General features: G+C 44.5%; 84 protein-coding genes, 2 tRNA genes, 2 rRNA genes and 2 riboswitches (2 of these 90 cut by a window edge). Of the genes, 73 read left to right on the forward strand and 15 right to left on the reverse strand.

Annotation, left to right across the window (positions count from 1 at the left end):
* The 9 genes from CDO84_RS02275 to tsaD all read left to right on the forward strand — a co-directional run.
* Nucleotides 1-294, forward strand: a 23S ribosomal RNA gene (locus tag CDO84_RS02275) (it extends 2634 nt beyond the left edge of the window).
* A 54-nt stretch (nt 295-348) separates the two neighbouring features.
* A 5S ribosomal RNA gene (gene rrf, locus CDO84_RS02280) occupies nt 349-464 on the forward strand.
* 21 nt (nt 465-485) lie between these two features.
* Nucleotides 486-562 (forward strand) — tRNA-Met (locus CDO84_RS02285).
* Between the two features lie 65 nt (nt 563-627).
* Nucleotides 628-704 (forward strand) — tRNA-Asp (locus CDO84_RS02290).
* A 180-nt stretch (nt 705-884) separates the two neighbouring features.
* On the forward strand, nt 885-1862 hold the full coding sequence (gene thiL, locus CDO84_RS02295) for a thiamine-phosphate kinase (RefSeq protein ID WP_040083990.1): 978 nt from the start codon (nt 885-887) through the stop codon (nt 1860-1862).
* A gap of 14 nt (nt 1863-1876) precedes the next feature.
* Nucleotides 1877-2353 (forward strand): tRNA (adenosine(37)-N6)-threonylcarbamoyltransferase complex ATPase subunit type 1 TsaE, encoded by a 477-nt coding sequence (gene tsaE, locus CDO84_RS02300; protein ID WP_014663005.1) that lies wholly within the window; start codon nt 1877-1879, stop codon nt 2351-2353.
* Complete coding sequence (gene tsaB / locus CDO84_RS02305) at nt 2334-3023, forward strand: tRNA (adenosine(37)-N6)-threonylcarbamoyltransferase complex dimerization subunit type 1 TsaB (protein ID WP_040083989.1); 690 nt, start codon at nt 2334-2336, stop codon at nt 3021-3023. Before tsaE ends, tsaB begins: the two co-directional genes overlap by 20 nt.
* A 9-nt stretch (nt 3024-3032) precedes the next feature.
* Nucleotides 3033-3488 carry a ribosomal protein S18-alanine N-acetyltransferase gene (gene rimI, locus CDO84_RS02310; protein WP_003243019.1) on the forward strand — a complete coding sequence of 152 codons (456 nt, stop codon included), beginning with the start codon at nt 3033-3035 and terminating at the stop codon, nt 3486-3488.
* Nucleotides 3481-4521, forward strand: a complete 1041-nt coding sequence (gene tsaD, locus CDO84_RS02315; RefSeq protein WP_014663007.1) for a tRNA (adenosine(37)-N6)-threonylcarbamoyltransferase complex transferase subunit TsaD — start codon at nt 3481-3483, stop codon at nt 4519-4521. Before rimI ends, tsaD begins: the two co-directional genes overlap by 8 nt.
* A gap of 224 nt (nt 4522-4745) precedes the next feature.
* Here tsaD and CDO84_RS02320 read toward each other — a convergent pair whose 3' ends face one another.
* Entirely contained in the window at nt 4746-6674 is a 1929-nt protein-coding gene (locus CDO84_RS02320; protein ID WP_040083988.1) for an ABC-F family ATP-binding cassette domain-containing protein, read from the reverse strand.
* A 125-nt stretch (nt 6675-6799) separates the two neighbouring features.
* Between CDO84_RS02320 and moaC the strand changes: the two genes are divergently transcribed.
* Genes moaC through tatC form a run of 4 tightly spaced genes read left to right on the forward strand, consistent with a single transcriptional unit; the run spans nt 6800 to nt 8922 of the window.
* Nucleotides 6800-7312, forward strand: a complete 513-nt coding sequence (moaC, locus tag CDO84_RS02325; RefSeq protein WP_003243499.1) for a cyclic pyranopterin monophosphate synthase MoaC — start codon at nt 6800-6802, stop codon at nt 7310-7312.
* Nucleotides 7309-7956, forward strand: a complete 648-nt coding sequence (locus CDO84_RS02330; RefSeq protein WP_003234073.1) for a redox-sensing transcriptional repressor Rex — start codon at nt 7309-7311, stop codon at nt 7954-7956. Before moaC ends, CDO84_RS02330 begins: the two co-directional genes overlap by 4 nt.
* A 21-nt stretch (nt 7957-7977) precedes the next feature.
* A complete protein-coding gene (gene tatAY / locus CDO84_RS02335) occupies nt 7978-8151 on the forward strand; it encodes a sec-independent protein translocase protein TatAY (protein ID WP_003234072.1) in 174 nt (57 codons plus the stop codon).
* 6 nt (nt 8152-8157) lie between these two features.
* Nucleotides 8158-8922 (forward strand): twin-arginine translocase subunit TatC, encoded by a 765-nt coding sequence (tatC, locus tag CDO84_RS02340; RefSeq protein WP_080478173.1) that lies wholly within the window; start codon nt 8158-8160, stop codon nt 8920-8922.
* Nucleotides 8923-8959: 37 nt separating this feature from the next.
* On the opposite strand, the gene CDO84_RS02345 is transcribed toward tatC, so the two are convergent.
* Nucleotides 8960-9151, reverse strand: coding sequence for a YdiK family protein (locus CDO84_RS02345; protein WP_003225680.1), 192 nt, complete (start codon nt 9149-9151; stop codon nt 8960-8962).
* Nucleotides 9148-9882, reverse strand: a complete 735-nt coding sequence (locus CDO84_RS02350; protein ID WP_040083987.1) for a CPBP family intramembrane glutamic endopeptidase — start codon at nt 9880-9882, stop codon at nt 9148-9150. Before CDO84_RS02350 ends, CDO84_RS02345 begins: the two co-directional genes overlap by 4 nt.
* Nucleotides 9883-10121: 239 nt before the next feature.
* On the opposite strand from CDO84_RS02350, the gene groES reads away from it, so the two are divergent.
* The 4 genes from groES (at nt 10122) to CDO84_RS02375 (ending at nt 16716) form a co-directional block, all read left to right on the forward strand.
* Nucleotides 10122-10406 carry a co-chaperone GroES gene (groES, locus tag CDO84_RS02355; protein WP_003155970.1) on the forward strand — a complete coding sequence of 95 codons (285 nt, stop codon included), beginning with the start codon at nt 10122-10124 and terminating at the stop codon, nt 10404-10406.
* A 44-nt stretch (nt 10407-10450) separates the two neighbouring features.
* On the forward strand, nt 10451-12094 hold the full coding sequence (gene groL / locus CDO84_RS02360; RefSeq protein WP_040083986.1) for a chaperonin GroEL: 1644 nt from the start codon (nt 10451-10453) through the stop codon (nt 12092-12094).
* A 276-nt stretch (nt 12095-12370) separates the two neighbouring features.
* The gene (locus tag CDO84_RS02365; protein WP_040083985.1) at nt 12371-14686 is read left to right on the forward strand and encodes a glycoside hydrolase domain-containing protein; all 2316 of its coding nucleotides are present in this window, start codon (nt 12371-12373) and stop codon (nt 14684-14686) included.
* Between the two features lie 1640 nt (nt 14687-16326).
* On the forward strand, nt 16327-16716 hold the full coding sequence (locus CDO84_RS02375) for a hypothetical protein (RefSeq protein WP_040083983.1): 390 nt from the start codon (nt 16327-16329) through the stop codon (nt 16714-16716).
* A gap of 197 nt (nt 16717-16913) precedes the next feature.
* Here CDO84_RS02375 and gutR read toward each other — a convergent pair whose 3' ends face one another.
* Nucleotides 16914-19391, reverse strand: coding sequence for a glucitol operon transcriptional regulator GutR (gene gutR / locus CDO84_RS02380; protein ID WP_040083982.1), 2478 nt, complete (start codon nt 19389-19391; stop codon nt 16914-16916).
* 201 nt (nt 19392-19592) lie between these two features.
* Here gutR and gutB point away from each other — a divergent pair, with 201 nt between their 5' ends.
* From gutB to CDO84_RS02415, 7 genes are all read left to right on the forward strand, one after another.
* A complete protein-coding gene (gene gutB, locus CDO84_RS02385) occupies nt 19593-20654 on the forward strand; it encodes a sorbitol dehydrogenase (RefSeq protein WP_040083998.1) in 1062 nt (353 codons plus the stop codon).
* Between the two features lie 73 nt (nt 20655-20727).
* The gene (locus CDO84_RS02390) at nt 20728-22119 is read left to right on the forward strand and encodes an MFS transporter (protein WP_040083981.1); all 1392 of its coding nucleotides are present in this window, start codon (nt 20728-20730) and stop codon (nt 22117-22119) included.
* A gap of 94 nt (nt 22120-22213) precedes the next feature.
* Entirely contained in the window at nt 22214-23176 is a 963-nt protein-coding gene (locus CDO84_RS02395) for a carbohydrate kinase family protein (protein WP_040083980.1), read from the forward strand.
* Nucleotides 23177-23370: 194 nt separating this feature from the next.
* Nucleotides 23371-24054 (forward strand): PspA/IM30 family protein, encoded by a 684-nt coding sequence (locus tag CDO84_RS02400; protein WP_040083978.1) that lies wholly within the window; start codon nt 23371-23373, stop codon nt 24052-24054.
* Between the two features lie 65 nt (nt 24055-24119).
* Nucleotides 24120-25145 (forward strand): TFIIB-type zinc ribbon-containing protein, encoded by a 1026-nt coding sequence (locus tag CDO84_RS02405; protein WP_014663034.1) that lies wholly within the window; start codon nt 24120-24122, stop codon nt 25143-25145.
* Nucleotides 25145-25912 (forward strand): TPM domain-containing protein, encoded by a 768-nt coding sequence (locus CDO84_RS02410; RefSeq protein ID WP_040083977.1) that lies wholly within the window; start codon nt 25145-25147, stop codon nt 25910-25912. Before CDO84_RS02405 ends, CDO84_RS02410 begins: the two co-directional genes overlap by 1 nt.
* A gap of 30 nt (nt 25913-25942) precedes the next feature.
* On the forward strand, nt 25943-26914 hold the full coding sequence (locus CDO84_RS02415; protein ID WP_040083976.1) for an SPFH domain-containing protein: 972 nt from the start codon (nt 25943-25945) through the stop codon (nt 26912-26914).
* Between the two features lie 46 nt (nt 26915-26960).
* On the opposite strand, the gene CDO84_RS02420 is transcribed toward CDO84_RS02415, so the two are convergent.
* A complete protein-coding gene (locus CDO84_RS02420; RefSeq protein WP_014663037.1) occupies nt 26961-27986 on the reverse strand; it encodes a potassium channel family protein in 1026 nt (341 codons plus the stop codon).
* A 569-nt stretch (nt 27987-28555) separates the two neighbouring features.
* Here CDO84_RS02420 and iolT point away from each other — a divergent pair.
* Nucleotides 28556-29977 (forward strand): myo-inositol transporter IolT, encoded by a 1422-nt coding sequence (gene iolT / locus CDO84_RS02425; protein WP_014663039.1) that lies wholly within the window; start codon nt 28556-28558, stop codon nt 29975-29977.
* Nucleotides 29978-30024: 47 nt separating this feature from the next.
* Here iolT and bdhA read toward each other — a convergent pair whose 3' ends face one another.
* On the reverse strand, nt 30025-31065 hold the full coding sequence (gene bdhA / locus CDO84_RS02430) for a (R,R)-butanediol dehydrogenase (protein ID WP_014663040.1): 1041 nt from the start codon (nt 31063-31065) through the stop codon (nt 30025-30027).
* A 436-nt stretch (nt 31066-31501) separates the two neighbouring features.
* Between bdhA and walM the strand changes: the two genes are divergently transcribed.
* Together walM and CDO84_RS02440 are read left to right on the forward strand one after the other, a co-directional pair.
* Nucleotides 31502-31873 (forward strand): cell wall metabolism protein WalM, encoded by a 372-nt coding sequence (gene walM / locus CDO84_RS02435; RefSeq protein WP_004397746.1) that lies wholly within the window; start codon nt 31502-31504, stop codon nt 31871-31873.
* Between the two features lie 65 nt (nt 31874-31938).
* Nucleotides 31939-32985: a PD40 domain-containing protein gene (locus CDO84_RS02440; RefSeq protein ID WP_040083975.1), complete on the forward strand. Its 1047-nt coding sequence runs from the start codon at nt 31939-31941 to the stop codon at nt 32983-32985.
* A gap of 32 nt (nt 32986-33017) precedes the next feature.
* Here the strand turns inward: CDO84_RS02440 and CDO84_RS02445 are convergent, their stop codons facing one another.
* The 6 genes from CDO84_RS02445 to gabP all read right to left on the reverse strand — a co-directional run bounded on the left by CDO84_RS02445 (nt 33018) and on the right by gabP (nt 38007).
* Nucleotides 33018-33176, reverse strand: a complete 159-nt coding sequence (locus CDO84_RS02445) for a hypothetical protein (RefSeq protein ID WP_040083974.1) — start codon at nt 33174-33176, stop codon at nt 33018-33020.
* A gap of 184 nt (nt 33177-33360) precedes the next feature.
* Complete coding sequence (locus CDO84_RS02450; protein ID WP_003234008.1) at nt 33361-33570, reverse strand: cold-shock protein; 210 nt, start codon at nt 33568-33570, stop codon at nt 33361-33363.
* Between the two features lie 82 nt (nt 33571-33652).
* Nucleotides 33653-34468, reverse strand: coding sequence for an alpha/beta fold hydrolase (locus CDO84_RS02455; protein WP_014663043.1), 816 nt, complete (start codon nt 34466-34468; stop codon nt 33653-33655).
* Entirely contained in the window at nt 34450-34698 is a 249-nt protein-coding gene (locus tag CDO84_RS02460; protein WP_433997292.1) for a DUF4003 family protein, read from the reverse strand. Before CDO84_RS02460 ends, CDO84_RS02455 begins: the two co-directional genes overlap by 19 nt.
* Nucleotides 34699-34904: 206 nt before the next feature.
* On the reverse strand, nt 34905-36446 hold the full coding sequence (gene cotA, locus CDO84_RS02465) for an outer spore coat copper-dependent laccase CotA (protein WP_040083973.1): 1542 nt from the start codon (nt 36444-36446) through the stop codon (nt 34905-34907).
* 151 nt (nt 36447-36597) lie between these two features.
* Nucleotides 36598-38007, reverse strand: coding sequence for a GABA permease (gene gabP, locus CDO84_RS02470; protein WP_014663046.1), 1410 nt, complete (start codon nt 38005-38007; stop codon nt 36598-36600).
* Between the two features lie 398 nt (nt 38008-38405).
* Here gabP and mneS point away from each other — a divergent pair, with 398 nt between their 5' ends.
* The 24 genes from mneS (at nt 38406) to purD (ending at nt 64750) form a co-directional block, all read left to right on the forward strand.
* Nucleotides 38406-39278 carry a manganese transporter MneS gene (mneS, locus tag CDO84_RS02480; protein ID WP_040083972.1) on the forward strand — a complete coding sequence of 291 codons (873 nt, stop codon included), beginning with the start codon at nt 38406-38408 and terminating at the stop codon, nt 39276-39278.
* Between the two features lie 150 nt (nt 39279-39428).
* Complete coding sequence (locus CDO84_RS02485; RefSeq protein ID WP_040083971.1) at nt 39429-40391, forward strand: AAA family ATPase; 963 nt, start codon at nt 39429-39431, stop codon at nt 40389-40391.
* Nucleotides 40391-41587 carry a DUF58 domain-containing protein gene (locus CDO84_RS02490; RefSeq protein ID WP_040083970.1) on the forward strand — a complete coding sequence of 399 codons (1197 nt, stop codon included), beginning with the start codon at nt 40391-40393 and terminating at the stop codon, nt 41585-41587. Before CDO84_RS02485 ends, CDO84_RS02490 begins: the two co-directional genes overlap by 1 nt.
* A 21-nt stretch (nt 41588-41608) precedes the next feature.
* A complete protein-coding gene (locus CDO84_RS02495; protein ID WP_040083969.1) occupies nt 41609-43822 on the forward strand; it encodes a transglutaminase TgpA family protein in 2214 nt (737 codons plus the stop codon).
* Nucleotides 43823-43984: 162 nt separating this feature from the next.
* Nucleotides 43985-45526 (forward strand): glutamine-hydrolyzing GMP synthase, encoded by a 1542-nt coding sequence (gene guaA, locus CDO84_RS02500; protein ID WP_040083968.1) that lies wholly within the window; start codon nt 43985-43987, stop codon nt 45524-45526.
* Between the two features lie 109 nt (nt 45527-45635).
* The gene (locus tag CDO84_RS02505) at nt 45636-46169 is read left to right on the forward strand and encodes a sigma-70 family RNA polymerase sigma factor (RefSeq protein ID WP_017695646.1); all 534 of its coding nucleotides are present in this window, start codon (nt 45636-45638) and stop codon (nt 46167-46169) included.
* Nucleotides 46151-47617, forward strand: a complete 1467-nt coding sequence (locus tag CDO84_RS02510; protein ID WP_040083967.1) for a DUF4179 domain-containing protein — start codon at nt 46151-46153, stop codon at nt 47615-47617. Before CDO84_RS02505 ends, CDO84_RS02510 begins: the two co-directional genes overlap by 19 nt.
* Before the next feature lie 147 nt (nt 47618-47764).
* Nucleotides 47765-47866: riboswitch (purine riboswitch) on the forward strand.
* 134 nt (nt 47867-48000) lie between these two features.
* Complete coding sequence (pbuG, locus tag CDO84_RS02515) at nt 48001-49323, forward strand: hypoxanthine/guanine permease PbuG (RefSeq protein ID WP_040083966.1); 1323 nt, start codon at nt 48001-48003, stop codon at nt 49321-49323.
* Nucleotides 49324-49533: 210 nt separating this feature from the next.
* On the forward strand, nt 49534-50337 hold the full coding sequence (locus CDO84_RS02520) for a DUF6574 domain-containing protein (RefSeq protein ID WP_040083965.1): 804 nt from the start codon (nt 49534-49536) through the stop codon (nt 50335-50337).
* Between the two features lie 159 nt (nt 50338-50496).
* Nucleotides 50497-50664 carry a Fur-regulated basic protein FbpA gene (locus CDO84_RS02525; RefSeq protein WP_014663056.1) on the forward strand — a complete coding sequence of 56 codons (168 nt, stop codon included), beginning with the start codon at nt 50497-50499 and terminating at the stop codon, nt 50662-50664.
* Between the two features lie 208 nt (nt 50665-50872).
* On the forward strand, nt 50873-51427 hold the full coding sequence (locus CDO84_RS02530) for a DUF2179 domain-containing protein (RefSeq protein ID WP_009966729.1): 555 nt from the start codon (nt 50873-50875) through the stop codon (nt 51425-51427).
* A complete protein-coding gene (locus CDO84_RS02535) occupies nt 51427-51624 on the forward strand; it encodes an NETI motif-containing protein (RefSeq protein WP_003219403.1) in 198 nt (65 codons plus the stop codon). The genes CDO84_RS02530 and CDO84_RS02535 overlap by 1 nt, the downstream gene beginning before the upstream one ends.
* A 79-nt stretch (nt 51625-51703) precedes the next feature.
* Nucleotides 51704-51805: riboswitch (purine riboswitch) on the forward strand.
* 141 nt (nt 51806-51946) lie between these two features.
* Nucleotides 51947-52435 carry a 5-(carboxyamino)imidazole ribonucleotide mutase gene (gene purE, locus CDO84_RS02540; RefSeq protein ID WP_040083964.1) on the forward strand — a complete coding sequence of 163 codons (489 nt, stop codon included), beginning with the start codon at nt 51947-51949 and terminating at the stop codon, nt 52433-52435.
* On the forward strand, nt 52428-53570 hold the full coding sequence (gene purK, locus CDO84_RS02545) for a 5-(carboxyamino)imidazole ribonucleotide synthase (RefSeq protein ID WP_040083962.1): 1143 nt from the start codon (nt 52428-52430) through the stop codon (nt 53568-53570). Before purE ends, purK begins: the two co-directional genes overlap by 8 nt.
* Nucleotides 53567-54862 carry an adenylosuccinate lyase gene (gene purB, locus CDO84_RS02550; RefSeq protein WP_003233955.1) on the forward strand — a complete coding sequence of 432 codons (1296 nt, stop codon included), beginning with the start codon at nt 53567-53569 and terminating at the stop codon, nt 54860-54862. Before purK ends, purB begins: the two co-directional genes overlap by 4 nt.
* 73 nt (nt 54863-54935) lie before the next feature.
* Nucleotides 54936-55661 carry a phosphoribosylaminoimidazolesuccinocarboxamide synthase gene (gene purC / locus CDO84_RS02555; RefSeq protein WP_014663061.1) on the forward strand — a complete coding sequence of 242 codons (726 nt, stop codon included), beginning with the start codon at nt 54936-54938 and terminating at the stop codon, nt 55659-55661.
* Nucleotides 55654-55908 (forward strand): phosphoribosylformylglycinamidine synthase subunit PurS, encoded by a 255-nt coding sequence (gene purS / locus CDO84_RS02560; protein ID WP_003219409.1) that lies wholly within the window; start codon nt 55654-55656, stop codon nt 55906-55908. Before purC ends, purS begins: the two co-directional genes overlap by 8 nt.
* Nucleotides 55905-56588, forward strand: a complete 684-nt coding sequence (purQ, locus tag CDO84_RS02565) for a phosphoribosylformylglycinamidine synthase subunit PurQ (protein ID WP_014663062.1) — start codon at nt 55905-55907, stop codon at nt 56586-56588. The genes purS and purQ overlap by 4 nt, the downstream gene beginning before the upstream one ends.
* A complete protein-coding gene (purL, locus tag CDO84_RS02570; RefSeq protein ID WP_014663063.1) occupies nt 56572-58800 on the forward strand; it encodes a phosphoribosylformylglycinamidine synthase subunit PurL in 2229 nt (742 codons plus the stop codon). The genes purQ and purL overlap by 17 nt, the downstream gene beginning before the upstream one ends.
* Nucleotides 58776-60206, forward strand: coding sequence for an amidophosphoribosyltransferase (gene purF, locus CDO84_RS02575; protein WP_003233947.1), 1431 nt, complete (start codon nt 58776-58778; stop codon nt 60204-60206). The genes purL and purF overlap by 25 nt, the downstream gene beginning before the upstream one ends.
* Before the next feature lie 100 nt (nt 60207-60306).
* Nucleotides 60307-61347 (forward strand): phosphoribosylformylglycinamidine cyclo-ligase, encoded by a 1041-nt coding sequence (purM, locus tag CDO84_RS02580; protein WP_040083960.1) that lies wholly within the window; start codon nt 60307-60309, stop codon nt 61345-61347.
* Nucleotides 61344-61931, forward strand: a complete 588-nt coding sequence (gene purN / locus CDO84_RS02585) for a phosphoribosylglycinamide formyltransferase (protein ID WP_014663065.1) — start codon at nt 61344-61346, stop codon at nt 61929-61931. Before purM ends, purN begins: the two co-directional genes overlap by 4 nt.
* The gene (gene purH, locus CDO84_RS02590) at nt 61928-63466 is read left to right on the forward strand and encodes a bifunctional phosphoribosylaminoimidazolecarboxamide formyltransferase/IMP cyclohydrolase (RefSeq protein ID WP_040083959.1); all 1539 of its coding nucleotides are present in this window, start codon (nt 61928-61930) and stop codon (nt 63464-63466) included. Before purN ends, purH begins: the two co-directional genes overlap by 4 nt.
* A gap of 15 nt (nt 63467-63481) precedes the next feature.
* Complete coding sequence (gene purD / locus CDO84_RS02595) at nt 63482-64750, forward strand: phosphoribosylamine--glycine ligase (RefSeq protein WP_040083957.1); 1269 nt, start codon at nt 63482-63484, stop codon at nt 64748-64750.
* A 37-nt stretch (nt 64751-64787) separates the two neighbouring features.
* Here the strand turns inward: purD and CDO84_RS02600 are convergent, their stop codons facing one another.
* Nucleotides 64788-65210, reverse strand: coding sequence for an Lrp/AsnC family transcriptional regulator (locus CDO84_RS02600; protein ID WP_040083956.1), 423 nt, complete (start codon nt 65208-65210; stop codon nt 64788-64790).
* 143 nt (nt 65211-65353) lie between these two features.
* On the opposite strand from CDO84_RS02600, the gene CDO84_RS02605 reads away from it, so the two are divergent.
* Complete coding sequence (locus CDO84_RS02605) at nt 65354-66628, forward strand: APC family permease (protein ID WP_040083955.1); 1275 nt, start codon at nt 65354-65356, stop codon at nt 66626-66628.
* Between the two features lie 14 nt (nt 66629-66642).
* Here CDO84_RS02605 and CDO84_RS02610 read toward each other — a convergent pair whose 3' ends face one another.
* Nucleotides 66643-66870: a YgaP family membrane protein gene (locus CDO84_RS02610; RefSeq protein WP_040083954.1), complete on the reverse strand. Its 228-nt coding sequence runs from the start codon at nt 66868-66870 to the stop codon at nt 66643-66645.
* A 129-nt stretch (nt 66871-66999) separates the two neighbouring features.
* Between CDO84_RS02610 and CDO84_RS02615 the strand changes: the two genes are divergently transcribed.
* The 3 genes from CDO84_RS02615 to CDO84_RS02625 are packed head-to-tail and all read left to right on the forward strand — an operon-like array spanning nt 67000 to nt 70081.
* Nucleotides 67000-68742 (forward strand): adenine deaminase, encoded by a 1743-nt coding sequence (locus CDO84_RS02615; RefSeq protein WP_040083952.1) that lies wholly within the window; start codon nt 67000-67002, stop codon nt 68740-68742.
* A 26-nt stretch (nt 68743-68768) separates the two neighbouring features.
* Nucleotides 68769-69764 carry a DUF3048 domain-containing protein gene (locus CDO84_RS02620; protein ID WP_040083951.1) on the forward strand — a complete coding sequence of 332 codons (996 nt, stop codon included), beginning with the start codon at nt 68769-68771 and terminating at the stop codon, nt 69762-69764.
* 2 nt (nt 69765-69766) lie between these two features.
* A complete protein-coding gene (locus tag CDO84_RS02625) occupies nt 69767-70081 on the forward strand; it encodes a YerC/YecD family TrpR-related protein (RefSeq protein ID WP_003219429.1) in 315 nt (104 codons plus the stop codon).
* A gap of 37 nt (nt 70082-70118) precedes the next feature.
* Here the strand turns inward: CDO84_RS02625 and CDO84_RS02630 are convergent, their stop codons facing one another.
* On the reverse strand, nt 70119-71696 hold the full coding sequence (locus CDO84_RS02630; protein ID WP_040083950.1) for an FMN-binding glutamate synthase family protein: 1578 nt from the start codon (nt 71694-71696) through the stop codon (nt 70119-70121).
* Between the two features lie 264 nt (nt 71697-71960).
* Between CDO84_RS02630 and CDO84_RS02635 the strand changes: the two genes are divergently transcribed.
* The 18 genes from CDO84_RS02635 to CDO84_RS02720 form a co-directional block, all read left to right on the forward strand.
* A complete protein-coding gene (locus CDO84_RS02635) occupies nt 71961-72647 on the forward strand; it encodes a heptaprenylglyceryl phosphate synthase (RefSeq protein WP_040083949.1) in 687 nt (228 codons plus the stop codon).
* A 61-nt stretch (nt 72648-72708) separates the two neighbouring features.
* On the forward strand, nt 72709-74928 hold the full coding sequence (gene pcrA / locus CDO84_RS02640; RefSeq protein WP_040083947.1) for a DNA helicase PcrA: 2220 nt from the start codon (nt 72709-72711) through the stop codon (nt 74926-74928).
* A gap of 23 nt (nt 74929-74951) precedes the next feature.
* Entirely contained in the window at nt 74952-76958 is a 2007-nt protein-coding gene (gene ligA / locus CDO84_RS02645) for an NAD-dependent DNA ligase LigA (RefSeq protein WP_040083946.1), read from the forward strand.
* A 15-nt stretch (nt 76959-76973) separates the two neighbouring features.
* Complete coding sequence (locus CDO84_RS02650; protein WP_014663077.1) at nt 76974-78164, forward strand: CamS family sex pheromone protein; 1191 nt, start codon at nt 76974-76976, stop codon at nt 78162-78164.
* 126 nt (nt 78165-78290) lie between these two features.
* The gene (locus CDO84_RS02655) at nt 78291-79484 is read left to right on the forward strand and encodes an MFS transporter (RefSeq protein ID WP_014663078.1); all 1194 of its coding nucleotides are present in this window, start codon (nt 78291-78293) and stop codon (nt 79482-79484) included.
* 81 nt (nt 79485-79565) lie between these two features.
* Nucleotides 79566-84062 carry a non-ribosomal peptide synthetase gene (locus CDO84_RS02660; protein ID WP_040083945.1) on the forward strand — a complete coding sequence of 1499 codons (4497 nt, stop codon included), beginning with the start codon at nt 79566-79568 and terminating at the stop codon, nt 84060-84062.
* On the forward strand, nt 84059-85564 hold the full coding sequence (locus tag CDO84_RS02665) for a serine hydrolase domain-containing protein (RefSeq protein WP_040083944.1): 1506 nt from the start codon (nt 84059-84061) through the stop codon (nt 85562-85564). Before CDO84_RS02660 ends, CDO84_RS02665 begins: the two co-directional genes overlap by 4 nt.
* Nucleotides 85554-86537, forward strand: coding sequence for a cysteine peptidase family C39 domain-containing protein (locus CDO84_RS02670; protein WP_014663081.1), 984 nt, complete (start codon nt 85554-85556; stop codon nt 86535-86537). Before CDO84_RS02665 ends, CDO84_RS02670 begins: the two co-directional genes overlap by 11 nt.
* Nucleotides 86534-87235, forward strand: coding sequence for a thioesterase II family protein (locus tag CDO84_RS02675; protein WP_014663082.1), 702 nt, complete (start codon nt 86534-86536; stop codon nt 87233-87235). The genes CDO84_RS02670 and CDO84_RS02675 overlap by 4 nt, the downstream gene beginning before the upstream one ends.
* Before the next feature lies 1 nt (nt 87236).
* Nucleotides 87237-88091: a 3-hydroxyacyl-CoA dehydrogenase family protein gene (locus tag CDO84_RS02680; RefSeq protein ID WP_014663083.1), complete on the forward strand. Its 855-nt coding sequence runs from the start codon at nt 87237-87239 to the stop codon at nt 88089-88091.
* Between the two features lie 15 nt (nt 88092-88106).
* Entirely contained in the window at nt 88107-89168 is a 1062-nt protein-coding gene (locus tag CDO84_RS02685) for an HAD-IIIC family phosphatase (RefSeq protein ID WP_040083943.1), read from the forward strand.
* A gap of 25 nt (nt 89169-89193) precedes the next feature.
* Nucleotides 89194-89463: an acyl carrier protein gene (locus CDO84_RS02690; RefSeq protein ID WP_003240117.1), complete on the forward strand. Its 270-nt coding sequence runs from the start codon at nt 89194-89196 to the stop codon at nt 89461-89463.
* The gene (locus tag CDO84_RS02695; RefSeq protein WP_040083942.1) at nt 89450-90592 is read left to right on the forward strand and encodes an acyl-CoA dehydrogenase family protein; all 1143 of its coding nucleotides are present in this window, start codon (nt 89450-89452) and stop codon (nt 90590-90592) included. The genes CDO84_RS02690 and CDO84_RS02695 overlap by 14 nt, the downstream gene beginning before the upstream one ends.
* A 21-nt stretch (nt 90593-90613) precedes the next feature.
* Nucleotides 90614-99712 carry a hybrid non-ribosomal peptide synthetase/type I polyketide synthase gene (locus tag CDO84_RS02700; protein WP_040083941.1) on the forward strand — a complete coding sequence of 3033 codons (9099 nt, stop codon included), beginning with the start codon at nt 90614-90616 and terminating at the stop codon, nt 99710-99712.
* Between the two features lie 19 nt (nt 99713-99731).
* Entirely contained in the window at nt 99732-102401 is a 2670-nt protein-coding gene (locus tag CDO84_RS02705; protein WP_040083940.1) for a non-ribosomal peptide synthetase, read from the forward strand.
* Nucleotides 102394-106917, forward strand: coding sequence for a type I polyketide synthase (locus tag CDO84_RS02710; protein WP_040083939.1), 4524 nt, complete (start codon nt 102394-102396; stop codon nt 106915-106917). The genes CDO84_RS02705 and CDO84_RS02710 overlap by 8 nt, the downstream gene beginning before the upstream one ends.
* 17 nt (nt 106918-106934) lie before the next feature.
* Nucleotides 106935-114488, forward strand: a complete 7554-nt coding sequence (locus tag CDO84_RS02715) for a type I polyketide synthase (protein WP_040083938.1) — start codon at nt 106935-106937, stop codon at nt 114486-114488.
* A 1-nt stretch (nt 114489) separates the two neighbouring features.
* A protein-coding gene (locus CDO84_RS02720) for a type I polyketide synthase (protein WP_040083937.1) crosses the window boundary here: on the forward strand, nt 114490-115343 show its 5' end (the start). Its footprint extends 5575 nt past the window's final position; the window shows 854 of its 6429 coding nt (coding positions 1-854); it begins with the start codon at nt 114490-114492; the stop codon falls past the right edge of the window.

Consider the following 115343-nt stretch of genomic DNA (forward strand, 5'->3'; position numbering starts at 1 on the left):
CGGTCCCTATCCGTCGCGGGCGCAGGAAATTTGAGAGGAGCTGTCCTTAGTACGAGAGGACCGGGATGGACGCACCGCTGGTGTACCAGTTGTTCTGCCAAGGGCATCGCTGGGTAGCTATGTGCGGACGGGATAAGTGCTGAAAGCATCTAAGCATGAAGCCCCCCTCAAGATGAGATTTCCCATTCCGCAAGGAAGTAAGATCCCTGAAAGATGATCAGGTTGATAGGTCTGAGGTGGAAGTGTGGCGACACATGGAGCTGACAGATACTAATCGATCGAGGACTTAACCACATTTTGAATGATGTCACACCTGTTATCTAGTTTTGAGAGAACACTCTCAATTTGTTTGGTGGCGATAGCGAAGAGGTCACACCCGTTCCCATACCGAACACGGAAGTTAAGCTCTTCAGCGCCGATGGTAGTCGGGGGTTTCCCCCTGTGAGAGTAGGACGCCGCCAAGCTGTTATCTTAAATTATATCATCGCGGGGTGGAGCAGTTCGGTAGCTCGTCGGGCTCATAACCCGAAGGTCGCAGGTTCAAATCCTGCCCCCGCAACCAAATTATTTTGAATGAAAAAAGGAGTGCCCAAAGGGTGCAACCGAAATAATACACTATATAAATATGGTCCGGTAGTTCAGTTGGTTAGAATGCCTGCCTGTCACGCAGGAGGTCGCGGGTTCGAGTCCCGTCCGGACCGCCATTAATGTAAACGAAACGATCATGTTTTCGTTTTTTTTGTGTTTTCTTTTACTGTATCTTCTGCTTGGTGTCTTAGCCAAGCTTTCTTTATATCGGCAACTTCTTGGATATTCTAGCAAAATTCGATAAACTAGGGAGAGCACATATAGGCTTAACTAGGGTTGAAAGGAGGTTTTGCTTCATGGATGAATTTGATTTGATACATAGCATTACTCCACGGACCATTCACCATTCTTCCGTTGATGTAGGAATTGGTGATGATGCAGCGCTCTACACTGCGAAACACGGCGTTCAGGAAATTGTTTGTGTTGATACTATGGTAGAAGACGTGCACTTCAAATTACACTATTCCTCACCTGAAGATATCGGGTATAAGGCGTTAGCCGTTAATATAAGTGATATTGCCGCGATGGGCGGCATTCCTAAATATTATTTGGTATCAATTGCGGTACCTTCAAAATGGACTAAAGCTGAAATCAAGGCGATGTATGAAGGAATGAATGAACTGGCGAAACTATATCATATGGATCTGATTGGCGGTGATACAGTCTCTATCTCTGACAAATTAGTCGTAACTGTCACTGTGATCGGTGAAGTAGAAAAGGGAAGGGCCTGTTTACGCAGCTTGGCTAGACCGAATGATATAGTGTTTGTAACGGGTGAAATCGGTTCTTCTGCAGCAGGACTTTCTTTATTGCTGGAAGAGACTAATCTTCAAAACTCATCTGTGGAAACGGATTACTTTATCCACAGGCATAAACGGCCTCAGCCAAGAGTAAGTGTCGGCAGATTGTGCTCAAGTATGAATCGGGCGGCTTTAAATGATATTAGTGACGGATTGGCTAGTGAACTGAACGAGATTGCAGAAGCCAGCTATGTTTCAATTGAAATTGATGAAAGCATGCTTCCAATTCATCCTGATTTGCCTAAGCTTCATCGTAATTGGAAAGAATGGGCTTTGTTTGGCGGTGAGGATTTTGAGCTGACAGGGACGGTTTCAAATGACGAGTGGGAATTGCTGAAGCAGGAGTGCGAAACACGTCAACTGCCCATTACAAAGATTGGCCAAGTCAGGGAAAAAACAGAATCCAATGTGATCCTAAAAGCAGATAAAACATCAATGATTTTAGAGAAAAAAGGATATAATCATTTTAAATAAGACAGGTGACTCGTGTGAAGCAATTAAAGTGGAGAACCGTAAATCCTGAAGAAACAAAAGCAATTGCCAAGCTGGCTGCATCGTTTGCTAAACCGGGAGACGTCCTGACATTAGAGGGCGATTTAGGTGCAGGTAAAACGACTTTTACGAAAGGTTTTGCGGAAGGGCTGGGAATTACACGTGTTGTAAACAGTCCGACTTTTACAATTATAAAAGAATATAACGATGGCTCGCTTCCTCTTTATCATATGGATGTATATAGAATGGAGGATGAAAGTGAAGATTTGGGACTCGATGAATATTTTCACGGACAAGGTGTCTGTCTCGTTGAATGGGCTCATTTAATTGAAGAACAGCTGCCGCAGGAGCGTCTGCAAATTGTCATCAAAAGAGCTGGTGATAGTGAGCGGGAAATCACCTTTACTGCTGTCGGGAATCGGTACGAAATGCTTTGTGAGGAGATAAGTAGACATGACAATATTAGCAATTGATACATCAAATTATACATTGGGCATTGCGCTGCTTCGAGGAGACACCGTTATAGCAGAATACATTACATACTTGAAAAAGAACCATTCTGTAAGAGCGATGCCTGCTGTTCATTCATTGCTGAGTGATTGTGATATGGCACCGCAGGACCTTTCTAAAATTGTCGTTGCAAAAGGCCCTGGTTCATACACAGGAGTAAGAATAGGTGTGACGCTGGCCAAAACACTTGCTTGGTCTTTAGACATTCCAATTACTGCTGTATCAAGTCTTGAGACGCTTGCGGCAAATGGCCGGCATTTTGACGGTCTGATCTGCCCAATCTTTGATGCTAGACGGGGACAGGTGTACACAGGTCTGTATGAGTACAAAAATGGGCTTTTAGAGCAAGTTGCTCCAGATCAAAATGTGATGCTGGCAGATTGGCTGGAGATGCTAAAAGAAATGGACAGCCCAGTGCTGTTTTTAGGTCATGATACTTCTATTCACAAGCAGATGATCGAGGAAGTGCTTGGAACAAAAGGGTTCATTGGTACTGCTGCCCAGCATAACCCGCGTCCTTCAGAATTGGCATTTCTCGGGAAGGAAAAGGAAGCAGCTGATGTTCATAGGCTTGTCCCTGATTACTTGCGGTTGGCAGAAGCTGAAGCGAAATGGATTGAAAGTCAAAAGTAGGGTGATAGGATGAAAACAAAAGCAGCGGTCAGAAATATGCGGCTTGAGGATATAGATCACGTATACGAAATCGAAGCATCCTCCTTTACGTCTCCTTGGACGAAGGATTCGTTTTATCATGAGCTGCTGGAAAACCCGTATGCTCATTATCTCGTGATTGAAAAGGACGGCCATCTAGCTGGGTATTGCGGGATTTGGATTGTGATGGACGATGCCCAAATTACAAATATAGCGATAAAACCAGAGTATCGCGGCCAGTCTTTAGGAGAAACGCTTTTTCGCTCAGCTGTTGAACTGTGCAAAGAAAAAGACGCAAGGCGGCTTTCGCTTGAAGTGAGGGTTTCGAATCATCCTGCTCAAGGCTTATATAAGAAATTCGGGATGCAGCCCGGCGGAATAAGAAAGAACTATTATACTGATAACGGGGAAGATGCGTTAATTATGTGGGTGACGATAAATGAGTGAGCAAAAAGACATGTACGTATTAGGAATTGAAACAAGCTGTGACGAGACTGCGGCAGCTATTGTGAAAAATGGAAAAGAGATCATTTCAAACGTAGTAGCCTCTCAAATTGAAAGCCATAAGCGTTTTGGAGGCGTCGTTCCGGAAATAGCTTCAAGACATCATGTTGAACAAATCACTTTGGTTATAGAAGAGGCATTTCGCAAAGCTGGCATGACGTATAGGGATATTGATGCGATTGCAGTCACGGAAGGTCCGGGACTGGTGGGAGCGCTTCTTATCGGAGTGAACGCTGCTAAAGCATTGAGCTTTGCACATAACATTCCGTTAGTAGGCGTTCATCATATAGCCGGTCATATATACGCGAACCGTCTTGTAGAAGACATCGTGTTCCCGGCACTGGCATTGGTCGTTTCTGGAGGCCATACAGAACTGGTTTATATGAAGGAACATGGATCATTTGAAGTCATTGGGGAGACCCTTGATGATGCGGCAGGAGAAGCTTACGATAAAGTGGCGCGGACGATGGGTCTGCCATATCCAGGTGGACCGCAAATTGACAAGCTAGCTGAAAAAGGGAATGACAATATTCCGCTACCTCGCGCATGGCTTGAAGAAGGCTCTTATAACTTCAGCTTTAGCGGATTGAAGTCTGCAGTGATCAATACGCTTCATAATGCGTCTCAAAAAGGGCAAGAGATTGCTCCAGAAGATTTGTCTGCCAGCTTCCAAAATAGTGTGATCGATGTCTTGGTGACCAAAACGGCACGCGCAGCAAAGGAATATGGTGTCAAACAGGTTCTTTTAGCTGGTGGAGTAGCTGCAAATAGAGGTCTCAGAGCTGCATTAGAAAAGGAATTTGCCCAGCACGAAGGGGTTTCGCTTGTCATTCCTCCGTTAGCGTTATGCACAGATAATGCGGCGATGATTGCTGCCGCTGGCACAATTGCTTTTGAAAAGGGTATTCGCGGTGCATACGATATGAATGGGCAGCCTGGCCTTGAATTGACTTCTTATCAAAGTCTCACGAGATAATAGCGTGAGACTTTTTATTTGTATTAACAGACAATTCACAATTTATCCACATATCTGTGAGCAATTATAGAGATATAGATGGATAAAGGGCTGAAGTTACTGTTAATCAAGTGGATAAATTCAGAATATTTTGTGGATAATGTGTATAAAGCGCTTACTTCACCTGTTTATAAGGTTATTTTCTGTGGATAAAAAGCACCCCTGAAAAGAGGTGCTTGACTTTTTTAATCTTCTTCTGTGGATAGTTCTTCCCATTCGGACAAAAGGGATTCCAGCTCCTGATTGAGTTTCTCATTGTCTGCATGGATAGCTTGGACTTTTTCATGATCCTGATAGACTTCAGGATCACATAGCAATTCATCATTGCGGCTGATGTTTTCTTCAATGCTCTGAACAGTGGCTTCAATTTCTTCAATTCGACGAAGTCGTTGGCGCTCTTTCTTTTTCCATTCTTTTTCTTCCTCGTAGGAACGTTTGGAGTCAGACTTCACTGCAGCTGGCGTTGTTTCAGTTTCCTCTTGCTGATTCATTTTCTCCAATTCAAGCTGCTCTGTTTTCTTCTCTGTATAATAATCGTAATCTCCCAGATACTCCTCTATATGGCTTGAAGAAAGCTCCAGCACTCTTGTGGCGATTCTGTTAATAAAATATCTGTCATGTGAGACAAATAACAGTGTGCCTGGATAATCAATCAGCGCGTTTTCGAGAACTTCTTTGCTGTCTAAGTCCAGATGGTTTGTCGGTTCATCAAGGATGAGAAAGTTGGCTTTTTGAAGCATCAGCTTAGCTAGAGCCAATCTTGCTTTTTCGCCCCCGCTCAGTGAATGGACGGGTTTCAGCACGTCATCTCCGGAGAATAAGAAATTTCCGAGACACGTTCTGATTTCTTTTTCTGGGAGCCCGGGGTACTCGTCCCACAGCTCATCAAGGACACGTTTAGAGGAAGTCAGTTCAGCCTGTTCCTGATCATAATAGCCGACACTGACATTTGAGCCATATGAAATCGTTCCTTGATCTGGTTTTAGGGTGTCTATTAATGTTTTCAGCAATGTTGATTTACCAATTCCGTTAGGGCCGACAAGCGCGGCGCTTTCTCCTCTTGTCAGCATGAATGATACTTCTGTTAAAAGCGGCGGCTGGTTTTCATAGCTGATTGTGAGATCCTGAACACGGAGGACTTCATTTCCGCTCTGTTTTGTAATATCAAAATGAAAGTTTGCGGATTTTTCATCGCCAAGCGGTTTTGACATGACTTCCATTCGATCAAGCTGCTTTCTGCGGCTTTGCGCCCTTTTGGTGGTAGAGGCTCTCGCCAGATTTCGGTCTACGAAGTCTTGCAGCTTTGCGATTTCGTCCTGCTGCTTTTCATACAGTTTAAGATCCTTTTCATACTGCGCGGCTTTTTTGTCGAGATAAGCGCTGTAGTTACCGTGATACTTTTTGCTTTCGGCTCTTGATACCTCGTATACCTGGTTTACCACTTTGTCCAAAAAGTAGCGGTCATGCGAAACGATGAGAATGGCGCCTGAATAGCCTTGTAAATAATGCTCAAGCCAGGTAAGCGTATCAATATCCAGATGGTTTGTCGGCTCATCGAGAATGAGTAAATCAGGCTGTGTTAACAGAAGCTTACCTAAAGCCAGTCTTGTTTTTTGGCCTCCGCTGAGGCTTTGAACCTGTGTAGAATCGTCAAAATGGCTGAAGCCGAGGCCATGCAGCACAGATCTGACATCCGCTTCATATTGATAGCCGCCTTTATCTTTGAATTCCTGCTGAAGGCGGTCGTAGGTTTTCATGATGCTTTCTAATTCACCCGGGTCAGCTGCCGCCATTTTTTCTTCTATAGCCCGCATTTCCTTTTCCATTGCTTTTAAGTGGTCAAAAACAGTCAGCAGCTCTTCTTTTATGGTAAGCTTAGAATCCAAGCCAGTATGCTGGGCGAGATATCCCATTGTAGTATCTTTCGGTTTAATAATTTCGCCCTTTTCATACGAAAGCTGGCCTGCGATAATTTTAAGGAGCGTAGATTTTCCGGCGCCATTTCTTCCTACAATGGCGATGCGATCACGATTTCTGACTTCCAGCTTTATATTGTTTAAAATAGTATCAGCACCAAACGATTTGGACAGCTGATTAACTTGTAAGATCATCATATTATTTCACCTCTGTTATAATAAGTTAAGTGTAGCTTATGAACCAGAAGTCAGCAAACAATACATTGGCCATATAAGACATAGAGAAGAAAATAGTGTATGATCTGTTTAAGGAGCGTTTTAATATGAATGGATTTTCTCATTTTAATGAACAGGGCAGAGCCCAGATGGTGGATATCAGCGAAAAATCTTCGACTGTCCGTACTGCGGCGGCTGTTTCAAGCGTACACATGAAGAATGAGGTGTACGAGAAAATACAGAGTCACGATATCGGCAAAGGAGATGTACTGGCTGTCGCACAGGTGGCAGGCATTATGGCCGCAAAGCAAACGTCGAATATCATTCCAATGTGCCATCCGCTTTCATTGAGCGGGGTAGATATATCGTTTGACTGGAAAATAAAAGAAGCAGAAGTTATACTTCATATAAAAGCACAGGTCAAAACGAAAGGGAGTACAGGTGTGGAAATGGAAGCGCTCACTTCTGCATCGGTGTGCGCTCTTACCGTTTACGATATGTGCAAGGCCCTTGATAAGGGAATGGTCATCGGCCCTACTTTCTTGCTTGAGAAGACAGGCGGGAAAAACGGTGACTTTAAAAGAGAACTATCCGAGTATAATTTGGAGGACCAAAAATGAATAAGGATCAATCAAAAATTCCGCAGGCGACGGCGAAACGGCTGCCGCTTTACTATCGCTTTTTAAAGAATCTGCATGCGTCAGGAAAACAGCGTGTATCATCCGCTGAACTCAGTGATGCCGTAAAGGTTGATTCTGCCACGATTCGGAGGGATTTTTCCTATTTTGGAGCTCTTGGCAAAAAAGGATACGGATATAATGTGGATTATTTGCTGTCTTTTTTCCGAAAAACGCTTGATCAGGATGAGATGACTGATGTCATTTTGATTGGTGTCGGGAACTTGGGAACGGCATTTCTTCACTATAATTTCACAAAAAATAATAACACAAAAATTTCTATGGCTTTTGATATAAATGAGAGTAAAATAGGAACTGAGGTAGGCGGCGTGCCCGTCTATAACCTTGATGACCTTGAACAACACGTAAAAGATGAATCAGTTGCCATTCTTACAGTGCCAGCAGTTGCCGCTCAATCCATTACAGACAGATTGGTTGCGTTAGGAATCAAGGGAATCCTTAATTTTACGCCGGCCCGTTTGAATGTGCCGGAACACATTCGAATTCATCATATAGATTTAGCAGTTGAGCTTCAGTCACTGGTTTATTTCTTGAAGCATTATTCAGTTTTAGAGGAAATCGAATAGAGGGAAAGGAGGAGCCCAAATATGCCGATCGGTCCTGGAAGCCTTGCTGTTATCGCAATCGTTGCTCTGATTATCTTCGGTCCCAAAAAGCTGCCTGAATTGGGCAAAGCAGCCGGAGACACACTTCGTGAATTCAAAAACGCTACTAAAGGATTAACAAGTGATGAAGAGGAAAAAAAGAAAGAAGATCAGTAAGTTAGGATGACACGAATGAAAGTGAATCAAATGTCGCTGCTGGAGCATATTGCTGAGCTTCGAAAACGGTTGCTGATTGTAGCGCTGGCGTTTGTCGTTTTCTTTATTGCTGGATTTTTTTTAGCGAAGCCGATTATTGTGTATCTGCAAGAAACAGATGAAGCGAAGCAGCTTACGCTTAACGCGTTTAACCTGACAGACCCGCTTTATGTGTTTATGCAGTTTGCGTTTATCATCGGCATCGTCCTGACCTCGCCGGTTATTCTTTATCAGCTTTGGGCATTTGTGAGCCCGGGCCTCTATGAGAAGGAGCGCAAAGTAACGCTCAGCTACATTCCGATCTCTATTTTGCTGTTTTTAGCGGGTTTATCTTTTTCATATTATATTTTATTTCCTTTTGTTGTTGATTTTATGAAGCGGATCTCTCAGGACTTGAATGTCAATCAGGTGATCGGAATTAATGAATATTTTCATTTTCTTCTGCAGCTGACGATTCCGTTTGGATTGCTGTTCCAAATGCCGGTCATTCTCATGTTTTTGACCAGGCTCGGAATTGTGACACCGATGTTTTTAGCGAAAATCAGAAAGTATGCGTATTTTACGCTCTTGGTGATCGCTGCCCTGATTACACCGCCTGAGTTACTGTCCCATATGATGGTGACGGTCCCGCTTTTAATTTTATATGAAATCAGTATTCTGATATCGAAGACCGCTTATCGGAAAGCGCAGAAAAGCAGTGCTGCCGATCAGGACGTGTCTTCCGGGCAATAATAAAAAATCCATTTCTCATGCGAGAAATGGATTTTCTTTATTTCTGGTTCTTTTTGATTTTAAATGAAAAGGCGAACATCTTAAAAGAAATGCTGATGTTGTAAGCGGCGAACACCATCAGCAGGATGGAGTAAAATGACCACATGCTGCCTGGCGAGCTTGCGGCAAGATAAGTAAAGATGCACCCTACGGCAAAGTAGATCATTCCCCAAACTACCGGGTTTCTCATAAAAATAATCCTCCAATAATCAATTGCATTTGTGTACTCTGCTGTTCAAGGTATTTCTGAACAGGCTCAAGCTGCATGATGACGACGAATGTATTCATCATTAAATGGGCGAAAATCGGCACCCATATCCGTTTTGTTCTCGCATATAAAAAGGCAAAGGTGAAGCCCATTGCTGTATATAGAAGAAGATGCTTCAAATCAGCGTGAACAATACCGAAAATAACCGAGCTAATCAGTCCGGCGAAGAAGAAATTCGTTTTTTCGTACAGCGTCCCGAAAATGATTTTTCTGAAGATGATTTCTTCCAATATAGGCCCGATGATTGAAGAAACGATAATCATGAGCGGGACTGCCTGAATGACATCCAGAATCGCTTGTGTATTTTCTGATTCTCTCCCGATGCCAAATACATAGTATTCAATAGAGCCTGCTATTCCTTGAGAGAAAAGGGCAATGAAAAAACCGGTTATCGCCCAAAGGATAGAAAGTCCGATTGAGTCCTTCTGTCCGTTTCGCAGCGTTTCTTTCGGAACGGTTCTCAGAATGAGCAGAACAACAACGAGACAGGCGATAAAGCTGATAACGGACCATAATCCTTGTGCATGCAGCATATTTTCATCTGTAGGCTGTCCTCCGGCATAACCGAATTTAAATAACAAGGGAATCGCGATTAATGCGGAAAACTGCATGATGATATATGTCAAAATAATAAACCAATACTGTTTTCTCAAATGGTATGTACTCCTTTGTTAAGTGGGTTTCGTTCATCTACAGCTATTGTAACATAATCGGTACGGGGGTGAAAAAAGCTAACGGAAAAGGGAGCTGAAAAGAATGATGTAAGCGTGAAAAATTTTTTATCTTATCACTTGAAATTGGAAGGGAGATTCTTTATTATAAGAATTGTGTTAGCACTCTTTAGTGCTGAGTGCTAAAATTACATATTCATACTATTGAGGAGGTTATTACATTGTTAAAGCCATTAGGTGATCGCGTTGTCATTGAACTCGTAGAATCTGAAGAAAAAACTGCCAGCGGAATTGTGTTGCCGGATTCTGCAAAAGAAAAACCGCAAGAAGGCAAAATCGTGGCAGCTGGTTCAGGTCGCGTGTTAGAAAGCGGAGAGCGCGTTGCTTTAGAAGTAAAAGAGGGCGACCGCATTATCTTCTCAAAATACGCAGGTACTGAAGTGAAATACGAAGGTACTGAATACTTAATCTTACGTGAAAGCGACATTTTAGCTGTTATTGGCTAATTCTTAAATAAAAACATTTAAAAATTCGAGGAGGTACTGTAAACATGGCAAAAGATATTAAGTTTAGTGAAGAAGCCCGCCGCGCAATGCTTCGCGGTGTCGATGCACTTGCTGATGCTGTAAAAGTAACTTTAGGACCAAAAGGACGCAACGTGGTTCTAGAGAAAAAATTCGGTTCTCCGTTAATCACAAATGACGGTGTAACAATCGCTAAAGAAATCGAACTCGAAGACGCGTTTGAAAACATGGGTGCGAAGCTTGTTGCTGAAGTAGCCAGCAAAACAAACGACGTTGCCGGTGACGGTACAACAACTGCGACAGTTCTTGCGCAAGCGATGATCCGTGAAGGCCTTAAAAACGTAACAGCAGGCGCTAACCCTGTAGGCGTGCGTAAAGGTATGGAACAAGCTGTAGCGGTTGCGATCGAAAACTTAAAAGAAATTTCTAAGCCAATCGAAGGCAAAGAGTCTATCGCTCAGGTTGCTGCGATCTCTGCTGCTGATGAGGAAGTCGGAAGCCTTATCGCTGAAGCAATGGAGCGCGTAGGAAACGACGGCGTTATCACAATCGAAGAGTCTAAAGGCTTCACAACTGAGCTTGAAGTTGTTGAAGGTATGCAGTTCGACCGCGGATATGCGTCTCCTTACATGGTAACTGACTCTGATAAGATGGAAGCGGTTCTTGACAATCCTTACATCTTAATCACAGACAAAAAAATCACAAACATTCAAGAAATCCTTCCTGTGCTTGAGCAGGTTGTTCAGCAAGGCAAACCATTGCTTCTGATCGCAGAAGACGTTGAAGGCGAAGCACTTGCAACACTTGTTGTGAACAAACTTCGCGGCACATTCAACGCAGTTGCTGTTAAAGCTCCTGGCTTCGGTGACCGCCGTAAAGCAATGCTTGAAGACATCGCTGTCCTTACTGGCGGAGAAGTCATCACAGAAGATCTTGGCCTTGACCTGAAATCTACTCAAATCGCTCAATTGGGACGCGCTTCTAAAGTTGTCGTTACTAAAGAAAACACAACAATCGTTGAAGGCGCTGGCGAAACAGACAAAATTTCTGCCCGCGTGACTCAAATCCGCGCTCAAGTGGAAGAAACAACTTCTGAATTCGACAGAGAAAAATTACAAGAGCGTCTTGCGAAACTTGCTGGCGGCGTAGCTGTCATCAAAGTCGGCGCTGCGACTGAAACTGAGCTGAAAGAGCGTAAACTTCGCATCGAAGACGCCCTGAACTCAACTCGCGCGGCTGTTGAAGAAGGCATCGTATCCGGCGGTGGTACAGCGCTTGTAAACGTATATAACAAAGTCGCTGCAGTTGAAGCTGAAGGCGATGCTCAAACAGGTATCAACATCGTGCTTCGCGCGCTTGAAGAGCCAATCCGTCAAATCGCACACAACGCTGGTCTTGAAGGATCTGTCATCGTTGAGCGCCTCAAAAACGAAGAAATCGGCGTAGGCTTCAACGCTGCAACTGGCGAATGGGTAAACATGATCGAAAAAGGTATCGTTGACCCAACAAAAGTTACACGCTCAGCTCTTCAAAACGCTGCGTCTGTAGCTGCAATGTTCTTAACAACTGAAGCCGTTGTCGCCGACAAGCCAGAAGAAAACGCTGGCGGCGCAGGAATGCCTGATATGGGCGGCATGGGCGGTATGGGCGGTATGGGCGGAATGATGTAATCAAACGGCGAAAACCTTTGATATACCAAGGGTTTGACCGTTTTTCATCACCCGTGCAGCTGAAAAAATAACAAAAAGATAACATTCATTGAGGATGCTTCCAAAAGTCTACTGGACTTTAGAAGAAGCATCCTTTTTCATTTATAAGTATTTTAATGCATAAAAAGCCTATTGATGAAGTTTGCCATATTATGATGAAACCCTTCTCAACTGAGAAGGGTTTTCTTGTCATACGCTTGCCACCTAGACATGAATACTATAAAAGAGGTGACTATAATGGATGAAATGATTCAGAAAGTACAACTATGGGTAAATGCTGCTTACTCTGGAAAGCCTGGCTTCGTTCCAGCCCCTGAAAATGGGAAAACTGGTTGGTCCACGATGTATGCTTTAACTAGGGCTTTGCAAATTGAACTTGGAATCTCTACACCTGCTGATAATTTTGGACCAGGAACTGAAGTAGCGTACAAATCATGGGGAGAAATGGAAATTGGGCGTATTCCTACTGATGACAAAGGAAAAAGAATTGTACTAATTCTTCAAGGAGCAATGTATTGTAAAGGTTACAATCCAACTGGATTTACAGGAACTTTTGGAGAAGGGACTAAAGCTGCAGTAATTAAATTGCAAACTGATGCGGGACTGCCTATTCGTGACGGGAAAGTTTATTCCTATATATTTAAAGCATTTTTAACTATGGATGCTTATGTGCTCACATCTGGTGGTAATTCTAGAATTAGAGAGATGCAAAGAGATCTTAATTCAAAATATTACAAAACATCTGGAGTCCAACCATGTGATGGTTACTACCAAAGAGGGACTAATAAAGCTTTAATTTACGGTATTCAAACAGAAGAGGGAATTGCTCCCTCTCTACAAACGGGATCAATAGGGCCTTCTACGACCAACCTTTTACCAACTCTGAGCATAGGAAGTACTAATGCAAACTTTGTTAAGCTCCTTCAATATGCATTATATGTAAATGATTTCAATCCAGGAGAATTCAATGGACAGTACAGTACACTATTAAAAAATGCAGTTGCTGAATTCCAAAAATTTGTTAAGTTGCCAGCTGATGGAGTTACAGGAAAACAAACTTGGCTTTCTTTGTTGCAGAGTAAAGGAGATCCTAATCGTAAAGGAAAAGCTTGTGATTGTATAACAGAAGTTACGTCTGCTAGAGCTAAAGCTTTAAAAAATGCAGGCTATGAAACTATTGGTCGTTATCTTGTAGATATTCCAGGAGGATTGGAGAAAAAAATAAAACCTGGCGAATTAAAAACTATTTTTAATGCTGGTTTAACTGTTTTTCCTATATATCAAACTTATGGGAATAATTCAAGACATTTCAGTGAGGCTCAAGGAAAAAGAGATGCTCAAGATGCTTTTACAGCTGCCAAAAATTATGGATTTAAAAATGGAACAACAATATATTTTGCCGTGGATTTTGACGCTTTAGGAGATGATATAACTAACAAAATTCTTCCACACTTTAAGGGCATTAATGAACAAATGAAATATCTGGGGAATCGTTATAAAGTTGGAATATATGGTGCCCGGAATGTTTGCAGTCAAGTATCGCAGAAAGGCTGGGCAACAACCAGTTTTGTAAGTGATATGTCCACGGGATTTAGTGCAAATTTAGGCTATCCATTGCCAAAAAATTGGGCATTCGATCAAATTTCAACTATTAGTGTTGGTTCAGGAGACAGTAAAATTGAAATAGACAATAATATTAAGTCGGGACTTGATAACGGGGCTTCAGGTCTTGATTTCTCAACTGATCTCAATCAAGAGCTATACAAGCAATTATATGAAATTCAACTTTTAGGCCTTCAATATACAAACAATGATATCAATGAAGCGAATAAGCTTACAACCAACTATTATCGTCGCAAAAGATATGAATCATTAATATGGACATTAACTTCTGGACAATTTGATAAAGGGTTTGAGGAATATGTTATTAGTGCTGTAGGAGAAAATAGTTTTGTCTATGCAACTGATCCCGTTTCAAAAACTGAAGTTATTGATTTTCCTCATCTTATGGCTACATTATCTGCTCTATTGTATGCGAATCTTCCGTTAGTTGGAACTACACAGCAAGATTTAGCAGGGTGGGGTGGTGATTTATTTACTGTGGCTGCAGATGTATATAAAAATAGAGATAAGTATAGTGGCGACAATGAAACAAGAACATATAAAGCTGCTTACGACTTGATCGGTACAAAAACATCGGCTGGCAACTTTGATAATTCGGATTTCCTTGGAGATATCGATGCTATTAACATCGCACAGATCTTATTAAATAATAAAACTAAGCCAATTTTAAATGCAGTTCAAGAGTATTATAATAGTCTTGTTTTCTCAAGATATAAGCTATTTTATAAAAATAAATTTAATAGTAATGAAAATAATTTGAGACTGAATGCGAGTAATATTATGATTGGAGATAATCCTGATATTACAGCGGCAAGGGTAGCCCTAAGGGGTTCAATGCAAATGGAAGTCCCTTATTATACGGAAGAAGAGGGAGAAATTATTGCAAATGCTTTTGCTGATAAAATACTAGACCTTGTAGCAAGTGAATAGATAATTTAGAGTGGAGTACCATACATTTCGAAAAATATGGTACTCTATATTTTAAGATCTTAAGAATATACAACAAATTATAAGTTCAATTTTCTTTTTGATTTAATGGAAGGAAAGAAAGGGGAAGACATGAGGAAATATTTAGGGATAGTGTCACTTATCATGCTGTTATTCACATTGTGTTTTCTACCCTATATCCATTGGGCGCTTGGAATTCTAGGGATAGTTTTGGGGGGGATTATAGCATTTAAAGCACCTAAAGGGATTGCTAAGTATCTTTCTATTTTTATCCTAGCACTCTGTATTCTTTTACTCTTATTATTGATCGTAGCAGGCCTTTTGATGGCGGGTTTAGTCGGGAAGTAACGATTATGTATAACCATACTACATTTGGTCAAAACTAAAATTTAAGAAGTATGCTATAAAAGATTACTAAAAGTAAGACTAAGCTTTCAAAAATTCAAAAGCCCTTTTATTTCTCAATGGAATATCCATTTTGAAAATAGTAGACTTCAAAGGCCGGTTTCTTTTTTACAAGAAATTCTTTTCGGCATAAGCAGAATTTGATTTGCCTAAGCGAATCGTACAAAGAGGTTCACTGTTTTAAAAAATTGATTAATACATAAATCTTTTTCATCATAAATAAGTTAAACCCTAATATGGTGAAATGAAGGAATCTGCTGATTTCATTAAATGATATTCACGGATATCTTCATGGTATCCGTTTAGATAGACAGTTCTAAAGATAAATTTATTATAATAGGGCGTAACAGATGGTTTCTTGGATTGAATATCAACGATAAAATATTCTGCATCACTCACTATAAACTGGAAGAAATGCACTAGCTTTATGAAAATACAACCAACTTACAAATTCTCCTCACATCCGCCTACTAGAATGTAAAGAAGATTACTCACATTCCCTAAACAAGCAGAGCTAGGTATATGGGAGCTCTTTTCTGTTTCTAAAAGCTGAATATAATAATTAAAGGAATCTTAATAAAACAAAAAGGCTTGTGGAGAAATTGTTCTATACAAGTTGGGTTTACTAAAGATGGGATTTTATTGTTTTAAGTTCCATTTAATTGAATGACTCTAGATATATCGAAAGTATGGCTGTTGATTTCCTCCGAATGCTAAGAGACATTTATGCATGATATTTTGATACGTTCCGGGAATTCTTCGCAACTATTTTTTAACAGGTATTTGCAATTTTATTTTGAAAGCAGGTATAAATATATTATTACAACTCAGAAAACACTCTATATTAGGTTCATGTAATATAAGAACTTATAAATTTTAATTTTTTCAATAGAGACTTGGGGAGTAATGAGAGAAAATTAAAATTTTTTTAAAATTGTATTTGTTTAGCACTTTGTAATCTTTTATTCGTGTATATGGTTTTATTAGACACCTTGGCAGAGGTTTTATAGATGATACTTCAAATTTTAAGCTTCATTTCAAATAGATTAAAACAAGAAATTTTTCAAAAGAATCTTAATTTGCATTAATATTATTAAATTTCTATCATACTTATTCATTTTTTAGAAGGAAGATATGGAAAAATCCCTATTTTTTAGGCAAATATGTTATTATAATTGAGGATTTAAAATATTAAAAAGAAAAGAGGAATTCTAAAGATGAAAAAGTTAGTAATGACCATGTTTACAGCAGTACTTTTGGGAGTTGCCATTTTCGCAGGCGGGTCAGAAGCATTAGCTATGGATTCGAAAGGTACAATCAAATTTAAAACAGATGCTAATACATATACGAAAAGAGCTACTTCCATTGTGGTTACGGGTACTTTGGCTAGGGATTTAGATAATGGCTTTTCAGTAATTCTATTAAATAACAAAGGTAAAGTAATTGCCAGAAAAGATATTTTGCATAGTATTGGTTCACGTAATTTTCGTGTGAGTTTTTCAACGAAAAATCTTCCTGCAGGTAAGTATGATGTGCAAGTTGGACAGGATTGGGGAGGAAGATATTGGTCAGGTGAACTAAAACATTATATTACAGTACAGCATTAATACGGCTGTATAAGTATTAACCTCTTGTTGTTAAAAGTTTAACTTTAGAAATTTGTCATTCTGTGAGATATTAATTTTTAAATAAAGGTATCTTAATCAATTTACTGTACTGATAAAGATACCTTTTTATCTTTAAAAACAACAAGGTCATGAGTGTTTTTCAAAGCTCGTACCGCTAGCCGCAATGTAGTTGTCTTTTAAATGAGAATATCCATTTGCTCCACCTCACTCCGAATCCCAATCCCAGGCTCCCAAGAATCAATCAAACGAATCGCTCTCTGATTAGATTCCATCGCTTTCGTTTTCTCTCCTTTACGGTTCAACAGCTGCGCCATCCCGTAAAAATAATAGATCAACTCAACCTGATTGGCGTTATGTTTGTCATAGAGCATTTGCTCAAAGGCTTCTTCCGCTTTTTCAAATTGACCACATTTCACGTAAGCGACACCCAGATTGAAATAGGCTTCTATCGTTTTTTCACCGCCGTACGTGGAGCTGATTTCATTTGCGGCTTCGTATAATTGAATGGCTTCTTCATGATGACCTCTCGCAAAGCTTAAGTCACCGCGAACCAATAGAACTCTGTGTTGAATGGTAGGGGAAATCGGTTGATTTTCGATTTCGTTTAAAATGGTCTCTGCTTTTTCCTGTTGCTCAGCTTTTAAAAACAGCCTTGCTTTGAGTGCGTGTCCCCAAACCTTTAAATCATGGGCATCGTGAGCGTCTGATTGTTCCAGAGTCTTCAGTCCGGCCTCTATTTGCTGTAAGGCCCTGTCTAAATCATTGACTTCCATCAGAGCCCAGCCTGCTGTGTCGATTCGGAAGTACGCTTCTGGTGTGTGTTGGCCTAATTGATGGGCGGCGTCGGCGGCTTTGCGCCCGTATTCGATTCGCAAGGGCAGGTTGATTCTGCTTAGAAAATGGCTGACGCGGGTGATGAGTTCGATTAGGATTTCTTTTTGATCGGTTTCGCTTGCCCATTTGATGACCTTTAAGATGTTTGGCCATTCTTGTTTCATTTGATCTAAGTTCCGTCCCAGCAGGTAGCTCCAATAGATAGAGTTGGGCTGTTCACGCTTTAAATGGGTTTCGGCATAATCAATATAATAGTGCGCCCAGCGATTGCGGGCTTCTTTTTCATATTCGTGCTGTTCGGACAAATGCTGTTCTCCGTAGGCGACAACGGTTTGGTGCGCTAAGTATTGCGTCCTGCCTTGGCGTCGTTCCGGCTGAATCAGCGCATATGACCGCATTTGTTCCATAGCGTAATGAAAACGGCGGGCGTCTAATCCGGCTGCTGCCGCCAGGCTTTTTTCATCAGGCGGCTTGCTGAAAAAGCAAAGCGTCTGCCATAGCTTTCGCGTATCTTCATTGCATCTATCCCAGGTGCGGCCGAAGAGGAACTCAAACAATTCCAGCAGTGAGTAGCCTGCTTTTCCAAGTTCATGAATCAGCTGCTGAGCGGGTATGTCATCATCTGACATATAGGCGATGCTGAGTGCCATGGCTTTCGGGTTTCCGGCAGTCGCTGAAATGAATTCGTTTTTCAGGTTAGATGATAGATGTAACAGCTGCTCCAGCTTTTCCCGTTTAAGTGGGAGGTTGCATGTTTGTAAGCAGCGGTGCACTTCTTGCTGGAAAAATTCGTGGGCATCTGTTTGTTCCAGGCCGCTCAGCTGAATAGCTGTCATTTCTCCGAAGCTTTCCCGATAGGTTTGTTTTACGTTTTCCCGTGCAGTGAGGAGAACTTTTACGCCTTGTGGAAGGCTTGTGATAAATTCGTGAATGTCACGTTCTGCGGTATCGATGCTGTCAACGATCAGCAGGATCGGTTTTTCTCTAGTGTAATTGGCTAACGCATTGCGGACGACAAACCGTTTTTCATTGATTGATTTATCGATTTGTTCTGTGCGCCCGAGCTGATAGGCGATCGTATTTAAAAAATCGCTAAAGCTCAATCCTTTCCAATCAGCGCTGACCCAAATGATGCTGTTGAATGAGGGCCAATCTGAAGTATCGTCGACACAGGAATAGGCGGCTTCAAGAGCGACTGTGGTTTTACCCATACCGGCCCAGCCGGTAATTAAACAAACTGGTGACGGAGAAAGCATCCATTGCCGTATCGCTTCCATATCAAAGCTGCGTCCGATAAAGTGCACGGACCAGCGTGACGGTAGGTTATGCGTGATAGGCTGCTCTGTAAGCGCATTCGTTTCTTGGTTAGGTCTATGATGAAAAAGCCGCTTTACTGCTTTTTCTATATCGTCATCATTGGGAGCTCCGAATGACCCGTCCTTTCGCAGCGTTTTCGCTTTTTTCAAACAAGACGCTGCCCATACAGGCAATGCGGGTTTGATGACTGGGATGGTGGTGGTTTCCAGCAGGTCGGTCAACCACTCAATATCGAAGTCGGTCTTTTCGAGAATGATCCAGATCATCCCGAACAGTTTTCCGTCCTCAATTCTTCCCGGAATGTAGTTTACCCCCATCTGACCGATCCAGCTTTTGATCGTGTTTGGGGAGACTCCCAGCTGGAGTGCGATTTTATCTATGTAAGACTGTCCTGTTTTTTCGTTCTTTTTCCTTCTGACTTTATAATCAGGATGAAGTTTTAGCGTTTTGACGCCAGGTGCCAGCAGTTGTGCAAATTGTTTTCGGTTTTCAAGTTCAGCCATAAGCCTGCACCTCCTATTAGTACTATTTTATCAATTCAGCGTTTTTTGTATATGAAAAAATAAAAGTACAGTGCCGCTGTCCTTTTATACAGCAGGAAAGGCTGTTGAACGTCTTGAAAAGCAGATAAAATGGGGGCAGTAACAGAGAAAACAAAAATGTATGCACTTACATTTTATTTTCTAAAGAAAGGAATTTGCCAAATGACTCACACAGTACCTCAGAACATGAAAGCGGCTGTTATGCACAGCACAAGAGAAATCAAAATCGAAACAGTGCCTGTGCCTGACATCAATCATGATGAAGTGTTGATTAAGGTGATGGTTGTCGGAATTTGCGGATCAGATCTGCATTACTATACAAATGGCCGAATCGGCAACTATGTAGTGGAAAAACCATTTATCCTAGGCCATGAATGTGCAGGTGAAATTGCCGCTGTCGGATCATCCGTCGATCAATTCAAGGTGGGAGACCGTGTCGCTGTAGAGCCGGGTGTTACGTGCGGACGCTGTGAGGCGTGCAAAGAAGGGCGCTATAATCTTTGCCCGGATGTACAGTTTTTGGCTACACCGCCGGTAGACGGCGCGTTTGTTCAATATATCAAAATGCGGCAGGACTTTGTTTTCTCTATCCCAGACTCACTTTCTTATGAAGATGCTGCCTTGATCGAGCCGTTTTCTGTCGGCATTCATGCGGCGGCAAGAACGAAGCTTCAGCCCGGATCAACAATTGCGATTATGGGGATGGGCCCTGTTGGGTTAATGGCCGTTGCCGCAGCTAAAGCATTTGGGGCAGGCAGAATTATCGTCACTGACTTAGAGCCGCTGCGGTTAGAGGCTGCGAAAAAAATGGGAGCGACTCATGTCATTAATATCCGTGAACAGGATGCGCTTGAAGAGATTAAGACGATCACGAATGAAAAAGGCGTTGATGTTGCTTGGGAAACAGCGGGGAATCCAGCGGCACTGCAAACTGCACTGGCTTCTGTGCGCCGGGGCGGAAAATTAGCGATTGTCGGTTTGCCTTCTCAGAACGAGATTCCGCTCAATGTGCCGTTTATTGCAGATAACGAGATTGATATATACGGAATCTTCCGTTATGCGAATACGTATCCGAAGGGAATCGAATTTCTCGCTTCCGGCATTGTGGACACGAAGCATCTTATAACGGACCAATATTCACTGGAGCAGACACAAGAGGCGATGGAACGGGCGCTTCAATTTAAGAATGAATGTTTAAAAGTGATGGTGTATCCAAATCGCTGAGTGAACAGGGAGGATCTTTGTATTCTCCCTCTTGTGTACTGAAAATGAAAACGGATTCTTGGGGTGGGAAATGATGATTGAAACAGAAAAAGTAACGGCAATGAAAGTGAAGCATCAGTCAAAATCCAGCACCGGCCTGTCCTGGTTTGAACGAATCGGCTATGGATTCGGCGATATGTCGTATAATATTATCTTTCAGTTTGTAAACGCATACTTATTATTTTATTATACAGACGTCGGCGGCATTCAGCCTGCGGTGATCGCAACTTTGTTTCTTGTTGTGCGTGTGCTGGATGCTATTTTTGACCCGATCATGGGATTGATTTTAGATAAAACGAATACAAGGTGGGGAAAAGCAAGGCCATATTTGCTGTGGGTGGCATTTCCTTTTGCGCTATTCACATTCTTATGTTTCACGACGCCTCATTTCGGTGAGACCGGGAATATGGTATATGCGTACGTCACCTATATTCTGCTTGGGATGTCCTTTAGTATGCAAACAATCCCGGTGAACAGCCTAACGGGGCGGATGACGAATTCTGTGGAGGAACGGACGGTTCTAACCACAACCCGGATGATTTTGGTGTATATCGGAATTCTTTTATCCATTTCCTGTGCGACACCGCTTGCAACTGCTATCGGAGGAGAGGATCAGGCGTTTGGATTTCAAATGACTGCGCTCATCTACGCGGCGGTCAGCATTGTTTTGAATCTATTCAGTTTCTTTACTGTACGGGAGCGGATTCAGCCTAAAAAGAGAAAAAAACAAGGGATCAAAAAGACATTATCCGTTTTATTCCGAAATAAACCTTTGCTTATGTTAATTTCATCATTTTTGGCTTTTGCGATCGGGTTTAATATTAAGCTCAGCACGATGGTGTATTATTTTACGTATAACGTAAACCATAAAGAATTTGTGTTTATGGGAACCGTTTTATTTTTCGGAGCAGCGCTGATCAGCAATTTGTTTATTCCTTTCTTTTCTGAGAAGTGGGGAAGAAAACAAGTCATGATTATCACGGCGGCTCTATCGCTTATTTCTTATGCCGGCCTGCATTTTACGCCGTATTCTTCCATTACACTCATTTTCATTTGGCTTTTTGCATCAGGATTTTTCACAACGCCTTTAAATACGCTTGCTTGGGGAATGGTTGCGGATTGTGTCGATTATGCGGAATGGAAAACCGGAATTCGCGCGGATGGTGTGGTGATTTCGAGCATGAGCTTTATTAATAAGCTGGGTGTGGCGTTAGCCGGATCATTTTCGGCCATTTATTTAGGAATCGCCGGGTATGTGGCGAATGCAGACCAGACAGTTGCGTCATTGAATGCGATTAAAAACATGAATGCTTTGATTCCGGGATTTTTCATTTTGCTTTCTATTATTCTCATCGCCTTCTATCCTTTAACGGAAAAAAGATATAAGCATATCATCTCTGAGCTGGAGCAAAGGTCTGCTAAATAAATATATGTAAAATTTTCAATATTCAATGTTGTATTTATAGCAGAAAGTAATATACTGAGACTATAATCTAGACTTTATAAATGAGTGTGATAATATGCGTAGTCAATCTGTTGTTTGTATTGGAGAATTGTTAATTGATTTCTTTTGTACCGATGTTGACGTTGATTTAATGGACGGGCGCCAATTCTTGAAAAGTGCCGGCGGTGCACCGGCGAATGTGTCAGCAGCGATTGCCAAGCTGGGTGGAGACGCCGCTTTCAGCGGAAAAGTAGGCAAGGATCCATTTGGGTATTTTCTGAAGCGCACATTGGACGCTGTACATGTCGATACCTCTATGCTGGTGATGGATGAGAAAGCGCCTACAACGCTTGCTTTTGTTTCATTAAAACAAAATGGAGAACGTGACTTTGTTTTTAATAGAGGCGCGGACGCTTTGTTTACGCTGGAGGATATTGACCAGGAAAAAGTAAACGAAGCGAAAATCCTTCATTTCGGCTCTGCAACGGCGCTGTTATCAGATCCATTTTGCTCAGCTTATTTACGGCTGATGTCGATTGCGAAGGATAATGGACAGTTTATCTCGTTTGACCCTAACTATCGTGAAGATTTATGGAAGGGAAGAGTCTCAGAATTTGTAAGTGTTGTGAAAAAAGCGATCGCTGTAAGTGATTTTGTGAAAGTCAGTGACGAGGAGCTTGAGATTATCAGTGGTGTGAAGGATCAGGAAAAGGGAGTTGCGATCCTTCATGAGATCGGAGCCAAGATTGTCGCTGTGACCCTTGGGAAAAGCGGTACGCTTCTTTCCAATGGAAAAGACCGTGAAATCATTCCAAGCATTCCGGTGACATCAATCGACTCAACAGGAGCGGGAGATGCTTTTGTCGGTGCGGCTTTATATCAATTGGCAAACACGGGACATATTCAATCTGTAGAAACAGATTTTGCGAAGCTGCGTGAGATTGTGGCGTTTGCCAATAAGGTCGGAGCTCTTGTGTGCACTAAAATTGGAGCGATTGATGCACTGCCAAGCATGGATGAGATTGAAGTTTCTTTGTAAATCATTGAAGGTGTTTCTTAAAAGTCTTTGGACTTTTGGGGGCACCTTTTTTTATTGCTTACATTTTTGTTCAGGTAAAAAGTTGTATATTTTTCGTTTGAAATGTCATTTTTTATTAAAAAAGTGAAACTTTTAACGATAATAAATAGTATATGTAACAAGGGTTACCGAATAGCTTTAGGAGGAACGGTATAATGAGTATAATTGGAAGATTTAAAGATATTATGTCTGCGAATATCAATGCTTTATTGGACAAGGCTGAAAATCCGGAGAAAATGGTAGATCAATATTTAAGAAACATGAATAACGATTTGGCTAAGGTTAAGGCAGAAACAGCAGCTGTTATGGCTGAGGAGCAGAGAGCAAAAAGAGAATATCACGAGTGCCAGGCGGATATGGAAAAGATGGAAAGCTATGCAATGAAGGCGCTGCAAGCCGGGAATGAGGGCGATGCGAGAAAGTTCCTTGAAAGAAAAACATCTTTGGAATCAAAGCTTTCTGAGCTGCAGACGGCGAATCAAATTGCTGCAACCAATGCAGCACAGATGAGAAAGATGCATGACAAATTGGTATCTGACATTGGAGAGCTGGAAGCACGCAAAAATATGATCAAGGCGAAGTGGGCAGTAGCGAAAACACAAGAAAAAATGAACAAACTGGGCGCCTCTGTTTCGAGTACAAGCCAATCAATGTCTGCATTCGGCCGAATGGAGGACAAAGTAAATAAGGCGCTAGACCAGGCCAATGCAATGGCTGAACTGAACAGCGCTCCGCAGGATGATATGGCTGATCTGACTGCAAAGTATGACACTGGCGGTTCAAGCCAGGTTGATGATGAACTTGCGGCGTTAAAAGCGAAAATGATGCTCGATAAGTAATACATAGGAGGCCGCAGCTTTCGGCTGCGGCGCTATTTTATCATAAGATGTGAGAGGGAACGGTAATGATAATATCTTATAAGTGTCCGAACTGCGGCAGTGATATGGCATTTGACAGTGAAACCGGCTCGTTATCCTGCGGCAGCTGCGGAAGACAGGACAATATTGAAAGCCTTCCGAAAGAAAACATTGCGGCGCGGTTTTCTGAAGATGAGGCAAAAGAATATCAATGTGAAAACTGCGGCGCCGTTTTGATCACGGAAGCTGAAACGACAGCAACGACGTGCAGCTTCTGCGGGGGTGCTGCAATACTTGCCGATCGTTTATCAGGACATTTGGCACCGGCGAAAGTCATCCCATTTACAATCAGCAAGCAAGAAGCCGAACAGGCATTTCGAAAGTGGTGCAAAAAAGGCCTTCTGACACCAAGAGGTTTCATGTCGGCTGATCGAATTAAAAGCATCACCGGCATGTATATTCCGTTTTGGATGTTTGATTTAAATAGTGAAGTACAGGTGAGAGCAAACTGTACCAGAGTGCACCAGTATGAAGAAGGGGATTATATATGCACAGAAACAGAGCATTTTGAAGCGTTTCGTGATATCAATCTCGATTATTTGAAAATTCCTGTTGATGCCTCAGAAAAAATGAATGATGAGTTAATGGATAAGTTGGAGCCATATTCATACGATCAGCTGAAGGACTTTCAAACGGCATATTTGGCCGGCTATATTGCGGAAAAGTACAATTATACCGATGAGGAGCTTTTTCCAAGGGCGAAAGAGAAAATAAGCAGTTATATAGATTCATACATCCATTCTACTTTTTCCGGATATACGTCAGTCAATGTGAGGGACAAACATATTCACACGAAAAATGTGAACAGCTTTTACGTTTTGCTTCCCGTTTGGATGGTCAGTTACGATTATGAAAGAGCGGAGCATATCTTTGCGATGAACGGGCAAACAGGTAAGGTCGTCGGAAAGCCGCCGATCAGTTCAGGAAAAGTAGCGGCATGGTTTAGCGGAATAGCAGGCGGGACATTTCTTGCATTGAAGCTCGTTTCATTAATGATGGGAGGCGGATTTTGATGCGGGGATTTTTAGGGAAAGCGATCTTTGTTGTGTTGGCTGTCTTCATCATGATGCCTTTACTGGGGATCGAAGCGGCAAGAGCTTCTGAATCACAGCAGCATGTATATGACCATGCCCATCTATTATCAAAAACAGAAATCGAAAAACTTGAATCTCTCTCGGCAGAGCTGAGTGCAAAGAGAGACACTGATTTCATTATTATTACGACTAAAAGCACAAATGGTGAAGATATTGCCGATTATGCCGGCGATTTTTATGATCGTTACGGAAAAGGCAGTACAGCTATTTTAACGATTGATATGGCGGATAGAGAAGTATTCATCTCGGGCTACCAAAAAGCTGAAAAGTATTTGGACAACAGCAGGCTAAACAGCATCAGAAATACGATTTCATCTGATTTATCCAATGAAAATTATTTCAAAGCTTTTGAGACATATATTCAGCTTTCCTATAAAGATATGGGCATAAAACCGGGAATAAACCCCGACAACATATTCTTCACATGGTGGTTTCAGCTGATTGTTGCCATCGCAGTCGGGGGAATTGCGGTTTCAATTATGCTTTATCAGACGGGCGGCAAAGTAACGGTTAATGGGAATACATATATGGATCAGCGTACGTCTGATGTGATTGATCAATACGACACTTATATCAGAACGACTGTAACAAGAGAAAGAAAACCATCAAATGATAAAGACAGCGGCAGCGATGGCGGTGTGACGAAAGGCGGCACGTCATACAGTGGAAGCCGGGGCAGTTTCTAGTAGTAGAAAATAGAGAAAGGAAGAGGTAACATGTCGTTTTTCAGAAACCAATTAGCAAATGTAATAGAGTGGGAAGAATTTAGAGATGATATGATTTTTTATAAATGGAACAATCGTGAAATCAAAAAAGGGAGCCGTTTAATCATTCGTCCCGGACAGGATGCTGTCTTTTTGAACAATGGGCGGGTTGAAGGGGTTTTTCAAGATGATGGCGATTATGATATTGAATCAGAAATTATTCCATTCCTTTCAACGTTAAAGGGCTTTAAGTTTGGTTTTAACAGCGGCATGCGTGCCGAGGTGCTGTTTGTCAATACGAAGGAATTTACCGTAAGATGGGGAACAAAACAGGCGATAAATATTCCGGCAGCGGGAATGCCAGGCGGGATGCCGATTCGCGCAAACGGCACATTTAATTTTAAAGTGCAGGACTATATCAGCCTGATTGATAAAATCGCTGGCGTGAAGGATCAATATTATGTAGAGGATATTAAAACCCGTATCACTTCTATTCTGGACCAGCTTCTCATGAAGTGGATCACAAGAGAAGGGAAAGATATGTTTAATCTTCAAGCGAACGCTTTTGATATTGCGAAGGGAATTCAAGAGGACTTAGATATGCAATTAATAAGTGACGGGATGACGGTCACTGGTTTTCAAATCATGAGCTTTAATTATCCTCAAGAGGTTCAGGATATGATAACAAAGAACGCTTCCTACGGTATGGTTGGGGATGTGAACAGATACCAGCAAATATCGATGGCGGATGGAATGGCATCCGGAAAGATGAGCGGAGGCGGAGTGGCTTCGGATATGGCAGGAATGATGATGGGAATGAATATGGCCAATCAGATGATGAATCAAATGAATCAGAGTCATCAGGCACAGTCATCAGGCCCACAGTCAACTGGCAGCGGAAGTAAACCGAATTTCTGTCCAAACTGCGGAACAAAAACGGGCGAAGCCAATTTTTGTCCGAATTGCGGCCAGAAGCTTGTATAAGAATCATACAGTGAAAAGTCCCGAGTGATCAGCACTCGGGACTTTTTTATTTAGGAGAATATGCGTTATCTATTGCTTGCTCCTGAACAGGCCATTTTCGAGCACCCGCTTGGACAATTCCCAGCAGCAATTGACGACGTTCCTTTATTGAATTGACGGCAATTTGAAATGTTTGCTTAGATAAAGCCGGTATGCCTGATTGGTGAAGCTTTGAGATGTCTGGTTCCGGCGGCGCTTGTTCTGCAGGATGGATATAGGCAGTATGAACGGTGTCCAGGTAGTTTTTGATACTCGAGCGCGCTTCTTTAATATGAAGCTGATTCGGCTGATATTGTTCAGGAATACCGTATTTGAAAATGGTTAGAGCCTCATCCAATACAGCAACAGCTATAATGGAGGATTCCTGATGCTGCGTGCTGTGGTAAAAATGAAGGATGGGGAAGGCGTTATGCTGAGCGGTCAGCTTTCCCAGCTCTGATGAGACGGCGACAAGAAGAAAATCAATGTCGTGAAAGTCTTTGCCATTCCATGCATTATGGACGATTTCTGTTCCGTCATGCCCTAGACTTAATACACTTTGGGCAAAGGAACGCTTTTGATTCACCGCACTCAAGACGGAAATCAAATACGTGACGGAAAAAGTGATGGTAAGCAGTCCTTGAGCTGTTTCAATAACCGTGACAAGCTTCCATAGGCCTCCGTTTGGTGCGAGATCGCCATTTCCTAAAGTAAACATGACATAGCCGGAAAAATAAATTCGGTCTGACCAGGAAGCCGGTTCTTTCGATTGAACTTCCACAAGTGAGTGAGGGTCGCTCGAGAAAATCAGCACCCATCCGCTCCAAAACAGACTGATCCATATCACTAACGTCAGGCATAACAGCAGTGGACCTGCCGTACTCAGAACCTTTGCGTGGTCTCCGCTGATTTTGCGGCAGCCTTTCCACAGCCAAGCAGACAGGCATCTTGTGATCGGGCCTGCGCCGCTCTCTAACCATAACGTGGTCCATAAAAAATCAATCATCCCCGCTGTCAATAATAAAAGGCCTGCAATGATATAACCCTCATTCATTTTGGTTGCCTCCCTTAAGCCAGCCTTCTTTTATTTTCTTTTCTATTTCCTTTTATCTTGAGTCTGAAACAATTGACCGAATGTTTGATTTTAGATGAAGTTAACCAACACTTACTCATTTATCGATATGAACAGAAAATCACAGATATTTTGACTTAATTCACACATTTTCCGTTCGTTTTCCCCTTGAATTAGTGATTTTCCTTTTGTTGAATAAAAAATTTTCAGAAATTTATATTGACTGAAAACGTTTTTGTAATTATGATAATATCAGATGTAACAAAAATGTCACTATCATATTACTACAATAGGACTATGAAGTGACTATAAGATAACAAAATAGCAAGGTTATGCTCAAAGAAATACTCATTGTTTTTTTAGCTAGAAATGAAATCGCTTCCAAGGAGGCTGGAATGCTAATAAGAAGGGAAGGTTATAAGGTTATTGGATAAAAACATAAAGAACTTTTTTCTGAAGCCTGATGACGAAATGTGAGGAAGGCAGCAGCCCTGGAATAAGTTTTTTGAAATACGCATTGATCGATTTTGAAAAAGACTGGGGGAAACAGTATGAATAAACAAGGCAATCAAATGTCATTTTTACGCACGATTATTTTAGTCTCTACTTTCGGCGGGCTTCTTTTTGGCTATGATACCGGTGTGCTCAATGGAGCTTTGCCGTATATGGGAGAGCCGGATCAGCTTAATCTCAATGCCTTCACAGAGGGCCTTGTCACCAGTTCACTTCTTTTTGGAGCCGCGCTGGGTGCTGTGTTTGGCGGCAGGATGTCTGATTTTAACGGCCGCCGCAAAAATATTTTATTCCTCGCTGTTATATTTTTTATTTCGACGATCGGGTGTACATTTGCTCCGAATGTTACGGTCATGATCATTTCCCGTTTTGTGCTTGGTATTGCGGTAGGGGGTGCATCAGTAACGGTGCCTGCCTATTTAGCAGAGATGTCTCCTGTGGAAAGCAGAGGACGGATGGTGACGCAGAACGAATTGATGATTGTATCAGGACAGCTTTTGGCCTTTGTTTTTAATGCAATCCTTGGAACAACAATGGGAGACAACTCCCATGTGTGGAGGTTCATGCTGGTCATTGCGTCGCTTCCAGCCGTGTTCCTGTTTTTCGGGATGATCAGAATGCCCGAGAGTCCCCGCTGGCTTGTATCGAAAGGGAGAAAAGAAGATGCTTTGCGTGTATTGAAAAAAATCAGGGATGAAAAGCGGGCAGCAGCTGAGCTGCAAGAAATTGAATTCGCTTTCAAAAAAGAAGATCAGCTTGAAAAAGCAACGTTTAAAGATCTTTCAGTCCCATGGGTGCGCCGTATTGTGTTTATTGGATTAGGGATTGCGATTGTACAGCAAATTACAGGTGTTAATTCGATTATGTATTATGGGACTGAAATTCTAAGAAACTCTGGTTTCCAAACGGAAGCCGCTTTAATCGGAAACATTGCGAATGGCGTGATTTCAGTATTGGCAACATTCGTCGGAATCTGGCTGCTGGGAAGAGTGGGGCGCCGGCCGATGCTGATGACGGGCTTGATCGGTACGACAACAGCATTATTGCTGATCGGGATATTTTCACTTGTACTTCAAGGATCACCGGCACTTCCGTATGTGGTTCTGTCACTAACAGTTACATTCCTTGCTTTTCAGCAGGGGGCCATTTCACCAGTGACGTGGCTGATGCTTTCTGAGATTTTCCCGCTTCGCCTTCGCGGACTGGGAATGGGTGTCACGGTATTCTGTCTGTGGATGGTGAATTTTGCAGTCAGCTTCACTTTCCCGATATTGCTGGCCGCCATTGGGCTATCCACAACGTTCTTTATCTTCGTTGGATTAGGCATTTGCTCTGTCCTGTTTGTGAAGAAGTTTTTACCGGAAACGAAAGGACTTTCGCTTGAGCAGCTGGAGGAAAACTTCCGTGCTTATGATCACGGCGGGGCCAAGACAGATTCTGGCGCTGAAGTGATTGGATAAAATAAAAAAAGAATCCGCATACGAGCGCGGATTCTTTTTTATGCTGATTAGTTAGGTCTGACAAGGATTTTGACTTGGCTTTTCTCTTTAATAAGAGCCCCGAAGCCTTCCTCAATCAAATCATCTAGCACGATTTTTTTCGTTACAAGTTTGTCGGCTGAGAAATAGCCTTCTTTCATTAATGACAATACAGCCGGGAAGATGTCGCGGTATCCGATAATTCCTTTTACTGTACGTTCCTTGATGACGATATCGTTCGGATGGATTTCAGCACCTTTTTCCCAAATGCTGACGATGACTGTTTCACCGGCAATTGTAGTGGACTGGATGGCTTGTCGCAACACCACCGGAACACCAGTGACTTCAAATGCTACGTCAACTCCGCCTCCTGTACGTTCTGCAATCTCAGCGACTACATCGTCTGTTTTAGATGGATCAACGATGATCGCGCCAAGCTCCTCAGCTTTTTGCTGGCGTTCAGGTGAAAGCTCAACAGCATAAATATCAGTAGCACCGGCAGCCTTCAGCGCTTCAATCACCAGAAGTCCGATCGGGCCGCAGCCGAATACAGCCGCTTTGTCGCCGGCTTTGAGTTTGCTTGAGCGGACAGCATATAGAGCGACTGCTGAAGGTTCAACAAGCGCACCTTGTTCGTATGATAATTCCTCAGGGAGTTTGAACAAAAGCTCTTCATCTACAGAGACGTATTCAGAGAAACCGCCGCCTCCGCCGGCTAAGCCGAGGAATCCCATTTGTTCATCAAGGTTGTAAGCGCCCTGGTGGCCGTGTGTAGCAAAAATCGGTTCAACTACGACGCGGTCTCCAACTTTATAATTTTCAACGCCTTCTCCGACTTCGACAACTTCACCGGAGAATTCATGCCCCATTGTGACAGGTGCTGTTTCATTTGTTAATGGGTGCGGTTTGTCAACCGGAATAAAGATCGGTCCGCCGAGATATTCGTGTAAATCACTCCCGCAGATGCCGCACCATTTGACTTTGATCTTTACTTTTCCCGGCTCCGTTTTTGGCTCTTCAATATTTTCAATACGGATATCCTTTTGGTTATGCCATCTTGCTGCCTTCATGGATTACCACTCCTATAACTTTTGATGTGAGTAATTCCGCACCGGTCAATATGAACTGTTCACAAAATCGCCATTTTTAAAACCAAAAAAGAAATCAAATTTTTATATAATATAATCTACGTTTTTTGAAAAAAGAAACTTTGAAGAAAAAAGAGTCTCGCACACTCTTTTTTCTTTATATGAGAGCATCAATCGTTTACATAGCTATGAATTTGGTTTGAACAATACGGTAATGGTTCGTTCATATTGAATGCGACAACTACTCTATTAATAATTATAACGCTAATACCGCTATTATAATAGGATAATCTTCCATGGTTTATTTTAGCAGAGGTAACTTTTTTGACTTTGTAACATTACTGTAAGGATATTGAAATAAAAAATAGCTGGTTGATCGTGTATAATCTTCCTAGATGTTAACAAACAGGGGGACGAAATGTTGAAGAAAGTCATTTTAGCCGCTTTTATCTTAGTAGGAAGTACTTTGGGAGCTTTGAGTTTTTCATCAGATGCCAGTGCAAAACATGTGAACGGAAATATTACTTGGTATAATGGAGTCGGGAAAAAAGGCTCTTCAGGTAAGAAACTTGGACATTGGGATTGTGCGACCAAGATCGGATTTGATGTTCCTAGAAACGGAACAAAAATCAGAGCTTATGCAAAAGCGAAGCCTAAAAAGGTGATTACGGTTTATAAAAATGATGTTGGCAGAATGCCTAATGCGGTGCTTGATGTAAGCCCTAAAGCGTTTAAAGCGCTTGGATATCCATTAAGCAAAGGTAAGGTAGCGGGGCATTACAGCTATTAATTTACATATATAATCTGTAAAGCAAGAAGTCACATTCTTGCTTTTTCTATTGGTGGAGATAAAAGATGAAAAAAAGAATCATATTATTGTTAGCAGTGATAATAGCGGCAGCTGCCGCGGTGGTTGTGTTTTATGTTGCAAAGGATAAAGGCCATCAGAAGGCTGCTGATGTGACAGTCAATACCGAAAGCGGTGATGAGCTGCTGGTTTCCATTACAGATACGGATCTGCTGACAAAGTATTATGAAAATGACAAGGTGATCCATGAGGAAAAGCTGACCAGCTATCCGGCATTTGCCTTGGATCAAAAACAGCAGGTGCTCTATTATACGGGCAATAATGATCAGAATGAAATGAGGCTTTTTAGGCTGGATCTAAAGTCTAATAAAAAGACGATGCTTTATAAAGGCGCGGAGAGTGCGGACAGTTTGTTTTTATCAAAGGACCGTTCAACCATCTATTTCCGTTTAGGAAAAGCGGACGAAAGTAATTTCCGGATCGCCGCTTTTGATCTGAAAGCGAAGAAGTACAAAAACATTTATCCTGCCGCTAATGATCAGGATGACACCGTCAGCAGCTTCTTTTATAACCAAAAAAACGATTCATTTGCATTTCTTCATTATTCTGTAGAAGAAGACTACAAGAAAACAGATGAAGCAAACGAAAAGGGCATTGACCCTGAACCGACAACGATTCATTTTGCGGAAGGCCGTCAAAATGAATTTAATGAGCTTAAAAGCCTAAAACAATTTATCAGCGATATTGCTGTTTCTGATGATGATAAACGTATTTTATTTACATCATATACGCAGAGAGGAATGGAGCAAACCGCTGCTATTCAGATGCTTAATGCGGATACGAAAAAGTATGAAAACATCATCTCAAATCAAAAATCATTTAAGCTGTTAATTGACGCACAGCCTCAGTTCTCTAAGGATGGAAAGAACATTTATTTTCTTGCCGAAGCCAAAGGGGCTAAAAAGCTGAAGGACGAAACAGGGCGTGAAGCTAAGGTGCGGACGATTTATTCCTATAACCTTGAAAATAAGACCTTCAAAAAAGTATGGGAAAATCCGAACGGCATTATTAATAGCTTTTCTGTGATCAACTAATAAAAACCACTCGGCTTAGGCTGAGTGGTTTTTTAATGGACAAGGTGCCGGGCTAATGATCCGAGCCATTTTAAAAAATGGATTAGTGGTATCGACAAAAACAGAAGTTCAACATAAGAGTTCATTGCAAGGTTCAGCTTTTTGAACGCAGCTCTTTTTTGCAGGTCTTTTTGCTGCTGGTTTGAGATCACGTTATCACTCCTTTTGTATCCATATTATACCATTAAAACAAACAAAAAAGCCCTAAACGTTTACAGTTTTGGGCTTCTTTCCTTTTGGCCTCTTGCCATGAGAGGCTTTATTCTGAAATATAGAATTTTGTCTCCGTTCGGGGTTTGTTTGCTTGCAGGAGACTGCGTTTGTTATAGGGAAGAACTAGCTTGTTTTTGTTTGGCTGTTGTTTTGGAGATTCACTAATGAACGGATGCCGTCGACCATTTTACTTCCGCACAAAGGGCACAATGGCGTATCACTGCTGGCGAAGTTCTTTCTGGTCCAGCCGTTACAGTCTTCTTTTGTGCATTCCCAAGTACTCACATCTTCTTTTGGCAGCGGTTCTTGATTACGTTTGTTATAGTAAGACATAAAGTCACTTCTTCCCTCATGTATTTTACTGCACATTTCTTATTGTCTCATACTTTTCCCTAATCTCCTAATTCCTTTTTCTTTATGACTTTCCAGTCAGCCCATCTAAAAAGGAGAGGAGTGTGCTGTTAAAAGCGCCGGGCTCTTCTAAAAACGGGCAATGGCTGCTTTTAGAAAAGGTGACGAGTGTCGAGTTTGGAATGTGGCTGTGCAAGTGTTCCCCAGCTGCGGTAGAGAAAAATTTCCGGTCTTCCCCGAAGCACAGCAATGTCGGCACACTAATGTTTTGAAGAGTGCCGCGGTAATCAGCAGCCGTTTGGTTAAATAAAATCGTGCTTGAAATGGCGGCAGGCTGTTTGAGGATTTCTGCCAGCATCCATTCTGTTTCTGTTTCGGCAGGCGGCTCTGCGAACATATTCTGGATGAAGCTTTCGTAGAATGGCAGCGGGTCAGCCTGAATGGCGTACATCGCTGTTTTTAAACCGTCAAAATCAAACGGGCCGTGTTCCCAGCCCTCCCATTGATAGTCGGAAGCAGATTGATCAATGATGACAGCAGCTTGTATGTTATCATTCCCAAATTGATGGAGATAATCCCATACGACAAAGGCCCCCATTGACCAGCCGGCAAGAACGACATGATCAAGCTCCATTGCGTTTAGAAATTCCCTTACGTCACGGGCGTATTGGGAAATGGTGTGTCCATGAAGCACTTTGTCAGATTCGCCGTGTCCTCTAAGATCAAGACGAATACATTGATAATTGGCAGAAAGCGCCGAAAATTGTTTGTGGAAAAATTGTCCGCTCATCAGCACCCCATGTATAAACAGGATCGGTGTCCCGCTCCCATGTGTTTCATAGTAAAGGCGTGTCTGATCTTCTAATGTGATGTATGGCATATTTCTCCTCCCTTAGTTTCCGTCATGAGTATGACTGGCTGCACCATTTCATTGTATACATCAATGAAAGTATGACATGTTTGTTTTGCCTGATGCTGAAAATGAATTGTCCAGAATAGAAACAACAGTAAAACGGTGTTTGTATTGAGTGTTGTGAAGCTGCCGATGTTTGATTTAATATCGCTGCTCAAATCATAAAAGCGCTGAAAATCAAACTCTCTTTTATTCACAATATATGCAGAGGAAATGAGTATTAATATCTGATCGTGTGAAACTTTTCATTTTCATTCAGCATAAATGGAAATGTTTTGTGTAGATGGTGTTCAGAAAAAAAGTAGCTCCTTTTGCAGTTTTTACGTAATACGATAAATTGAGGAAAAGGTTTCATAAAGAAAAAAACTTGCCTGCTAGAGGCAAGTTTGTCGGGTTTGTCGGGTTATTTGTTGGGATCAGTTATATCCATCGGTCTCATCATGTCATAGTCCTCATGCTCAAGAATATGGCAGTGCCATACGTATCGTCCGCTGTACGGCCCGAATGTCGCCGCGATTCTCAGGACTTCACCCGCATGCGCTTGAATGGTGTCTTTCCATCCCTTTTCACTTGGCGGCGGCGGGATAGCCGGACCCGTATAGGACAATTCCCCGCTTTCTTGATAACGGGCGATATCAAACGGACGCCGGTCTAATACACGGAAGGAGACCAGATGCAGGTGAATCGGATGTGTTCCGCGTGTCGGGTTGATAATGGACCATATTTCAGTTGTGCCGGCTTTTGGTGCTTCTGTGACAGGATCGTGCCAGCGTTTGTTATTAAGCAGAAGGACAGGTCTGCCGTATTCGTCCTGGGTTCCTGCCAGTTTTAGTGTTCTGATGTTTTGTATTCTTTCATGCTGTACGGAAGGGTATGAGGCGAGGTACTTCGGCTTTCTGCTTTCGTCTTGTTGCGCTAATGGTTTTGTGACTCTGAATTGCATGATATTCGCATCTGTTTCAGGATTGACGTCACCGCCGCAGCCCGCGCTGTTTGCCAAAATGATCGATTCTCCTTCATACGCTGTGAAGTCAATGATGATATCGTAACGTTCAGCAGGCGCAAGACTGAAAGAATTCAATTTAACAGATCGCGGCAGGAGCCCTCCATCTGAACCGACCTGAATAAACTCTCCGCCATTATCGAGTGACAGATTATAGGTTCTTGTGTTGGAGGCGTTGATGACACGGAATCGGTATTTCCTCGGCTCGACTTCCAAGTATGGCCATACCTTCCCGTTGACGAGTATGGTTTCTCCGCAAAAAGCCGGAACGATTGAAGGATTAGGCAGTGACGGAGAAGGGTTTTCCGGTGCGCTCGGATAAAACAAAGAACCGTCCTCATTGATCGTGCGGTCTGTGATAAGAAGCGGCACATCGTATTCGCCTGAAGGCAGCTTTAAGCGTTTTTCCTTTGGATCATGAATGATATAAGCGCCGACAAGTCCGGCATAGACATTTAGCCTGGTGAGCGCCATGGCGTGATCGTGATACCACAATATAGCCCCGCGCTGCTGATTAGGATAATGATAAACCTCTCTTTTGAAATAAGGTCCTGTTTGTTCAAAGTCTTTGGAAAACCAAGCCTCCGGATACCCGTCGCTGTCATCTGGCGTGACGCCGCCATGTAAATGAACAACAGTCTTTACTTCGGGTTCTTCATGCTGGCTGTCACTGTGATGAATGGTGTGATCAACCGGAAGGAAATGCGTGGAAGGAAGATTATTCATCCATTTCACATATACATTTTCATTTCTTTTAACCTCAATGGTAGGGCCCGGAAATAAGCCGTTGTAGCCCCACAGGCGGGTCGGAGGGAGATCGCGGTGAAGCTGATGAGTGCATTCCTCCATGGTGACTTCGTAGTATGTTTTTTCTTTTGATTGCTGCACTGGCTTTAGTGTATCTGGGATTGGGAGAGCATCCACAAATTTTTCAAGTGTCATTTTCATCTGTCCTTATCTAAATTTTCCAAATTGGTATTATAGTTAATGACAATAAGAACGTGATGGTTACAAAAAATCTTCGTGCTGAAGACTGCCTAATGAAGAAAATAACAAAATCCTAAACGGCAGGCCGTTTAGGATTTGATCAGCGTTAAGGCAGGATATCGGGCTGCTGCTGTGTGACTGGCTTTGCAGCTACTTTCTCGCCCACCTTGCGTTTTCTGAACACAAGGTAAGAAATCAGAACGATTCCAGTGATGACACCTGTCAGCAGAAGCTCATCTCGCATGGAATCAATAAATGCCATAGACACTAAAATCCCGCAGATGGCGATGATGGTCAAGTAAGTGAGGAAAGGGAAAAGCCACATTTTGATTTTCAAAGCTTCCGGGTTTGTTTTTTCGAGTTTTTTCCGCATTCTCAGCTGGGAAACAGCGATGACAAGGTAGACGAGCAAAGCGATTGCGCCTGATGAGTTGACTAAAAATAGAAAGACAGTATCCGGTGAGAAATAGTTCATTACGACCGCGATATAAGAGAAAAATGTTCCGGCTACAATAGCTTGTACGGGAACGCCTTTTTTGCTCAATTTCATAAAACGGCGCGGCGCCTCGTTTCTTTCTGCAAGTGAATATAGCATTCTGGATGTGGTGTACAAACCTGAATTCAGGCAAGAGAGTACGGCTGTGAGGACGATAAAGTTCATGATCTGTGCGGCTGCCGGCACTCCTATATGCTCAAGTACAGCGACGAAAGGGCTTTCTAAAATATTTGCTGAATTCCATGGCAAGAGCGCCACAACAACGGCGATTGAGCCCACGTAAAAGACGATGATACGCCATACAACGGATCTGGTTGCTTTTGTCACAGATTCGATCGGGTTGGATGTTTCTCCTGCTGCAATGGCAACGATTTCAGTTCCCATAAAAGAGAAGATGACAACGACAATGCCGAGCAGTACAGTACTGATGCCTTCCGGGAAAAACCCGCCTTTGCCTGTAATATTCGAAAAACCGACTGGTTCACTGCCCGGTGCAAAGCCAAAAATAAAGGCAAAACCAACGATTAGAAAAGCAATGATGGTCACAACTTTAATGAGGGAGAACCAATACTCAAACTCACCGAAAGACTTAACGGAGTAGACGTTTGTCAGGGTGAGCACAATCGTCAAAATCAAACTTGTCAGCCAGAGCGGAATATCATGGAACCAGTATTGAATAATGCCAGCGCCGGCAATGGCTTCGATCGCGATAACGATCACCCAGAAAAACCAGTACAGCCAGCCGATTGTAAATCCTGCCCACGGTCCGATGGCGTCGTGAGCGTATTGAGAAAACGATCCGCTCGTCGGGTTTACGGCAGACATCTCACCGAGCATTCTCATAATAAAAATCACCAATAATCCGGCCAACGCGTAAGAAACAATCGCACCGGGACCGGTCGAGTGAATCACTGAACCGCTGCCTACAAATAGCCCGGCACCGATGACGCCGGCGATCGAAATCATTGTCATATGGCGCGTCTTTAATTCTTTTTTTAATCCTGGTTGAGACTGGTTCATAAGTTACCTCCTTTAAGAATGAAATCATTACTGAATATTATGATAATTGAAACTCTATCATAAATATACAGTTTGTCGAAAATTCATGTGAGAAAATATAACGTTTTATTTCAAATTTGTAGTGATTTGTTTGCGCTTTCATAAAATATAGGAATGAATATTTCGTTTATAATTCACTTTTGCAAGTTTGTTTGATATTTCCAATTCTAAGGATCGCTAATGTGTAGATTTTCATTAGGTTTAAAGGGCTTTTTAGAGTCACAATAAATTGGATTAGAGAAAAAGTGTTCCATCCTCACTATTTTTCTGTGGCAGGTGAATCATGTTTCTGTAGACCCACTGCGGTTCAGCTTTGTATGATAATCATAGGAAAACGTGAGCGGAGAGGAGGTTTTTGTATGGAGAGGTATGATGAATTGAAAAAAGGCGAATCCGGGGCGCTGATCAGTATTGCCGCGTATCTTGTCCTTTCTGCGATTAAACTGATCATCGGTTATTTTTTTCACTCGGAAGCACTTACGGCAGACGGGTTAAATAACACAACTGACATTATTGCTTCTGTTGCTGTTCTGATCGGCCTGCGCATCTCTCAAAAACCTCCTGACGAAGATCATCCATACGGCCACTTTCGGGCGGAAACGATTGCATCGCTTATCGCCTCCTTTATTATGATGGTTGTCGGTTTGCAAGTGCTGTTCAATGCCGGAGAATCTATTTTTTCTGCTAAGCAAGAGACGCCGGATATGATCGCGGCTTGGACGGCAGCAGGCGGGGCAGTACTGATGCTGATCGTTTACCAGTACAATAAAAGGCTGGCCAAGAAGGTAAAGAGCCAGGCGCTCCTTGCTGCGGCTGCTGATAATAAATCAGATGCGTTCGTCAGTATCGGCACGTTTATCGGCATTGTGGCTGCTCAATTCCATCTGGCTTGGATCGATACGGTCACTGCGTTTGTGATAGGTCTTCTCATTTGCAAGACCGCATGGGATATTTTTAAAGAGTCATCTCACTCTTTGACAGATGGATTCGATACAAAGGACATTTCAGCTTATAAACAGACGATTGAAAAAATCTCCGGTGTGAGCCGTTTAAAAGACATAAAAGCAAGATACTTGGGCAGTACGGTTCATGTTGATGTGGTGGTTGAGGTATCGGCAGATTTAAATATTACGGAAAGCCACGATATAGCCAATGAAATTGAGCGGAGGATGAAGGAGGAGCATGCAATTGACTATTCACATGTTCATATGGAGCCTTTGGAACAAAAATAATGGAGCTTCCTGTCACAGGAAGCTTTTTTGCGTGATTTCTCCTGCTTGGTTGGAAACAATTTGCTAGAATCGTTTTTTTATACAAATCTCTTTTTGTGGTAAAGTTAGGTTACGATATGATGAATTTTGTAGATAAATAGGAGGAAAAGAATGGCATATCAAGAAGACCTGCATCCTTTGCTGGGGAAAGCAGTTGAACATATTAATAGAGTAATGGTTGGAAAACGAGACATCGCCATACTCAGCTTGGCAGCACTTCTTGCCAAAGGGCATGTGCTGCTTGAGGATGTACCCGGAGTCGGAAAAACGATGATGGTCCGCGCGCTGGCGAAGTCAATCAGCGCCGATTTCAAAAGAATCCAATTCACTCCGGATTTGCTGCCATCTGATGTAACAGGGGTATCTATCTATAATGCAAAAACGATGGAATTTGAATATCGTCCCGGTCCGATTATGGGAAATATCGTGCTGGCCGATGAAATCAACCGTACTTCTCCGAAGACACAGTCGGCTTTGCTTGAAGCGATGGAAGAGGGAAGCGTAACGGTAGATGGCCATACGATGCCGCTTGCCGCTCCGTTTTTTGTGATGGCAACGCAAAACCCGGTCGAATATGAAGGGACCTATCCTTTGCCGGAAGCCCAGCTTGACCGTTTTTTATTCAAACTTCGGATGGGTTATCCGTCCTTTAATGAAGAGCTTGATGTCTTATCTCTTCAGGAAAAAAGCCATCCGATTGAGACGCTTGAGCCGGTTATTACTAGAGAAGATTTCATCCGTTTGCAGCGGGAAGTGCAAAATGTCCGTGCCGATGACAGTATTAAAGAATATATCGTTGAAATCGTGCAGAAAACGAGACAGCATCCCTCTGTTCAATTAGGTGTCAGTCCGCGCGGCTCAATCGCTCTCATGAAAGCGGCACAGGCCTACGCGCTGCTGCATCATCGCGACTATGTCATCCCGGATGATATTCAATATTTAGCTCCTTTCACGCTGCCGCACCGGATGATGCTTCATCCTGAGGCAAAATTTGAAGGGATTCAGGCAGAAGCGATCGTAGGGGAGATCATGTCAGCTGTGAAGGTGCCGGTTCAAAGGTCGTCGGTCCGCTGATGAATAAGAATTGGCAATGGCTTGTATATGGTTGGAAGCTGATAATATTAACTTTATTGACGGCTGCTGTTTTTTCTTATGCGATGTTTCAGGGCGGCTTTGTCAGCTGGTTTTTGTTTTACGCGTTTTTCCCTTTTGTCTTGTATGCCGGGCTGCTGGCATTGTATCCGCTCCGCTCATTTCAGGCTTCACGGCAGATGGATAAAACACAATTGCATGCGGGGGACAGGCTGGGCGTGACGATTACGCTGAGACGGAAGCTGCCGTTTCCCCTGATGTATATGGTGATTGAAGATTGCCTGCCAGAAGGAATTGAGTCCTTGAAGCGAGACGAAGCCGCGGCCAAACGGCTCGTTTTTCCTTGGTTTAAACGAAGTATGACGATGTCGTATGAATTAGATCGGGTACCGCGCGGAGAGCATCACTTTCATGCTGTCAGGGTGCGAACCGGAGATGTTCTTGGATTGATTGAAAAAACAGCATTTTTTGAGCTGGGAGATATCCTGTTTGTTTACCCATCCTTTCAGCGTTTTTCCTATCAGGTGAATGAGAGGCATCAGGAAGACGGTGTAAGCGGTTCTTCTCCTATTCATCAGCACCATTCCTCAGTCGCAGCAAGTGTGCGGAATTATCAGCCGGGAGACCGGTTTGCTGCATTAGATTGGAAGACTTCTGCACGGCGGAGCCAGCTGATGACGAAGGAATTTGAACCTTCCCGAAGCAAAAATCTGTTTCTTCTGATGGACCGTTTTCCCTCTGAAGCATTCGAAGAGGTCGTTTCAGCGACTGCTTCGATCCTTTATTCTGTTTTAAAAAACGGAGCGGGCGCAGGATTGGCTTCCGTCGGAAAGGAAAAAAACATTTTCCCTATTCAGGAAGGGGATGAGCATTTTAAGCACATGCTTCGGCATTTAGCAGTGGTTCATTGTGATGCGGCTGACCTGATAAGCCGATATGTACGGGAGGAGCTGGGAAAGCCATCTGTTCGCCAAGCCGATCAAGTGGTCGTCACGGGACAGGTAACGGAAGATCTGCTGCACCTCGCAGAAATCGGAGGCGGCCGGGTTACGGTGATACTGGCAAAAGAGAAAGATGCTGAGCTTTCTCAAGCTGAAAATATCGTGATTGAACGCTTGATGAAACGCCAAATCAGAGTTCAGGTCATGAGGGGCGGACGAGTTTCGCGTGTTGTTTAGAAAGAGAGGTGACGGGTTCACATGCCGCACGATGATCAGAAGGGAAGCCGTTTGAGCTTGCTGTTATTTTATTTTCTGGCTTTTTTATTGCTGTGGGAGTGGCTCAGGCCGCTCAACAGTTTTACTGAAACGAAACATACGGGGTTTTTTATTGTCTTTATCGGCTTGACGTTTCTGCTGACTTTTTTCCGGATGAGGTGGTTTGTCACCGTTCCTTTTTGTATCTTATTTACATTGCTCTCGATACACATCCTGTTTTATCAAGGATCTATATTCGACTTGAGCTGGGTCAGCTCTTTTTTGCAGGATGTCTATCTGAATATCACGCTGATTCAATCAGGGCAATGGAATGATATGATTCCTTCTTTTCGGACCCTGCTGTTTTTTGTGCTGCTGTGGCTGCTGGTCTATCTCCTGCATTATTGGGTGATTTACCAGAGAAGAATTTTGTTTTTCTTTATGATGACAGTAGCGTATATTACGATTCTTGATACCTTTACGCCATATGATGCCACTTTTGCCGTCATCCGTATCGTGCTGATCGGCTTCTTTATGCTGGGCCTTTTATACTTAGAACGCATTAAGCTAATGGAAAGAATCACACTGCCAAAAACATCTGTCCTGAAATGGTTTCTTCCTTTATCTGTATTGGTTTTGGCTGCAGTGGGATTCGGACTCGCCGCTCCAAAATCAGATCCAGCCTGGCCTGATCCGGTGCCTTTTCTTAAAAAAATCACTCATCAAGACCGCGTGTCTGCAGGAGAAAGCAAAATCGGATACGGGAATCATGATGAATCACTCGGCGGACCGTTCCAGCAGGATGCTACACCTGTTTTTACATGGCAGGGAAAAGAGCGGACGTATTTCCGTGTGGAAACGAAGGATACGTATACCGGGAAAGGCTGGGTTGAAACAGACACAGGCATGTCATATCAGCTTAGCGGAGGAAAAGTGGAAAATCTGTGGTTTGACCATAAAGTGGCAACAGAGCGCCGCACAGTCCGTGTAAAGGTTGATAAGCACTATGGGTACAACCATTTGATGTATCCGATTGGTGCGGTCACCATTCAGCCAAAGCAGGCTGTCTCACTTGAAATGAACGGCAACACGGAGCAAATTTCTCCGATCAGTGAACAAGCCGGTGAAATCAGAAATATGGGGAATTATAAAGTAGCGTACAATTCCCCGGTCTATAAGCTGGATGAACTGAGAAAGGTAAAAGTGAGAAAAAACAGTGAGGAGTACACATTCAGCGATCGCTACATGCAGCTTCCAGATTCACTGCCAGAGCGGGTGAGAACCCTTGCGATCAAACTGACTCAGGATCACGACAATATGTTTGATAAGGTGAAAGCGGTTGAGGACTATTTAGGGTCAAATGCGTTCACATATGAAACAGAAAAAGTGACCATTCCTAAGAATGATGAGGATTATGTCGATCAATTTCTGTTTGAAACGAAAATGGGTTATTGTGATAACTTTTCTTCCGCCATGGTGGTGCTCTTGCGCTCGGCCGGTATTCCGGCCCGCTGGGTAAAGGGTTATACGTCCGGCGAATACAAAGAAGCAGGAAACAAAAATGGCAGCATCTACGAAGTGACAAATAACAATGCCCATTCCTGGGTAGAGGTGTATTTCCCGGAACAGGGCTGGGTTACATTTGAGCCGACTAAAGGGTTTACTAATCCGGCTCAATTTACTTCTTCTGAAACAAAGGACTCTGGCAGCGATAACAGCAGCTCGCCGAAGAAAACAAAAGAGAAACAGAAAGAAGAGAAAAAACAGCCGCAAAAAGAGGTAAAGCCAAAGGAAAAACGGGAGCCAGCTGTTTCTAAAAAGCCGTCCGCTTCGCATACAAATGCCGGTGCAGGCTGGTATGCTGCGCTTGTGGTTCTTGCAGTCCTCCTGGTGGCAGCGGTATTGCTGTATGCTTTCCGTTCGTTATGGATTCCTGTTTTCGCTGTGAGGAAATTGAAGCGGCGCAGCGATCAGCACGCGTTTTTTGAGGCATATGGCGCACTGCTGAAACAACTGAAGAGAAAAGGACTGCCGAAACGAGACAGTGAAACGCTGCGTGATTATGCGAAACGAATCGATGAAAAATACGACATAGAAGACATGTCAAAGCTGACATTAAGCTATGAAAGGGCGCTTTACAGAAATGAAGATTCTTCGGCGCTATGGAATGATTCGAGAGAGTTATGGGAAAATTTAATTAAAAGAAGATGGTCTTGACCACTTATCGACGTGTTGTTAGAATTAGTGAATATTATCGGAGTCTGGGAGCGAGTTGGCCTGACTCCGGCAAACGGCCTTGCCAAAGAGGGCGGAGCGAGCTTCATATCTGTCCTCGTTTTTTTCTGTGTCAAAAAACTTAGAGGAGATTAGGTGACAACCATGACAAAGTTAGTGAATGAAATGATTCTTGTCCTTGATTTCGGCAGTCAGTATAACCAGCTGATTACACGCCGTATCCGTGAATTCGGTGTATACAGCGAGCTGCATCCACATACATTGACGGCTGAAGAAATTAAAAAAATGAATCCAAAAGGAATTATTTTATCCGGCGGTCCAAACAGTGTGTATGATGAAAACTCTTTCCGCTGTGACGAGAAAATCTTCGAGCTTGATATTCCTGTATTGGGAATTTGCTACGGCATGCAGCTGATGACTCATTACCTTGGCGGTAAAGTTGAAGCGGCAAGCCAGCGTGAATACGGAAAAGCAAACATCCACATCGAAGGCACACCTGATTTGTTCAGAGATCTTCCGAATGAACAAGTGGTTTGGATGAGCCACGGCGATTTGGTTGTAGAAGTTCCTGAAGGCTTCACTGTTGATGCGACAAGCCATCACTGCCCGAACTCAGCAATGAGCAAAGCAGACAAAAAATGGTACGGCGTTCAGTTCCACCCAGAAGTGCGCCACTCTGAATACGGCAATGATCTTCTGAAAAACTTTGTATTCGGTGTTTGCGAATGCGAAGGCGAATGGTCAATGGAGAACTTTATCGAAATCGAAATGCAAAAAATCCGTGAAACGGTCGGAGACAAACAGGTTCTTTGCGCGCTAAGCGGCGGCGTTGATTCCTCTGTTGTTGCTGTTTTGATTCATAAAGCGATCGGCGACCAGCTGACTTGTATCTTTGTAGACCATGGTCTTCTCCGTAAAGGCGAAGCTGAGGGTGTTATGAAAACATTCAGCGAAGGCTTTAACATGAACGTGATTAAAGTAGACGCACAAGATCGATTCTTAAATAAACTAAAAGGCGTTTCTGACCCTGAGCAAAAACGCAAAATCATCGGTAATGAATTCATTTACGTATTCGATGATGAAGCGGACAAGCTCAAAGGCATCGACTACCTTGCACAAGGTACGCTTTACACAGATATCATCGAGAGCGGTACAGCAACGGCGCAAACGATCAAATCTCACCACAATGTCGGCGGGCTTCCTGAAGACATGCAGTTTGAGCTGATCGAGCCGTTAAACACGCTCTTCAAAGACGAAGTGCGCGCGCTTGGCACAGAGCTCGGCATTCCGGATGAAATCGTGTGGCGCCAGCCGTTCCCAGGACCGGGACTCGGAATCCGCGTTCTTGGCGAAGTAACAGAAGAAAAACTAGAAATCGTTCGTGAATCAGATGCAATCTTGCGTGAAGAAATTGCAAATCACGGCTTAGAGCGTGATATCTGGCAATACTTCACGGTTCTTCCTGACATCCGCAGCGTTGGTGTTATGGGTGACGCAAGAACATATGATTACACAATCGGAATCCGCGCCGTTACATCAATCGACGGCATGACATCTGACTGGGCGCGTATCCCGTGGGATGTGCTTGAAGTCATTTCGACACGTATCGTAAACGAAGTGAAGCACATTAACCGCGTGGTGTACGATATTACAAGCAAGCCGCCTGCGACGATTGAGTGGGAATAAGTAAATAACAATGAGAAAAACGTCCCTTTTTCAAAAGGGGCGTTTTTTTGTTAACTTTTTGAAACCGTTTCGGCAGTTTTCGTATCTAACAACATAGGAGGTGGATAAGGTGAAGGAAGAAAGATTGATTACAAAGGCGAGAAAAGGAAATGCTCGGGCCTTTGAAAAGCTTATGCTGGCACATCAGGAAACTTTATATAAAACCGCTTATCTTTATTTAAGAAATAAAGAAGATGCACTTGATGCTGTACAGGAAACAGCTTATAAAGCTTTTATCAGTATAGAAAAACTAAAAGAGCCAAAGTATTTTTTAACGTGGCTTACTCGAATATTGATTCATACCATTTTTGCCATGAATAAAAAGAAAGGAGATTTGGTTCCGTTTGAGAAACATCATGATGCTGGAACCAATCAAGCAAATATTGAGGAATACATAGACTTGCGAAATGCGATTGATTTACTTGATGAACATGTTCAGCTCACGATACAGCTCTATTATTTTCAAGATTATTCGATTTCAATGATAGCTGAACAAACAGGAATGGCAGAAGGCACAATTAAAACCCATTTACATAGAGCGAGAAAAGCATTGAAACAGGAGCTGGAAAAGGAGGATCAAAACAAATGGACAAACACCAAATGAAGCAGATATTTGATGACATTGAAGTGCCTAAGACAGCGCTAAAAAAAGCAATACATCAAGCTGTTGTTCGTGCTGAAAATGTGAGTAACACAAGGCGCCGTTTTAAATGGGCACGAACTATTACAAATGGAATCGCTGTTGCTGCTGTGGTAGGTATACTGTATTTAACGTCCGGTCTTTTTCTGCCTTCTGTAAACAAAGCGATGGGGAGCATACCCATTGTCGGCCAAATTTATAAGGAGTTTCAAGATAAAGTTGGCCTATCATTGTTTGAAAGCAATTTGGTCACAGCTTTAAATGAAAAAGCTGAGTCAAGGGGAATCACTGTATCTGTAAACAGCTCCTATTACGATGCCGGGCAGCTTGTGTATAACTTTACCGTTGATAACCTCCAGTCTGATAAAAAAGAGCTAAGTTATAATGTGAGCAAAGCGAGTTTTAATAATAATTTTTCAATCAACTACGATTCCTTAATGCTCAAAAAATTAAATAACAAACAATATGCTGGTCAATTAAGGCTTTATACAAAAGGGACAGAAATAAAGAATGGGGATACCGTGCCCTTTGTGATGACTCATATCAATGAAATACCGGGAAATTGGAGATTCAAACTGCCTATTACCAAAAAGAATGCGAGTTATTTAGAAAGCTCAAAAGTGGTATCAGTGCATCACAATCGTTATCAATTTTCCAATATTCAAGTGGAGAATGGTAAGCTAGGATCTGTCCTTCAATTTACAATCGATTATCAAGGCGTAGCAAAACATGATACGGTTGAAATTAACGAAGTCAAAGATGATTTAGGAAACACATATGAGATGACATCGTCAAACATCGAACTGGGAGACCGCAAAAAAGTAAACGAGAGAACGGTTAGAGCAAAAGGACAAACACAGTTAGAATCACCAATTAATCCAAAAGCGAAAAAGCTAACATTAATAGCTGATATTAAATCTGAGGCAGAGGGCAGTGAAATTATCCCGTTAAATGCAGAGATGCCATTTCATGTTTCAGAAACAAACCATCAAAACATAGGGATTGAAATCAACAACATTAACCAAAAAGGAAAGAAAGTATTGGTTCATTACCATTTCACTGGAATTGATACCTCAAGCGTGGACGAAAATAAATTAGTGAATATCGGTGAAACGATTGGCCTTGGTGATATAAAAAAAATGCAATCTTGGCCTGATCCAGTAGGTGAGTATGAAGAAGGTTATTATTTGAAAGGAAATATAGCTAAAGTGAAAAATATGAAAACAGCCGAAATGGTATCTACTTTTGAACTGGATGATGATTATAATGATAAGCTATCTTTAAAGCATTTTGAGTTTAATGAGTATGGTCTGTATATTGATAACGGCGTTTTAAATCACCTGATTCAACTAAAGCCATTCTCGTTTACTGTACCAGTGCATCAGGTGAGTCAGCCTACCGAAAAAAAATAATCATAAGTTGAAAAGCCGTATGTTGCCATACATACGGTTTTTATCACTGTTACCAATTTAGTCAATAGACGAATAAACCAATTTTTTTAATAAGTAATGTTCGTTGTTTATATTGTCAATTCAAAATGAACTTGGTACAATAGACACAGAAATCAAATAAGATGAATTCGTATAATCGCGGGGATATGGCTCGCAAGTCTCTACCAAGCTACCGTAAATGGCTTGACTACGTAAACATTTCTTTCGTTTGATATAAATAAAACACGTTTATTTATTCGAACTGAAATCCGTCTGTAGTCAAGCGTCCCAAAATTATTGGGGCGTTTTTTATTTGGCGATTTCAGGGCAGGATAAATAGCAAAGAGTGAAGGGAGTCAAATAGCTTGAAAAAGTATTTTCAGTTTGATGAGCTGGGCACCAGCTATCGCAATGAAATCATTGGCGGATTAACGACTTTTTTGTCTATGGCATATATTTTGTTCGTCAATCCGATTACGCTTGCTTTGGACAGCGTGAAAGATTTTCCGGAGGCGCTGAGAATTGACCAGGGTGCGGTCTTTACGGCGACAGCGCTGGCGTCTGCAGCAGGCTGTATCTTAATGGGATTAATAGCGAGATATCCGATCGCCATCGCGCCCGGTATGGGGCTGAACGCGTTTTTTGCGTTTTCTGTTGTCCTTGGTATGGGCATTTCATGGCAGGCAGCTTTGTCTGGTGTTTTTATTTCAGGTCTTATTTTCGTTGCTCTTTCTTTAACAGGTTTTCGTGAAAAAATCATCAACGCCATTCCGCCTGAGCTGAAATTGGCAGTCGGTGCGGGGATCGGCCTGTTTATTACATTCGTTGGCTTACAAGGCTCAGGAATCATTACTGCAAATCCTTCTACGCTCGTCACGATCGGAAACATTCACAGCGGTCCTGTGCTGTTAACCATTTTCGGTGTGATTGTCACGGTTATTTTAATGGTGCTTCGCGTGAACGCAGGCGTGTTTATCGGGATGCTGTTAACAGCGGTTGCCGGCATGATTTTCGGTTTGGTCCCGGTTCCGACTCAAATCATCGGCAGTGTGCCGAGCCTTGCGCCGACTTTCGGACAAGCGTGGATTCACCTTCCGGATATTTTCTCCGTACAAATGCTGATCGTTATTTTAACATTCTTGTTTGTCGGATTTTTTGATACAGCTGGTACACTTGTTGCTGTGGCAACACAAGCTGGTTTAATGAAGGAAAACAAATTGCCGCGAGCGGGGCGTGCGCTTTTAGCTGATTCATCTTCGATTGTGATCGGTGCCGTGCTTGGTACGTCTACAACAACTTCTTACGTGGAATCAAGCTCAGGTGTCGCTGCGGGTGCCCGTTCAGGATTTGCCGCAATTGTAACAGGGATTCTCTTTTTACTGGCTACGTTTTTCTCGCCGCTCCTATCGGTCGTCACGTCAAATGTAACAGCGCCGGCGCTTATTATTGTTGGTGCATTGATGGTGGCGCCGCTTGGCAAAATCGCTTGGGATAAGTTCGAGGTGGCCGTTCCTGCTTTCCTTACCATGATCATGATGCCGTTAACGTACAGCATTGCAACTGGTATTGCCATCGGATTTATTTTCTATCCGATTACGATGGTGTGCAAAGGAAAAGCCAAAGAGGTTCATCCAATCATGTACGGGCTGTTTGTTGTATTTGTCCTGTACTTTATCTTCTTAAAATAAGGAATGAAAAACCAGCTGCCGGTGCAGCTGGTTTTTTTGTTGCAAAAGATAAAACCATTTCATACGATATACCGTCATGTAGATGTGAAGCCATGCTTTACTTAAATGGAAATGACTTGACTGTTCAGGAAGGCTTCGGTACCTTATATAAGTGTTTTATTTTCTTGCTGAATGGTATTCCGCCGTATTTTTTTGATAGGAGTTGCTGACATGACGGAAGAAAGAAAAGAAACGTTTGAAGAAGAAATTAACCAGAGTGAAAGAATAGATGCAGATGAAGAACCGCTATCGAGAATGTCTAGAAAGGCAAGCCGCCAAAGCAAGCAGAAGCAAAAACAAAAGCAGAAACCGCGCCAGGAACGCGGTGAATCGGCTGTTAAAGACAAGCTTGCGTCTGTATGGGCAGCCATCAACAGATACTGCGGTTTTGCATTCTCGATTTTAAAATCACCGGCGAAAACCGTCATAGCGGATGGTTTTTCTCATTATAAGTACGGTCTGATTTCAATGCTTATATTCAGTGTGATCTTTTCAATTGGGAACTGGTTTCAGTTAAAGGCGAGCTGGAACCGGCCGCTCGGTTTCGGAGAACGCCATCATGCTTTCTATGACGGGTTTTTAGTTGTTCTAGTGTATTTGCTGATCTTTTTCGCGGTAATGGTCTTTGCTATATGGGCTGTCTCCCGCTACATGATGAAGCAGAAGGTGACGTTCAGAGAAGCGGCTGCCGTATTGGGTTCATTGCTTGTACCGGTGATAGCTGTTTCAATTATATGGCTGATCTTTGCGATTGTGAATATCCCAATGCTGACAGTTCTGTTTACGGTGCTGATCCTGTTTTCCATCTTTTTTATCATCGCGCTGTATGTACAGCGGGTGTACCAGGCGGCAGAAGATGCACCGATTGATTATATCTATTGTGTATTGGCTGTGGTGGGGATAGCGCTGCTGTTTACGGCAGTGACTTGGCCATTTATTTCTGAATATTTCACGGCATCGCTGATTCCGCTTTAATGTAAAAAACCGGCTCAAAGCAGCCGGTTTTTTCATGTCACACTTTTTACAAATATATCTAAAAAACATAGTTGATTTGTAGGATTAACCCGTGTATGATGGGGAAAATGCTGTAAACGTCCAGCGCAAAAACCTTTATATTGAAGGAGGATGATGGACATGGCTGAAGTACTTCGCCGCGCAATTAATCAAAAGAAGCAATTTTTAAAAACCAAATTACTGCTCTCGGAATTTTATCAGGGAAGAGGGGAACAGCTGGCCCACTACACGCTTAGTGAGCTTGAGAAAGAATACAAGTCCCTTCTGAAAATGAAAAAAGAGATCTGACAATAGATGAGAAGAGGTGAGTCTGCTGAAAAGCGGGCTTTTTTGATTTTGAAAAGGTGAGAAAGCGGGTAAACTACTACTGTTTAACCTCATAAAGCGTGTCGAAATATTTTCCTTAGGCTTTGGGCCTCGGCTCATTGTAAACGACTCATTTCTCTAGTAGAATATGAATGCTTTATGCAAGCTGAAGAGTAGGGGGATGAATAAAATGATGCAAACCATCTTATCAAATGGGATAGCCATGGTTCTCATAATTCTCATTATTAATATTGTCTATGTGTCATTTTTTACGATAAGAATGATATTAACGCTGAAAGGACAGCGTTATTTAGCGGCCGGCATCAGCACGATTGAAATATTGGTTTATGTGACGGGACTGAGTCTTGTGCTCGATAACTTAGACCAGATTCAAAATGTGATCGCGTACGCGCTCGGATACGGTCTTGGCGTGATTGTCGGCATGAAAATAGAAGAAAAATTGGCGCTTGGCTATATTATGGTCAACGTCATTACGAAGGAGCTCGATCTTGATCTCCCGAAGCAGCTCCGTGAAAAAGGCTACGGCGTGACAAACTGGGTGGCCGGCGGACTTGAAGGTGACCGTACAGCCCTTCAGATTCTGACGCCGAGAAGATATGAACTCCAGCTATATGATACGATTAAAACACTTGATTCAAAGGCCTTTATTATTGCGTACGAACCAAAAACAATCCACGGGGGCTTCTGGGTCAAAGCGGTGAAGAAGAGGAGAATTAAAGAATAATGGCAAAGCCGAAGAAGAAAAAGTTTGAAGTGACAGAGCAGCAAACGATTGATGCGGTGCTTCAGCAAATGAAAGAAGAAGGTTATCTGCCTGTAAGGCGAATGGAAGAGCCTATTTTTATGGAAAAAAAGGAAAATGGGTCAATTCAGATCGTTCCGTGCGGGAAAAAAATCGTATTTGAAGGGAAATTGATCTAAAACACGAACATTAGTAGAATGAATTTTTGTATCGTTCGATAATATCGTTGACATTATCCATGTCCGTTGTTAAGATAAACATGAAATCAAAACACGACCTCATATAATCTTGGGAATATGGCCCATAAGTTTCTACCCGGCAACCGTAAATTGCCGGACTATGCAGGAAAGTGATCGATAAAACTGACATGGATATATCGCAGAAGCGAACGACTGACGATACATGTACCATGCCCGGTTTGTATTGCTTCCTCATAAGTGCAATGCAAATTCGGGTATTTTTTATTTTCTGAAAACTAAAGCATTAGAAGGTGGGAACAGAATGCAGCCGCTAGTAGGAATCATCATGGGAAGCACTTCCGATTGGGAGACAATGAAAAACGCATGCGACATACTTGACGAACTTAATGTTCCATACGAAAAAAAGGTCGTTTCCGCTCACCGGACGCCTGATTTTATGTTTGAATACGCTGAAACCGCCAGAGAAAGAGGCATCAAGGTGATCATCGCCGGCGCCGGTGGAGCGGCGCATCTGCCTGGGATGACGGCGGCGAAAACAACGCTTCCGGTCATTGGAGTGCCGGTTCAGTCCAAGGCGCTGAACGGCATGGATTCACTTCTATCCATCGTCCAAATGCCTGGAGGCGTACCTGTTGCGACGACAGCCATAGGCAAAGCCGGCGCAGTGAACGCAGGCCTGTTAGCGGCGCAAATTTTGTCAGCTTTTGACGAAGATCTTGCCCGTAAGCTGGATGAGAGAAGAGAAAATACAAAACAGACGGTGTTAGAAAGCAGTGATCAGCTTGTCTAAACAAATCATCTATCCGGGAGCTGTAATCGGCATAATCGGCGGCGGCCAGCTTGGGAAAATGATGGCTGTATCCGCCAAACAAATGGGGTATAAAGTCGCGGTCGTTGATCCTGTGAAAGATTCGCCGTGCGGGCAGGTTGCGGATGTCGAAATTACCGCTCATTATAATGACGGTGAAGCGATTCGACAATTGGCTGAAATCAGCGATATCATCACATATGAGTTTGAAAACATTGACTATGATGCGCTGCATTGGCTGAAAGACCATGCGTATCTCCCGCAAGGAAGTGAGCTGCTGCTCATTACCCAAAACCGTGAAACAGAGAAAAAAGCAATTCAAGCCGCGGGCTGTGAAGTCGCTCCGTACAGCATCGTCAAAACACAGAAGGAATTGATACAGGCGGTACAGGAGCTCGGGTTACCCGCAGTGCTGAAAACATGCCGCGGCGGGTACGACGGCAAAGGCCAATTTGTGATAAAAGAAGAGGCGCAAATGGAGCAGGCAGCCGCTCTTTTAGAACACGGAACCTGTATTCTTGAAAGCTGGGTTTCTTTTAAGATGGAACTGTCGGTGATTGTCGTCAGATCGGTAAACGGAGAAGTTTCAACATTTCCGGCAGCTGAAAACATTCACCACAACAATATTCTTTTCCAAAGCATTGTGCCTGCACGGGCCGGGGAAGAGATTCAGCAGAAGGCTGCTGAGCTGGCCGTTAAGCTTGCTGATGAGCTCAATCTTGTTGGGCCGCTTGCTGTTGAGATGTTCCTGACAGAGGACGGAGAGCTTTTGGTTAATGAACTGGCGCCAAGACCGCACAATTCTGGGCATTATACGCTGGACCTTTGCGAGACGAGCCAGTTTGAACAGCATATCAGAGCGGTATGCGGGCTCCCGCTTGGCAAGACAGATTTGCTGAAGCCGGGCATGATGGTGAATCTTCTCGGCAATGAAGTAAAGCTTGTTGAGGAAGACCCGGATCTTTTAAAAGAGGCAAAGCTATATATATACGGAAAACATGAAATCAAAAAAGGCCGCAAAATGGGGCATATTACATTTATGAAGCAGCCTGAAGACGAATGGATTCAGGAGATCACAAATAAATGGATGAATAGAGACGGAGGACAAGCAGAATGATCGAACGTTATTCAAGACCTGAAATGTCTGCGATTTGGACGGACGAAAACAGATTTCAAGCATGGCTGGAGGTAGAGATTCTTGCCTGTGAAGCGTGGGCAGAGCTTGGCGTCATTCCGAAAGAAGATGTAAAGGTTATGCGCGAGAACGCGTCATTTGACATCAACCGCATTTTAGAAATCGAAAAGGACACGCGCCATGACGTTGTCGCTTTTACACGCGCCGTTTCCGAATCACTGGGCGAAGAAAGAAAATGGGTGCACTACGGCTTAACGTCAACTGATGTTGTTGATACGGCTCTTTCCTACTTATTAAAACAGGCAAACGATATTCTGCTCAAGGATCTTGAGAGATTTGTTGACATTATTAAAGAAAAAGCAAAAGAACATAAATACACAGTCATGATGGGGCGCACACACGGCGTACACGCTGAGCCTACAACATTCGGCTTAAAACTTGCGCTTTGGCATGAAGAAATGAAACGTAATCTTGAGCGTTTTAAACAAGCCAAAGCAGGCATCGAGGTTGGAAAGATTTCCGGCGCTGTCGGCACATATGCGAACATTGATCCATTTGTTGAGCAATATGTCTGTGAGAAGCTCGGATTGAAAGCAGCACCGATTTCAACTCAAACCCTTCAGCGTGACCGTCATGCTGACTACATGGCAACACTTGCTTTGATCGCGACAAGCATCGAGAAATTCGCTGTGGAAATCCGCGGATTGCAAAAGAGTGAGACACGTGAAGTTGAGGAATTTTTCGCGAAAGGGCAAAAGGGTTCATCTGCAATGCCGCATAAACGAAATCCGATCGGCTCTGAAAACATGACAGGCATGGCGCGCGTGATCCGCGGCTACATGATGACAGCTTACGAAAATGTTCCATTATGGCATGAGCGCGATATTTCTCATTCTTCAGCAGAACGGATTATTCTTCCGGATGCGACAATTGCGCTGAACTATATGCTGAACCGCTTCTCCAACATCGTGAAAAACTTAACGGTCTTCCCGGAAAACATGAAGCGCAACATGGACCGCACTCTAGGCCTTATCTATTCTCAGCGTGTGCTGCTTGCTTTGATCGACACAGGCCTGACACGTGAAGAAGCCTATGATACTGTTCAGCCGAAAGCAATGGAAGCGTGGGAAAAACAAGTGCCGTTCCGTGAGCTTGTGGAAGCGGAAGAGAAAATTACGTCACGTCTTTCTCCGGAAAAAATTGCTGACTGCTTTGATTACAACTACCATCTGAAAAATGTTGATCTGATCTTTGAACGTTTAGGTTTAGCATAGAAGAAGCTTTTAGCGGCTTCTTCTAAGCTGCCGCAGTTTGAAAATTCCCAACATTCGGATTAGGAGGCCTTCCGTGAATATTGTGAAGAATGAACTTTTATATGAAGGAAAAGCAAAAAAGATTTACAAAACCGATGACGAAAACACGCTGTATGTTGTGTATAAAGACTCCGCCACTGCCTTTAACGGCGAGAAAAAAGCAGAAATCAGCGGAAAAGGACGCTTAAATAACGAGATTTCAAGCTTGATTTTCAAACATCTTCATACAAAGGGCATTAACAATCACTTTATCGAGCGCATTTCGGAAACGGAGCAGCTCATTCAAAAGGTAACGATCGTGCCGCTTGAAGTCGTCGTCAGAAATGTTGTGGCAGGAAGCATGTCCAAACGTCTCGGCATTCCAGAAGGCACGGAACTTGAACAGCCGATTATCGAGTTTTACTACAAAGATGACGCGCTGGGTGATCCGCTCATCACCGAAGATCATATTTGGCTTTTGAAGGCGGCGACTCCTGAGCAGGTAGAGACCATTAAGTCCATTACAAAAACAGTAAATGAAGAGCTTCAAAGCATTTTCGACGATTGTCATGTCAGATTAATAGATTTCAAGCTTGAATTCGGTTTAGATGCAGAAGGGCAAGTGCTTTTGGCGGATGAAATTTCTCCTGACACATGCCGCTTGTGGGATAAAGAAACGAACGAAAAGCTGGACAAAGATTTATTCAGACGCAATCTGGGAAGCTTAACCGACGCATACGAAGAGATTTTCAAAAGACTGGGAGGCATTCATCATGTATAAAGTAAAAGTTTATGTCAGCTTAAAAGAAAGTGTACTAGATCCACAAGGGAGCGCTGTCCAGCATGCCTTGCACAGTATGACTTACAACGAAGTTCAAGATGTGCGCATCGGGAAATACATGGAGCTTACCATTGAAAAATCTGACCGTGATCTTGACGTGCTGGTGAAAGAAATGTGCGAAAAACTTCTTGCAAATACAGTGATTGAAGATTACAGATATGAAGTTGAGGAGGTAGTCGCACAGTGAAATTTGCGGTGATTGTGTTACCTGGCTCCAACTGTGATATCGATATGTATCATGCTGTAAAGGATGAGCTCGGCCATGAAGTGGAATACGTCTGGCATGAGGAAACAAGTCTTGACGGCTTCGACGGCGTGTTAATTCCGGGAGGATTTTCTTACGGCGATTACTTAAGATGCGGCGCCATCGCCCGATTTGCGAATATTATGCCAGCTGTCAAACAGGCGGCGGCTGAAGGAAAACCTGTTCTTGGCGTCTGCAACGGATTCCAGATTTTACAGGAGCTTGGGCTTCTGCCAGGCGCAATGAGACGCAACAAAGATTTGAAGTTCATTTGCCGTCCGGTTGAATTGATTGTGCAGAACGATGAAACATTATTCACAGCTTCCTACGAAAAGGGACAATCGATTACAATCCCGGTTGCCCATGGTGAAGGGAATTTCTACTGTGATGACGAGACGCTTGCTTCATTAAAGGAAAACAATCAAATTGCTTTCACATACGGCTCTAATATTAATGGAAGTGTCAGCGACATTGCCGGTGTCGTGAATGAGAAAGGCAATGTATTAGGCATGATGCCTCACCCTGAGCGCGCGGTCGATGAACTGCTTGGAAGCGCCGACGGTCTTAAATTGTTCCAGTCTATCGTGAAAAATTGGAGGGAAACTCATGTCACTACTGCTTGAACCAAGTAAAGAACAAATAAAAGAAGAGAAACTATATCAGCAAATGGGTGTCAGTGATGATGAGTTTGCATTGATAGAATCCATTCTTGGAAGATTGCCGAACTACACTGAAATCGGAATTTTTTCTGTCATGTGGTCTGAGCATTGCAGCTACAAAAACTCAAAGCCGATTTTGCGTAAATTCCCGACAAGCGGCGAGCGTGTGCTGCAGGGGCCGGGGGAAGGCGCCGGAATCGTTGATATCGGTGATAACCAAGCGGTTGTCTTCAAAATTGAATCACATAACCACCCATCAGCTCTAGAGCCTTACCAAGGCGCTGCCACTGGTGTAGGCGGAATCATCCGTGACGTATTCTCGATGGGTGCTCGTCCAATCGCTGTATTGAACTCTCTTCGATTTGGTGAACTGACTTCACCGCGAGTGAAGTACTTGTTTGAAGAAGTAGTAGCGGGTATCGCCGGATACGGCAACTGTATCGGCATCCCGACAGTCGGCGGAGAGGTGCAGTTTGACAGCAGCTATGAAGGAAATCCGCTTGTCAATGCCATGTGCGTCGGTTTAATCAATCATGAAGACATCAAAAAAGGCCAGGCGAAGGGTGTCGGCAATACCGTAATGTACGTAGGAGCGAAAACAGGGCGTGACGGAATCCACGGCGCTACGTTTGCTTCTGAAGAGATGTCAGACTCATCTGAAGAAAAGCGTTCTGCTGTCCAAGTCGGCGATCCGTTTATGGAGAAGCTTTTGCTTGAAGCATGTCTGGAAGTCATCCAATGCGACGCCTTAGTCGGCATTCAGGATATGGGAGCTGCCGGTTTAACAAGCTCAAGTGCAGAAATGGCAAGTAAAGCCGGCTCTGGTATTGAAATGAACCTTGACCTGATTCCTCAGCGCGAAACAGGCATGAGCGCGTATGAAATGATGCTTTCTGAATCACAGGAACGGATGCTTTTGGTCATCGAGCGCGGACGTGAGCAAGAAATCATCGATATTTTTGATAAGTACGATCTTGAAGCGGTTTCTGTCGGACGTGTGACAGATGATAAAATGCTTCGCCTGACACACAAAGGAGAGGTTGTGTGCGAGCTGCCTGTTGATGCCTTGGCAGAAGAAGCACCGGTTTACCATAAACCTTCTCAAGAGCCTGCTTACTATCGCGAGTTTTTGGAAACGGACGTTCCTGCCCCGCAAATTGAAGATGCGAATGAAACGCTGAAGGCGCTTCTTCAGCAGCCGACGATTGCGAGCAAAGAGTGGGTTTACGACCAGTATGACTACATGGTGCGCACGAATACAGTTGTCGCTCCCGGGTCTGATGCTGGTGTTCTCAGAATCCGCGGAACGAAAAAAGCGCTGGCGATGACGACAGACTGTAACGCGCGTTATCTCTATCTTGATCCTGAAGTCGGCGGGAAAATTGCTGTTGCTGAAGCGGCACGCAATATCATTTGCTCAGGCGCAGAACCGCTTGCAGTCACGGATAACCTTAACTTCGGAAATCCGGAGAAGCCGGAAATCTTCTGGCAGATCGAAAAAGCGGCTGACGGCATCAGCGAGGCGTGCAATGTTCTCAGCACACCGGTTATTGGCGGAAACGTATCACTTTATAACGAATCAAACGGTACAGCGATCTACCCGACACCTGTTATTGGCATGGTCGGCTTAATTGAAGATACAGCACACATTACTACACAGCATTTCAAACAAGCGGGCGATCTTGTGTACGTGATTGGCGAAACAAAACCAGAGTTTGCCGGAAGCGAGCTGCAAAAAATGACAGAAGGCCGCATTTACGGCAAAGCGCCGCAAATCAATCTTGATGTCGAACTGTCACGCCAAAGAGCACTGCTTGAAGCGATTAAAAAAGGCTTCGTTCAATCTGCGCATGATGTGTCTGAAGGCGGCCTAGGCGTAGCGATTGCGGAAAGTGTCATGACGACGGAAAACCTTGGCGCTAACGTAACTGTAGAAGGGGAAGCAGCGTTATTATTCTCTGAATCTCAATCCCGTTTCGTTGTTTCAGTGAAAAAAGAACACCAAGCAGCGTTTGAAGCAGCTGTAAAAGATGCGGTTCATATTGGTGAGGTAACGGCTGACGGAATTCTGGCGATTCAAAACCAAGACGGACAACAAATGATTCATGCGCAAACGAAAGAGCTTGAACGCGCATGGAAAGGAGCTATCCCATGCTTGCTGAAATCAAAGGCTTAAATGAAGAATGCGGCGTATTTGGGATTTGGGGGCATGAAGAAGCCCCGCAGATCACATATTACGGTCTCCATAGCCTTCAGCACCGAGGACAGGAAGGTGCGGGCATCGTAGCGACTGATGGTGAAAAACTGACGGCGCACAAAGGCCAAGGGCTGATCACTGAAGTATTTCAAAATGGCGAACTCAGCAAAGTAAAGGGAAAAGGCGCTATCGGGCATGTTCGGTACGCAACGGCTGGAGGCGGCGGATACGAAAATGTTCAGCCGCTCCTCTTCCGTTCCCAAAACAACGGCAGCCTGGCGCTTGCTCATAACGGAAACCTTGTCAACGCCACTCAGCTGAAGCAGCAGCTCGAAAATCAAGGGAGCATTTTTCAAACCTCTTCGGATACAGAGGTTTTGGCCCATCTGATCAAAAGAAGCGGCCACTTCACACTGAAGGATCAAATTAAAAACTCGCTTTCCATGCTGAAAGGCGCCTACGCGTTTCTGATCATGACAGAGACCGAAATGATTGTCGCGCTTGACCCGAACGGGCTTAGACCGCTGTCGATCGGCATGATGGGCGACGCTTATGTGGTCGCATCGGAAACATGCGCATTTGATGTTGTCGGCGCAACGTACCTTCGTGAGGTAGAACCGGGTGAGATGCTGATCATCAATGATGAAGGCATGAAATCAGAGCGTTTTTCCATGAATATCAATCGTTCTATTTGCAGCATGGAGTACATTTATTTCTCCAGACCAGACAGCAATATTGACGGTATTAATGTGCACAGTGCCCGTAAAAACCTTGGGAAAATGCTGGCTCAGGAATCCGCAGTTGAAGCTGACGTCGTAACCGGGGTTCCAGATTCCAGTATTTCAGCGGCAATCGGCTATGCAGAGGCAACAGGCATTCCGTATGAGCTCGGCTTAATCAAAAACCGGTATGTTGGCAGAACGTTTATTCAGCCGTCCCAGGCTCTGCGTGAGCAAGGCGTCAGAATGAAGCTGTCTGCGGTGCGCGGGGTTGTAGAAGGCAAACGCGTCGTGATGGTGGATGATTCGATCGTACGCGGAACAACTAGCCGCCGGATTGTCACGATGCTGAGAGAAGCGGGTGCGACAGAGGTGCATGTGAAAATCAGTTCACCGCCGATCGCTCATCCGTGCTTTTATGGCATTGACACTTCCACACATGAAGAACTGATCGCGTCTTCGCATTCTGTTGAAGAAATCCGTCAGGAAATCGGAGCTGATACCCTCTCATTTTTGAGTGTGGAAGGGCTGCTGAAAGGCATCGGCAGAAAATACGATGACTCGAATTGCGGACAGTGTCTCGCTTGCTTTACAGGAAAATATCCGACTGAAATTTACCAGGATACAGTGCTTCCTCATGTGAAAGAAGCAGTATTAACCAAATAAAACTTGAAAATGACATAAAGGCAGCGCAGTTCGGCTGCCTTTCTCTTTCTGCCCTCTTTAGGGGAGATATTTTGAAAAGCGCCTTAAAGGAGTGAATAGGATGTCTGAAGCATATAAAAACGCAGGGGTTGACATCGAAGCCGGATATGAAGCTGTAAAACGAATGAAAAAACACGTGGAGCGCACGAAACGGCTTGGCGTTATGGGCAGCCTTGGCGGTTTTGGCGGCATGTTTGACCTGTCTGAGCTTTCTTATCAAAAGCCAGTTCTCATTTCGGGAACGGACGGTGTCGGCACAAAATTAAAGCTCGCTTTTTCCATGGATAAGCATGACACGATTGGCGTGGACGCTGTTGCGATGTGTGTCAATGACGTGCTGGCACAAGGTGCAGAGCCGTTGTTTTTCCTCGATTATTTAGCGGTTGGCAAAGCGGACCCTGTGAAAATTGAACAGATTGTACAAGGTGTGGCGGACGGCTGTGAGCAGTCAGGTTCAGCCTTAGTCGGCGGTGAAACGGCTGAAATGCCGGGGCTCTATACAGCTGATGAATACGATATTGCCGGTTTCTCAGTCGGAGTGGCAGAAAAGGACGAAATCGTAACCGGTGAAAACATCAAAGAGGGCCATCTCTTGATCGGCCTCAGCTCCAGCGGCCTTCACAGCAACGGATTTTCCCTTGTCAGAAAAGTGCTTCTGGATGATGCGGAGCTGGACCTTGATACAACATATGAGCCGTTTGAACGCCCGCTTGGCGAGGAGTTGCTTGAACCGACAAGAATTTACGTGAAGCCTGTGCTCGCCGCAGTCAAAAGCGGAAAAATCGACGGCATGGCGCACGTCACAGGCGGAGGATTTATCGAAAATATCCCGCGCATGCTTCCAGAAGGCTTAAGTGCGGAAATCGATCACGGCTCATGGCCGATCCCGCCGATTTTCTCTTTCCTGCAAGAGTACGGCAAGCTGAAGGAAGAAGACATGTTTAACGTCTTTAATATGGGGATCGGCTTTGTTTTGGCAGTCAAAGAAGAGCATTTGACAGATGTGATCGGAACGCTTGAAAGCCATGGCGAAAAAGCCTATTTGATCGGGCGTGTGAAAAAAGGCCAAGGCGTCACATTTGGCGGTGCGGCACTTTCATGAAAAAGATTGCGGTATTTGCATCAGGAAACGGTTCAAACTTCGAAGCCATCGTCACGCGTTTGAAGGAGGAGAACTGGGATGCGTCAGTAGCGCTCCTCGTTTGCGACAAACCGCAGGCGAAAGTCATCGAACGGGCGGAAGCATTCCACATTCCATCCTTTGCATTTGAGCCGAAGTCTTATGAAAACAAGGCTGCATTTGAACAAGCCATTATTGAACAGCTTCGTCTTCACGAGGTTGAATTGATTGTTCTTGCCGGCTATATGAGGCTGATCGGTGATACGCTCCTTCAAGCATATGGAGGAAAAATCATTAATATTCACCCGTCGCTTCTTCCCGCGTTTCCTGGAATCGACGCAGTCGGACAGGCGTTCCGAGCGGGTGTGAAGGTGGCCGGAATCACCGTGCATTATGTCGATGAAGGAATGGATACAGGTCCGATCATCGCTCAAAAGGCAATCGAAATTGATGAACATGATACATTGGAAACAATCGAACAGCGAATTCACAAGCTTGAGCATAAATGGTATCCGAGTGTGATTAAACAGCTATTAGGATTAAATAACAGAGGTGAAAAGGCATGACCATTAAACGTGCATTAATCAGTGTTTCAGATAAAACAAATCTCGTTCCTTTCGTAAAAGAACTGACAGAGCTTGGCGTTGAAGTCATCTCCACAGGCGGAACGAAAAAGCTTCTTCAAGAAAACGGTGTGGATGTGATCGGAATTTCTGAAGTGACAGGATTTCCTGAAATTATGGACGGCCGGTTAAAAACCCTTCACCCGAATATTCACGGCGGTCTTCTGGCGGTTCGCGGCAATGAAGAACATATGGCGCAGATCAATGAACACGGGATACAGCCGATTGACCTCGTTGTCGTCAACCTCTATCCATTTAAAGAAACGATTTCTAAAGAAGACGTCACTTATGAAGAAGCGATTGAAAATATCGACATCGGCGGACCAGGCATGCTGCGTGCGGCATCAAAGAACCATCAGGATGTGACGGTTATCGTCGATCCGGCCGATTACAGCCCAGTGCTGAAGCAAATCAAAGAAGAAGGCAGCGTATCTCTTCAGAAAAAACGCGAGCTCGCGGCAAAAGTATTCCGTCATACTGCGGCATATGATGCACTGATCGCTGACTATCTGACAGACGTTGTCGGTGAAAAAGAACCAGAGCAATTCACTGTAACATTTGAGAGAAAACAATCGCTTCGCTACGGAGAAAACCCGCATCAGGAAGCAACATTCTATCAAACAGCACTTCCTGTTAAAGGCTCCATTGCGCAAGCAGAACAGCTTCACGGAAAAGAGCTTTCTTACAATAATATTAAAGACGCGGACGCGGCAGTTCAAATCGTTCGTGAATTCACTGAGCCGGCTGCGGTTGCTGTGAAGCATATGAATCCGTGCGGCGTAGGAACGGGAAAAACGATCGCCGAAGCGTTTGACAGAGCGTTTGAAGCGGATAAAACATCTATCTTCGGCGGCATTATCGCGCTGAACCGTGAAGTGGACAAGGCAACTGCCGAAGCGCTTCACAACATTTTCTTAGAAATCATCATTGCGCCTTCATTCAGCCAAGAAGCGCTTGACATCCTGACTGCGAAGAAAAATCTTCGTCTACTGACGCTTGACGTATCTGCTGCTGTTCAAAAGGAAAAACAGCTGACATCCGTTCAAGGCGGGCTGCTGATTCAAGATTTAGATATGCACGGCTTCGATGATGCGGAGATCAGCATTCCGACAAAAAGAGAGCCGAACGAGCAAGAGTGGGAGGACTTGAAGCTTGCTTGGAAAGTCGTGAAGCATGTGAAATCAAATGCGATCGTTCTCGCGAAGGACAACATGACAGTCGGCGTGGGAGCAGGCCAAATGAACCGCGTCGGATCAGCGAAAATCGCAATCGAGCAAGCAGGAGAAAAAGCGAAGGGCAGCGCGCTCGGTTCGGATGCATATTTCCCAATGCCAGATACTGTCGAAGAAGCGGCAAAAGCGAGCGTTACAGCCATCATTCAGCCAGGCGGATCAATCCGTGATGAGGATTCCATCAAAAAAGCGGATGAATACGGCATTGCCATGGTCTTCACCGGCATCAGACACTTCAAACATTAAGGGGATGAAAACGACGTGAATGTATTAATTATCGGTAAAGGCGGAAGAGAGCATACGCTGGCATGGAAGGCAGCGCAAAGCAGCCTCGTCGAGAATGTATTTGCCGCTCCCGGAAATGACGGCATGGCAGCTTCCGCACAGCTTGTAAACATTGAGGAAAGCGACCACGCAGGGCTTGTCTCATTTGCAAAAGAAAATCAGGTCGCCCTGACCATTGTCGGCCCTGAGGTTCCTTTAATTGAAGGTCTGGTGGATGAATTCGAAAAAGCGGGCTTGCGTGTGTTCGGCCCGTCAAAAGCTGCGGCGATCATCGAAGGAAGCAAACAGTTCGCTAAGGATTTAATGAAGAAATACGACATTCCGACCGCAGAATACGACACGTTTACATCCTTTGAAGAGGCGAAGGCATATGTGCAGGAAAAAGGCGCTCCGATTGTTATAAAAGCAGATGGACTCGCAGCTGGAAAGGGCGTTACTGTTGCTATGACAGAGGAAGAAGCAATCGCATGTCTGCATGATTTTCTTGAGGATGAAAAGTTTGGTGATGCGAGCGCGTCTGTTGTCATTGAAGAATACCTTTCTGGTGAAGAATTTTCTTTAATGGCCTTTGTCAAAGGAGAAAAGGTGTATCCAATGGTGATCGCCCAGGATCACAAACGTGCGTTTGACGGAGACAAAGGCCCGAACACGGGCGGAATGGGGGCTTACTCTCCAGTTCCGCAAATTTCGGAAGAAACGGTCCGCCATGCGGTAGAAACCATCGTGAAGCCGGCCGCCAAAGCAATGGTACAAGAAGGCCGTTCCTTCACTGGCGTTTTGTACGCTGGATTGATGCTCACTGAAAACGGCTCGAAGGTTATCGAATTTAATGCCCGCTTTGGCGATCCGGAAACACAGGTCGTGCTTCCGCGCATGGAATCTGATCTGGTACAGGTGCTTCTTGATCTTTTAGATAATAAGGAAGTTGACTTAAGATGGAAGGATACCGCGGCTGTTAGTGTTGTGCTTGCATCAGAAGGGTATCCGGAAAGCTACGCAAAAGGCACGCCGATCGGCAGCCTTGCAGCGGAAACCGAGCAGGTCGTGGTCTTCCATGCCGGAACGAAAGCAGAGGGCGGAGAGTTCGTTACAAACGGGGGCCGCGTCGCCAATGTGACGGCTTTTGATGAAACGTTTGAAGCGGCTAGAGAACGAGTGTACAAAGCGGTTGATGAAATATTCAAACCGGGACTCTTTTTCAGAAAAGATATTGGGGCACGCGCTTTAAAGGCTGCCCAAAAATAAGTGAGGAAAACCCGCAGATTAAGCTGCGGGTTTTTTGTTACATAAAAGCGGGATGGTGAGCGGAAGAAGAAAGCACAACAAGCGTGGTTGGTTTTCCATGGGCCATCGAGGCGTCAATAAAATCTTCAAGCGTATGTACCGATTCTGTCACGACCTTTGTCACATAGCTGTACATACCCGTGATACGGTGGTTTTCTGCTACATCAGGATGCGATGTTGCAAAGGCAGCGTAGTGCTTGCAGCTTTTCGGCTCCATGAGAATAAAAGCGGTGACATGCTTGTTTAGTTTTTCGTAACAGATATTCGCGCTGTAGCCGGTAATCACTCCCTTGTCTTCAAGCTTCCTGACACGCTCCGCCGCGCTTGGCGAGCTGAGTCCGACAAGCTTTCCAAGCTCAACCATCGTTAATCTGCCATTTCGCTGCAAATGCGAGATAATCTGAAGGTCTGTATCGTCCATTTGTCTGGCTCCTTTACATATTTAGGCGAATGAATGAAAATTCCTTTGATCATAAGGTAATGCTGTTGATTTAGCTTCATTGTAGCATATGGATGCCGTCTTATTTTTTCTATAATAAAGCCATCAATCAGAGAGGAGGCATCATGTTGCCAGAATTACAGCGTTCTATTACTTGGATACAAGGGACGGCGTTAACGATTGGAGCCGTTTTAGGTTGCGGGATATTAATCCTGCCGTCTGTAACAGCTGACGCAGCCGGTCCCGCTTCTTTATTTGTTTGGGTGTTCATGTCCTTCTTATCTTTTCTTCTTGTCGGCACGCTGGCCCGGCTTGTGAAAATAGCGCCCAGCGCGGGAGGAATCACGGCTTATGTGCAGCTGGCCTTTCAGAAAAAAGCCGGGGCTATTTTGGGCTGGATCATGTTAGGGTCCGTTCCGATCGGCGTTCCCATCATCGCTTTGACTGGCGCGCATTACGTCAGTTACGTCACAGAGGCGGCGGATTGGCAGGTTACATCGATTGCTGGTTGTATGCTGGCTATATCTATTTTGCTTCATATGAGAGGGATTGAACTATCCGCAAACATCAGTACACTCGTTATATGTGTCATCGTATTTCTGCTTGTCACTTCTATTGCTGTGTCATTGCCACACGTCACGATAGCAGAATTCAAGCCGTTTCTTCCGCATGGCTGGTCTGCCGCGGGATCTGTTTCAGTTATGATTTTTTTCTCTTTTGTAGGCTGGGAAATGATTACCCCGTTGGCTGAGGAATTTTATCGCCCTGAAAAAGATGTCCCGCTCAGCTTGTTTTTGGCAGCGTCTTGTGTGGCAGGGCTGTATATCATGCTGTCATTTGTGACGGTGGGGACTCATTCATATGAGGAGAATGGAGAAATTGCATCGCTTGCCATGCTCATCTCAAAAGGAGCAGGAGAAAGCGGTGTATACGTCACGGTATGTTTAGCGCTCTTTATTACATTCGCCACCATACACGCCAATATTGCTGGTTTTTCAAGAATGGTGTACGCATTGGCGAGAGAGGGGCACATACCCGTATTTTTTGGAAAACTAAGTGCGACAAAACGTACGCCTATCCGTGTTTTGACCGCGATGGCCGCGGTGTTTGGCTTAGTGCTTGCAGCGCATGGCCTGTTTCAAATCGATTTGACGACTCTGTTGAAAGGGCCGAGCGCGGCTTTCATCGCATCTTACATATGTACATTGGCGGCAGCACTGAAACTCCTGAGCTGGAGAGATTCGGGCTGGTGGATGGCGCTCGGGGCGTTTGTGGCGTGCGCAGTGATTTACTCATTCAGCGGCTGGGCGCTTCTTTATCCCGCAGTGCTGGCAGCTGCAGGATATTTCTATATGAAAACAAAGGGTGGGCATAAAAAAAAGCTCGATCACGTTTCGTGATCAAGCTTTTTCATTTATCCGTTTTGCTGGCCGTTATTTCCAGAATCGCTGTTTTGAAACATGTAGGTCACAGGACAGAATCGCAGGATTCCCGAACCCGCTTTCATGGCCCCCATAAAGATGTAAAAGAGATGCATTCTGCACCAAGGTTTTTTCGTAAACTTTGCGCTCGCGGCTGACATAATCGTCAATCCGCAGGCGATTCTGAAGACGGCATTGATGAGACTGATGTTTGGCTTCATGGAAATCCGCTCCTTTTTACTTGAAAAAGTTTTTTAATTGAACCTTCAAAAATTTGTAACGTTTTTATCGTGCGTGATGAGGAAGGATGTGATACCATGAGTCTAATACATATAAAGGAGAGTATGTGAATGTCCGAACGCACCTTTAACTGGAAAAACAAAGACATCAGGGCACAGGTTGATGTTGTAGACTCAAAGCTGCTTCCAACGCTCCTTTTACGGAATGCTCTCGTCTTAAATCCATATGTAAAACAATGGCTGAAAAAAAACATTTGGATTTATCAGGACCGCATTGTTTATGTGGGTCATGAACTTCCGAATAGAGCCGAAAAAATTCATACGATTGATTGTGAAGGAAAATACATTGTGCCGGGTTATATTGAACCGCACGCACATCCTTTTCAAATATATAATCCCCAAACACTGGCGGAATATGTGTCTCAATACGGAACCACGACATTTGTGAATGATAATTTATTTTTGCTTTTGCAAAGCGGAAAAAAGAAAGCGCTTACGATTTTGAATGAACTCAAAAAGCAGCCTGTCCAGTATTTCTGGTGGTCACGCTATGACCTCCAGACAGAGGTTTTGAACGAGGACCACGTTCTTCCGTTTGATGTCAGAAAACAGTGGATTGAACATCCGGATGTGATTCAAGGCGGAGAAATGACCGGATGGCCTCGCCTTGTAGATGGTGATGATTTAATGCTCCACTGCATGCAAGCTACAAAGAAACAAAGAAAACGCATTGAAGGGCATTTTCCCGGCGCTTCTGATAAAACGCTTACAAAAATGAAGCTGTTCGGAGCGGATTGCGATCATGAAGCGATGACAGGTGATGAAGTGATGAGAAGGCTGGAACTGGGCTATTATGTTTCCCTTCGGAACTCTTCCATTCGCCCTGATGTAAGAAAAATCTTGCAGGAGCTGCATGAGAAGGGCTTCTGCTATTATGACCACTTCTTTTACACGACAGACGGCGCGACGCCGAATTTCTATAAAGGCGGCATGACAAACGAGCTGATCCGCATTGCGTTAGAAGAAGGCGTACCTGCAATTGACGCCTACAATATGGCATCATTTAATATTGCGAAGTATTACCAAATGGATGATTATTTAGGAGTTGTCGGACCTGGCAGACTGGCTTCGCTGAACATACTGGAAGACCCGCTAAATCCAAATCCCGTGACTGTTCTGTCAAAAGGGACCGTCCTGCGAGAAGACGGCTGTGATTTGAAGGCGTTTACAAAGACGGACTGGAACAAAGGCGGTCTTGTCCCGCTTGAGCTTTCATATGATATGACGATGGATGATTTGCAGTTTTCCATGCCGATGGGCGTGAAAATGCGGAATGCGGTCATTATGGAGCCGTATATGATTGAGATCGACAATTCGATGGAACAGCTCTCATTTGACCATGATGAAAGTTATTTGACAATGCTTGATAAACATGGAAAATGGCGCGTCAATACAATGATAAAAGGCTTTGCCTCAAGCGTGCAGGGATTTGTTAGCTCCTTTACGACGACTGGCGATATTGTCGCGATTGGTAAAAATAAAGCGGATATGCTGCTCGCTTTCGCCCGCATGAAAGAGATCGGGGGAGGAATCGTTCTGGCGGAAAACGGGAACATTCTGTATGAAATTCCCCTTTCGCTGTGCGGCTGCGCCTCTTCAGAAGCATATGAAGTCGTGCTTGAGAAGGAACAGAAGCTGAGAGATCTTTTGACAGAAAGAGGCTACAAATTTAGTGATCCCGTCTATACGCTGCTCTTTTTGCAAAGTACGCACCTTCCGTATATACGCATTACGCCGAGAGGAATCTTCGACGTCATGAAAAAAACTGTACTCTTTCCATCGATAATGCGTTAAAATATAAAAGAGCGGGGAGCCGACATATGAAAAAATGGATGACAGTTTGCGTGCTGTGTTTCGTGTTTTTTCTGCTTGTATCCTGCCAGCAGAAGGACGCTGTCCCGGATTCCGCAAAGAAGCCGAAAGCTCCTTTGACGGGACTGGAGATTGAACAGAAGGTGACTGAACGCCGGCCTGTTGCTGTTGTGGTGAACAATCATCCGAAGGCGAGGCCGCAGTCTGGACTGTCTAAAGCCGACATTGTCATAGAAGCGCTTGCAGAAGGGCAGATCACACGATTTCTGGCTATTTTCCAAAGCCAGATGCCTGAAACTGTCGGACCTGTGCGGAGCGCGCGGGAATATTTCGTCACTCTCAGCAATGGCTTTGACAGCATATTTGTCCATCACGGCTGGAGTCCCGGCGCCAAAGAGCAGCTAGAATCCGGAGCTGCCGATTATATAAACGGATTGGATTTTGACGGAAGCTTATTTTGGAGAGCTGATTCCAGCAAACCGCCCCATAATTCCTACACGTCTTATGATTACATAAAAAAGGCGGCGGAACAAAAGGGATATGAGCTGAAGCGGGAAACAAATCCGCTGCTGTTTCAAACATCAGAAGCAAAACCTGCAAATGAATCTTACAATGTTCGGGTAGATTATGGAACAAAAAACGTTACAAATCTTGTCGAATACAACTATGATAAAAAAGCTGAATCTTATACAAGAAGCTCTGATGGTGTCATAACGACAGACCGGGAAACCGGAAAGCCGGTTGCAATGCAAAATATTTTCATTGTTGAAGCCAGCCATCATATTATTGATCAAGATGGAAGGCGGGACATCGACTTGGAATCAGGGGGGAAAGGTCTGTTGTTTCAGCACGGAAACGTCATTGAAACAGACTGGAAACAAGTGAATGGCAGAATTGTGCCGATAAAAGACGGCAAGTGGCTTCCGTTTGTGCCAGGAAAGACTTGGATCAATATCGTACCTGATCTTGATGTGGCTTCCATTAGTAAAGGAGAAGGTGTGTAACGATGCAAATCGATAAATTACGCGGCAAAGAGCTGGACCAGTTATTTAACTCGATCTTATCGCTGAAAGACCTGGAGGAATGTTACCGATTCTTCGATGATCTATGCACAATTAACGAAATTCAATCGCTGGCTCAGCGCCTTGAAGTGGCGCGCATGCTTCGCGAAGGAAACACGTATCATAAGATTGAAACAGAAACAGGCGCTTCCACAGCTACGATTTCCCGTGTGAAACGCTGCTTAAATTACGGAAATGACGCTTATGAAATGGCGCTCGACCGTGTGAAGGAGACGGAAACTGAGTCTTCTTCTAAATAACAAAGAACCGCCCTGCCGTTTGGCAAGGGCGGTTTCTTTATGAAACAAATTGATGGATCAGGTTGTCGATATCGACAATGCTGCCATCCTCTTTTCGATAGACAACATGCTCCTTGGAAAAGTGAACCGGCGAATTGATTCCTGCTGCGGCTGCAAGGTTAAACAGCCCCTCGCGCAGTGAAATAACATAGTTGCAGACACGGTGCTGTTTTTCCTCAATGCTCAATGCTTTTTGCAATTTTGGATCTGTTGTCGCCACGCCTGCTGGACAGGTGTTGTTGTGGCAGACGAGAGCACGGATGCAGCCAACCGAAAACATCATGCCGCGTGCGATGTTGACAAAGTCAGCGCCGAGAGCTAAGGCGACCGCGATTTTATCAGGAGTCAGGAGCTTTCCGGAAGCAAAGATTTTCAGCTGTCTGCGCAACCCGTACTGTCTAAGAAGCGTGTCAACAATAGGGAGCGCTGTCATAATCGGAAGGCCGACTGTATCCGCGAGCTCGTAAAAGGAAGCTCCGGTACCGCCTTCACTTCCGTCGATCGTGATAAAATCCGGATGCTTTCCGCTTTTCTGCATATAAGCGAAAAGCTCATGCAATTCTTCAGGATGCCCTGCGACCAGTTTGATGCCGACTGGCTTTTGCCCGACATCCCTAAGTTTTTCAATAAAGTCGAGCATTTCAGGAGGGTTTGAGAATTCATAAAAGCGGTTCGGGCTGTCAATCGACTTTCCTGGCTCGACATTCCGAATGTCTGCCACTTCCTCTGATACTTTGGCGCCGTCCACGTGGCCGCCCCGGGTTTTTGCTCCTTGTGCCAGCTTTAGCTCAAACGCTTTAATCTGGTCAATTCTGCTTTTTCTTTTAAATTCCTCCCACGAAAATTCCCCATTTCTTTTGCGCACGCCGAATAGGCCCGGTCCGATTTGGCAAATGATATCGGCGCCGCCCTTTAAGTGATACTCAGACAATCCTCCCTCACCTGTATTCATCCAAGTCCCGCCTGCCTGATGGAGCCCTTTTGAGAGCGCCGTAATTGCCCGTTCTCCGAGGGAGCCGTAGCTCATTGCAGACTGGCCGACTAATCCCTTCACGTGAAATGGCTTCTCGCATGTATGCTCGCCAATCACCTGCACATCATCAGGATGAAGAAAATACGGATCTGCCTTGATGCGTTCGGCGTGTTCCTTGCGTTTGAAGAGATTGTTTGCATCCATTTTATAAATTTGGGTTTCAATTTTTGGCGTTTGATTTACGTGCATTTCTTCCCTTTGTTTTGGAAACATAGCGTTACGGATATAATAGCCGGGTTTATCAAAATCTCTTACAGATCCAAAGCCCATCATTCTGCTTTTGTATTTGCCAGAGATAACCGTTTGCTCATATTCCTTTCGTGAAAAAGGCTGCTCTTCATTGTCATTGCTATATAAATACTGTCTGAGCTCCGGCCCGATTTTTTCAAGGATATACCGAAACCTTCCGATGACGGGGTAGTTGCGAAGGATTGAGTGCTCCTGCTGTTTTTCATCCTTTATGTAGATCCAGGCAAATAAGACGATCGGGATAGCGATGATCCCAATGATAAATGCGATGAGTGCAATAATAATGGTTTCCATCTCTCAGCCTCCCTTTTTTATGTAACCATTTCCACAGTTGAACACTTTCCAAACAATAGCAGAGGGAATCTGGTGAAAAATGTGCGCTTTTGCAGAAATAAGACTCACTGCGCAGGTACGTCCGCCTGCTCTCTTTTTTATGAAAAAAGAATCAAAACACCTTTTTCAGTGAATAACGAGATTAACGGCTTTTTCCGTTTTTCCGCGCTATGTGAATTTGTTATAATGTTTAAATGGTAACAAACGAATGGAGGAACGTATGACGTGTACGATGTAACAGAGTGGAAGCATGTCTTTAAACTCGATCCAAATAAAGATTTGCCCGACGAACAGCTGGAGATCCTTTGCGAATCAGGAACGGATGCGGTCATTATCGGAGGAAGCGATGGTGTGACAGAGGATAATGTCCTGCGGATGATGTCTAAGGTCAGACGGTTTTTGGTGCCGTGTGTGCTTGAGGTGTCGGCAATTGAAGCGATCGTTCCCGGCTTTGACTTATATTTTATTCCGAGTGTATTAAACAGCAAAAACACGGATTGGATTGTCGGAATGCACCAGAAAGCCATGAAGGAATATGGAGAACTGATGTCTATGGAAGAAATCGTGGCGGAAGGCTACTGCATCGCAAATCCAGATTGCAAAGCGGCGGCACTGACTGAAGCGGATGCCGAAATGAGTACTGACGATATTGTCGCTTATGCGCGTGTGTCAGAGCTGCTGCAGCTGCCGATTTTTTATTTAGAATACAGCGGCATGCTTGGAGACATAGAAGCTGTCAAGAAAACGAAGGCTGTATTGGAAACGTCCACCTTGTTTTATGGCGGCGGCATCAAGGATGCAGAAACGGCCAAACAGTATGCAGAGCATGCGGACGTGATCGTTGTAGGCAATGCGGTGTATGAAGATTTCGACAAGGCTTTGAAAACAGTAGCGGCTGTGAAAGGCGAGTAGTAAATTGTACGGATTTGGTTTATGATAGAACATATGTTTTGTATAGGCGGGTGAACAAATTTTGAATTATATTAGCAATCAATTACTAAGCGGTTTAAATCCCGTTCAGCAGGAAGCAGTCAAAACAACGGACGGGCCTCTTTTGCTGATGGCGGGAGCGGGAAGCGGAAAGACGCGTGTCCTGACACACAGAATTGCTTATTTAATGGCAGAAAAACATGTGGCGCCGTGGAACATTCTGGCGATCACATTTACCAATAAAGCGGCACGCGAAATGAAAGAACGTGTGGAAAGCATCCTCGGGCCCGGCGCGGACGATATCTGGATTTCCACATTCCACAGCATGTGCGTGCGGATCTTGCGCAGAGATATCGACCGGATTGGGATTAACCGAAATTTCTCCATCCTTGATACGGCGGACCAGCTTTCAGTGATCAAGGGGATTTTGAAGGAGCGCAATCTTGATCCGAAGAAATTTGACCCGAGAAGCATCCTTGGCACGATCAGCAGTGCGAAAAACGAATTAACCGAACCGGAGGAATTCTCTAAGGTTGCCGGCGGCTACTACGATCAGGTGGTCAGCGACGTATATGCTGATTATCAGAAGAAGCTTTTGAAAAACCAGTCGCTCGATTTCGACGATTTAATTATGACGACGATTAAACTGTTTGACAGAGTGCCTGAAGTGCTTGAATTTTATCAGCGCAAATTCCAGTACATCCACGTTGATGAGTATCAGGATACGAACAGGGCGCAATACATGCTCGTTAAGCAGCTTGCCGAGCGTTTCCAGAACCTTTGCGTTGTCGGGGACTCTGATCAGTCGATCTACAGATGGCGCGGCGCGGATATCACCAACATTCTTTCATTTGAAAAAGATTATCCGAATGCAAGCGTGATTTTGCTAGAACAAAACTATCGTTCAACGAAACGGATTTTGCGCGCGGCTAACGAGGTCATCAAAAATAACTCTAACCGCAAACCGAAAAATTTGTGGACGGAAAACGATGAAGGCATCAAGATTTCTTATTATCGCGGTGATAATGAGTTCGGTGAAGGACAGTTTGTGGCCGGCAAAATTCATCAGCTTCACAGTTCAGGCAAGCGGAAGCTGTCGGATATTGCCATTTTATACCGGACAAACGCGCAGTCCCGTGTGATTGAGGAAACGCTTCTCAAAGCGGGCTTGAACTATAACATTGTCGGCGGCACAAAGTTCTATGACAGAAAAGAAATTAAAGACATTCTTGCGTACCTGCGCCTCGTATCCAATCCGGATGACGATATCAGTTTCACGCGCATTGTCAATGTGCCAAAGCGCGGAGTTGGCGCGACATCACTTGAGAAAATCGCTTCGTATGCGGCCATAAACGGTTTGTCATTTTTCCAAGCGATTCAGCAGGTTGATTTTATCGGCGTCAGTGCCAAAGCAGCCAACGCGCTTGACAGCTTCAGACAGATGATTGAGAACCTGACCAATATGCAGGATTACTTATCCATTACAGAGCTGACAGAAGAAATTCTTGATAAGACCGAATACAGAGAAATGCTGAAGGCTGAGAAATCGATCGAAGCCCAAAGCCGTTTAGAAAACATCGACGAGTTCCTGTCTGTTACGAAAAACTTTGAACAGAAAAGTGAGGACAAGACACTCGTTGCGTTCCTGACAGACTTGGCGCTGATTGCAGATATCGATCAGCTCGACCAGAAGGAGGAAGAGTCAGGCGGCAAGGATGCAATCACCTTGATGACACTGCACGCCGCAAAAGGGCTGGAGTTCCCGGTTGTTTTCTTGATGGGGCTTGAAGAAGGCGTCTTCCCGCACAGCCGTTCATTAATGGAGGAAGCGGAAATGGAAGAAGAACGTCGCCTTGCTTACGTTGGGATTACAAGGGCGGAGCAGGAGCTCTATCTGACCAACGCCAAAATGCGCACCTTGTTTGGCCGAACGAATATGAATCCGGAATCTCGCTTTATTGCTGAAATACCGGATGATTTATTGGAAAACCTAAATGAGAAAAAAGAAACGAGAGCGCCGTCTGCGAGAAAAATGCAGCCGAGACGCGGCCCTGTTTCACGTCCGGTATCCTACGCCAGCAAAACAGGCGGCGACACCTTGAACTGGGCAGTCGGAGATAAGGCGGGCCATAAAAAATGGGGAACAGGAACTGTCGTCAGTGTGAAAGGCGAAGGAGAAGGGACGGAGCTCGATATTGCCTTCCCGAGTCCTGTCGGCGTGAAACGCCTGTTAGCAGCATTTGCTCCTATTGAAAAGCAGTAATTGAAGAGGAAAGGAAGAAGCAGATGGACAAAGAAACAGCCAAGCAGCGGGCAGACGAACTGCGCCGCACCATCAACAAGTATAGCTATGAATATTACACCCTAGATGAACCGAGCGTCCCTGATGCCGAATACGACAGATTGATGCAGGAGCTGATTGCGATCGAGGAGGAGCATCCAGACCTCAGAACGCCTGACTCTCCTACGCAGCGCGTCGGCGGAGCCGTGCTTGAAGCGTTTCAAAAGGTCACCCACGGCACACCGATGCTCAGTCTGGGCAATGCCTTTAATGCTGATGATCTCCGTGATTTCGACCGCCGTGTGCGCCAAGCCGTCGGCGACGATGTGGCGTATAATGTGGAGCTGAAAATAGACGGTCTTGCTGTTTCTCTCCGTTATGAAGACGGCTATTTTGTCAGAGGAGCCACACGAGGTGACGGAACGACGGGAGAGGATATTACGGAGAATCTGAAGACGATTCGCAATATCCCCCTCAAAATGAACCGTGAGCTGTCGATCGAAGTGCGCGGCGAGGCGTATATGCCGAAGCGTTCGTTTGAAGCACTCAATGAGGAACGAATTAAAAATGAAGAAGAACCGTTCGCTAATCCGCGAAATGCCGCGGCAGGATCACTTAGACAGCTCGATCCGAAAATTGCAGCGAAACGAAACCTCGATATCTTCGTCTACAGTATAGCGGAGCTTGACGAGATGGGTGTGGAGACGCAAAGCCAAGGGCTTGATTTTCTCGACGAACTCGGATTTAAAACGAATCAGGAACGAAAAAAATGCGGCGACATAGAAGAAGTCATTACGCTGATCGATGAGCTTCAAGCGAAGCGCGCTGACCTGCCGTACGAAATAGACGGCATTGTCATTAAAGTCGATTCTCTCGATCAGCAGGAGGAGCTCGGTTTTACGGCGAAAAGCCCGCGCTGGGCCATCGCGTATAAGTTTCCTGCTGAAGAGGTCGTGACGAAGCTTCTCGATATCGAATTAAATGTCGGCAGAACGGGTGTGATCACGCCGACCGCGATTCTTGAGCCGGTAAAAGTTGCCGGCACAACGGTCTCAAGAGCATCCCTTCATAACGAAGATTTAATTAAAGAGAAGGACATTCGGATTTTGGATAAGGTCGTCATCAAAAAAGCGGGCGATATCATTCCGGAAGTCGTGAACGTCCTTGTTGAACAGCGCACAGGAGAAGAAAAGGAATTCAGCATGCCGACGGAATGTCCTGAATGCGGGAGCGAACTTGTCCGAATCGAAGGAGAAGTAGCACTTCGCTGCATTAACCCTGAATGTCCGGCGCAAATCCGGGAAGGGCTGATCCATTTTGTTTCCCGCAATGCCATGAACATTGACGGGCTCGGCGAACGAGTGATCACACAGCTGTTTGAGGAAAACCTTGTCCGCAATGTGGCAGATTTATATAAGCTGACGAAGGAACAAGTCATCCAGCTCGAACGCATGGGTGAAAAGTCCACTGAAAACCTGATCAGCTCCATCCAAAAATCAAAAGAAAATTCGTTAGAGCGCCTGCTGTTTGGGCTTGGCATCCGCTTTATCGGATCAAAGGCTGCAAAGACGCTCGCCATGCAGTTTGAAAGCTTGGAGAACCTGAAAAAAGCCTCTAAAGACGAACTTCTCGCGGTTGATGAAATCGGTGAAAAAATGGCTGACGCGGTCATCACCTATTTTCATAAAGAAGAAATGCTTGAACTCTTGAATGAACTTCAGGAGCTGGGCGTAAACACGCTTTACAAAGGCCCGAAAAAAGTAAAGGCAGAGGACAGTGATTCTTACTTTGCCGGTAAAACAATTGTTCTGACAGGAAAGCTGGAAGAACTGTCAAGAAACGAAGCCAAAGCGCAAATCGAAGCGCTGGGCGGAAAACTGACGGGAAGCGTCAGCAAAAACACAGACTTGGTCATCGCCGGAGAAGCGGCGGGAAGCAAGCTGACAAAAGCACAAGAGCTGAACATTGAAGTGTGGAATGAAGAACAGTTAATGGAAGAGCTAAAGAAATAAGAGGAGTGTTTTCTATTGAAAAAGACGTTGGCATTGGCGGCAACGGCGGCAGTATTAATGCTGTCTGCCTGCTCGTCAGGTTTTGGGGGGGAGAAGGAGGAAGAGATTACGCAAAAGACGGCGAAATCGTCAGAAAAAGCGATTGTCCCGAAATATAATATCTCTGACTCCTATTACAAAATGGTGCTGCCGTTTAAGGCAGGCAAAGCGCGCGGCTTAACAACGGAACAGCTGAACACGAGACTGGACATTGACGAGTTTGAAACAGGGCTGATGCGTCTTGCCCAAGATTCTTTCTCGACTGACGATTATCTGTTCCAGGAAGGACAATATTTAGATGAGGATACAGTATTAAGCTGGCTGGCCCGGAAAAAAACGGGCTCTGATTTGAAAAAAGCCGAAAAAGAAGATAAGAACTTCAAAAATGAAGGCTTGAACCCGGCGCTCCCGAGTTCTGGTTCAACAGAAGAAAAGAACGAAAGCAGCCCGATTTATTTAGCATCCATGCTTGAGCACGATTATTTAGTCAGAAAAGACAAGAATTCTATCCAGCTTGGCGGCGTCATGATCGGACTGGCGTTAAACTCAGTGTATTACTATCGTGAAAAAACGGGCGACCCGCAAAAAGAAGTGGAGATTAAGGACAGCACGCTCCGCCAGCAGGGAGAAAAAATCGCACAGGAGGTTATTAACCGCCTCCGTAAAAAAGATAACTTGAAGAATGTGCCAATTACAGTCGCACTCTACAAGCAGGCGTCGAAAACATCGATTGTGCCGGGGAACTTCATCGCCAAAACAGAGGTCAAAGCAGGCTCTACTGATATCTCAAATTGGGATGACATCAATGAAAAATACGTATTCTATCCAGCGGATACAACCACAGCAGAAAAGTACCCGGATGACACCGAGGTCTTTAAGCGGTTCAAAAATTCAATTGAAGAATATTTCCCGAACTATACAGGCGTTGTCGGTACAGCGCTGTATGATAATGATGAAATGAAGAAAATAAAGATTGACATACCAATGCAATTCTACGGAAAAAGTGAAGTTGTCGCGTTTACCCAGTTCCTAACGGGTGAAGTGATGGACTACTACTCTAAAGGCTCAATTGATGTCGAAGTCAATATCACGTCCTCAGATGGACAAGAAGCGGTCATTATCCGCAATGCCGGAGATAAAGAGCCGACTGTTCACATTTATGACTAATATTGGATGACCCCTTGTGCCGCTGCGGCGCAGGGGTTTTTTGCGTTTTTTTTTGAAGGCTAAGTAGCATTGGAGAGGGTGTTTATTTATGTTATGATGTTCTAAAAATAGAAAAGGGTTGAAATTATGAAAAATAAATCCTTTTATTTTATATGGGCGGGCCAGTCAATTGCCAATTTAGGAGATTCTTTATACGTGCTGGTACTGACTCTATTTACGTATCAAGTTACAGACTCGGCCTTCTTGGCATCGCTGGTAGCCATGATGCAGTTCGTGGGTCAATCATTAAGCGCAGTATTTATACCTGTTTTCATTCATAAATACAGACTAAAGCACATTTTGATTTTTTTACAGTTAACGCAAACCATTCTGTTATCTTTGTTGCTTCTTATATTTATGATAGATTTTAAATCTATTTTTATTTTTTTCTTTATCGTATTTTTAATGTCGCTGTTAGACGGAGGAACGATTCCAGTCAGAAATTCAATGATTCCCCGCTTTGTTCCAAAATCCATGTTGTTGAAAGCAAACAGCTTGGTGCTGACCTCTGACCAAATCGTGCTCCTGCTTGGATGGATGCTCGGCGGTATTTTGATCAAATGGCTCGGGCCGCAATTGCTGCTATTGTTGACTTTTGCCCTTTATGGCACCTCTACAGTCTCTTTATTTTTTGTCAAGGATGCGGGAAAAGGAGATGCAGAAAAGGAAGAAACCGAGTCCTTTATGGATAAAATTTCTTCCGGGTGGAAAGCAATTTATCGCATGCCTGTTATCAGAATGCTGACTGTTCTTGAGCTTTTATCCATGTTCGGCAGAAGTATTTGGACAGGAGCCATTATCCTTGTTTATGTCGATGAAGTGCTGCATAAAAGCGAAACATGGTGGGGGTTTATTAACGCAAGCTATTTCGCCGGCACCATTACAGGCGGTTTAATCGTTTGGAAACTTTCAAAAATAATGAATGGAAAACTGTTCTCGATGATTTTATGGACATCACTTGCCATCGGCGCTTGCACACTATGCCTTGCGCTTAATAAGTATGCGTTGGCATCGCTGCTTTTTGTCTTTATTTTAGGACCGTCATTTCAGCTCCGGGGAATTGCGATCAGAACCTATGTGCAGGAGAGCATAAATGAAACTTTGCTTCCGAAAATACTGTCGGCTCAGCATACAATAAGTACATTTGTATACGGTGCATCGATCTTAATTATGAGCAGTCTTACTGATTGGCTGGGTGTCCAATATGTATTTTTCTTAAATTTTATTATTTTTACCGTTTCAGCGCTTTTATCTTTAAAACTAAAAAATGAACAAATATAGACAATCTTTTATAAATATTTACAAATTATTTGTTATGTGATTAAATTGGTGATGTAAAATACTATTTGTAAAGAGGTGGAAATGTTGAGTGGTAACTTGAATTTATTTCCTCTTTCTCATCATCAAAAAAGAGTTTTAAATATCGAAAATTTATACCCCGAAACAGCTATTAATCATATTGGTGGCCTTATCCAAATCAATGGAAAACTTCATCTTGAGACATTAAAAAAAGCCATTCAGCATTGCATCAGACAGACAGAATCCCTCAGAATACGGCTCGTAAAGCAGGAAGGATCAGTTCTTCAATACATAGACGAAAAAGTGCAGGCCCATGTGCCATCAGTCGATTTTACTTCAACCGACCATCCATATGAAAGAATGCTAGATTGGGCCGAACGGGAATTTAAAATCCCTTTCTCTTTGTTTGATGGCGCGCTTGTTCAATTTTATGTTTTTCAAACAGATGAAGCAACATGCGGGTATTTAATAAAATGCCATCACATTGTTGCTGACGGCTGGTCTATGAAAATCATCATTGATAAGATTAAGGATCTGTACATGCTTCTGGCAAAAGGAGAACTGCCTGAAGAAGCCGCTGATGACTATTCAATTCTCATAGAAAAAGAGAAAAAATACCTTTCTTCGCCACGATATCAAAAAGATGCCGCATTTTGGAAAGAAGAATTTTCTCATTTGCCGGACAGCTTCTTGTCAAAAAGTTCAGCGAACATTGCTGGTAAACGCAAACGATTTAAACTAGACAAAGAACATTCTGCTGCTGTTTATGAATTTATTCAAAAGCAAGGCTCCTCGTTAAACGCATTGTTTACCGCATCGCTGTTTTGGTATGTAAGCAAAGCAACGGGAGAGACTGATTTGATAATCGGCACGCCGGTGCTAAACAGGTCTGGAAAGAAGGAAAAAAGCACGGCGGGGATGACTGTCAGTACGATGCCGTTCAGAAAGAAAACAGACCTTGACCAGCGTTTCTCAGATTTTTTACAAGAAGTCAATTCAGACTATATGAAATACTTTCTCCACCAACGGTACCCCTATGACGAACTGATAAAGGAATTACAGCTGGCAAAACAGGGATATGACCAGCTCTTCCAAATGTATATCAATTCATACAACACCGACCTTGCTTCTGATATAGATGGATGCCATGTCGAATATGATGAATTATATAACGGATCACAGCCTTATTCCCTTCAAATTGCAGTTAAAGAATGGGACGAAGGCGGGGCAATCGAATTGCAGTTCGACTACAAGGTAGCGGATTACAGCGAAACGCAAATTCAGCAATTGAAAGACCGTTTACTCCGCCTGATTTTATTGCTTATCGAGGACCCAGATATTCAATTCAGACATTTGTCTATATTAACTGAACAAGAAAAAAGGGACGAGATATTTAAGTGGAATCAGACGCAGGCCGACTATTCGAAAGAACAGACAATCAATCAATTAATTCAAGCAACAGCCTCACAGCATCCGTTTCGGACAGCGATAGAGGATGGGGGCAGACATGTTACTTATCAGGAACTGGATGAACGCTCCAACCAACTTGCCCGCTGCCTAATACATAAAGGAATAAGCCGCGGTGATTTTGTTGCCGTGAGCATGAAACACTCACCGGAGTTGATTGCTGTTTTACTGGGCATTTTAAAAGCAGGCGGCGCTTATGTGCCGATCGACCCCGAATATCCCGCGGAACGAATCAAGTATATTTTAGAAAATAGTGAAGCGGCGTTTTTGATTACAGACCCTCTTTTTAAAATAGACTGCCGTTTGCCAAGGCACGTAAAAAAAATCAGTATTGACTGCACAATGTTTAACGATTTAGATACGGGACAGTTAGACATCAGGAACGATCCTTCCGACATCGCATACATGATTTACACTTCTGGATCAACAGGGCAGCCGAAAGGCGTGATGATCGAACATCAAAGCCTTGTGAACTACATAACATCAGCCTCTCAGAATTATACTTCTTCCCAAGAGGACAGCTTTGCGCTGTACTCATCCATAGCTTTCGATTTAACCGTTACATCCATTTACACCCCATTAGTGACAGGAAATAAGATTGTCATTTACAGACAAGAAGATATCCCGGAATTTATCCTTCATCAAATCGTAAAAGAAAAGAAAACAGCTGTCATCAAGCTGACACCAGCGCATTTAGCGTTGCTGAAAGATGCAAACTTAAAAGATTCCTCTATTAAAAGAATGATTGTTGGCGGTGAGCAGCTGTCTGTTTCTTTAGCACGCCAAATAACAGAAGCATCAGATCGCCGCATCGAGATCTTTAATGAATACGGGCCGACAGAAGCGACCGTTGGGTGTATGATCCACAAGTATGACCGAGAACAGGATCAGCAAGCCTCGGTTCCAATTGGGGTTCCGCTGCAGAATACAGAAATTTATTTATTAGATGAACAGCTGCAGCCGGTATTGCCGGGAACTCAAGGCGAAATGTATATATCAGGCGATAATGTCGCCAGAGGATATTGGAAACGTCCGGATTTGCAAACCGAGCGTTTTCTGGATAACCCTTTCATAAAGGGCAGAAAAATGTATAAGACAGGAGATCTGGCGAAAAGAACGAATAGTGGATTGCTTGAATATGCAGGGCGTAAAGACCATCAAATCAAATTAAGAGGCTACCGTATAGAACTGGGAGAAATTGAATTAGCCCTGCTTTCTCTCGCGGAAATAGAAGAAGCGGTTGTCATTGATTTTGATGATTCACAGGGCGGAAAGCAATTGGCGGCATATGTAGTGAGCTCTGCACCTGTGCCAGTGCTGGAGCTTAGGAAAAAGCTTTCTGGCAAACTGCCCGTTTTTATGGTCCCGGCCTACTTTATCAAGATGGATCATATTCCGCTTACGCAAAATGGAAAAACAGACAAAGAAGCGCTCCCTGATCCTTTACTTTATCAAGAGCAGACAGATTACGGATTGTTAAATGAAGAGCAGAAAGAAGCTGAGGCGGTTCTTTTGGAAACCGCGAAGGAGATTCTCGGCCAGACAGACATTTGCCCAGAGGACCATTTTTATCAGCTTGGCGGAGATTCTATCAAAGCCATTCAATTCGTTTCGAAAATGAAAGAAAAAGGTCTTTTTATCAAGACTCAGGATATTATGACATATCCCGTATTTAGAGAACTTGTCAGTGCTGTGACCAGCAAACAATCGCCTGCAATTCCTCAACAGCAGGCTGAAGGCAGAGTGATGGGCACACCGATTACCCAATGGTTCTGGTCTTTGGATTTAAAATGCGCTCATTTCTGGCATCAATCGGTAATGCTAACTGCTGAAAAAGAGATTCACCTTGAAGACGTTAAGACGGTTCTGTCTCTTTTAATCAATCATCATGACAGCTTGCGAATGAATGTAGAAAAAGAGACGAATGCCTTGGTCTATCACAATACAGATATCGAACCTTATATTGAATACTGGGATCTGTCTACTTTTTCCGAGGAAGAGCAAACCAAACAAATAGCAGTAATCGGGCAGGAAATGAGAAAAAGCACGGACTTATACAATGGAGTGCTTTTTAAAACCAGCATGATCAAAGCAAACGAAAAAACGCATTTGTTATTTACAGCCCACCACTTAATCGCGGACGGTGTATCATGGCAAATCCTGATTGATGATTTTCTTGCTCTTTTAGATTCATTAGATAAGAAGGAAGAGAAGAGACTCCCTTTAAAGACACATTCTTATCAGGAATTTTCACATTCGATCCATGAATACGCTTATTCACGTGAAGCGGAGGAAGAATGCAGTTATTGGAATGAAAAAGTGAAAAAAATTGAGCCGCTCTATGGGATTTGTTCGGAAAATTCCAAAGTTGAAAATAGCATAAAACTGAAACGGGTTTTGACAAGCCAGATGACCCAAAAACTGTTCAGTGAAGCAAATGAGGCGTATCAAACCCAAACAAATGATTTGATTATCACTGCGTTAATCCGGGCTTGCCATCATTGCACAGGCAAAGAGGTTATTTCTTTGGAGTTAGAAGGTCATGGAAGAGAGCCATTAAAGGAAGACTTAGATTTTTCAAGGACGTTCGGGTGGTTTACAGCAATGTATCCCGCAGTATTTCAGGCAGAGGCTGATCTGCCAGCGCAAATCCGTTCAGTGAAAGAAAACCTGCGCAATATCCCCAATAAGGGGATTGGCTACGGCGCTCTCACCTATTTGAATAAACGAATGCCGGATCACAAGAAGCCTGAGCTGCGCTTTAATTATCTAGGAGAAGTTGACCGTTTTTTAGCAGATAAATCAGAATACCGCATGACTTATTTAAATTCAGGCGCTGAGTCATCGCCTGAAAATGATCTGACGGTCAGTCTTGATTTGACAGCGGGAATCTATGGCGGACAGCTAACGTTGGATTTAATCTGCAGCAATCTTTATCAGACAGAGGATATGGAACAGCTTTTAGATGAATTTTCTGTACAGCTGGAAGAGCTGACTGAACATTGCTGTAAACAAGAGTCTGTCGAATATACGCCATCAGATTTCGAAACCGCCTCATTATCTATTGAAGAATTGGATTCCTTGTTCAAATGATGAGAAACGTATGGCTGGTTTTCTGTCTTTGTATCTTGTCGGTTCAAATCTGGAGCGGCGGACACGCAAGCGCTCAGACGTCAGTTGATAAGCGCATTGACGCTCTGATCGAAAAGCAAATGAAGGAAAGCGGAATACCGGGGATCTCAGTGACAGTGGTAAAAGGAAATGCTGCGGTTTACGAAAAGGGGTTTGGTTATGCCGGCGACAGGCATAGCCGCCCTGTAACCGCCTCGACATTGTTTGAGTTGGGCTCAACCTCTAAAGCATTTACTGCACTGGGGGTACTTAAGCTTGTCCATTCGGGGGCAATCAGTCTAAATGACCCTGTCAGCCGGTATATCAGCGGATTCTATGCAGTTTACAACGGAAAGAAAACAGATATCACAGTTCATCAGCTGCTGCATCATACAAGCGGAATTCCATTTTTATCAATAGCGGATATCAAGATTGATTCTAAGGAAGATGCTTTGGAAAAAACGGCGAAGGGGCTAAAGGGAGTTGAACTTAGTCATAAGCCGGGAAGCACATTTGAATATGCCACAATCAATTATGATGTACTGGGATATATCATTGAACAGGCATCAGGCCAGCCGTACGAGCAATATATGGCTGAGCACGTTTTTAAGCAGTTAGATATGTCAAACACGTATGCTGGGCGGCACGCTGGTGATGACGGTGATGTATCATCAGGTTTTAAAATTGGATTTTTAAAGGCGAGAGCCTATGACGCGCCTGAGTATCGGGGAAACACGCCTGCCGGATATATTATCACGAACGCAGAGGATGTATCCAAATGGCTTCGATCTCAGCTGAATCACAGTGACGGTGATATAAGCCGTTTGATTGAGCAAAGCCACCTGCCTGATAAAAGCGTAAAAACGGACGAGCCAGGCGTGTATTACGGTGCGGGATGGTCAATTTTTGAAAAAAAGGGCAGAGTCAAAGAATTGTTCCATGCCGGCTCCAACCCGAACTTTTCTTCGTTTATTATCATCAGCCCTGATGATAATGCGGCTGTAGGGGTTTTGGCCAATATGAACAGCGCGTACCCTGAGAAAATTGCCCGTTCTGTTTTACAAGTGATTGCCGATCAAAACCAAAAGCAGGACGGTTCTGTCACTGATCCGTTTCAGGTCATTGATAGAGCTGCAGCTGCCTTGCTGGTTTTATTCAGTTTATTGCTTATTGTTCTGGTGTGGAGGGTTTATATTTTTCTAAAAAACGTTAAATCGAAAAATGTTCCCGTTCAGCAGCGAACAAGAATAAAGGCGCTGCTTTGGGGAGGGTTGCTGGCAGCCGGAATAGTGGTGCCGAAGCTTATTTCAGTCTTTGCCTTTAATGGCTTGCCTTGGAGCATGATATTTATTTGGGGGCCCGGATCTCTTCGTTATTTGGCGGCGGTTTATGGTTTGCTGCTCCTTGCCTCCTGTCTATTCGGTTTAACTGCTTGTTTTTTCAATCACCGTGCCGCAAGAAGGAGTGAGACGCATGAAATGTGAAACATCCATCCTTGGTATTCAGCCGTTTAACGACCTATTTTATCGCAGCTGTTTTTTTAACTGTTATTTTTCCGTAGTTCGCTCGTTTCAGCAAGAAATCTATCCTTATCTTTTAAATGACATGTATTCGTATCAATTGGATGAAGACGGTTATCCAATGGTTGATCGGACAGAAGTTTATGATCCTGAGTATGTCATGAATCAGCAGGGAATCATCGCGGATAAGCAATCGGTCAGCAGCAGTCTCATAGCTGATGTGAAACGCGATGTTCTTAAACATAAACCCGTCATCATTTGGTTGGATACATATGCGCAGCCTTATAGACAGGAATATATGTCTAAGCATAACCGGAACAGCATACTGATTTATGGCTTTCATGATGTAGATCAGTCTGTTCTTGCCATTGAAAACCGTTATCCCGATAACTTGTCATATGAAGCCAGAAATATTTCATATCAGCATTTGGCCAAAGCCTATCAAGGCTTTCACAGTTATTTTCAGCCTCCTGCCGCTTTTCATTCATATGCCTCCTTTTCTTATGATCCGGGCAGGGACCTCTCAGGGCAAAGCATTTTCAAGGATGCGGCTGCCTTCTTTGCTCATAACATCACCGGGCATGTAGATCGGATGTTATCCGGTTTGGCGTCCTTCAGCCGGTTTACTGAGCAATTTCACAGCATAAGAGACAGCGAAAAGCTCCTTCATTCATTTAATGGGATTTTAAATGTGAAAAAAACAGAGCAATACCGCCTCGCATTTCTTCCGGATTTTCAACAGCTTGCCGCTGTGACATCTGACATTATTGATGAGTGGGAAGCAGCGCGGCATCTTGCGGCTAAGCTTTATTTTTCGGGGGGATCTTCTTCTGGTTATGAAGATCGGATCAAAGATTCACTGAAAAAAGTGCTGGAGCTTGAAGCAGCCCATATTGAATGCCTGAAGGATATAGGAAAAGAGGAGAGGGTCAAATGATCAAATTATTCTGTCTGCCGTATGCCGGGGGTTCGAGCACCATCTTCAGCGGATGGAAAAGGTTTCTTGATGCGTCAGTTGAACTGGTGGCCCTAGAGCTTCCGGGACATGGAACGAGAATGTCTGAGCCATTGCTCAATCGTGCAGAATCCGTGACGGAAGATCTGTTTATGCAAGCAAAATCTCATTTGGGTGATTCGGATTATGCCATTTTTGGGCACAGCATGGGATCGCTGCTTGCATACGAATTGCAAAGGAAATTAACCATGGAAAATAAACAGCCGATCCATATGTTTTTTTCCGGGCGTTTCCCGCCTCATATCCCGGAAAAGAAAGTGCTTCATCAGCTTTCAAATTCCGCTTTAAAACAAGCGATTATTGAGATGGGGGGTGTACCGGAAGAATTCAGCAAAAATGAGCAGGTGCTTGACTTTTTCCTTCCTATTTTAAGAGCTGACTTTGAGTTGCTGGAAACATACAGGAATACAGCAGTTGCTCCATTATCCTGCGATATTTCAGTTTTTTACGGCAAACGTGATCTGCCGTCAGTGCTGTTTGATTTATCTGATTGGAGTCAGTACACCGATCAGACATGCAGATTTTACGAATTTGAAGGAGATCATTTTTTCATTAATCAGAAGACAGAAGAAGTGACAGCTAAAATCAATCATATTTTGAATCAGACAGGAGTGGTATGAAATGGATTTCAGAACTGCCGGTGTTATCGGAGGAGGCGTCATGGGGGCCGATATGGCTCTTGATTTATCTGCGAATGGGTATCAAGTGATTTTGCTGGATATCAGTGATGAAAAACTGAAAGCCGCAGAGGAAAACATTAAAAAGACATTTAGGCTTGTTCAACTGATGCGGAAAGAAAAATTCAGCATGTCATTGGAAGATGTGCTTGATAACATTCAATTCACAACTGAGCCGCACAATGTAGAGCCGGCTGATATCATCATTGAAAACGTAACAGAAGATTGGGAGATCAAAAAACAAGTGTATTTACAGTTAAAGGATATCTGCCGAGAGGATGCCGTCTACCTTGTCAATACAAGCTGCATCTCAATTACGAAGGTCGGTTCACTGATGCATCGTCCGGAAAAGGTAATCGGAGCACATTTTATGAATCCTGTTCCTCTGAAAGAACTTGTAGAGGTGATACGGGGCGATGCCACCTCTGACGAGACTGTCAATGCAACCGTCGAGTTTTTGAAATCTTTCGACAAAAACCCTGTCGTCGTTCATGATTTGCCTGGCTTTGTGTCAAATCGTGTGTTAATGCTGACCATTAATGAAAGCATTTGGACGGTACAAGATCAAGTGGCGACACCAGCCAATGTGGATAAAATTTTCCGCGGCGGGTTCGGGCATAAAATGGGTCCGCTCGCGACTGCGGATTTAATAGGTCTCGATACGATCCTTAACTCCTTGCTGGTTCTATATGAAAGCTACAAAGATTCAAAGTTCAGGCCGTGTCCGCTGCTCGTGAAAATGGTAGACGCAGGAAAGTTAGGGAGAAAGTCAGGACAAGGATTCTTTCAATACAGTTAAAGGAGGGGCAGGCCGTTGAAAAAGGGAGTTAAGTGTGTTGTCTGGGACTTAGATCATACGCTATGGGATGGTATTCTGCTTGAATCAGATGATGTAAAGCTGAAGGAACATATCAAAGAGATTCTGACTGAGCTTGATGAACGCGGCATATTGCTGTCTGTCGCCAGCAGAAATGACGAAGCTGCTGCTATGGAAAAATTAAAGGAATTTGGAATAGACCATTTCTTTTTATATCCGGAAATCAGCTGGAATGCCAAATCGGTCTCTTTGGAAAAAATCAGCAAAAACCTCAATATTCATAAGGATACGCTTCTCTTTATTGACGACCAAGCGTTTGAAAGGGAAGAAGTGAAAAATGCCCATCCGGAGATTTCGTGCTGGGATGCCGTTCGGTATAAGGATCTAATCGTCGACCCGTTGCTGAAGCCTGCATTCGTAACAGAGGATGCCAAAAGACGCCGGCAGATGTATCTGGAGGATGATCGCAGAAAAGAGGATGAAGAGCAGTTTGAAGGACCGTCCGAACAATTTCTTGCCACTCTGAATATGAAGTTTACGATCAGCCATGCGCAAGAAAGCGACTTGCAGCGGGCAGAAGAGCTTACGGTGCGTACAAATCAGCTGAATGCAAGCGGAAAAACATACGATTATCAGGAATTAAATTATTTCCGAGAATCAGACTCTCATATGCTGCTAGTCTGCGAACTTGAGGACAAGTACGGCTCTTATGGAAAGATCGGACTCTCTTTAATAAAAGAAAAGGGAGATGAATGGCATATTAATCTTCTTTTAATGTCATGCCGGGTTATGTCCCGCGGTGTCGGTACCATATTACTGACAGCTATTTTAAATGAAGCGAAACAAAAAGGGAAAAAACTGTTTGCCGATTTTAAACAAACAGATCGCAACAGAGTCATGTATATCACCTATAAATTTGCCAATTTCAAAGAACATACGAAGGGCCCGGACGGCTACATTCTATTTGAAAATGACCTGAGCCAGATTCAGCCATATCCTGCGTATGTAGAGGTCAAAACGGAATTCAGCCAATCACCTGTTGCGGGAAGCAGCAATTAATCTAAATAGCGGGGAGAGCAAATAGATGAATCTTCATGAACAAATTAGAGAATATATTGAACAAAATTTGGTGGTCTTTGACGATGAAATCGAATTAACCAATGATGATCACATTTTTGAAATGGGATTTGTAAATTCTTTATTTGCGATGAAGCTTGTAACATTTCTTGAGCAAAACTTTGGGTTTCAGCTTGATAACGAAGATTTAGATATTGCCAACTTCAGCACAGTAAACCGAATCGTCAGCCTAATTGAAAAGAAACAGAACGGAGCGCTTGCTAATGAAAACAGCTGAGATGAAAGCCGACATCATTCAAGATTTCCGGGGTTACTGCGATGAAAAAATCAGACCTTTTGCAGGCGAGTTTGATGAGAAGGAATGCATCCCGGCAGAATTAATAAAAGAGTTAGGGAGCAAATCTTATTTTGCTGCGGGGATTCCGGAAGTTTATCACGGATTGGGATTGAACCCTGTCGAGTACGGTTTGTTTACTGAACAAGCAGGAAAAGCGTGCTGTAATATTCGAACCCTTTTGACTGTAAATTCGTTAGTCGGTGAATCTCTGCTGCGGTACGGTACAGAGCGCCAAAAAGAAGAATGGCTTGTCCCTATCGGAAAAGGAGAGAAAATCGGAGCGTTTGCATTGTCTGAACCAAACATTGGTTCAGACGCAAACCACATTGAAACATCGTATGTAAAAAACGGAAGCAGCTATGTCATCAACGGCAGAAAAAAATGGATTTCCTTTGGCGCCATTGCTGACTTTTTTCTGGTTATAGCCCGGGATGGAGAAGTGGTTACAGCCTTTATTGTAGACAGCCGCCAGAGCGGAGTAACGGTAAAAAAAATGGAAGGCATGATGGCCAATAGAGCTTCTTATCTTGCGGAAATAGGGTTTGACGGCGTCGAGGTTTCTGATGACCAAATATTAGGGCCAATCGGGGGCGGTTTTAATTACATCGTTAACTTGGCTTTGGATCATGGCAGATACAGTGTGGCATGGGCCGGATTGGCGATTGCACAGGAAGCCGTCGATTCTTTAGTCACATACTCACGGAAGAGAAGCCAATTCGGAGAGAAGCTCTACAAACATCAAATGATTAAAGGAATGATCGGTGATGCCGTAACACAGCTGCATGCGGCCCGCGCCTTATGCATGAAAGCCGGCGAAATGCGGATGAAACAAGATCCAGAGGCCGTGACGGAAACGTCTGTCGCGAAATATTTCACTTCAAAGGTTGCTGTTGAGATTACCAATTCAAATGTGCAAATCCACGGAGGAAGCGGCTTCAGCAGAGATCATTCAGCAGCCCGCCTGTACAGAGAAGCCAAAGTATTGGAGATCATTGAAGGAACATCTCAAATTCAGCAGCAAGTTATAGCGAATTATGGATTGAGACGATATTTTGTCAAACATATATAGGCAGAGGATGGAGAGGATTCTGTGAGTGAGCAAATGAAGAAAATAGATAAAAATAACATAGCCAACATTCTCGGACTGACAACCATTCAGGAAGGTCTGCTTTTTCATCATTTAATGGAGCCGGAAGGCAATGCCTATTTTGAACAAATGCTGATAAAACTAGAGAGTGAACCAGCACGTGATCTTTTTGAAAAAGCATGGCAGCAAACGGTTCAGCAAAATGAAATGCTGCGGACGGTGTTTAGGTGGAAGGAAACAGCTAAGCCAATTCAAGTGATATTAAAGCATCATAATATAGATATCCGTTATCAGAGCATCCCGTTCGAGAAAGGGATTTCTCAGGATAAGCTGAAGGAGGAGCTTGCGGCCCGTGATCGGAAAGAGCCGTTTCAGCTTCAGGAAGTCCCTTTTCGTGTCACACTTTATCAAACAGAAGAAAACGGGATCTGGATGATGATCAGCTTTCATCATATCTTGATGGACGGCTGGAGCATGGGGATTGTCCTCAAAGAGTGGATGGAGTCATATCAAGCGTTATCCATGGGTCAAACACCTGTTGTTTCTCAAAAACCGTCATATCAAGCATTTGTGAAATGGCAGCAGGGACAGCAGCGTAAAACAAAAGACAGCCAGGCGTCATTTTGGAAAGGGTTATTGAAAGACTGGGAGCCTGTGCAATTGCTGCCGAATACAGAAAGGCCAGGGAAGCGAAATGCTATTTTTTCTAAACATGAGATACAGCTTCCGGTTTCAGCAGGAAAGGCTCTGCGCTCACTCGCTGCTGAACGGCAAGTTACGCTTGCTTCCATTTTATATAGTGTGTGGGGGCTGCTGCTAAAGAAGTATTCTGATCAAGAAGAAGTGGTGTTCGGGACAACCGTTTCAGGAAGAAGCGCGGATGTACCGGGAATAGAACAAATGACGGGGCTGTTTATTAACACCATTCCGCTTCGTCTTCGCTTTGCGCCTCAATCCACGCCTTTAGATGTGATTCAGCTTGCGCATGAGCAGATTGCCAAAAGAAGTGAATATGAACATACACCGCTGTCTGATTTAAAAACATATGCGGGTCTGACGGCTGAGCAGTCATTATTTGACACGATTGTCGTGATTGAAAATTATCCGCTTGATCAAATGCTTAAGTCAAACAGTCTTCCTCTTTCAATCGAACAATATGACATGTTTGAGCAAACTGAGTTTGATTTGACATTGAGTGTACAAGCTTTTGATGAACATATTCATTTTTCTTTTATCTACAATCCTGATGCTATGTCTGCTCTTCAAGTGAAGCAGCTTGGGGATCATTTTCTCAACCTGTTATCGGAAGTGATTGACAATCCGGCAGACAGATCTGTGCACCGCTTGAATATGCTTTCCGAAGATGAAGTGCATTATCAGCTTGAAGAGTTTTGCAACTATAAAGGTATGACCGGCAACGAACATGAGACTGTTATTGATTTGTTTGAACGGCAGACAGCAAAGACGCCGGACGCTCTTGCTGTGGAGTTTCGCTCGGAGTCCCTGACCTATGATCAATTAAATAAAAAAGTGAATCAGCTTGCCCGTTTTTTAGAAGGTCAGGGAGTCAGACCTGCACAAAGAGTCGGTATTTTAACAGAACATTCAATTGAAATGGTGATCGCTTGTCTCGCTGTATTAAAAGCGGGCGGCGCTTATGTTCCGGTTGATCCCGATTATCCGCCGGAAAGAATTGAATATCTTCTTCAGGACAGCGGGATAAACCTGCTGCTGACAGAGGATATCGATGGGCTGGTTTACTCGTACGACGGTGTGAAAATAGATATTACCGATCAGAACCTTTATCAAGGAAACGACAGCAATCTGGTGAAACAATACGGTCCGCAAGACATTGCGTATTGCATATATACCTCTGGAACAACAGGCAGGCCAAAAGGGGTGCTTGTTAAGCATCTGGGTCTTGAAAATTATGTTTCCTGGGCCGCCGAGCAATATGTAAGAGGCCATAAAAGAGATTTTGCCCTTTATACGTCTTTATCTTTTGATTTAACAGTAACTTCTATCTTTACCCCGCTTATAACCGGAAACGCAATTATTGTGTACCAGGATAAAAACAAGCAGCTTCTTGTGGAACAAATACTGAAAGATAATCGGGCCCACGTTATGAAGTTAACGCCGTCCCATCTTCATTTCATTTCTGAGATGCCGTTTCAGGACAGTGTCATGGAGTGCCTGATACTGGGGGGAGAGCAATTAGAAACCTCCCTTGCGGCGAAAATTGAACAAAACTTCGATGGGAAAATTGAAATTTTTAACGAATACGGACCGACGGAAACGGTAGTCGGCTGCATGATTCACCGCTACTCATCTGAAATGGATAAGGATCTGTATGTGCCGATCGGCCGGCCTGCAGCACATACTGATATATACATTCTTGATTCACATATGAATCTGCTGCCCCGAGGAGCAGCGGGAGAACTCTATATTGCCGGAAAAGGAGTAGCAGAAGGCTACTTAGGCCGGAAGGAACTGACGGCAGAGCGATTTGTGGCACATCCTTTTAAGCCCGGAGAAAAAATGTATAAAACAGGAGACGCAGCCCGCTTTTTACCAGATGGAACCATTCAATTTTTAGGCAGAAATGATGACCAAATCAAACTTAGGGGCTATCGGATTGAGAGCGGGGAGATTGAACATTGGCTCTGCCGGTACGGACGGATCAAAGGGGCGGCGGCTGTCGTGAAGAAGGACGCGTCCCAGACACCGTGCCTGGCTGCTTATCTTTTCACTGATGAGACGATTGATGAAAAGCAGCTGCGTGAATACCTGCGCCGTCATTTGCCGGAATATATGATTCCATCCCGATTTATTGTGATGGATGAGATGCCGCTGACGGCTAATGGAAAACTGGATAAAAAAGCACTGCCCGAGCTTGCCGCAGAGACAAAACGGAAGGTGCTTATGGAGGCCCCGGCTTCTGAAACAGAAAAGATGGTGCTGGAGGTTTGGAAACGTGTACTTGGTCAAGACAGCATCAATGTTCACGATAAATTTTTTGAAATCGGCGGCACTTCCCTGCATTTGATCCAAGTTAATCAGCAGCTTTCTAAGGAAACGGGAAAAAGTATTCCTATGGTTGAGATGTTCCGCCGTCCAACAGTTCAGTTGCTTGCTGAATTCTTATCAGGCCAGGATGAAGGGCAATCAAAAAAGAAAGCATCATTCATATCAAAAAGGAAGGCTCCTTCAAATGACAGCATCGCCATCATCGGGATGGCCGGGCGTTTCCCCGGTGCTAAAAACATAGATGAATTTTGGCATAATCTGAAAAACGGCAAGGAATCTATCTCTTTTTTCACTGATGAAGAGCTGTTTGCGGCGGGCATTGATGAACAAACATTTATGAGAAGTGATTATGTAAGGGCGAAAGGAATCATCGACGGCCCTGATTTATTTGATGCCTCTTTCTTTGGCTATTCACCGGGGCAGGCAGAGGTCATGGACCCGCAAATCCGCCTTCTTCATGAGTATGTATGGAAAACGCTGGAGGACGCAGGGTGTGTTTCAGCTGAATATGAAGGGAAAATCGGTTTGTTTACAGGAACAACCTCAAATTTTCAATGGCTCCAGCATTTCGCTGACTCATTAGACGGCAGGATGTCAGAGCTGTTTGAAATCGGCTCTTTAAATGATACCTATACAATCAGCACGCGGGTTGCTCATAAACTTAATCTGAAAGGTCCAGCCATTACCTTGCAGACCGCTTGTTCAACCTCCTTGGTCGCGCTGCATTTGGCTTGCAAATCAGTGCTGAATGGAGAATCCGATATCGCTCTCGCAGGAGGTGTGTCCATTCTCCACCCGGTTAAGTCAGGCTACATCTATCAAGAGAATATGGTGAAATCGCCAGACGGCCATTGCCGAGCCTTTGATAAAGACGCGAAAGGCACTGTTGGAGGCGACGGAGTCGGATTTGTCGCAGTGAAATCGTTGAGCCGCGCGTTGGCTGACGGTGATAGGATATACGCGGTTGTAAAAGGATCTGCGGTCAACAATGACGGTGACCAAAAGGTAGGCTTTAATGCGCCGAGTGTGGAAGGCCAGACAGAGGTTATAAGAGAGGCGATTGCTGATGCGGGGATTGAGCCGGAAACCATCAGCTATGTGGAAACCCACGGGACAGGTACAGCTCTCGGAGATCCAATTGAAATTGAGGCCTTAACTAAAGCGTTTCAAACGAATAAAACCGCGTTTTGCCGGATCGGTTCCGTAAAAACGAATATCGGACACCTTGATGCTGCTGCAGGCGCGGCGGGTCTCATTAAAACAGTTCTATCTTTGAAGCATCAACAACTTGTGCCTAGTCTTCATTTTAAAGAAGCAAATCCCAATATTGATTTTGAAAACAGTCCTTTCCTTGTCAATGACACGCTCCGGACGTGGAAGAAAACAAATGCTCCGAGACGTGCAGGCGTGAGCTCATTCGGTATGGGCGGCACAAATGCCCATGTGATTCTGGAGGAAGCGCCTGTCAGTGAACGTGAAAAACATACGCGTTCGTATCAGCTGTTTCCTCTTTCAGCAAAAACGATGAATGCTTTAGAGAAAACGAAAGACCTTTTGCTCGAACACATGGAAACGAACTCTGAACTTAATGCAGCAGACGCCGCCTATACACTTCAGGCCGGAAGACAGCACTTTGATTATAGGCAAATGTTTGTGGCAAAGGACAGGCAGGATGTCATCCGACTGCTTTCCGAGAAAAAGGACAGGGGACTCAGTCGAATGTCGCGGATTCAGGAAAAAAAGGAGAAAAAATTGATCTTCATGTTCACAGGCCAAGGCAGTCAATACGTGAACATGGGCAGGGATTTATACACGGAGGAGCCGTTTTTCAAAGAGACGATGGATCACTGTTTTCAAGAATTCTATGAAGCGACTGGTGAGAGGCTTGAGAATATTCTATACCCTGATCAGCAGGATGAAGAAGCTGCCGCGATAAAGCTTCAAGAGACGAAATATGCCCAGCCGGCTATTTTTATGCTGGAATATGCGCTGTCACTTTTATTGATGAAGTGGGGGCTGCGGCCATGGGCTATGATCGGCTACAGCTTTGGTGAACTAACGGCTGCCGCGGTATCGGGAGTGTTTACGCTCAGTGATGCCATCAAGCTGATCAGCTTGCGTGGACAAGCGATGCACGAAGCGCCGTCAGGCATCATGTTAAGCGTGCCAATGCCAGAGGAAGAACTGAAAGCGATTCTCCCCGATTGCATTTCATTGGCTGTTGTGAATGACGCTTCTTGCATTGTGTCGGGGCTTGAGTCTGACATTTCAGCGTTTGAAGAACAGTTAAAAGCAAAAAAAGTGCTTTGCATGAGAGTAAAAGGCTCAATTGCTGCCCACTCGCACGTCATGGCTTCCGCCGCTGAACGATTTGGAAACATGGCTAAGAACATTTCTTATCAAAAACCGGGTGTTCCCTTCTTCTCGAATTTAACGGGAGACTGGATAGCGGATGAAGAAGCTGCGGACTATGACTATTGGAAGCGGCACATGACTGAGACTGTTCGTTTTGCTGAGGGGATTGGCGTGTTAACGAAGCAGGAGCATGCTATTTTTATCGAAATCGGCCCGGGACAAGATTTAAGTGTGCTGGTGAAGAGATCGATTAACGATGAGATGCGCCAGCATGTTTGCAATGTGCTGAAACACAGCAGGCAGAATATGTCGGATGTCCAATTTTTACTCAGCAGAATTGGCACGCTGTGGATGTATGGCGCAGTCATTGATTGGCGCGGGCTGCATGAGGGCAGAAATCCTGAAAAAATTACAATGCCGCAATATCCTTTTGAAAAGGAATCCTTTTGGCCCAAACGGAAGCATACTGCCAGCGGAAAAGGCAATAAACATTCCGGAGGAAAGCTCCCGCTTCAGGATTGGTTTTATCTGCCGCAATGGGAAAAAGAAATCCTGCCGATTTCCCGAGAGATTGAAGCGGCGGAACAACGTTTGCTTGTCTTCATGGAGGATGGCGATTTTTCACATAAGCTTATTCAGGGGATGCAATCTGCCTGTGCTTCTTGTGTCATCGTTAAAAAAGGGCATAACTTTCAGCAGGTTGAAAAAGGAGTGTACACACTTCGCCCAGACTCTGCGGAAGATTACTGCCGTCTCTTTGAAGTGTTGGAGAAGGAAAAGATTCAGTACAGCCGGATTTTGCACCTCTGGGGGCTGGCAGAGAAGAATGAAACCGCTGCTGCCGAGTGGATTGAGCAGATCCAAAACGAATCCTATTACTCGTTGCTTTACTTAGGGCAAGCATTGAAAAAGAAAGGAACAAACCAGGAAATTTCGATCTTTGTATTATCGTCCCTTACGTATCAGCTTGGCGGAGAAGAAACGTTATATCCAGAGAAAGCCGTACATCTGGGGCCGAGTATGGTCATATCTCAGGAAACACCGTTCCTTCGCTATCGAGTGATTGATATAGACAGGCAGAAAGAAGATTCCTGGAAAGAAGACAAGCTGCTGGGACTCATCAGATCTGAGCTGATGACCGAATCAGGCAATCTCCTAACGGTTTACAGAAATAATAAAAGGTACACCAGGAATTTTATTCACAAAGCAGTGCCTGCAGAATCATCGCAAGGGCACCTTCGTCCCGGAGGCGTATATATTCTGATTGGCGGGCTGGGCTTCATCGGTTTACATGCTGCAAAAACCATTGCTGAGAAAACAAAAGGAAAGCTTATTCTGACAAGCCGTTCCGGCCTTCCGCCGCGGAGTGAATGGGAGTCCTTAATCAGCACGCATGCTGAGGATGATCCAACTGTTAAAAAAATAAAATCAATATATGAGATAGAACAAACAGGCGCGGAAGTTATTGCTGTTGCTGCGGATGCAAGCCGTGAAGCGGATATGTCTGAACTGGTTCATGCGGCTGAACATAAGTACGGCTCCATACATGGCGTAATTTATGCAGCTGGAATAACAGGCGAACAATCATTTAGGATGATGGAGCAAACGGATAGAAGTTTTTCGAATGCTCACATTCAAGCAAAAATGACAGGCGTTGCGGTATTAGAAAAAGTGTTGGACGATCGGCCGCTTGATTTCTGCTTTTTGATTTCGTCCTTGTCTCCGATATTGGGAGGACTTGGATTTACCGCCTATACTGCAGTTAACCATTTTGTTGATGCCTTTGTATATCAACATAATGCGCAGCATCCTGTTCAGTGGACAGCCCTAAATTTAGACGGCTGGGAATTTGAAGACGGCAAAAAACCGGATATTCCAGTCGGAGGGGATTTAGAAAATACCCTGATTCGTGCGCATGAGGGCAGAGAGGTTTTCGAGAGAATTTTCACATTTGATCATATGGATCAGATTGTCGTGTCTGCCACGGATCTACAGGAGAGGATACAAAAATATGTGAATCGTCTGCACCAGCCTAGCGATGAACAGCAAGAAGAGGACGTTTCGCTGTACGGGCGGCCAGAGCTTACCGCTGAATATGTTGAACCAGTAACTGATATGGAGAAAGAACTCCTTGTTCATTGGCAGTCATTTTTCAAAATTGATCAAATCGGCATAGACGATGATTTCTTTGAGATGGGCGGTGATTCTTTAAAGGCGATTACTTTCATTTCCATTATTCATCAAGCGTTCAATGTGGAAATTGCGCTGCCGGATTTCTTTAACATTCCGACGATCAGGCAGATGGCCGAATTTATCAGCCAAGCCGACAAGAAGATTTACAGAAAGATAGAAAAAGCTGAAAAACAGGATTATTATCCGCTGTCCTCAGCGCAAAAACGGCTTTATCTTGTTCAGCAGTTAGATCAAACAAGCACTGGCTACAATGAGTTCACTGCCGGAAGGATTGCAGGAAAGCTTGATATGCAAAGGCTGGAGAATGCGTTCCGGCAATTGATTCATCGTCATGAGAGTTTAAGAACATCCTTTAAAGCAATAGACGGTGTTCCTATGCAGTGCATAGCTGAGCATGCGGAATTTCATGCAGACTTTTTTGACCTATCCCATTTGGCAGGCCAGGAAGGGCAAAACGAAAAAGAACAAGAAGTCATCAGCAGCTTTTTAAAGCCGTTCCAGCTTGATCAGGCACCCTTGATGAGAGCTGGTGTGATGAAGAACTCTGAAAACGAGTATATTCTGATGCTCGATATGCACCATATTATTTCTGACGGTCTATCTCAGGATATCTTGGTCAGCGAGTTTATGGATCTATATGACGGCAAAGAGCTTGCACCGCTTGAACTGCAATATAAAGATTTCTCAGAATGGCAGAATCAGATGCTTCAGTCTGATGACCTGAATGAGGTGAAAACATATTGGCTGAAACGGCTTGACGGCTTCCGTGAGCTTCAGCTGCCGGCTGATTACCGGAGACCTGATGTCAAAAGCTTTGCCGGCGCCCATTATCGTTTTGATGTAAGCAAAAAAGAGCTTGAGGCGTTTAAAGCCATTATGGCCGATGAAGACGCCACGCTGTTTATGGGACTTTTATCAATCTATCAAGTCCTGTTGCACAAGCTCACTGGACAGTCCGACATTGTAGTCGGCGTTCCGGTTGCGGGGAGAAGGCAGGAGGAGCTGCAGAGGATCATCGGTATCTTCGTTAACATGCTTCCGCTTCGGTTTTATCCGAAAAAAGAGATGACGTTCACTCAATTCCTGCACCATGTCAAGCAGCTGGTGATTGATGACTTTGATCATCAAGATTATCAGTATGAACATATGGTTCAAGACTTGAAGTTAGATAGGACGTTAAATAGGAATCATATTTTTGATACCGTTTTTGCTCTGCAAAATCTAAGCCAGCCTTCTTTAGAGGTAGACGGGATCACACTAACCGACTATGAATATGAAACAGCGGTTTCCCGGTTTGATTTGCTTTGGATCGCTTCAGAAGACGAAAACGGTTTATCTTCTGTCATTGAATACAGCACTGAGCTGTTTACAAGAGAAACGATTGAAGGCATTGCGAAAGGGATTAAAAAGGTGCTGTCAGCCGTAATTGATTGTAAGCAAACCGCTCTCAAGGATATTGACCTGACTTCAGGCATCAATGATTTAGAAAAGGTATCGTTGCTGGAACTAGACGATCTGAAAATCTAGCAGAAATAGGTGAATAACAATGAACCAAACCGATGTCTTTCAATTGAAAACCGCAGCTCTTGAAAAAGTGAAGGAGCGGCAATATTGGACTTCTGTATTAACTCAAATCCCGTCGGACTGCCGTTTTCCTTATGATTCACAGCTTCTTGATCAAAACGATGAAGAAGCTTCAATACCTTTTTCATTCCCGGCTCAGCTGGAAAAGGCCATCTTAAAGGCATCAGGAGCTTCAGATTTGCGTATGTTTATGATTTTGATGACTGCGGCAGTCACATTGCTGCACAGGTACGATGGAAGAACGGATATCATGGCGTCGGCCCCTGTGTTGAGACAGCGGGGAACACAGCCGGTGATCAATGATCTTCTTCCGCTGCTGGTGAAAATCAATCCTTCTATGAGTTTCAGAGACTGTCTAGAGCATGTGAAACAAGCTTTTCAAGAAGTGTATGCCCATCAAAATTATCCTGTGAAAATCCTATTGGATGAGCTTCATCCTTTGCATAAAAAAGGGGAGCCCCGCTTCGGCATCTCCCTTGCTGTGAATGATCTCCAGCAGCCGGTGTCATTGAATGCGCTGGACACGAATCTATTGCTCTCCATTCAGTGTGATGAAGGGAGATTGACTGGAAAGCTGAGCTGGAATTTGAAGCATTACACATTCGATACTGCTGAACGGATAGCCAGCCATTTTTGCATGCTGGCAGATCAGGCTTTGTCGGCGCCTGAGACTCTGGTCTCTGAGCTGCAGTTACTTTCTCATGAGGAGAGAGAGAGAGTCATCACGACATTTAATCACACAAATCAACCATACCCGAAGGAAAAATCGATTGTCGATCTCTTCAAAGAACAGGCAGCTCTCAAACTTGATCAGCCTGCAATCGTGTATGAAGATGTCAGCTTCACATACGGTGAGGCTGATGAATTGTCAGATCGGATTGCAGCTTTTTTGACAAAAGAAGGCGTTTGTCATGAGGAGCCTGTGGGGCTGATGGTTCATCGCTCGGCAGAAATGGTTATCGGCATATTAGGCATATTGAAAGCAGGTTGTCCTTATTTGCCGATAGATGTAAATATGCCGTCCGAACGGATGGATTATATGCTGACAAACAGCGGGGCGCGGTTTGTGATCACGAACAAGGGTCATGGCACTTCTGCTGAGAATCAAAAAAGCTTATGTATAGAGGAAATGATGAAATTTGAAGGGGCGGCGGAGCATGGGCGCCTGCCGTCTCCTGAAAATCTCGCTTATGTGCTGTATACATCAGGGACAACAGGAAAACCGAAAGGCGTGATGGTGGAGCATCGTCAAGTCATCAATTTAGTATATGGCATAGACAGCCTTCATTTTCAGCCATTTTCACACGAGCACCTCCGTATCGGCATGCTTGCTTCACATATTTTTGACGCATCCGTGCAAACGATATTTCCGGCAGTGCTTCTTGGACACACCTTATATATTGCGCCAGATCATGCAAGGATGGATGGAAAGCAGCTGTGGTCTTTTTATGAGGAGAACCGCATTCATATTTCAGATGCGACACCCTCTCATTTGCGCCTCATGATCAAAGCCGCTGAGAAAGAGCCGCATCACGTTGACGAATTGAAGTTAATAATGGCTGGCGGCGAAATGCTGCCGCCCCAATTGGTTCAGCAATATTTACAAACGTTTCGTGCGGGTAAGCCGGTGATGACAAATAATTACGGTCCGACGGAATGCGCTGTACAATCAGCGGCTTTTACCATACCTGATTCTTGGAATGAACCCGTCGTACCGATTGGCAGGCCGATGCCGAATGAACAGATTTATATTTTGGATCATTGCGGACAGCCTGTGCCCATCGGCGTATACGGAGAACTGTGCATTGCCGGAGACGGGGTGGCAAGAGGATATATCCGTCAGCCAGAGCTGACGGCAGAAAAATTTACAGAACCGCAGCATATTCCTGCCGGCAAGCTTTATCATACCGGTGACTTGGCGAGATGGCGTAGTGACGGCTTCATCGAATTTTTTGGCAGGTATGATGATCAAGTAAAAATAAGAGGATTCAGAATAGAGCTTGATGAGATTAGAAAAGCCTTGCTTGATTACCGGGAGCCGGGACAAATCGTTCATGATGCGGTGATTATTCCAGTTCAAAAGGAATCAGATGATCCGTTTCTTGTGGCGTATCTCATTTCCGATCAAAAACTGAAAGCTCGAAAAATGAGAGGGTTTTTAGGAGAAAAGCTGCCGGGTTATATGATTCCGAGACGATTCATCCGCGTGGACTCATTTCCAATGAACCTGTCAGGGAAGCTTGATCTCAAGGCACTCCCAGACCCCTTTGAAGAGCCTGAATCTGACGAGCAGGTCATAAAACCGCACAATGAAACTGAAAAAAAGCTGGTTTCCATTTTTGCCGGCATTCTGAATATACCTGAATCTGATATCAGCATGGAAGATAACTTCTTTGATATCGGCGGAAACTCATTTCATATCGTAGAACTATCGAACAAATTGAAAGAGCAGTTTGGACAAGAGCTGTCTGTTGTTCAGCTGTTTCAGTATACATCTGTTTCGGCAATAGCTGCCCAGCTCAGCCGGCAAGCGGAGTCTGAGGGTTGTCAGGCAAATGCAGAAAGTGAGGAAGAGGCAGCGGAAGATTTAGAAAATGTCGCACAACTGTTAGGCGGGATTTCTGATGAGTAAAACAACAGGCTTAGAAATAGCGGTTATCGGAATGGCTTGCCGTTTCCCCGGAGCCAAAAATATTGAAGAGTTTTGGGAGAATATGAAAACGGGCACGGAATCCATCACATTTTTCTCAAAAGAAGAGCTTATGGAAGCCGGTGTGCCTAAAGAACAGCTCGATCATGAGAATTATGTCAGAGCCAAAGGAAAAGTAGACCGGCATGACCACTTTGACGCGGCGTTTTTCGGCTACTCACAGCGAGAAGCTGAGGTAATGGACCCGCAAGTGCGCATGTTTCATGAAGTTGCGTGGGAATCTCTTGAAAACGCCGGCTACAATCCCGAAACCTATTCACAGCCTATCGGCTTATTCGGCGCTGCGTCTGCGAATTTGTACTGGCAGGCAAGTTCAATGCTGCTGAGAAATAGCAGTTCTTCTGAACAGTTTGCTGCTGTTCAGTTGACGGACAAGGATTTTATGAATACACAAGTTTCTTATAAATTAAATTTGAAAGGGCCGAGTATCGCGGTGGATACAGCCTGTTCATCTTCTCTGACGGCGGTGCATCTCGCGTCCAGAGCTTTGCTTACCGGCGACTGCAAAATGGCGCTGGCCGGAGGTGTAACGGTGACTTGCCCCCACAAAAAGGGCTATATGTATCAAGAAGGAATGATTATGTCGCCGGACGGCCGCTGCCGCGCATTTGACGCGGAAGCCAATGGGACAGTCGGGGGAGAGGGCTGCGGTGTTGTAGTGCTGAAGACCTTAAAGCAGGCGCTGAAGGATCAAGATCATATTTACGCTGTCATTAAAGGTTCCGCATATAACAATGACGGCAGCCGTAAAGTCGGTTACACCGCGCCAAGTATCGAAGGGCAGGCCGATGTCATTAGAAAAGCGCTGAACATCAGCCGTGTAGAGCCCGAAAGTATTTCTTATGTCGAAGCGCACGGCACGGGCACCTCGTTAGGAGACCCGGTTGAAATAGAGGCGCTAACACAAGCGTTTCAAACTGAAAAGAAGCAATACTGCGCAATCGGCTCTGTTAAAACAAATATCGGTCATTTGGATTCCGCCGCGGGTATTGCGGGGTTTATTAAAACGGCGCTGAGTCTCAAAGCGAGAACTCTGCCGCCAAGCCTTCATTACAAAAAGCCTAATCCTAAAATTGATTTTGAAAACACTCCTTTTTATGTCAGCACATCCGCAAAGCAATGGACAGTAGCTGACCGGGTGTTTCGAGCGGGCGTCAGTTCCTTTGGGATCGGCGGCACGAATGTTCATGTTGTGATGGAAGAGCCGCCGATGAAGGAAAGACGTCATCAAGAGGATCATGAAGACTGCCTTATGCTTATTTCTGCCCGTTCTGAAAAAGCGGCAAAGAAGGCCGCGGATCAGGTCAAGCGATTTATAAAAGAGAATGAAGAGGTGCCGCTCCAAGACGTTTCATACACACTGCAAGAGGGCCGCAGGCATTTTCAGTATCGTCAAGCGTTTACGGCTGGCCCTTTAGGGATAACAAGCGATATGGCAAGTACTTCAAAAGCGCTGGAGAAGCCGGCCGTTGTCTTTATGTTTTCCGGCCAAGGCTCTCAATACGTCAATATGGGGAAACAATTGTATGAACAAGAACCCATATTCCAGGAGGAGCTGCACCGCTGTTTTGACATTCTGCAAACTGAGGAAGGACTCAATATTAGAAGCATTATGTTTCCGAATAATGAGGCAGAAAGCGAGGAAGCTGAACAGCTTATCCATGAAACCTCGTATACGCAGCCTATTTTATTTTCTTTTGAATATGCGCTGGCGTCCTTCTTAATCAAAAAGGGGTTAAAACCGCAATACATGATTGGCCACAGCATAGGGGAATTAACGGCAGCCTGTCTGTCAGGCATTTGTTCATTGGAAGACGCTCTTCATATGGTTGTGATGAGAGGCCGATTGATGCAGGAAATGCCGGAGGGAGAAATGTTGAGCGTCAGACTGCCCGGCGTAGAGACAGAAATGGAATTGACAGAAGGGGTTGAGCTATCGGCTTCAAACAGCTCTGATTTATCGGTTGTATCAGGCCTTATGGAGCCAATCAATGCTTTTGCCGCTCGCCTTCAGTCGAAAGGAGTGGCCATTCAGCACTTAAAAACGTCCCATGCGTTTCATTCAAGCATGATGAAGCCGGCAGCATCTCGTTTTGCTGATATTCTGCAAGAGATAGAATTCCAAGCACCAGACCTTCCGTTTATTTCAAATGTGACAGGCGATTGGATACAAGCAGATCAGGCCGTAGATCCGAAATACTGGGCTTCGCAAATCACGGAAAAGGTTGATTTTCATTCAGGGCTGAGCACGCTTTTACAAATGAGTAATGTTGTATTTGTTGAGATCGGGCCAGGGAACACGTTGACGCAGTTTGTGAGAAAACATGAGGGTTTTATGACGGAGCAACATGCTGCGGTTAATATCATCAGGCATCCAAAGGAAGTATCGTCTGATCGTGTCTATCTGTTAAACCGCATCGGCAGGCTTTGGACGCATGGTGTAAACATGAACTGGGAGCACTTTCGCCAGGGGGGCTCATATGAAAGGGTCCCGCTTCCGACTTATCCTTTTGAGCATCAAGTATTTCCCGATCCGCAACCAGCTCAGGGCGGCATGGAAGAAAAGATCAAAAACGAATTGAAATTAAACATTGCCTCCAGTGAAGAACAGCTTCCTTTTGATAAGTGGTTTTCCGTCCCGCATTGGGAACGAATGGAACCAGCCAATGAGACATTCACTCATCAAGGAAAAAGGATACTTGTCTTTGAAGAAAACAATAATGTCAGCCAATATCTCCTAAAGCAGCAAGCGGAAGCCGTGTCTGTCCTGCCAGGTGATTGCTTTGCGGAAATGGACAAAAACACGTTTACGGTAAACCATCGGGATACGGCCCACTTTCGGAAGCTGCTGGATGAACTGAATGCAAGGGGGTTTATCCCTGATGAAATCATCTGGATGCGGCTGCAAGACTGTGATTGTCGTGATGGAGATCTTGCAGAGCGCACAATAGCCGGTTATCTTCCCCTCCTTGATCTTGTCCGTTTACTTGGAACAGAGAGCAACAAAAGATTCAGCATGACCGTAGTGACCAATCAAGCTCACGATGTGACGGGAATGGAGGAGCTTCAGCCTCATCAGGCTGCGCTGACCGGAGTCTGTTTGACCATTCCGCTAGAGTATCAGCAGATCAGCTGTAAAGCTGTTGATCTTTGTCCGGACCCGCGGCACGGTCAATCAAACTGGCCTGAAATGATTTCTTATGAACTTAAAAAAGAGGATGATCAGCCTATTGTGGCTTATCGCGGAAACAGCAGATGGATTCGGCAGGCGAAGCAGCCGGGCAAGCAAGATGAGATTGATATGGCCAGCAATCTCAGGCAAAAAGGAGTTTATATCATTACAGGCGGCCTTGGCGGGATCGGATTATCTCTTGCATCTCATTTAGCTGAAACAGTTCAAGCAAAGCTTGTGCTGCTAAGCCGGACAGGACTGCCCGATAAACTAATAGCAAATGACGATGCAATCAAAAAACTCAAAGCTGTTGAAGAGCTCAAGAAGGCTGGAGCCGAGGTGTTGGTATTACAGGCGGATATTTCAGATGAGGCAGAGCTTCAAAAAGCCTTGCAAACGGCAGAATCTCGTTTTGGACAAGCCATTCACGGCGTTATTCATGCAGCGGGCATTCCTGATGGCAAAGTGATTCACGCAAGGACACCAGACGATGAGAGGCAGATGGCAAAAGCCAAAATAACAGGAACCGCTCTGTTAAGAAAAGCGCTTAAAAACAAACAGCCGGACTTCTTCATCATTTGTTCCTCTCTTGTTTCATTTTTAGGAGCGGGAGGCCAAGTCGGCTACGCTGCATCAAACGCATTCTTGGACAGCTATGCTCACGCATGCCGAAAAGAAGGCGAAAACATGGTGTCGGTTAACTGGGACCGTTGGGAACAAGTAGGAATGGCATATGAATCAGAAACGGCAGCCATTCTTTCGAAGATAGCGGACGAGGGAGAGCAACAAGGAATCCTGCCGGCTCAAGGTGCGAAAGCATTTATGAGAGCTTTGCAGCTGCGCTACCCGCAAGTCCTAATTTCACTGCAGGACGTAAACAAACGAATAAAAGACAGCTATGTGAAAGAGGACAGACAAACCGCTGCGCATGTGCTGACAAAAGACCGCCTGGATACACTTGAAGAAAGATTAATGAATATTTTTAAGGATTATTTTCATGCTGAGACAGATGTAAATATGAATTTCTTTGAATTAGGAGCCTCTTCACTTGATCTGCTTCAGGTGAGCGGGAGAATCAAAAACGAGCTCGGTGTGGATATCCCGGTTGTGATGATGTATGCCCACCCGACGGTTGCAGCATTAACCGAAGCCGTCAAAGCACAGCAAAGCGGTGATGACTTACACATAAAAGGAATAGAGCCAGATCGCCAAAAAGCCATAAATGAAGGGAAAAACCGGCGAAAACAGCGAATGAGACGAAAATAGATGGGAGGCTGATTTCCATGGCTGACGAGAAACAATGGACAGAAACAGGACTGGAAATAGCGGTCGTCGGTATGGCGGGCAAGTTTCCAGGCGCGGCAAATATTGATGAGTATTGGAGCAACATTTCAAAAGGAATAGAATCGGTCACTCAATTTACCGATGAAGAATTAAAAGAAGCCGGGGTTGATGAGACGCTGCTTGGTCAAGAGGCATATGTAAAAGCAAAGCCGATCATTGATGACGTTTCTGACTTCGACGCGGCGTTTTTCGGCTATTCACCGAGAGAAGCTGCCTTGATGGATCCGCAAATCAGGCTCATGCATGAATGCACCTGGGAAGCGCTGGAGCATGCGGGCTGTGACGCTGAACGGTTTAACGGGCTGATCGGGCTGTATGCTGGTGCTTCCAGCAATTTGTCCTGGATGGGCCGTCATATGTCTTCTCTTCATAAGAATGAAGACGCATTTCAAATCATGCATTTAAATGATTCGTCGTTTGCATCACGTATCGCTTATAAACTTAATTTGAAAGGGCCGAGTGTATCAGTTCAAACTGCTTGCTCGACTTCTCTTGTCGCGATACATATGGCGTGCCAGGGCTTAATTGGGGGAGAATGTGACCTTGCATTAGCCGGAGGTGTTACCCTGAGCCTGCCGCATATATCTGGGTACCTTTATCAGGAAGGAATGATCTATTCAGCAGATGGTCATTGCCGTCCGTTTGACGAAAAGGCGAACGGAACCATTTTTGGTGAAGGAGCCGGAGTGGTGGCGTTAAAGCGATTGAAAGACGCACAAGCTGACGGTGATGTGATTTATGCGGTCATCAAGGGCTCTGCAATTAATAATGATGGAAACAATAAGGCAGGGTATACGGCTCCCAGTGCTGAAGGCCAGGCGAATGTCATTGCCACAGCTATGGAGATGGCGGAAACGGAACCGGAAACCATTGGTTATGTTGAGGCTCACGGGACGGGAACGCCTGTTGGAGATCCGATTGAAATTGAGGCGCTGACCCATGCTTTCAATACAGATAAAAAAGCATATTGCCGCATTGGTTCTGTCAAAGCGAATATCGGGCATTTGGACGCCGCTTCGGGGGTAGCGGGATTTATAAAAACCGTTATGATGCTCCATCATAAAATGCTGCCTCCCGCTTTTCACTATCAAAAATCGAATCCGCGCATCAAGTTTGAGAACACGCCGTTTTTTGTCAATACAGAGCTGGCTGAATGGGAATCTCAGCAAGGGCCGAGAAGAGCCGGCGTGAGCGCCTTTGGAATCGGCGGCGCGAATGCTCACGTTGTCCTTGAAGAGCCCCCATCTCATAATGATGAAATGCCAGCCGGCGGTCCTGAGCTTGTTGTTCTTTCTGCGAGAACAAGGCAGGAGCTTATCCGTTCAATGGATCAATTGGCTGATTTTCTTCGCCGCAACCCTGAAGCACCGCTGCCAGCCATAGCCCGTACGCTACAGCTTGGCAGAAAGCAATTCCAGTACAGAATCTCCTTTGTAGCTTCACATCAAAAGGATCTGCTTGATCAGCTTTCTGATCATCGGAGTAAAAAACAAATCAGAGAATCGGCGGTTGTTCCAAGCAGCACCATGTTTGTATTTGCGGGAGACGTTCAAGAGGGATTTGGCCGATATACGCAGCTGTACCGCACGGAAAGCCTGTTCAAAAAAGAAGTCGATGCTTGTCTTGAAAAGGTGCAAAATGTGTTTCAGCAGGATGTACTCAGCTTCTTTAAAGCATGTATTTCTGCTCCAGAAACGTACCAGGAAGAGGAAAACCTGGGATTGGTCCATTTGTTGTCGTTCATCATGGAATACGCCGCAGTCCGTTTCTTACAGCACACCGGCATAACACCAGACCGCTTTATCGGGCGGGGGTTCGGGGAGTTTACGGCGGCCTGTGCGGCAGGAATGTTTTCCTTTGAAGAAGGGGCAACAGCTGCATATAAACGTGGAGAGTTAATCAGCATGTCGCCGGCAGGAAAAATGCTCGGTGTCAGCCTGTCAGAGCCGGATATCGTTCAATACTTAGAGAAATCATTATCCCTTGCGCTGATTGATGAGCGGTATTGTGCCGTCTCCGGTTTGCCGGAGGATGTGTATCAGCTGAAGGCGCGGCTTGAACAAGAAGGGATAGCTGCTGAGTTACTTGATGGGGATATTGCGTATCAATCGGATCTGCTGGCTGACGCAGCGCAAGAATTCATGCACTTCCTTGGCACGCTGGACATGAAGTCACCAGACATTCCAGTCGTTTCATCTGTCACTGGAAAAGTGATAACAGATGACGGAGCAGCGGATGCCAGTTATTGGGCCGGCCAAATCTGCAAGCCGATACGGTTTTTTGAACACATCTCGTCTTGTTTGCGGGAGGAACCTGCTATTTGCATAGACCTGCGTTTGAATCAGGGGGCATCAGTGTTTACAGAGCGCCAATCAATTGGCATGACAGGTGAACTCGGCACACAAGGACACACAGACGTTTTAAAGTTACATATATACGGAGCGTTGTGGAGTCTCGGGTCTGAGGTTGATTTCAGTATCCTGCATGAACCTCAGCTTAATAAAAGGTTAGCTCTGCCGAGTTACCCTTTTACAAAGCAGCATTTCCCGTTGCCTGACGGCTTGGCACCGGCTGAACTTGAAAAAGATGAGCCTCGCCAGCCGGCAGAACCGCTTCGTGCAATGCCGTTATCTGCTATTGAAAAGACAGTCAGAGAAATTGTCATTAAGCATTTTGGATTCAATGAGCTTAACGATGATGCACCGTTTTTTGAGCTGGGGGCTACGTCGCTTGATATCTCTCAATTAGCGGCAAAAGTAACAGATCAGTTGAATTGGAAGGTGGAACCAGTTCTGTTTTATCAATTTGCCGCAGTTCGCAGCCTGGCGAAGCATCTTCATCAACAGGTTCAAACGAAGGCCGGACAGCCGGAAATGATGCAGCATCAAAAGGTGTCGCAAAGCCGTCCGAACGGCCAGGGAACTGATATCGCGATTATCGGTATGGCAGGGCGTTTTCCTGGAGCCAGCAATTTGGATGAGTTTTGGAATAATCTCGTAAACGGCAAAGAATCTATCAGCTTCTTTACGGATGAAGAACTAAAAGCGTCAGGCATTGATGATCAGCTCTTGAAGCATCCTGATTATGTAAAAGCGAAGGGGATTATTAAGGACTCTGATATGTTTGATGCAGATTTTTTCCAATATTCCTCAAGAGAAGCGGAATTGATGGATCCGCAATTCAGGCTTTTACATGAATGTGCCTGGGAGGCCTTAGAAGATGCGGGCTGCGACCCGGAGCGGACAACAGGGAAAATCGGCGTCTACACTGGGACAAGTCCAAACCTCGAGTGGATTACACGTTTCGCAGGGAAATTGGATGGGACTGAACAGTTCAGCTCCATGCTGTTAAATGACAGAGAATTTTTCAGTACCCAGCTTGCTTATAAATTAAACCTGCACGGGCCAAGCATCACAATGCAAACAGCCTGCTCTACTTCTTTAGTCAACATTGGAGCGGCATGTCAAGCGCTGCAAAACGGAGCATGTGACGCGGCGCTTGCTGGAGGCGTAACTGTCAGCACCCCTTTAAGGTCAGGCTATGTTTATCAGGATGGCATGATTCAATCACCTGATGGGCATTGTCGTCCATTTGATGAGGACGCAGGCGGTACCGTTTTTGGCGATGGCGCGGGGATTGTCGTTTTAAAAAGATATGAGGACGCCGTTAAAGAAGGGCACTCCATTTATGCGGTCATAAAAGGGGTCGGAATGAATAATGACGGAAGCCGAAAAGTCGGTTTTACCGCTCCGAGTGTAGAAGGCCAGGCCGAAGTGTTAAAACATGCATACGAAAATGCAGGGATTGATCCGAATACCGTAGGGTATATCGAAGCTCACGGAACCGGTACAAAAATGGGCGATCCAATCGAAATGGAAGCGCTGAACCAGGTTTTTAAAAGTGACAGGCCAATGTCAATTCCAATTGGGTCAGTGAAAAGCAATGTCGGACATTTAAACAGCGCTGCCGGGATTGCCGGACTCTTTAAGGCCGTTTTATCGCTAAAACATAAAACCATTTTGCCAAGCTTGAATTACACAACACCTAATCCGCATATTCATTTTGATCAGACACCATTTTATGTAAATACCGAAGCGACATACTGGAAGGAATCCGCTGATCCAAGGCGGGCGGGTGTCAGCTCCTTCGGAATAGGCGGCACCAATGCGCACATTGTGCTGGAAGAAGAGCGGGAGTCAGGCAGAGAAGCTGACGAGAGCCAGCGGCATTTGCTAGTTCTGTCAGCAAAAACAGACACAGCCTTAGAGCGGATGACAAATCGATTGAAAGAGTTTCTTCGAACGCATCCGAACGTTCCGTTAGAGGATGTGGCATACACCTTACAAGTCGGCAGAAAACAATTTTCATACCGAAAATCGGTCGTGCTGTCAAAATCAACGGAATGGGAAAGCGGTGCAGAGCTCACAGCCTATCAAAAACACAGCGGGCGCCCGACTGCTTTTATGTTCTCAGGGCAAGGCTCTCAGTATATCGATATGATGAAAGATTTATATGAAGCTGAACCGGTATTTCAGAGTGAAGCGGACCGCTGTTTTGCCTTCGTGCAGAGGTCACATCAAATTGATTTGAAGGCGATCGTCTTCCCCGAATCAAATGATGGGGCGAAGCTGACAGAGACCGCTGTTGTACAGCCGCTGCTGTTCATCTTTGAATACGCGCTCGCAAAGCTGCTGCAAAGTGCAGGCATCTCACCAGATTACATGATTGGGCACAGCATTGGTGAATACACTGCTGCATGCCTGTCAGGCGTGTTTTCATTAGAGGCGGCTTTAACGCTCGTAATGGAGCGGGGAAGGCTGATGCAGCAGCTGGAATCTGGGGCAATGATCAGTGTTCAGCTATCAGAGAAAGAGCTGGAGCCGCTGCTTACGGACAGTTTGTCACTTGCGGCTGTTAATGCTCATGACTTATGCGTAGTATCCGGAAAAAGCGAAGACATTGAGACGTTTGCGGTTCTCCTTGAAGAAAAGGGCATTGCAGGCCGCCGGCTGCATACTTCTCACGCCTTTCATTCTTATATGATGGAGCCCATTCTTGAGGAATTTGCCGCGATTGTAAAGCAACAGGATATGAACACCCCTCGGATTCCATTTGTTTCGAATGTAACGGGAACATGGATAACACCGGAACAAGCAGCAGACCCGGCTTATTGGTCTCAGCACTTAAGAGGCACAGTCCGCTTCCATGAAGGATTGGAACAGATTTTGAGTGATGACAACGTTCTGTTAATAGAAGTCGGGCCGGGCACCACATTAAGCACATTTGCCAGAAGGCACAAGAAGAGATCTAGCCAGCATGACATTGTCAACCTCGTCAGACATGTTCAGGAACCAGCGCATGATCATTCCTATTTCTTAAAGAAATTAGGTCAGCTTTGGGTCTGCGGATGTGAAATTGACTGGAGGCAGTATGGCGGTGGTAAGCCTAAGCGTCTGATATCGCTTCCGCCTTATCCTTTTGAGAAAAAACGCTATTGGATAGAAGCGGCTGACAATGCGGCTGCTTTCACCGCAGTTGATGCATGGAATAAAAAGAAACCGATGGATCAATGGTTCTATCTGCCGTCATGGGAAAGGAAAATCAAGTCCGCTGACAACCGAAAGAAAGAGCAGCCAGCTGAAAGCGGAAAAACACTGGTTTTCCATGAAGGAACAGCCTTTGGAGATCGGCTTGTGCAAGCGGTGCGCCGTCAAGGACATGAGACCGTAATTGTCACGAGAGACCGACAATTCAAAAAAATAAACAGCGGATTGTATGTCATTAATCCATCTGATGGAACACATTATGAGCGTTTATTTTCTTCGCTTGCTTCAGACGGGCTTCTTCCAAACTGTGTGATGCATCTATGGAGCGTTTCGGAGCAAGAGGAATCCTATAAAACGTTCAGCACGTACAGTGAAAACGGCTATTATAGTTTGATTTTTACTGCACAGGCGGCATCTAATCAAAAACAAATGAACGAATGTAACATGTTTGTGCTGACAAGCGGGATTCATGAGGTGACTGGAGAAGAACAAATCAATCCTGAAAAATCGACCATTTTGGGGCCGTTGAAAGTCATCCCGCAGGAATATAACCATTTGAAATGCTGGAACATCGACATTCCTCCTTTACCGGATACATTGACATGGAAAGAAGAGGAGTTGATTGACCAAATTCTGATGGAAACTGATGCTGCGGGTGAGGATCAAATAATCGCATACCGAAACCGCCGCCGATGGGTGCAGATGTATCAGCCTGTTCAGTTAAATAAAGCGTCCGGCTTGCCGAATATGATCCGCCCGAAAGGGGTTTATCTTATTACGGGTGGGCTTGGCGGAATCGGATTTGTGTTATCAAAGCTGCTTGCACAAGAAGGAAACGTCCGTCTGATTCTGACAGGAAGAAGTGAACTTCCACAGCGCAGCCAGTGGGAAAGCTGGTGCGAGAAGCATGAGGACGATGATCCGACTTCGGTGAAAATCCTGAAAATAAAAGAATTGGAACGGTTAGGCGCAAAGGTGACAGCTCTTCAGGCAGATGCGGGAAGCCTGTCGGATATGCAGGTTGTTATGAGAAAAATTCATACTGAGTTTGGAGAGCTAAACGGTGTCTTTCACGCTGCCGGACTTCCGGGGAGCTCGTCTTTCAGGGCGATTACAGATATACCTGTAACGATTGAAGGCGGAGAAGACCAGTTCCAGTCTAAAGTCAGAGGATTGAAAGTGCTTGAATCTCTATTAGAAAACGAAAATATAGATTTTTGTTTCTTATTTTCATCGATTAGTGCTTTGCTCGGAGGTCTCGGTTTCTCAGCGTACTCCGCAGCGAATATTTATATGGATGCTTTTGCGGCGAGGGTGAATCAGCGCAGCAAGACGCCTTGGGTTTGCGTGAATTGGGATGCATGGAACTTCTGGGGCCAGCTTGAATCAACTATCGGAGAATCTATTGCTGAACTTGCCATTTTGCCTGAAGAAGGAGCAGCTCTATTTCAATATGTGCTGTCAGATATCAACAATCGCCATTTATTAGTTTCAACGGGTGATTTGGGACACAGAATGAAGCAATGGATATCCATGAATGCCGATAGCATAGCGAAAGAGGAGAAAAAGGCAGGCGCCTTACACACTAGGCCGGAATTGAATAATCCGTATGTCGCTCCCCGCAACAAAACAGAGCAGATCATATGCGGCATTTGGCAAGATTTCATGGGCCTGGAGCAAGTCGGCATACATGATAACTTTTTTGATTTGGGAGCCAGCTCGTTAGATATTGTACAAGTGACAAACCGTTTAAATAAAGAATTGGGAACCAATGAGGCTGTGGTGACTTTATTCACATACCCATCTGTAGCTGCTTTAGCGCAATTTATCAGTCCAGATCAAGAGGAAAGTGAAGAGGAGAAGGAAGAAATGGCGGCTGTATCCAAGGGCCGGAGAAAAACGCGGATACGTAATCAGCGAGATAAAAGATTGAGAGGCGGCGAATAGGATGAGTAATTCTCATTATGCGAATCATGGAGCTGAAATTGCGGTAATCGGCATGGCAGGCCGATTTCCGGGAGCAAAAAACGTGCAGGAGTTTTGGAGCAATTTAAAAAATGCGAAAGAAACGATTTCTTTTTTCACTGATGAGGAGCTGAGAGAAGAGGGCGTTAATGAAGAGCTGCTGAATGATCCGCGATTTGTCAAAGCAAAAGGAATTGTGGAGGATGTAGATCTGTTTGATGCCGGCTTCTTTGATTATACGCCGAAGGAAGCTGCCATGATGGATCCGCAGTTCCGTATCTTTCATGAATGCGTGTGGACTGCCTTGGAAGATGCCGGCTACGATCCTTTCACTTACAAAGGGCAGATCGGCCTTTATACCGGAGCGGGCCTCAATGCAGAATGGGTGCTGAGGGCTCTTCAGGGAGCAAAGACCGGAGAAGACTCAAAGACGCTGGAAACAGCGGTTTTGAATATGAGAGATTACATGGCAACACTTATTTCTTATAAGCTTAACCTGAAAGGGCCGAGCATGATGGTGCAGACCGCTTGCTCAACCTCGATGGTCTCTATTCACCTTGCTGCTCAGGCTTTGTTAAATGGGGACTGCCATATGGCGGTTGCAGGCGGAGTCTCTATCCGCCTCCCGCAAAAGTCCGGGTATCTCTACCAAGAAGGTATGATCCATTCTCCGGACGGACATTGCCGCGTCTTTGATGATGAGGCGGCAGGCACAGTATTTGGAGACGGAGCGGGAGCGGTCATTTTGAAAACGCTAGAAGATGCTGAAGCAGACGGAGACCATATTTATGCTGTCATAAAAGGTACTGCAATCAATAATGACGGCAGCAGAAAGGT

It is taken from the genome of Bacillus sp. MD-5 (genome assembly GCF_002201875.1).
Taxonomy (GTDB): Bacteria; Bacillota; Bacilli; order Bacillales; family Bacillaceae; genus Bacillus; species Bacillus stercoris.

Bases quoted from the DNA above. Each gene is read 5' to 3' on its own strand.
- CDO84_RS02440 (WP_040083975.1), top strand. From the start codon at position 31,939: ATGAAAAAAAGAATCATATTATTGTTAGCAGTGATAATAGCGGCAGCT.
- purE (WP_040083964.1), top strand. From the start codon at position 51,947: ATGCAGCCGCTAGTAGGAATCATCATGGGAAGCACTTCCGATTGGGAG.
- CDO84_RS02320 (WP_040083988.1), bottom strand. From the start codon at position 6,674: ATGATGATCTTACAAGTTAATCAGCTGTCCAAATCGTTTGGTGCTGAT.
- CDO84_RS02615 (WP_040083952.1), top strand. From the start codon at position 67,000: ATGTCCGAACGCACCTTTAACTGGAAAAACAAAGACATCAGGGCACAG.
- groL (WP_040083986.1), top strand. From the start codon at position 10,451: ATGGCAAAAGATATTAAGTTTAGTGAAGAAGCCCGCCGCGCAATGCTT.
- CDO84_RS02490 (WP_040083970.1), top strand. From the start codon at position 40,391: ATGAATAAGAATTGGCAATGGCTTGTATATGGTTGGAAGCTGATAATA.
- CDO84_RS02405 (WP_014663034.1), top strand. From the start codon at position 24,120: ATGATAATATCTTATAAGTGTCCGAACTGCGGCAGTGATATGGCATTT.
- gutB (WP_040083998.1), top strand. From the start codon at position 19,593: ATGACTCACACAGTACCTCAGAACATGAAAGCGGCTGTTATGCACAGC.
- CDO84_RS02400 (WP_040083978.1), top strand. From the start codon at position 23,371: ATGAGTATAATTGGAAGATTTAAAGATATTATGTCTGCGAATATCAAT.
- thiL (WP_040083990.1), top strand. From the start codon at position 885: ATGGATGAATTTGATTTGATACATAGCATTACTCCACGGACCATTCAC.
- CDO84_RS02605 (WP_040083955.1), top strand. From the start codon at position 65,354: ATGTTGCCAGAATTACAGCGTTCTATTACTTGGATACAAGGGACGGCG.
- CDO84_RS02520 (WP_040083965.1), top strand. From the start codon at position 49,534: ATGACGGAAGAAAGAAAAGAAACGTTTGAAGAAGAAATTAACCAGAGT.
- CDO84_RS02680 (WP_014663083.1), top strand. From the start codon at position 87,237: ATGGATTTCAGAACTGCCGGTGTTATCGGAGGAGGCGTCATGGGGGCC.
- CDO84_RS02395 (WP_040083980.1), top strand. From the start codon at position 22,214: ATGCGTAGTCAATCTGTTGTTTGTATTGGAGAATTGTTAATTGATTTC.
- CDO84_RS02530 (WP_009966729.1), top strand. From the start codon at position 50,873: ATGATGCAAACCATCTTATCAAATGGGATAGCCATGGTTCTCATAATT.
- mneS (WP_040083972.1), top strand. From the start codon at position 38,406: ATGGAGAGGTATGATGAATTGAAAAAAGGCGAATCCGGGGCGCTGATC.
- CDO84_RS02660 (WP_040083945.1), top strand. From the start codon at position 79,566: ATGTTGAGTGGTAACTTGAATTTATTTCCTCTTTCTCATCATCAAAAA.
- purL (WP_014663063.1), top strand. From the start codon at position 56,572: ATGTCACTACTGCTTGAACCAAGTAAAGAACAAATAAAAGAAGAGAAA.
- CDO84_RS02455 (WP_014663043.1), bottom strand. From the start codon at position 34,468: ATGCCATACATCACATTAGAAGATCAGACACGCCTTTACTATGAAACA.
- tatAY (WP_003234072.1), top strand. From the start codon at position 7,978: ATGCCGATCGGTCCTGGAAGCCTTGCTGTTATCGCAATCGTTGCTCTG.
- iolT (WP_014663039.1), top strand. From the start codon at position 28,556: ATGAATAAACAAGGCAATCAAATGTCATTTTTACGCACGATTATTTTA.
- CDO84_RS02620 (WP_040083951.1), top strand. From the start codon at position 68,769: ATGAAAAAATGGATGACAGTTTGCGTGCTGTGTTTCGTGTTTTTTCTG.
- CDO84_RS02690 (WP_003240117.1), top strand. From the start codon at position 89,194: ATGAATCTTCATGAACAAATTAGAGAATATATTGAACAAAATTTGGTG.
- purM (WP_040083960.1), top strand. From the start codon at position 60,307: ATGTCTGAAGCATATAAAAACGCAGGGGTTGACATCGAAGCCGGATAT.
- rimI (WP_003243019.1), top strand. From the start codon at position 3,033: ATGAAAACAAAAGCAGCGGTCAGAAATATGCGGCTTGAGGATATAGAT.
- CDO84_RS02420 (WP_014663037.1), bottom strand. From the start codon at position 27,986: ATGAATGAGGGTTATATCATTGCAGGCCTTTTATTATTGACAGCGGGG.
- CDO84_RS02655 (WP_014663078.1), top strand. From the start codon at position 78,291: ATGAAAAATAAATCCTTTTATTTTATATGGGCGGGCCAGTCAATTGCC.
- CDO84_RS02485 (WP_040083971.1), top strand. From the start codon at position 39,429: ATGGCATATCAAGAAGACCTGCATCCTTTGCTGGGGAAAGCAGTTGAA.
- CDO84_RS02675 (WP_014663082.1), top strand. From the start codon at position 86,534: ATGATCAAATTATTCTGTCTGCCGTATGCCGGGGGTTCGAGCACCATC.
- CDO84_RS02410 (WP_040083977.1), top strand. From the start codon at position 25,145: ATGCGGGGATTTTTAGGGAAAGCGATCTTTGTTGTGTTGGCTGTCTTC.
- CDO84_RS02525 (WP_014663056.1), top strand. From the start codon at position 50,497: ATGGCTGAAGTACTTCGCCGCGCAATTAATCAAAAGAAGCAATTTTTA.
- moaC (WP_003243499.1), top strand. From the start codon at position 6,800: ATGAATGGATTTTCTCATTTTAATGAACAGGGCAGAGCCCAGATGGTG.
- CDO84_RS02390 (WP_040083981.1), top strand. From the start codon at position 20,728: ATGATTGAAACAGAAAAAGTAACGGCAATGAAAGTGAAGCATCAGTCA.
- CDO84_RS02625 (WP_003219429.1), top strand. From the start codon at position 69,767: ATGCAAATCGATAAATTACGCGGCAAAGAGCTGGACCAGTTATTTAAC.
- purS (WP_003219409.1), top strand. From the start codon at position 55,654: ATGTATAAAGTAAAAGTTTATGTCAGCTTAAAAGAAAGTGTACTAGAT.
- CDO84_RS02665 (WP_040083944.1), top strand. From the start codon at position 84,059: ATGATGAGAAACGTATGGCTGGTTTTCTGTCTTTGTATCTTGTCGGTT.
- CDO84_RS02695 (WP_040083942.1), top strand. From the start codon at position 89,450: ATGAAAACAGCTGAGATGAAAGCCGACATCATTCAAGATTTCCGGGGT.
- CDO84_RS02345 (WP_003225680.1), bottom strand. From the start codon at position 9,151: ATGAGAAACCCGGTAGTTTGGGGAATGATCTACTTTGCCGTAGGGTGC.
- guaA (WP_040083968.1), top strand. From the start codon at position 43,985: ATGACAAAGTTAGTGAATGAAATGATTCTTGTCCTTGATTTCGGCAGT.
- CDO84_RS02715 (WP_040083938.1), top strand. From the start codon at position 106,935: ATGGCTGACGAGAAACAATGGACAGAAACAGGACTGGAAATAGCGGTC.
- CDO84_RS02705 (WP_040083940.1), top strand. From the start codon at position 99,732: ATGAACCAAACCGATGTCTTTCAATTGAAAACCGCAGCTCTTGAAAAA.
- purH (WP_040083959.1), top strand. From the start codon at position 61,928: ATGACCATTAAACGTGCATTAATCAGTGTTTCAGATAAAACAAATCTC.
- bdhA (WP_014663040.1), bottom strand. From the start codon at position 31,065: ATGAAGGCAGCAAGATGGCATAACCAAAAGGATATCCGTATTGAAAAT.
- purN (WP_014663065.1), top strand. From the start codon at position 61,344: ATGAAAAAGATTGCGGTATTTGCATCAGGAAACGGTTCAAACTTCGAA.
- CDO84_RS02365 (WP_040083985.1), top strand. From the start codon at position 12,371: ATGGATGAAATGATTCAGAAAGTACAACTATGGGTAAATGCTGCTTAC.
- CDO84_RS02510 (WP_040083967.1), top strand. From the start codon at position 46,151: ATGGACAAACACCAAATGAAGCAGATATTTGATGACATTGAAGTGCCT.
- purF (WP_003233947.1), top strand. From the start codon at position 58,776: ATGCTTGCTGAAATCAAAGGCTTAAATGAAGAATGCGGCGTATTTGGG.
- purB (WP_003233955.1), top strand. From the start codon at position 53,567: ATGATCGAACGTTATTCAAGACCTGAAATGTCTGCGATTTGGACGGAC.
- CDO84_RS02710 (WP_040083939.1), top strand. From the start codon at position 102,394: ATGAGTAAAACAACAGGCTTAGAAATAGCGGTTATCGGAATGGCTTGC.
- tsaB (WP_040083989.1), top strand. From the start codon at position 2,334: ATGACAATATTAGCAATTGATACATCAAATTATACATTGGGCATTGCG.
- gabP (WP_014663046.1), bottom strand. From the start codon at position 38,007: ATGAACCAGTCTCAACCAGGATTAAAAAAAGAATTAAAGACGCGCCAT.
- ligA (WP_040083946.1), top strand. From the start codon at position 74,952: ATGGACAAAGAAACAGCCAAGCAGCGGGCAGACGAACTGCGCCGCACC.
- CDO84_RS02610 (WP_040083954.1), bottom strand. From the start codon at position 66,870: ATGAAGCCAAACATCAGTCTCATCAATGCCGTCTTCAGAATCGCCTGC.
- CDO84_RS02330 (WP_003234073.1), top strand. From the start codon at position 7,309: ATGAATAAGGATCAATCAAAAATTCCGCAGGCGACGGCGAAACGGCTG.
- cotA (WP_040083973.1), bottom strand. From the start codon at position 36,446: ATGACACTTGAAAAATTTGTGGATGCTCTCCCAATCCCAGATACACTA.
- CDO84_RS02415 (WP_040083976.1), top strand. From the start codon at position 25,943: ATGTCGTTTTTCAGAAACCAATTAGCAAATGTAATAGAGTGGGAAGAA.
- CDO84_RS02600 (WP_040083956.1), bottom strand. From the start codon at position 65,210: ATGGACGATACAGACCTTCAGATTATCTCGCATTTGCAGCGAAATGGC.
- CDO84_RS02450 (WP_003234008.1), bottom strand. From the start codon at position 33,570: ATGTCTTACTATAACAAACGTAATCAAGAACCGCTGCCAAAAGAAGAT.
- CDO84_RS02535 (WP_003219403.1), top strand. From the start codon at position 51,427: ATGGCAAAGCCGAAGAAGAAAAAGTTTGAAGTGACAGAGCAGCAAACG.
- gutR (WP_040083982.1), bottom strand. From the start codon at position 19,391: ATGGCTGAACTTGAAAACCGAAAACAATTTGCACAACTGCTGGCACCT.
- CDO84_RS02375 (WP_040083983.1), top strand. From the start codon at position 16,327: ATGAAAAAGTTAGTAATGACCATGTTTACAGCAGTACTTTTGGGAGTT.
- walM (WP_004397746.1), top strand. From the start codon at position 31,502: ATGTTGAAGAAAGTCATTTTAGCCGCTTTTATCTTAGTAGGAAGTACT.
- CDO84_RS02630 (WP_040083950.1), bottom strand. From the start codon at position 71,696: ATGGAAACCATTATTATTGCACTCATCGCATTTATCATTGGGATCATC.
- tsaD (WP_014663007.1), top strand. From the start codon at position 3,481: ATGAGTGAGCAAAAAGACATGTACGTATTAGGAATTGAAACAAGCTGT.
- tatC (WP_080478173.1), top strand. From the start codon at position 8,158: ATGACACGAATGAAAGTGAATCAAATGTCGCTGCTGGAGCATATTGCT.
- CDO84_RS02670 (WP_014663081.1), top strand. From the start codon at position 85,554: ATGAAATGTGAAACATCCATCCTTGGTATTCAGCCGTTTAACGACCTA.
- CDO84_RS02495 (WP_040083969.1), top strand. From the start codon at position 41,609: ATGCCGCACGATGATCAGAAGGGAAGCCGTTTGAGCTTGCTGTTATTT.